The organism is Thiofilum sp. (assembly GCF_016711335.1).
GTDB lineage: Bacteria > Pseudomonadota > Gammaproteobacteria > Thiotrichales > Thiotrichaceae > Thiofilum.
In genome coordinates, this window is record NZ_JADJTF010000001.1 from 2,472,881 (window position 1) to 2,588,223 (window position 115,343).

113 protein-coding genes and 3 pseudogenes (2 of these 116 running past the window's edge) are annotated in these 115,343 nt (G+C 43.5%); 61 read left to right on the forward strand and 55 right to left on the reverse strand.

The features are described from left to right. The 6 genes from IPL34_RS11750 to IPL34_RS11775 all read left to right on the forward strand — a co-directional run. A protein-coding gene (locus tag IPL34_RS11750) for a Tex family protein (protein ID WP_296841635.1) crosses the window boundary here: on the forward strand, positions 1-1,651 show its 3' portion. Its footprint begins 653 nt before the window's first position; the window shows 1,651 of its 2,304 coding nt (coding positions 654-2,304); the start codon falls outside the window, past its left edge; the stop codon is at positions 1,649-1,651. A 14-nt stretch (positions 1,652-1,665) separates the two neighbouring features. Beyond that, positions 1,666-2,262 carry a hypothetical protein gene (locus IPL34_RS11755; RefSeq protein WP_296841636.1) on the forward strand — a complete coding sequence of 199 codons (597 nt, stop codon included), beginning with the start codon at positions 1,666-1,668 and terminating at the stop codon, positions 2,260-2,262. Positions 2,263-2,283: 21 nt separating this feature from the next. Next, complete coding sequence (locus IPL34_RS11760) at positions 2,284-4,131, forward strand: DUF945 family protein (RefSeq protein WP_296841637.1); 1,848 nt, start codon at positions 2,284-2,286, stop codon at positions 4,129-4,131. 215 nt (positions 4,132-4,346) lie between these two features. Further along, entirely contained in the window at positions 4,347-4,784 is a 438-nt protein-coding gene (locus IPL34_RS11765; protein WP_296841638.1) for a thioesterase family protein, read from the forward strand. Between the two features lie 75 nt (positions 4,785-4,859). Then, a complete protein-coding gene (locus IPL34_RS11770; RefSeq protein WP_296841639.1) occupies positions 4,860-6,386 on the forward strand; it encodes a fumarate hydratase in 1,527 nt (508 codons plus the stop codon). Between the two features lie 88 nt (positions 6,387-6,474). Next, on the forward strand, positions 6,475-6,813 hold the full coding sequence (locus tag IPL34_RS11775) for a DUF1820 family protein (protein WP_296841640.1): 339 nt from the start codon (positions 6,475-6,477) through the stop codon (positions 6,811-6,813). Here IPL34_RS11775 and IPL34_RS11780 read toward each other — a convergent pair. The 7 genes from IPL34_RS11780 to IPL34_RS11810 form a co-directional block, all read right to left on the reverse strand. Then, on the reverse strand, positions 6,810-7,178 hold the full coding sequence (locus IPL34_RS11780) for a hypothetical protein (protein ID WP_296841641.1): 369 nt from the start codon (positions 7,176-7,178) through the stop codon (positions 6,810-6,812). The genes IPL34_RS11775 and IPL34_RS11780 overlap by 4 nt on opposite strands. 62 nt (positions 7,179-7,240) lie before the next feature. Beyond that, positions 7,241-7,969 carry a zinc permease gene (locus IPL34_RS11785; RefSeq protein WP_296841642.1) on the reverse strand — a complete coding sequence of 243 codons (729 nt, stop codon included), beginning with the start codon at positions 7,967-7,969 and terminating at the stop codon, positions 7,241-7,243. 12 nt (positions 7,970-7,981) lie between these two features. After that, positions 7,982-9,334 (reverse strand): ATP-binding protein, encoded by a 1,353-nt coding sequence (locus tag IPL34_RS11790; RefSeq protein ID WP_296841643.1) that lies wholly within the window; start codon positions 9,332-9,334, stop codon positions 7,982-7,984. A 22-nt stretch (positions 9,335-9,356) separates the two neighbouring features. Beyond that, a complete protein-coding gene (locus IPL34_RS11795) occupies positions 9,357-10,031 on the reverse strand; it encodes a response regulator transcription factor (RefSeq protein WP_296841644.1) in 675 nt (224 codons plus the stop codon). A gap of 9 nt (positions 10,032-10,040) precedes the next feature. Further along, positions 10,041-10,670: a cytochrome b/b6 domain-containing protein gene (locus tag IPL34_RS11800; protein ID WP_296841645.1), complete on the reverse strand. Its 630-nt coding sequence runs from the start codon at positions 10,668-10,670 to the stop codon at positions 10,041-10,043. 9 nt (positions 10,671-10,679) lie between these two features. Then, positions 10,680-11,225: a diheme cytochrome c gene (locus tag IPL34_RS11805; RefSeq protein ID WP_296841646.1), complete on the reverse strand. Its 546-nt coding sequence runs from the start codon at positions 11,223-11,225 to the stop codon at positions 10,680-10,682. Positions 11,226-11,237: 12 nt separating this feature from the next. Next, positions 11,238-11,648 carry a DUF1924 domain-containing protein gene (locus tag IPL34_RS11810; RefSeq protein WP_296841647.1) on the reverse strand — a complete coding sequence of 137 codons (411 nt, stop codon included), beginning with the start codon at positions 11,646-11,648 and terminating at the stop codon, positions 11,238-11,240. A 201-nt stretch (positions 11,649-11,849) separates the two neighbouring features. Here IPL34_RS11810 and IPL34_RS11815 point away from each other — a divergent pair, with 201 nt between their 5' ends. Then, complete coding sequence (locus tag IPL34_RS11815) at positions 11,850-12,278, forward strand: hypothetical protein (protein ID WP_296841648.1); 429 nt, start codon at positions 11,850-11,852, stop codon at positions 12,276-12,278. A gap of 113 nt (positions 12,279-12,391) precedes the next feature. Here IPL34_RS11815 and IPL34_RS11820 read toward each other — a convergent pair whose 3' ends face one another. The 4 genes from IPL34_RS11820 to cls all read right to left on the reverse strand — a co-directional run bounded on the left by IPL34_RS11820 (position 12,392) and on the right by cls (position 16,548). Further along, the gene (locus IPL34_RS11820) at positions 12,392-13,084 is read right to left on the reverse strand and encodes an ABC transporter permease (protein ID WP_296841649.1); all 693 of its coding nucleotides are present in this window, start codon (positions 13,082-13,084) and stop codon (positions 12,392-12,394) included. After that, a complete protein-coding gene (locus IPL34_RS11825; RefSeq protein ID WP_296841650.1) occupies positions 13,084-13,776 on the reverse strand; it encodes an ABC transporter permease in 693 nt (230 codons plus the stop codon). Before IPL34_RS11825 ends, IPL34_RS11820 begins: the two co-directional genes overlap by 1 nt. 229 nt (positions 13,777-14,005) lie before the next feature. Then, positions 14,006-14,746 carry a hypothetical protein gene (locus tag IPL34_RS11830; RefSeq protein WP_296841651.1) on the reverse strand — a complete coding sequence of 247 codons (741 nt, stop codon included), beginning with the start codon at positions 14,744-14,746 and terminating at the stop codon, positions 14,006-14,008. 368 nt (positions 14,747-15,114) lie between these two features. After that, positions 15,115-16,548: a cardiolipin synthase gene (gene cls, locus IPL34_RS11835; RefSeq protein ID WP_296841652.1), complete on the reverse strand. Its 1,434-nt coding sequence runs from the start codon at positions 16,546-16,548 to the stop codon at positions 15,115-15,117. Positions 16,549-16,747: 199 nt separating this feature from the next. Here cls and IPL34_RS11840 point away from each other — a divergent pair, with 199 nt between their 5' ends. The 7 genes from IPL34_RS11840 to IPL34_RS11870 all read left to right on the forward strand — a co-directional run bounded on the left by IPL34_RS11840 (position 16,748) and on the right by IPL34_RS11870 (position 26,904). Then, complete coding sequence (locus IPL34_RS11840) at positions 16,748-18,067, forward strand: aspartate aminotransferase family protein (RefSeq protein WP_296841653.1); 1,320 nt, start codon at positions 16,748-16,750, stop codon at positions 18,065-18,067. Positions 18,068-18,183: 116 nt separating this feature from the next. Beyond that, the gene (locus IPL34_RS11845; RefSeq protein WP_296841654.1) at positions 18,184-18,564 is read left to right on the forward strand and encodes a YkgJ family cysteine cluster protein; all 381 of its coding nucleotides are present in this window, start codon (positions 18,184-18,186) and stop codon (positions 18,562-18,564) included. Positions 18,565-18,708: 144 nt separating this feature from the next. Then, entirely contained in the window at positions 18,709-20,049 is a 1,341-nt protein-coding gene (locus tag IPL34_RS11850; protein WP_296841655.1) for an AAA family ATPase, read from the forward strand. A gap of 65 nt (positions 20,050-20,114) precedes the next feature. After that, entirely contained in the window at positions 20,115-21,677 is a 1,563-nt protein-coding gene (locus tag IPL34_RS11855; protein WP_296841656.1) for a peptidoglycan-binding domain-containing protein, read from the forward strand. A gap of 124 nt (positions 21,678-21,801) precedes the next feature. Then, the gene (locus IPL34_RS11860) at positions 21,802-22,761 is read left to right on the forward strand and encodes a DUF808 domain-containing protein (RefSeq protein WP_296841657.1); all 960 of its coding nucleotides are present in this window, start codon (positions 21,802-21,804) and stop codon (positions 22,759-22,761) included. Positions 22,762-22,846: 85 nt separating this feature from the next. Beyond that, entirely contained in the window at positions 22,847-24,391 is a 1,545-nt protein-coding gene (lnt, locus tag IPL34_RS11865; protein ID WP_296841658.1) for an apolipoprotein N-acyltransferase, read from the forward strand. A 62-nt stretch (positions 24,392-24,453) separates the two neighbouring features. Then, positions 24,454-26,904 carry a sugar-binding protein gene (locus IPL34_RS11870; protein ID WP_296841659.1) on the forward strand — a complete coding sequence of 817 codons (2,451 nt, stop codon included), beginning with the start codon at positions 24,454-24,456 and terminating at the stop codon, positions 26,902-26,904. A gap of 69 nt (positions 26,905-26,973) precedes the next feature. Here the strand turns inward: IPL34_RS11870 and IPL34_RS11875 are convergent, their stop codons facing one another. From IPL34_RS11875 to IPL34_RS11885, 3 genes are all read right to left on the reverse strand, one after another. Beyond that, on the reverse strand, positions 26,974-27,333 hold the full coding sequence (locus IPL34_RS11875; protein WP_296841660.1) for a hypothetical protein: 360 nt from the start codon (positions 27,331-27,333) through the stop codon (positions 26,974-26,976). 261 nt (positions 27,334-27,594) lie between these two features. After that, positions 27,595-27,918 carry a hypothetical protein gene (locus IPL34_RS11880; protein WP_296841661.1) on the reverse strand — a complete coding sequence of 108 codons (324 nt, stop codon included), beginning with the start codon at positions 27,916-27,918 and terminating at the stop codon, positions 27,595-27,597. A 22-nt stretch (positions 27,919-27,940) separates the two neighbouring features. Further along, positions 27,941-28,264: a hypothetical protein gene (locus IPL34_RS11885; protein ID WP_296841662.1), complete on the reverse strand. Its 324-nt coding sequence runs from the start codon at positions 28,262-28,264 to the stop codon at positions 27,941-27,943. A 342-nt stretch (positions 28,265-28,606) separates the two neighbouring features. On the opposite strand from IPL34_RS11885, the gene ureA reads away from it, so the two are divergent. From ureA to ureC, 3 genes are read left to right on the forward strand one after another with little or no spacing between them, the layout of a single operon-like run. Continuing rightward, entirely contained in the window at positions 28,607-28,909 is a 303-nt protein-coding gene (gene ureA, locus IPL34_RS11890; protein WP_296841663.1) for an urease subunit gamma, read from the forward strand. A gap of 10 nt (positions 28,910-28,919) precedes the next feature. Then, the gene (locus tag IPL34_RS11895) at positions 28,920-29,225 is read left to right on the forward strand and encodes an urease subunit beta (protein WP_296841664.1); all 306 of its coding nucleotides are present in this window, start codon (positions 28,920-28,922) and stop codon (positions 29,223-29,225) included. A gap of 21 nt (positions 29,226-29,246) precedes the next feature. Next, positions 29,247-30,950, forward strand: a complete 1,704-nt coding sequence (ureC, locus tag IPL34_RS11900) for an urease subunit alpha (RefSeq protein ID WP_296841665.1) — start codon at positions 29,247-29,249, stop codon at positions 30,948-30,950. A gap of 49 nt (positions 30,951-30,999) precedes the next feature. Here ureC and IPL34_RS11905 read toward each other — a convergent pair whose 3' ends face one another. Continuing rightward, positions 31,000-31,599 carry a hypothetical protein gene (locus IPL34_RS11905; RefSeq protein ID WP_296841666.1) on the reverse strand — a complete coding sequence of 200 codons (600 nt, stop codon included), beginning with the start codon at positions 31,597-31,599 and terminating at the stop codon, positions 31,000-31,002. 187 nt (positions 31,600-31,786) lie between these two features. On the opposite strand from IPL34_RS11905, the gene apbC reads away from it, so the two are divergent. From apbC to IPL34_RS11950, 9 genes and pseudogenes are all read left to right on the forward strand, one after another. Then, complete coding sequence (apbC, locus tag IPL34_RS11910; protein ID WP_296841667.1) at positions 31,787-32,872, forward strand: iron-sulfur cluster carrier protein ApbC; 1,086 nt, start codon at positions 31,787-31,789, stop codon at positions 32,870-32,872. A gap of 944 nt (positions 32,873-33,816) precedes the next feature. Beyond that, positions 33,817-34,167, forward strand: a pseudogene (locus IPL34_RS11915) (dCTP deaminase); the annotation flags it as partial. 9 nt (positions 34,168-34,176) lie between these two features. After that, a pseudogene (locus IPL34_RS11920) lies at positions 34,177-35,292 on the forward strand (dCTP deaminase); the annotation flags it as partial. 6 nt (positions 35,293-35,298) lie between these two features. Further along, a pseudogene (locus IPL34_RS11925) lies at positions 35,299-35,517 on the forward strand (dCTP deaminase); the annotation flags it as partial. Between the two features lie 615 nt (positions 35,518-36,132). Next, the gene (locus IPL34_RS11930) at positions 36,133-36,699 is read left to right on the forward strand and encodes an META domain-containing protein (RefSeq protein WP_296841668.1); all 567 of its coding nucleotides are present in this window, start codon (positions 36,133-36,135) and stop codon (positions 36,697-36,699) included. A gap of 130 nt (positions 36,700-36,829) precedes the next feature. Then, on the forward strand, positions 36,830-38,083 hold the full coding sequence (gene glyA / locus IPL34_RS11935; protein WP_296841669.1) for a serine hydroxymethyltransferase: 1,254 nt from the start codon (positions 36,830-36,832) through the stop codon (positions 38,081-38,083). Position 38,084: 1 nt separating this feature from the next. Further along, a complete protein-coding gene (nrdR, locus tag IPL34_RS11940; protein ID WP_296841670.1) occupies positions 38,085-38,594 on the forward strand; it encodes a transcriptional regulator NrdR in 510 nt (169 codons plus the stop codon). A gap of 12 nt (positions 38,595-38,606) precedes the next feature. Further along, positions 38,607-39,713, forward strand: a complete 1,107-nt coding sequence (gene ribD / locus IPL34_RS11945; protein WP_296841671.1) for a bifunctional diaminohydroxyphosphoribosylaminopyrimidine deaminase/5-amino-6-(5-phosphoribosylamino)uracil reductase RibD — start codon at positions 38,607-38,609, stop codon at positions 39,711-39,713. 111 nt (positions 39,714-39,824) lie between these two features. Next, positions 39,825-40,025 carry a dodecin family protein gene (locus IPL34_RS11950; protein ID WP_296841672.1) on the forward strand — a complete coding sequence of 67 codons (201 nt, stop codon included), beginning with the start codon at positions 39,825-39,827 and terminating at the stop codon, positions 40,023-40,025. A gap of 56 nt (positions 40,026-40,081) precedes the next feature. Here IPL34_RS11950 and IPL34_RS11955 read toward each other — a convergent pair whose 3' ends face one another. The 9 genes from IPL34_RS11955 to IPL34_RS11995 all read right to left on the reverse strand — a co-directional run bounded on the left by IPL34_RS11955 (position 40,082) and on the right by IPL34_RS11995 (position 47,295). After that, positions 40,082-40,660, reverse strand: a complete 579-nt coding sequence (locus IPL34_RS11955) for a DUF4166 domain-containing protein (protein WP_296841673.1) — start codon at positions 40,658-40,660, stop codon at positions 40,082-40,084. 1 nt (position 40,661) lies between these two features. Next, entirely contained in the window at positions 40,662-41,135 is a 474-nt protein-coding gene (locus IPL34_RS11960) for a DUF2269 domain-containing protein (RefSeq protein ID WP_296841674.1), read from the reverse strand. Beyond that, positions 41,132-41,965, reverse strand: coding sequence for an NAD-dependent epimerase/dehydratase family protein (locus tag IPL34_RS11965; RefSeq protein ID WP_296841675.1), 834 nt, complete (start codon positions 41,963-41,965; stop codon positions 41,132-41,134). The genes IPL34_RS11960 and IPL34_RS11965 overlap by 4 nt, the downstream gene beginning before the upstream one ends. 285 nt (positions 41,966-42,250) lie before the next feature. Then, positions 42,251-42,643: a type II toxin-antitoxin system VapC family toxin gene (locus tag IPL34_RS11970; RefSeq protein WP_296841676.1), complete on the reverse strand. Its 393-nt coding sequence runs from the start codon at positions 42,641-42,643 to the stop codon at positions 42,251-42,253. 7 nt (positions 42,644-42,650) lie between these two features. Continuing rightward, a complete protein-coding gene (locus tag IPL34_RS11975) occupies positions 42,651-42,905 on the reverse strand; it encodes a hypothetical protein (protein ID WP_296841677.1) in 255 nt (84 codons plus the stop codon). A 534-nt stretch (positions 42,906-43,439) separates the two neighbouring features. Beyond that, a complete protein-coding gene (locus tag IPL34_RS11980) occupies positions 43,440-44,342 on the reverse strand; it encodes a hypothetical protein (RefSeq protein WP_296841678.1) in 903 nt (300 codons plus the stop codon). A 9-nt stretch (positions 44,343-44,351) separates the two neighbouring features. Next, positions 44,352-45,221: a hypothetical protein gene (locus tag IPL34_RS11985; RefSeq protein WP_296841679.1), complete on the reverse strand. Its 870-nt coding sequence runs from the start codon at positions 45,219-45,221 to the stop codon at positions 44,352-44,354. A gap of 4 nt (positions 45,222-45,225) precedes the next feature. After that, entirely contained in the window at positions 45,226-45,774 is a 549-nt protein-coding gene (locus tag IPL34_RS11990; protein WP_296841680.1) for an adenylyltransferase/cytidyltransferase family protein, read from the reverse strand. A gap of 516 nt (positions 45,775-46,290) precedes the next feature. After that, positions 46,291-47,295, reverse strand: coding sequence for a helix-turn-helix domain-containing protein (locus tag IPL34_RS11995; RefSeq protein ID WP_296841681.1), 1,005 nt, complete (start codon positions 47,293-47,295; stop codon positions 46,291-46,293). Positions 47,296-47,476: 181 nt separating this feature from the next. Here IPL34_RS11995 and guaB point away from each other — a divergent pair, with 181 nt between their 5' ends. The 3 genes from guaB (at position 47,477) to IPL34_RS12010 (ending at position 51,394) form a co-directional block, all read left to right on the forward strand. Next, entirely contained in the window at positions 47,477-48,934 is a 1,458-nt protein-coding gene (gene guaB / locus IPL34_RS12000; RefSeq protein ID WP_296841682.1) for an IMP dehydrogenase, read from the forward strand. A gap of 2 nt (positions 48,935-48,936) precedes the next feature. Next, the gene (gene guaA, locus IPL34_RS12005) at positions 48,937-50,514 is read left to right on the forward strand and encodes a glutamine-hydrolyzing GMP synthase (protein ID WP_296841683.1); all 1,578 of its coding nucleotides are present in this window, start codon (positions 48,937-48,939) and stop codon (positions 50,512-50,514) included. 91 nt (positions 50,515-50,605) lie between these two features. Then, the gene (locus IPL34_RS12010) at positions 50,606-51,394 is read left to right on the forward strand and encodes an alpha/beta fold hydrolase (RefSeq protein WP_296841684.1); all 789 of its coding nucleotides are present in this window, start codon (positions 50,606-50,608) and stop codon (positions 51,392-51,394) included. A gap of 285 nt (positions 51,395-51,679) precedes the next feature. Here the strand turns inward: IPL34_RS12010 and IPL34_RS12015 are convergent, their stop codons facing one another. The 3 genes from IPL34_RS12015 to IPL34_RS12025 form a co-directional block, all read right to left on the reverse strand. Further along, positions 51,680-52,063, reverse strand: a complete 384-nt coding sequence (locus IPL34_RS12015; protein ID WP_296841685.1) for a type II toxin-antitoxin system death-on-curing family toxin — start codon at positions 52,061-52,063, stop codon at positions 51,680-51,682. After that, entirely contained in the window at positions 52,063-52,311 is a 249-nt protein-coding gene (locus tag IPL34_RS12020) for a prevent-host-death family protein (protein WP_296841686.1), read from the reverse strand. Before IPL34_RS12020 ends, IPL34_RS12015 begins: the two co-directional genes overlap by 1 nt. Before the next feature lie 91 nt (positions 52,312-52,402). Then, on the reverse strand, positions 52,403-53,500 hold the full coding sequence (locus tag IPL34_RS12025) for a transposase (protein ID WP_296841687.1): 1,098 nt from the start codon (positions 53,498-53,500) through the stop codon (positions 52,403-52,405). A 224-nt stretch (positions 53,501-53,724) separates the two neighbouring features. Between IPL34_RS12025 and cysM the strand changes: the two genes are divergently transcribed. Continuing rightward, the gene (cysM, locus tag IPL34_RS12030) at positions 53,725-54,618 is read left to right on the forward strand and encodes a cysteine synthase CysM (RefSeq protein ID WP_296841688.1); all 894 of its coding nucleotides are present in this window, start codon (positions 53,725-53,727) and stop codon (positions 54,616-54,618) included. A 178-nt stretch (positions 54,619-54,796) separates the two neighbouring features. Next, positions 54,797-55,585, forward strand: a complete 789-nt coding sequence (locus IPL34_RS12035; protein WP_296841689.1) for a 3'-5' exonuclease — start codon at positions 54,797-54,799, stop codon at positions 55,583-55,585. A 58-nt stretch (positions 55,586-55,643) separates the two neighbouring features. Here IPL34_RS12035 and IPL34_RS12040 read toward each other — a convergent pair whose 3' ends face one another. From IPL34_RS12040 to IPL34_RS12060, 5 genes are all read right to left on the reverse strand, one after another. Then, positions 55,644-56,183: a cytochrome b gene (locus IPL34_RS12040; RefSeq protein ID WP_296841690.1), complete on the reverse strand. Its 540-nt coding sequence runs from the start codon at positions 56,181-56,183 to the stop codon at positions 55,644-55,646. Between the two features lie 159 nt (positions 56,184-56,342). Next, the gene (locus IPL34_RS12045; protein ID WP_296841691.1) at positions 56,343-56,942 is read right to left on the reverse strand and encodes a cytochrome b; all 600 of its coding nucleotides are present in this window, start codon (positions 56,940-56,942) and stop codon (positions 56,343-56,345) included. A 183-nt stretch (positions 56,943-57,125) separates the two neighbouring features. Next, positions 57,126-57,614 (reverse strand): DUF3465 domain-containing protein, encoded by a 489-nt coding sequence (locus IPL34_RS12050; protein ID WP_296841692.1) that lies wholly within the window; start codon positions 57,612-57,614, stop codon positions 57,126-57,128. After that, a complete protein-coding gene (locus IPL34_RS12055; protein WP_296841693.1) occupies positions 57,614-59,062 on the reverse strand; it encodes a GTP-binding protein in 1,449 nt (482 codons plus the stop codon). The genes IPL34_RS12050 and IPL34_RS12055 overlap by 1 nt, the downstream gene beginning before the upstream one ends. After that, positions 58,965-60,467, reverse strand: a complete 1,503-nt coding sequence (locus IPL34_RS12060; protein WP_296841694.1) for a GTPase — start codon at positions 60,465-60,467, stop codon at positions 58,965-58,967. Before IPL34_RS12060 ends, IPL34_RS12055 begins: the two co-directional genes overlap by 98 nt. Before the next feature lie 169 nt (positions 60,468-60,636). On the opposite strand from IPL34_RS12060, the gene IPL34_RS12065 reads away from it, so the two are divergent. After that, positions 60,637-61,356 (forward strand): proteasome-type protease, encoded by a 720-nt coding sequence (locus IPL34_RS12065; RefSeq protein WP_296841695.1) that lies wholly within the window; start codon positions 60,637-60,639, stop codon positions 61,354-61,356. A 184-nt stretch (positions 61,357-61,540) separates the two neighbouring features. On the opposite strand, the gene galU is transcribed toward IPL34_RS12065, so the two are convergent. From galU to IPL34_RS12080, 3 genes are all read right to left on the reverse strand, one after another. Continuing rightward, positions 61,541-62,485, reverse strand: a complete 945-nt coding sequence (gene galU, locus IPL34_RS12070; RefSeq protein ID WP_296841696.1) for a UTP--glucose-1-phosphate uridylyltransferase GalU — start codon at positions 62,483-62,485, stop codon at positions 61,541-61,543. A gap of 175 nt (positions 62,486-62,660) precedes the next feature. After that, the gene (locus tag IPL34_RS12075; protein WP_296841697.1) at positions 62,661-63,077 is read right to left on the reverse strand and encodes a hypothetical protein; all 417 of its coding nucleotides are present in this window, start codon (positions 63,075-63,077) and stop codon (positions 62,661-62,663) included. 128 nt (positions 63,078-63,205) lie between these two features. Then, the gene (locus IPL34_RS12080; protein WP_296841698.1) at positions 63,206-64,117 is read right to left on the reverse strand and encodes a DUF533 domain-containing protein; all 912 of its coding nucleotides are present in this window, start codon (positions 64,115-64,117) and stop codon (positions 63,206-63,208) included. A gap of 246 nt (positions 64,118-64,363) precedes the next feature. Between IPL34_RS12080 and IPL34_RS12085 the strand changes: the two genes are divergently transcribed. The 4 genes from IPL34_RS12085 to IPL34_RS12100 all read left to right on the forward strand — a co-directional run bounded on the left by IPL34_RS12085 (position 64,364) and on the right by IPL34_RS12100 (position 68,994). Further along, positions 64,364-65,623 (forward strand): outer membrane protein transport protein, encoded by a 1,260-nt coding sequence (locus IPL34_RS12085; protein ID WP_296841699.1) that lies wholly within the window; start codon positions 64,364-64,366, stop codon positions 65,621-65,623. A 61-nt stretch (positions 65,624-65,684) separates the two neighbouring features. Beyond that, complete coding sequence (locus IPL34_RS12090; protein ID WP_296841700.1) at positions 65,685-67,610, forward strand: lipase; 1,926 nt, start codon at positions 65,685-65,687, stop codon at positions 67,608-67,610. A gap of 122 nt (positions 67,611-67,732) precedes the next feature. Further along, a complete protein-coding gene (gene leuE, locus IPL34_RS12095; protein ID WP_296841701.1) occupies positions 67,733-68,395 on the forward strand; it encodes a leucine efflux protein LeuE in 663 nt (220 codons plus the stop codon). A 146-nt stretch (positions 68,396-68,541) separates the two neighbouring features. Further along, complete coding sequence (locus IPL34_RS12100) at positions 68,542-68,994, forward strand: hypothetical protein (RefSeq protein ID WP_296841702.1); 453 nt, start codon at positions 68,542-68,544, stop codon at positions 68,992-68,994. 89 nt (positions 68,995-69,083) lie between these two features. On the opposite strand, the gene IPL34_RS12105 is transcribed toward IPL34_RS12100, so the two are convergent. Continuing rightward, positions 69,084-71,327 carry a PhoX family phosphatase gene (locus tag IPL34_RS12105; protein WP_296841703.1) on the reverse strand — a complete coding sequence of 748 codons (2,244 nt, stop codon included), beginning with the start codon at positions 71,325-71,327 and terminating at the stop codon, positions 69,084-69,086. An 88-nt stretch (positions 71,328-71,415) separates the two neighbouring features. Here IPL34_RS12105 and IPL34_RS12110 point away from each other — a divergent pair, with 88 nt between their 5' ends. Further along, entirely contained in the window at positions 71,416-72,399 is a 984-nt protein-coding gene (locus IPL34_RS12110; protein ID WP_296841704.1) for a DUF523 and DUF1722 domain-containing protein, read from the forward strand. Positions 72,400-72,496: 97 nt separating this feature from the next. On the opposite strand, the gene IPL34_RS12115 is transcribed toward IPL34_RS12110, so the two are convergent. The 3 genes from IPL34_RS12115 to IPL34_RS12125 all read right to left on the reverse strand — a co-directional run bounded on the left by IPL34_RS12115 (position 72,497) and on the right by IPL34_RS12125 (position 75,813). After that, positions 72,497-73,384 (reverse strand): porin, encoded by an 888-nt coding sequence (locus IPL34_RS12115; RefSeq protein ID WP_296841705.1) that lies wholly within the window; start codon positions 73,382-73,384, stop codon positions 72,497-72,499. Positions 73,385-73,519: 135 nt separating this feature from the next. Further along, the gene (locus IPL34_RS12120; RefSeq protein WP_296841706.1) at positions 73,520-75,019 is read right to left on the reverse strand and encodes an aldehyde dehydrogenase; all 1,500 of its coding nucleotides are present in this window, start codon (positions 75,017-75,019) and stop codon (positions 73,520-73,522) included. Between the two features lie 89 nt (positions 75,020-75,108). Next, entirely contained in the window at positions 75,109-75,813 is a 705-nt protein-coding gene (locus IPL34_RS12125; protein ID WP_296841707.1) for a GntR family transcriptional regulator, read from the reverse strand. A gap of 129 nt (positions 75,814-75,942) precedes the next feature. Here IPL34_RS12125 and IPL34_RS12130 point away from each other — a divergent pair, with 129 nt between their 5' ends. The 6 genes from IPL34_RS12130 (at position 75,943) to speB (ending at position 82,376) form a co-directional block, all read left to right on the forward strand. Beyond that, positions 75,943-77,250: an FAD-binding oxidoreductase gene (locus tag IPL34_RS12130; RefSeq protein WP_296841708.1), complete on the forward strand. Its 1,308-nt coding sequence runs from the start codon at positions 75,943-75,945 to the stop codon at positions 77,248-77,250. Between the two features lie 78 nt (positions 77,251-77,328). Beyond that, positions 77,329-78,429 (forward strand): polyamine ABC transporter substrate-binding protein, encoded by a 1,101-nt coding sequence (locus IPL34_RS12135; protein WP_296841709.1) that lies wholly within the window; start codon positions 77,329-77,331, stop codon positions 78,427-78,429. An 83-nt stretch (positions 78,430-78,512) separates the two neighbouring features. Next, positions 78,513-79,652 carry a polyamine ABC transporter ATP-binding protein gene (gene potA, locus IPL34_RS12140; protein WP_296841710.1) on the forward strand — a complete coding sequence of 380 codons (1,140 nt, stop codon included), beginning with the start codon at positions 78,513-78,515 and terminating at the stop codon, positions 79,650-79,652. Then, positions 79,649-80,602, forward strand: a complete 954-nt coding sequence (locus IPL34_RS12145) for an ABC transporter permease subunit (RefSeq protein ID WP_296841711.1) — start codon at positions 79,649-79,651, stop codon at positions 80,600-80,602. The genes potA and IPL34_RS12145 overlap by 4 nt, the downstream gene beginning before the upstream one ends. Continuing rightward, the gene (locus tag IPL34_RS12150) at positions 80,599-81,408 is read left to right on the forward strand and encodes an ABC transporter permease subunit (RefSeq protein ID WP_296841712.1); all 810 of its coding nucleotides are present in this window, start codon (positions 80,599-80,601) and stop codon (positions 81,406-81,408) included. The genes IPL34_RS12145 and IPL34_RS12150 overlap by 4 nt, the downstream gene beginning before the upstream one ends. After that, positions 81,405-82,376, forward strand: a complete 972-nt coding sequence (speB, locus tag IPL34_RS12155) for an agmatinase (protein WP_296841713.1) — start codon at positions 81,405-81,407, stop codon at positions 82,374-82,376. Before IPL34_RS12150 ends, speB begins: the two co-directional genes overlap by 4 nt. A gap of 193 nt (positions 82,377-82,569) precedes the next feature. Here the strand turns inward: speB and IPL34_RS12160 are convergent, their stop codons facing one another. From IPL34_RS12160 to IPL34_RS12170, 3 genes are read right to left on the reverse strand one after another with little or no spacing between them, the layout of a single operon-like run. Then, positions 82,570-82,938, reverse strand: coding sequence for a DUF1850 domain-containing protein (locus IPL34_RS12160; protein ID WP_296841714.1), 369 nt, complete (start codon positions 82,936-82,938; stop codon positions 82,570-82,572). Further along, positions 82,935-85,019 (reverse strand): TRAP transporter permease, encoded by a 2,085-nt coding sequence (locus IPL34_RS12165; RefSeq protein ID WP_296841715.1) that lies wholly within the window; start codon positions 85,017-85,019, stop codon positions 82,935-82,937. Before IPL34_RS12165 ends, IPL34_RS12160 begins: the two co-directional genes overlap by 4 nt. After that, entirely contained in the window at positions 85,020-85,976 is a 957-nt protein-coding gene (locus IPL34_RS12170; RefSeq protein ID WP_296841716.1) for a TAXI family TRAP transporter solute-binding subunit, read from the reverse strand. A 161-nt stretch (positions 85,977-86,137) separates the two neighbouring features. Here IPL34_RS12170 and IPL34_RS12175 point away from each other — a divergent pair, with 161 nt between their 5' ends. From IPL34_RS12175 to IPL34_RS12205, 7 genes are all read left to right on the forward strand, one after another. Beyond that, positions 86,138-86,488: a trypco2 family protein gene (locus IPL34_RS12175; protein WP_296841717.1), complete on the forward strand. Its 351-nt coding sequence runs from the start codon at positions 86,138-86,140 to the stop codon at positions 86,486-86,488. Positions 86,489-86,500: 12 nt separating this feature from the next. Next, the gene (locus IPL34_RS12180) at positions 86,501-87,976 is read left to right on the forward strand and encodes a trypsin-like serine protease (protein ID WP_296841718.1); all 1,476 of its coding nucleotides are present in this window, start codon (positions 86,501-86,503) and stop codon (positions 87,974-87,976) included. 9 nt (positions 87,977-87,985) lie between these two features. Continuing rightward, on the forward strand, positions 87,986-88,948 hold the full coding sequence (locus IPL34_RS12185) for a MoxR family ATPase (RefSeq protein ID WP_296841719.1): 963 nt from the start codon (positions 87,986-87,988) through the stop codon (positions 88,946-88,948). 1 nt (position 88,949) lies between these two features. After that, positions 88,950-91,982: a formylglycine-generating enzyme family protein gene (locus tag IPL34_RS12190; RefSeq protein WP_296841720.1), complete on the forward strand. Its 3,033-nt coding sequence runs from the start codon at positions 88,950-88,952 to the stop codon at positions 91,980-91,982. 27 nt (positions 91,983-92,009) lie between these two features. After that, positions 92,010-93,371, forward strand: a complete 1,362-nt coding sequence (locus tag IPL34_RS12195) for a formylglycine-generating enzyme family protein (RefSeq protein ID WP_296841721.1) — start codon at positions 92,010-92,012, stop codon at positions 93,369-93,371. A 67-nt stretch (positions 93,372-93,438) separates the two neighbouring features. After that, entirely contained in the window at positions 93,439-93,693 is a 255-nt protein-coding gene (locus tag IPL34_RS12200) for a UPF0175 family protein (protein WP_296841722.1), read from the forward strand. Beyond that, a complete protein-coding gene (locus IPL34_RS12205) occupies positions 93,690-94,166 on the forward strand; it encodes a DUF3368 domain-containing protein (RefSeq protein WP_296841723.1) in 477 nt (158 codons plus the stop codon). Before IPL34_RS12200 ends, IPL34_RS12205 begins: the two co-directional genes overlap by 4 nt. Before the next feature lie 95 nt (positions 94,167-94,261). Here IPL34_RS12205 and IPL34_RS12210 read toward each other — a convergent pair whose 3' ends face one another. The 6 genes from IPL34_RS12210 to IPL34_RS12235 all read right to left on the reverse strand — a co-directional run bounded on the left by IPL34_RS12210 (position 94,262) and on the right by IPL34_RS12235 (position 99,750). Beyond that, positions 94,262-94,999, reverse strand: coding sequence for an aspartate/glutamate racemase family protein (locus tag IPL34_RS12210; protein ID WP_296841724.1), 738 nt, complete (start codon positions 94,997-94,999; stop codon positions 94,262-94,264). A gap of 3 nt (positions 95,000-95,002) precedes the next feature. Further along, positions 95,003-95,725: an ABC transporter ATP-binding protein gene (locus IPL34_RS12215; RefSeq protein WP_296841725.1), complete on the reverse strand. Its 723-nt coding sequence runs from the start codon at positions 95,723-95,725 to the stop codon at positions 95,003-95,005. 3 nt (positions 95,726-95,728) lie between these two features. Beyond that, entirely contained in the window at positions 95,729-96,508 is a 780-nt protein-coding gene (locus IPL34_RS12220) for an ABC transporter ATP-binding protein (RefSeq protein ID WP_296841726.1), read from the reverse strand. Beyond that, a complete protein-coding gene (locus tag IPL34_RS12225; protein ID WP_296841727.1) occupies positions 96,505-97,485 on the reverse strand; it encodes a branched-chain amino acid ABC transporter permease in 981 nt (326 codons plus the stop codon). Before IPL34_RS12225 ends, IPL34_RS12220 begins: the two co-directional genes overlap by 4 nt. Positions 97,486-97,489: 4 nt before the next feature. Further along, positions 97,490-98,365, reverse strand: a complete 876-nt coding sequence (locus IPL34_RS12230) for a branched-chain amino acid ABC transporter permease (protein WP_296841728.1) — start codon at positions 98,363-98,365, stop codon at positions 97,490-97,492. Between the two features lie 197 nt (positions 98,366-98,562). After that, the gene (locus IPL34_RS12235; protein WP_296841729.1) at positions 98,563-99,750 is read right to left on the reverse strand and encodes an ABC transporter substrate-binding protein; all 1,188 of its coding nucleotides are present in this window, start codon (positions 99,748-99,750) and stop codon (positions 98,563-98,565) included. 448 nt (positions 99,751-100,198) lie between these two features. On the opposite strand from IPL34_RS12235, the gene IPL34_RS12240 reads away from it, so the two are divergent. Then, positions 100,199-102,457 (forward strand): arginine/lysine/ornithine decarboxylase, encoded by a 2,259-nt coding sequence (locus IPL34_RS12240; RefSeq protein WP_296841730.1) that lies wholly within the window; start codon positions 100,199-100,201, stop codon positions 102,455-102,457. Positions 102,458-102,540: 83 nt separating this feature from the next. Here IPL34_RS12240 and IPL34_RS12245 read toward each other — a convergent pair whose 3' ends face one another. After that, a complete protein-coding gene (locus IPL34_RS12245; RefSeq protein ID WP_296841731.1) occupies positions 102,541-103,305 on the reverse strand; it encodes an SDR family oxidoreductase in 765 nt (254 codons plus the stop codon). Positions 103,306-103,412: 107 nt separating this feature from the next. On the opposite strand from IPL34_RS12245, the gene IPL34_RS12250 reads away from it, so the two are divergent. Beyond that, a complete protein-coding gene (locus IPL34_RS12250; protein WP_296841732.1) occupies positions 103,413-103,721 on the forward strand; it encodes a helix-turn-helix domain-containing protein in 309 nt (102 codons plus the stop codon). A 93-nt stretch (positions 103,722-103,814) separates the two neighbouring features. Further along, entirely contained in the window at positions 103,815-104,126 is a 312-nt protein-coding gene (locus IPL34_RS12255; RefSeq protein WP_296841733.1) for a DUF1840 domain-containing protein, read from the forward strand. Positions 104,127-104,132: 6 nt separating this feature from the next. Here the strand turns inward: IPL34_RS12255 and IPL34_RS12260 are convergent, their stop codons facing one another. Beyond that, positions 104,133-105,554, reverse strand: coding sequence for a PLP-dependent aminotransferase family protein (locus IPL34_RS12260; RefSeq protein ID WP_296841734.1), 1,422 nt, complete (start codon positions 105,552-105,554; stop codon positions 104,133-104,135). Positions 105,555-105,584: 30 nt separating this feature from the next. After that, on the reverse strand, positions 105,585-106,679 hold the full coding sequence (locus IPL34_RS12265) for a DNA cytosine methyltransferase (RefSeq protein ID WP_296841735.1): 1,095 nt from the start codon (positions 106,677-106,679) through the stop codon (positions 105,585-105,587). A 51-nt stretch (positions 106,680-106,730) separates the two neighbouring features. Between IPL34_RS12265 and IPL34_RS12270 the strand changes: the two genes are divergently transcribed. The 5 genes from IPL34_RS12270 (at position 106,731) to yidD (ending at position 109,354) form a co-directional block, all read left to right on the forward strand. Further along, complete coding sequence (locus tag IPL34_RS12270) at positions 106,731-107,000, forward strand: helix-turn-helix transcriptional regulator (RefSeq protein ID WP_296841736.1); 270 nt, start codon at positions 106,731-106,733, stop codon at positions 106,998-107,000. Next, positions 106,987-107,808: a hypothetical protein gene (locus IPL34_RS12275; RefSeq protein ID WP_296841737.1), complete on the forward strand. Its 822-nt coding sequence runs from the start codon at positions 106,987-106,989 to the stop codon at positions 107,806-107,808. Before IPL34_RS12270 ends, IPL34_RS12275 begins: the two co-directional genes overlap by 14 nt. Beyond that, positions 107,784-108,071 carry a hypothetical protein gene (locus IPL34_RS12280; RefSeq protein WP_296841738.1) on the forward strand — a complete coding sequence of 96 codons (288 nt, stop codon included), beginning with the start codon at positions 107,784-107,786 and terminating at the stop codon, positions 108,069-108,071. Before IPL34_RS12275 ends, IPL34_RS12280 begins: the two co-directional genes overlap by 25 nt. Before the next feature lie 106 nt (positions 108,072-108,177). After that, positions 108,178-108,840: a pyridoxamine 5'-phosphate oxidase family protein gene (locus tag IPL34_RS12285; RefSeq protein ID WP_296841739.1), complete on the forward strand. Its 663-nt coding sequence runs from the start codon at positions 108,178-108,180 to the stop codon at positions 108,838-108,840. Between the two features lie 91 nt (positions 108,841-108,931). Beyond that, positions 108,932-109,354 (forward strand): membrane protein insertion efficiency factor YidD, encoded by a 423-nt coding sequence (gene yidD, locus IPL34_RS12290; RefSeq protein WP_296841740.1) that lies wholly within the window; start codon positions 108,932-108,934, stop codon positions 109,352-109,354. Positions 109,355-109,363: 9 nt separating this feature from the next. Here the strand turns inward: yidD and IPL34_RS12295 are convergent, their stop codons facing one another. The 3 genes from IPL34_RS12295 to IPL34_RS12305 are packed head-to-tail and all read right to left on the reverse strand — an operon-like array spanning position 109,364 to position 111,103. Continuing rightward, the gene (locus tag IPL34_RS12295; RefSeq protein WP_296841741.1) at positions 109,364-110,026 is read right to left on the reverse strand and encodes an MOSC domain-containing protein; all 663 of its coding nucleotides are present in this window, start codon (positions 110,024-110,026) and stop codon (positions 109,364-109,366) included. Position 110,027: 1 nt separating this feature from the next. Beyond that, on the reverse strand, positions 110,028-110,504 hold the full coding sequence (locus IPL34_RS12300) for a YaiI/YqxD family protein (protein ID WP_296841742.1): 477 nt from the start codon (positions 110,502-110,504) through the stop codon (positions 110,028-110,030). 11 nt (positions 110,505-110,515) lie between these two features. Then, a complete protein-coding gene (locus IPL34_RS12305; protein ID WP_296841743.1) occupies positions 110,516-111,103 on the reverse strand; it encodes a Uma2 family endonuclease in 588 nt (195 codons plus the stop codon). 137 nt (positions 111,104-111,240) lie between these two features. On the opposite strand from IPL34_RS12305, the gene IPL34_RS12310 reads away from it, so the two are divergent. Further along, positions 111,241-111,492 carry a plasmid stabilization protein gene (locus IPL34_RS12310; RefSeq protein ID WP_296841744.1) on the forward strand — a complete coding sequence of 84 codons (252 nt, stop codon included), beginning with the start codon at positions 111,241-111,243 and terminating at the stop codon, positions 111,490-111,492. Positions 111,493-111,494: 2 nt separating this feature from the next. Continuing rightward, complete coding sequence (locus tag IPL34_RS12315; protein WP_296841745.1) at positions 111,495-111,911, forward strand: type II toxin-antitoxin system VapC family toxin; 417 nt, start codon at positions 111,495-111,497, stop codon at positions 111,909-111,911. Positions 111,912-112,054: 143 nt separating this feature from the next. Here the strand turns inward: IPL34_RS12315 and IPL34_RS12320 are convergent, their stop codons facing one another. Next, positions 112,055-113,641: an AAA family ATPase gene (locus tag IPL34_RS12320; protein WP_296841746.1), complete on the reverse strand. Its 1,587-nt coding sequence runs from the start codon at positions 113,639-113,641 to the stop codon at positions 112,055-112,057. A 152-nt stretch (positions 113,642-113,793) separates the two neighbouring features. Here IPL34_RS12320 and IPL34_RS12325 point away from each other — a divergent pair, with 152 nt between their 5' ends. Further along, positions 113,794-115,343: the 5' portion of a peptide chain release factor 3 gene (locus tag IPL34_RS12325; protein ID WP_296841747.1), read on the forward strand. Its footprint extends 40 nt past the window's final position; the window shows 1,550 of its 1,590 coding nt (coding positions 1-1,550); it begins with the start codon at positions 113,794-113,796; the stop codon falls past the right edge of the window.

Consider the following 115,343-nt stretch of genomic DNA (forward strand, 5'->3'; position numbering starts at 1 on the left):
GCATCGTTATTTAGCCCTCTTGCGTGGACGCAATGAAGGCATACTCGATTTAACCCTCGATATTCCTGTCCCTGAAGGGCAAATCCATCCTTGTGAAATAAAGCTGGCTAAGGCATTTGGGATTCAAGACAAAGGTCGTAGTGCAGATAAATGGTTACTCGATACCGTGCGCATGACTTGGAAAGTCAAACTACATAGTCGTTTAGAGTTAGATCTTAAAAATCAGCAGCAAGAAGAAGCGGATAAAGAGGCGATTCGTGTGTTTGGGGCTAATTTAAAAGATTTATTGCTTGCCGCTCCCGCAGGGGCACGAGTGACGATGGGTCTAGACCCCGGACTACGCACGGGTGTGAAGGTTGCAGTAGTGGATACGACAGGCAAAGTGCTGGAAACCGCGACAATTTATCCTCATGTACCCCACAATAAGTGGAATGAGTCTATTGCCCAGCTAGCGGCTATTTGCCAGCGCCATAAGGTCAATCTAATCAGTATTGGCAATGGCACGGCGTCACGCGAAACGGATCAATTAGCCAGTGAGTTAATTAAAAAGTGCTCTGATCTGAAAATCACCAAAATCGTAGTATCCGAGGCGGGGGCTTCGGTCTATTCGGCTTCTGAATTAGCGGCTAAAGAGTTTCCCGATCTGGATGTAAGCTTACGGGGTGCGGTCTCGATTGCACGACGCTTGCAAGACCCACTCGCCGAATTAGTTAAAATTAACCCTAAGTCGATTGGAGTGGGGCAATATCAGCATGATGTGAATCAAACTGAATTAATGCAAGCCCTGAATGCCGTAGTAGAGGATTGCGTGAATGCGGTTGGTGTGGATGTCAATATGGCTTCAGCCCCACTGCTGGCGCGTATTTCGGGTTTAAATAATACTCTTGCGGACAATATTGTTGCCTTTCGACAAGAGCACGGGCGTTTTCGTAATCGCGAGCAATTAAAAAAAGTACCGCGTTTAGGCGCTAAGACTTTTGAACAAGCGGCGGGCTTTTTGCGTATTCGAGACAGTGATCATCCCCTCGATGCTTCAGCCGTGCATCCTGAAGCCTATTCATTAGTGGAAAAAATGGCTAAGGGTAGTGGTATCGCTACGGCGCAATTAGTCGGTAATGCTGAGTTAGTGGCTAAGCTAAAACCTGCTGATTATGTGACCGAACAATTTGGTTTGCCGACTTTAAAGGATATATTAGCCGAGTTAGAAAAACCCGGACGTGACCCGCGCCCTGCATTTGTCAGTGCGACTTTCCGTGAAGGGGTAGAGCGTATCGAGGATTTACAAGTCGGTATGCTATTAGAAGGCGTGGTCACTAATGTGGCGAATTTTGGTGCATTTGTGGATATTGGAGTGCATCAGGATGGCTTAGTGCATATCTCGCAATTGACGGATAAGTTTGTAAAAGACCCGCGTGAGGTAGTGCGTACTGGTGATGTAGTCAAAGTACGAGTCGAGGAAGTGGATGTTGCACGTAAACGGATTGCTCTGACTATGCGCCTACAAGCGGCGAATCAATCCGCTAAAAGTATGGACTCGAAAAGTACCCCTAACAAAACTTCGCAGCCTAGTACCAGCTCTAAAACTAAAGAGGCTACCAAACCGCTGGGCAATTCAGCAATGGCGGCTGCATTTGCGCGTGCCGAGAAATAAGTGAGGTAATCAATATGTTAGTTCGGTGGATGCAGTGGGCGAAGTACCTATTTGTGATCTTAGTCAGCAGTGTATTAATGAGCTGTGCGCCGCAATATGAGACGCGCTATGAACTCACTCCACCTAAGACAGCAGTGGGATTACAATGCTTAAAGCCGTGTGAAGCCAAGGCGCAACAATGCAATAATAGCTGCGCGACACGCTATGCAAGTTGTAGCGCTAAAGCCGAGCAGCAAGCTAAACTCGACATGCCTAAACGCATGCAGGAATACGAGGTTGCTTTAGCAGTATGGCAGGAGCGTTATACTCGCTATGTTCAAGATAAGACGCTTTACGATATGCGTCGTGATCAAGCACGAGCTATGCGCGACTTATGTATCAGTACCCAAGATAACCCTAGAGCTTGCCCACGTCCATTTAGGTCATGGGGCGCACGTCCTGTCGAGCCTGAGGATAAACCGGTGGCTCCTACTCTAGCGACGGAAACTAAACGTATTCGTGATGCCAGTTGTCAGCTTGATTGCCAATGTGATGCCCAATATCGTAGTTGTTATAGTAGTTGCGGTGGTGGTGTTAAGCCGCAGTCCATCTGTGTTAAAAATTGTAACTAAATCAGACTAAACGGAACCCCTATGAATAAACTTGCTCTTGTTGCGACTGTCCTCGGTGTGTTAGGTGCTGGTTGGGCGGGGAGTACTGGGTATGTGGGTCAACAGACTCAAGCCACCCTTAAAACACAAATTGAACATGCTAACCAGATGATCAGCCAAAGCCCTCAATTAGAGGGGATGAAACTAGAGCTAGTGGATTATAGCCAGTCATTTTTGACTGCACAGGGCAAGGTCAAAGTGAGTTTACCCACACAATTGGGTGAGGACGTACCAGAGGCGTTGAATATTCTGCTAGATGTGCAACACGGCCCGTTATTGTGGGAGTTAGGTAAACCTAGTGTGGCATTAGCACGGATTAACAGTCGTTTAGATGAAAGTAGTTTTAGTGCCGAAACTCAACAGCAGCTTAAAAACTTATTCAATAGCCGTGCGCCGTTGGTGGTAGATACCGAATTAAAGTTTGGTAATAGCGCTGATTATACCCTAGTGATGAATCCGCTCAGCTATGACAACGCCGAGCAGGGTGGCTCCGTTAATTTTGCCGGTTTTAATCTAAAAGGCTCCTCTACTCTAAGCTCGGAACAGGGGCAGTCAATATTGAGTGGTCCTTTAGAGGGTAAAATTGGCAAAGTCGAATTTAAAGGTGCTGATGAAACCGTTATTTTGCTACCAGAGTCAGAGTTAAAAGCTGAGGCAAAAGGGGTATTAGGCGGAGATCTAATAAGTAGCGCTATGGATTTAACTCTCCCTGGTATTTCGATTAAAGCCAAAGAATTACCTGAGCCTATCAGTTTTGGTTTGAATTTAAAAAGTACCAGCGCGGTGCAACATACTGATTCTGAAGGAACCTTTAGTTTAACGATTAGCGATTTAATTACACCTGTTTTGCCGACCAGTAAGGCGAGTTATAGCTTTAGTTTTAATGGTTTGAATACAGCAGGTCTAAAGGAAGCTAGTAAGGCTTTTAGTGCTTTAGAGCCGGTACAAAATGAGCTGCGTTTATTAGATGAAATGAATGCAGCTAATCAGACAGGGGTAAACAGTGAAACTGTTACCACGGCAGAGTCGCCCACTGAGACGGAAGAGCCTGCTAGCACTACGCCGACTCCCGATGCTGAAACACCTTCGGAGTCTGCTGAAACTCCATCCGCTCCTATGGCAGAAGATGATACGACCGAAGGAGTAGCCGAGGGAGAGACAGTAGCGGCTATTCCAGATGATCAAGCCCCAGCGGAGACCGCAGTCGAAGAAGAGGTGCTAGTGGAGGAACCGCCCGAAGTGCAAGCTAAACGGGCTGAGTTAGAACAAAAACAAGCAGAGCTAATGAGTCAAGCTTTTGATGTAGTACTGACTCAAGTACTACAAGCTGATAAAAGCCGAGTACAGCAAAATATCAGTCTGGAAAATAAATTAGGCTTAGCCAAGTTAGAGGCTGATTTAACCTATGTGGGTAATAAGGATAAGCAGCCTATTAATGTAGAGGTATTAAAAAATTTAGAGCCACAACAAATAGTGCAGTTAGTTAAAGGCAAGATTAATTTTAATTTTGACCATGATTTATTTCCTATGGCGGCTTTATTCTTAAATCAGCCCTTTATTACTAAGGAAAACAATCAATATAAAGTGAGTCTGGAATTAACGGGTGATCAATTAGTCTTAAATAATAAACCTATGAGCTTCGATGAGTTTGTGGCATTAATGGGTAATGTCTCTGAGGCTGGTCTAGGTGGTGCTGATGAGGAAGCGCCTAGTGATGCTAACACTACTGAGACGCCTTCGCCCGATGCAGAGCAGGAGCAAGAACTAATGCCAGAAGCTACTCCCACTCCAACAGAAGCAGCGCCTGCCGTAAGCCCCCAAATCAATTAAGTACTTGAGCCAAAGTAATCGTGTATTTCCTCCGCAGGCGCTGTAAATACGTCCGTGTACGCTTCAAGGCGGCATCCCTGCCGCCAAGACTGCTCCAAAAATATACGATTACTTTTAGCTGGCTACTTAATCAGTGTTTCATGCAGTTGCAAGTGTAATCAATTATATCAATAGGGGTGATCTGCGGGTCTGCCTTATCGCTAGGAGGATAAATAGTGGAAGCTGAATCAATGCCCACGTATTGGGTTTATAGTTGTGAGATTCCAGTGCGTTGGGGCGATATGGATGCATATGGGCATGTGAATAATACCGTGTACTTTCGCTTTTTGGAGGAGGCACGGGTACAAATGCTTGCCGATTGGGGAGCGGGGGATATTCATAACTCTACTATCGCACCCGTGATTATTAATGCAGGTTGTACTTTTTTACGTCCTATTGATTACCCCAATACCGTCAAGGTGGATTGTTATATAGGGCAATTAGGGCGCTCTAGCGTGATGACTTATTACAAAGTCTATACCGTGTCTAATCCTGAGATTGTGACCACTGAGGGGTATGCTAAAACAGTGTGGATGGATCACTCAACTGGTAAATCAGCGCCCATTCCTGATCCGATTCGAGCACGGCTTGAGCAGTTTATGCAGGTTTCTTAGATTTAAGTTTTGTCGACAATCCGCTTAGCATGTTAACCTTGCACCCTATCCCAAAAGGGTTAATGGAGCCAAAACATGACTGTCATAAAGCAAGCTGACGTGATTGCGAGTGTAGCCGATGCGCTGCAATTTATTTCTTATTATCACCCCAAAGATTTCGTGGGTGCCATGTATGAAGCATGGCAACGCGAAGAGTCACCTGCCGCTAAAGATGCAATTGCCCAGATTCTAGTCAACTCACGGATGTGCGCGGAAGGTAAGCGCCCCATCTGCCAAGATACGGGTATTGTTACTGTCTTTGTTAAGATCGGCATGGACGTGCAATGGGAGGCTACTATGAGCCTCACAGACATGATCAATGAAGGGGTACGCCAAGCCTATTTGAATCCTGATAATGTACTGCGTGCCTCTATCCTCTCTGACCCCGCAGGTGCGCGTAAAAATACCAAAGATAATACCCCAGCGGTAATTCATTACGAGATCGTGGCGGGTAATACTGTCGACATTCAGGTCGCTGCTAAAGGTGGTGGTTCAGAAAATAAATCTAAAATGGCGATGCTCAATCCCTCTGATAGTATTGTTGATTGGGTACTGAAAACCGTTCCTACTATGGGAGCAGGATGGTGTCCTCCGGGAATGTTAGGCATTGGTATTGGGGGCACGGCTGAAAAAGCGGCACTCATGGCCAAAGAAGTGTTAATGGATCCTATTGATATTCATGAACTCAAAGCGCGTGGTGCGAAAAATCGCGTAGAAGAATTACGCTTAGAGCTGTTTGAAAAGGTTAATGAGTTAGGTATTGGAGCACAAGGCTTGGGTGGTTTGACGACGGTGCTCGATGTCAAAATTATGGATTATCCTACCCATGCGGCTTCTTTACCCGTATGCATTATTCCTAACTGTGCAGCAACACGTCATGCTCATTTCGTATTAGATGGTTCAGGTCCCGCTTTCCAAACCCCACCGAGTTTAGAAGATTGGCCGGATATGACCTATCAAGCCGGAGCCAGCGCTCGACGGGTTAATCTCGATACGGTAACACCAGATGAGATTAAAACGTGGCAACCCGGCGAGGTAGTATTACTCTCTGGCAAAATGCTCACCGGACGCGATGCAGCGCATAAGCGTATGGTCGATATGCTGAATAAAGGCGAACCACTGCCTGTTGATCTGAAAAACCGCTTTATCTATTACGTAGGTCCAGTTGATCCGGTGCGTGATGAAGTAGTAGGCCCCGCAGGTCCCACCACTGCCACACGTATGGATAAATTCACGCGCCAAATTCTGGCTGAAACAGGCTTAATCGGGATGATCGGCAAATCGGAGCGTGGCCCCATTGCCATCGATGCGATTCGTGATTATGGCGCGGTGTATTTAATGGCCGTCGGGGGCGCTGCTTATCTGGTGTCTAAAGCCATTGTGGGCGCTAAGGTATTGGCCTTCCCAGAGTTAGGGATGGAAGCCATTTATGAGTTTGAAGTCAAGGACATGCCCGTCACGGTAGCGGTCGATAGCCAAGGTATTTCGGTTCACAATACGGGGCCTGAGCATTGGAAGCATATTATCGAACAGAAAATTGCCGTTAGTACTTTAAAAAGCTGATCTTTATCCCCATATCTGATAAAAAAATACTATTGTGGAATGCCGTCTGCTGTGTATGATGCAGGCGGTCTTTTTTGAGGTTAGTGCATTGAGTAACACCAGTATTTATCGGATTTCATTCGTCAACCAAGACAAAGTGTATGAAGTGTTTGCCAAACAAGTCTATGAGGCAGATTTATATGGATTTATCGTGGTTGAGGAGTTGGTGTTTGGGACACAAAGTGAGCTATTGATTGATCCGGCTGAGGAACGCTTAAAAACCGAGTTTGAGGCGGTGACGAGAACCTTTATCCCGATGCACGCCATTATTCGCATTGACGAGGTAGAGAAACCAGGGATTAGCAAAATCCATCCGGTCAATGGCGCTGCCACCAATAATGTCAGTCCTTTTACCCGTCCTAGTAGTAATAATAAAAAGCGCGATTAATGCTCGCGCTTTTCTTTCTTTTTTAACTGTTGATCGTCATCATACAAGGCCATTAAGTTTCTTTGTACTTCCGTATAACTAGCCTTATCATTTTCAGTTATTAAATAACGAATTTTAGGAATCATACCGCTGCGATGATAGCGCAATTGATGTTGTGCTAGCAGTTGCATGAGTCGCCACTGTTTATAATCACTACGACGAGGAGGCTCAAATAAATAGCCCATGTCAGTAGCTTTAGTATGACACGTCAGACATCTAATTTGATCACTTTGCTCCACCCGGATATAACGCACAAAGGCTGTTCTGCAATGAAAACACGCCCATTTACTGCGATATAACTGGCTAGGTTTTCTAGTAGGATCCATCTTTAAAGCACTTCCTTAGGGATTGCTAAGTCTCCATTATTACTCTAGAGGTATGAACAGGCTTAGTGTACGCCCAAGAGCTGAATAGCCCAAAACAATAAAAAGCCTGCGAAGAGTACTAACATATAAAAGGGTTTTTCTTCTACTTCATGCGCTTCTATTAATAATTCTTCAGTGACTAAATAAAGTAAAGCCGCAGCACTAGCCGCTAGAGCCGCTGCAATCACTACCGTTGAAGCACCTGCTAATAGCCAATTCCCTAAGTAAGCAAACACTAAAACGGTGGCTCCTAAAGCCGCTGAAATCGCTACAATACGCCAGCCTTTGAGATAGTCTGAGGTCAATGATAGGCCTAAAAAGAGTAATTCAACGGATAAACCTATTGCGAGTATTGGACCTGTTTCACCTCCAGCAGCAAAGCCTGCACCAATAATAAATCCATCTACCGCTATATCAATAAAGGTAGCCGCGATCAGACCACTATCTATCGCTGGCTCATTAGGATGAGATTGAGCGAGAGCATGGGATTTAGCTTCTTGGTGGGTAGCCCATAATTTAAGCAGATACATCAATAATGTACCCGCCGCAAAAGAGCTGAGTAATACTCGCCCCGGAGCATGTTCGCGGCTGAGTTCGGGAAATAATTCGACCGCTAAAGCAGCCAATACAACCCCCGCCGCAAAATGCTGAATGAGGCTGCGCATTTCGCGTGAGGGATGCCAAATCAGCGCTAAAATGCCACCCCCTAGAGCAACTAGGGCAGGGACTAACATAAAATAAAATGGATTCATAATAATAAAACCTTAAAGTGAGCGAGATGAGGTCTTAGGAAAGCATACTGTGACTTGTAGACCTGATGTCGAAGCAGGTTTGCTAAACGCAACAGTCGCCTGATGAATCGCAGCAATCCGCTCCACTATCGATAACCCTAACCCACTACCACTAGCTTGATTGCCCAGTACTCGATAAAAACGCTGGCTGATTTTTGCCATTTCTTCAGTACTTAAACCTAAACCATTATCACTGACCACTAAGGTAGGATGAGGAGTATTCACTAAACTCAGCGTGACCCAAGTTCCAGCAGGTGTATAGCGAATCGCATTATCCACTAAATTGCGTATCAGTACTTGTAGTAATAAAGGTAAGCCCATAATGGTCACCTCCTCACCCTCAGTGAGTTCTAAACTAATACTTGCCTCATGCGCTTTTGGAGCGAGTTCCACTACCACCTCAGTCATTAGAGCGCGTAAGGCACAGGGCTGTAATTGCATATTAGCATTACTGTCTAAGCGAGCTAGGGTAAGTAATTGGGCAATCAAATGAGTCGCACGTTGGCAGCCTTGTAGAGCGTAATGTAAAGCGTGTTGGCGTTCGGTTTCCTGTGTAGCTGATTGAGCCACTTGTACTTGAGCACTAATGCCTGCAATCGGGGTACGTAACTCATGCGCAGCATCCGCCGTAAAGCGGCGCTCATTATCCATCATGGTCTGAATGCGCCCAAATAAACTATTTAAGCGCTCAATCAGGGGGCGTACTTCAGCGGGAGCAGTTAAAGTGAGTGGAGTCAAATTACGTGGTTCACGATGAGCAAGCATCTGAGCTAAATTAATCAACGGTTTTAAGCCCCAACTAGCGCTCCACCAAATTAAGCCCGCCATTAGTGGCAATGCAATCATGAGTGCAAAGACTAGGCTTTTAGTCATGTCATGGACGACTTCATCGCGCAATAAAATCAGTTCTGCGACTTGTACTAGATGCTTGCGCTCTTGATCCCAAGCACTAAACACCCGCCAGCGTTGTTGCTCAATCACTGAGTCGCTAAAGCCTTCGGTTTGAGTACTTAGTAAGGTGTTGGGTGCATTTTGTGAGTGCAGGGTAAGACGCTTGCCTTCATACCATAATTGAAAAGCCACCCGCCGCGAGTATTTATGTAATAAGGGTGCGTGCTCCATATCAATATCATCGTCCTCCTCATCATCGTCATCATATTGCTCTAAACCTTGTGCCATGAGTAAGGCTGCGGTTTGCGCGAGGTGAGCATCTAAAATTTCATTCACCTCATGTTCGCTATAGTGGTAAATGACTAAAGAGGCGATTAACCATAGTCCAGTAATCGCACTCAGCAGAATCAGGAGCAGACGTTGTTTTAAAGACATAAGTTTAGAGCGTTAACTAGCACTAGGAGGTAGTGGTTTTGTCGCGTGGCATTAAATAACCCACCCCGCGAATCGTTTCAATTAATTGGGTATAGAGCTTGCGGCGTAAATGGTGAATATGCACCTCTACTGCATTACTCTCCACTTCTTGTCCCCATGAATAGAGTTTGTTTTCGATTTGTTGACGTGATAACACGCGCCCTGCATTGAGCATTAAAGTGTGTAAGACAGCAAATTCACGCCCCGAAATATCAATGGCTTGATCTTGATAATGCACGGTATGAGCGGCTGGATCTAGCGTGACTCCACCCACACACAAGACTGGATTAGTATGACCATTTAAGCGTCGGACTAGAGCACGTAAGCGGGCGGTGAGTTCACCCATATCAAAGGGTTTAACTACATAGTCATCCGCACCACTATCTAAGCCGATAATACGGTCTTGCACCGTATCACGCGCCGTTAGAATTAAGACAGCGGTATTAGTGGTGCGACTACGTAGCCGTTTGAGCACATCTAGCCCTGATAATTGCGGTAAACCAAGATCGAGTACTACCGCACTATAAGGTTCTAAATTCAGCGCACTATCTGCCTGCTTGCCATCCTTGACCCAATCGACGCTATAGCCTGCTTGGGTTAAACCCACTTGCAAGGCATCACCCAATAGCGCGTCATCTTCCACCACTAATACCCGCATAATTGCATCCTAACTTGTCATTAAATACCCAGCGACAAAACTAATACTGGCGAGGACTAAGATTACGCCTACTACTGGATAGCTGTGCTCAATACGCTCGCTTGCCTCAGCGGTTTTTAAGCCGGTCACCATTGAGCGCGGTAAGTTTTCCTTATGTAATACACTGCTGACTATAACGCCGGCAATGTGTATTAGTACTACCCCTAACATAGCGTTAGCCGCGATTTCATGCAGCTCCTCAAATAGCTCTTCGGCAAACTCTTCACCGCCTATTTCCCAATACAAACTAATACCGCTCACTGCAATGGTGATACCTAGTACCAGCAAAATGAAAATAGCCCAAGCTCCGGCTGGATTATGACCAATATAGTGAGCGGGTCTAGGACTCAATAGCGATTGCAGATAAGTCAGTACTTGTTTGGGGCCATAAGCAAACTCACGAAAGCGTGCATAGCGAGTACCGATAAAGCCCCAGAGCAAGCGAAAAATAATTAAGCCCGCAAATAAATAGCCCAAGGCAAGGTGAATATCCCGATAGCGCTCACTATCACCACTGATATAAGCCCCGCCAAAAGCTAACACCAGTAGCCAATGAAAAGCACGAGTCGGAAAATCCCAAACTAATTGATTTGGTTTCATGCTTCACTCCTAACGCGGAATACGCACAGCATCTTCGTCGAAATTGCCTTTATCGGCTTGAGTATGGCACGCCATACAATTAGAGGCGCTTTTAACCTTGGGATTTTTCCAAGTGGCTTGGGAAATTTCGTCGTGCTCACGCTTAAACCATGTGGTTTCGGTGATGCGTAATACCGGCTCACCTTGTTTAGTTTCTACCCGACGTTGACTCGCATTTTGCTCTAGGAAGGGCAGTATCTCTTTCATGGTATCGGCATCTAAACTGGCATCCGTTCCAAAATGATCGCCTAGCTTATTCATCATAGCCTTCCAAGATTCAGCGGGTAACATGCCGGGAGGATAAGCCATATGACAGGCACTACATTCGGTTTTCCACGTTTCATTGGAGACCTTCATAAGGGAGCTACGTCCTTCATGATATTCACCCATTCTTTCACGACCTTCGTGCTCTTCATCCTCATCATCATCGCCCATGACCACTTGGAGGGTCGTACCTAAGCCAATTAAGCTAGTCAACACTAAGGCTAATAAGAAAGGTTTTTTACGTAATGTCATTTTAGCTATCCCTTATTTATTAAAAGTCAGTAAATAGGTAATCACGTCACCTTTTTCTAAAGCGCTACACTCACGATCAAGCACATCATTACAGTTACGCTTAAACCATTTCTCGACTTTTTTAGGGCTAGTAAAACGTGCAGCATTAGCGCTAGGGGCTAAAGGATCAAGCGCCTTTCCGGTTTTAGCGTGTTTGCCTGTTTGTGTTGGATTAGCGGTATGGCAGCTCGCACAGCTCCAATCATTGCCATGCGTTTGATTAAAAAATAGTTTGCCACGTTCAGCATTAAAGCCGCTGAAGTTTCCTTGTGCTTTTGCACTGGCAGCATAGGTGGCTAAAAAGTCTTGTGGGGTTTCAGCGCTTGCAGCCGAGCTTAGTAATAGCGTACTCAATACCAGAGTAGATAAGGTTTTAGTGAACATAGTGGTAATCCTAAGGAGGGTTTTTAACTATGTTTAGGAGCTTAAAGACCGATTCTTAAACCTGCCTTATGTATCTCCTACTTTGTGTGGGGTTAAGGTGTTGAGTATGGATTGAAGTCTATTTAACGCTCGACCTTAGGTCTGTTAATATCAACCGTCGGCTTTTCACAAGCCCTTAAACCCCTGCATGGAGAATACGCAATGGCAACGATTGAGTTACGTGGTGCGGATCAAGCTGAAGTCGAACAATTATCCGAGCAATTAATTAGCGAGCTAAAAGCTATTGGTGCGGATACTGATTGGAAGGTGGAGTATTCAACCGAACAGGTCGAGTCCAAAGATATAACACGCGGTATTGATTTAGTGCCCTATATTCCTATTGCGGTCGCCGCAGTCAGCGCGGGTGGGGCGCTGTCCTTATTTTTAAGTCAAGACAGTATCTTAGGCAAAATCGCGCAGATTTTTGAAAAGCATATTGAAAGTAAAAAAGCCGAGCTAGTGATTAAAGCCGAAGATGGTAGCTCTATTGAAATACGCGCCAATATGTCAGGGGGCGATATTGAAAAGATCTTGCGTGAAGTCAATCGTCGTGATCGTGCAGTTACTAATAATCCGTCCAGATCTGAATGAGTTAATGGTGGTTTATTCAGATTTTAATTTGAGTACCAAGGCAGCTTTTAAACTCTGCCTTGGAGCAACTAATGTCAATAGATCTAGGCAAACTTAGATATTTAGCCTACTGATTAGGTTGGTCGTATCTGATAAGCATTTAAACGCTTTTCTAATACTTTAAATAAATACACCAGCGCGTAAGTCATTATTAAATATAATACCGCTGCACTTAAATACATTTCATACACCGCAAAAGTTTTCGAGCGAATTAAATCCGCAGCACCCGTTAAATCAATGACAGTAATCGCACTAACTAATGAGGTGGCTTGTAATAAAAATACTACTTCATTGCCATAGGCGGGTAGGGCAATGCGAAAAGCTTTAGGTAATTGCACGCGTTTAAATAGCATCCATTTCGACATACCAAAGGCTTTGCCTGCTTCAATTTCGCCGCGTGGGACGGCTTGTAAAGCCCCTCGGAAAATTTCTGCGGTATAGGCAGCGGTATTTAAAGTCAGGGTCAAGACTGCACAAAACCACGCATTACGAAAATACTGCCATAGACCTATATCGGTGAGTGCGTCCCTAAATTGTCCACTACCAAAATAAATGAGGAAAAGCTGGACTAAGAGCGGAGTACCACGAAAATAAAACACAAAACCCGTCGCTGGCCAGTTCAGCAATACGTTTTTAGAGCGCAAGGCTAGGGCGATAGGAATAGCAAGTAATAGCCCTAAGATAACGCTGAGCACGGTCAGCTCAATCGTGACCAGCATGCCATTGAGTAATTTAGGTAAGCTATCAATAATCAGTTGCCAATTCATTATACAGCCTCCCTGATACCTCTACGTGACCACTGTTCCGCGCGTTTTAGCACGATCATGGACACGAGGGTAATAGCCAAAAACATTAACGAGGCGGTGAAATAAAAGGTGAAAGGCTCACGAGTGGCTTGAGCGGCGACTTTAGCTTTGCGCAGCAATTCATCGAGCTGAATTAAGGAGATTAACGCAGTGGCTTTAATCAAGACCATCCACACATTGCCTAAGCCGGGGAGAGCCATACGCATGGCTAAGGGAAATTGTACACGTCTAAAAGCTAATACTTTGCTCATACCTATGGCGCGTGCTGCTTCCATCTGCCCGCGCGGAACAGATAAAAATGCACCCCGCAATACTTCGGTACAAAAAGCGCCATAAATAAACCCAATGGTGAGAAAGCCTGCGACAAACGGATTGAGATCGATGCGTATTTCATAGCCCAGTGCTGCTGCACCATCTTGAATCAGCTTAGGCACACCATAGTAAACCAATAATAATAAAATCAATTCAGGCACACCACGTACTACAGTCGTGTAAGTATGGGCAAGCCAATTAGCAAATTTAGACTGGGAAAATTTACCCCAAGCCCCTAATAAACCAAATAAAATCGCCATGATCATGGCACAGATGCCCACTAAAACAGTCATCTGCAAGCCTTGTAGCAATAGCCAACCGTAGCCTTGTAAATCAAGCATGGGGCTTCTCCCAAAGTGGTGGATAGATGATATGCACCTCACGCCTAAAAAAGATCAATAGGTGCAATGTGTTATCTAAGCGCTTTTAGGTTAAATTAAATAAGCGGCTGAGGCTATAGCAGAATGGCAGGAGTCGATGATTTATAAGGGCTTTGGTATGACAAATGATTAAGGCACAAGCAACTGCGACAGTTTTTGTGCCTTAATACAGTGTGAAGCTCAGCAGAGTTTAATGGGAATGACCACTATGACTGTTGCTATGACCGCTAGAAGAACCACTCCACTGCACATTAGTAAAGGGAGCGCTAACACTGCCACCGCCCGTGCCCCATTGTACATTAGTGAACGGTGCACTGACGCCACCGCCATAACCACTACCACCCCATTGTACATTAGTGAATGGAGCGCTAACGCTGCCACCATTGCCACCCCATTGCACATTCGCAAAGGGAGCACTTACTCTACCAGAGGAGCTAGAGCTACCCCCTGTTAATCCACCTAATAAACCACCCAAGCCACCACTGCCGCCGCCACCCATCACGCCGCCTAATAAACCGCTAGCAATCGAGGTAATAGGGCTAAGTAAACCACCCAACATACCGCCACCGCTACCACCAGTTAGACCGCCTAATAAGCCACCGCCGGAGCCGCCCCCCATAATGCCACCTAATAAGCCGCTGGCAATCGAGGTAATAGGGCTAAGCAACCCGCCCAACATACCACCACCGCTACCACCGGTTAGACCGCCTAATAAGCCACCACCGGAGCCGCCTCCCATGACGCCGCCTAATAAGCCGCTGGCAATCGAGGTAATAGGGCTGAGCAATCCACCTAGTAAACCCCCGCCTGAGCCACCCCCTAATAAGCCTCCTAACAGACCGCCACCAGAACCTGTACTGACTTTATTAGATGAAGCTGTTGAACCACCGCCTAGGACGCCACCGAGTAAACTAGAAATAATATTGCTCATGATTTTTTTCCTTGAATCTGTTTTAGAAAAGTACTTTTCTGGTTAATCTAACTCTTTAATTTTGTTGTGATCTTGTGCGTGATAGGGGAGGGTTTGGGACTATCAAACAAAAGGATTGTAATAACCGCAATGGTTAGGTTTAGGCACTAAAAAAGCTATCAATGCAAGATAGAATTGCTTTTAAAACCGATAAGTGCATGGAGAGTAAGAGCTAAATAATGTCCCTCAAGACATAACGTTAACTACCTGAGTGAAAGTTATCGGGTATTTCTGGAGCAGTTTTGGCGGCAGGGATGCCGCCTTGAAGCGTACAAGGATGTATTTACAGCGACTGCGGAGATAACTTTTGAATGACTACTTATCTAGCCTTATAGTAAAGGGGCAAGAATATGCGTGATACTTTCCTTAAAGCGTTCAATTAGGGGTAAACGAGCACGCATTTTGAGGGTTACTTCACGCGCTTGATGGCAGAGATCTAAAAAATCTTGGCGTAGTTGAGCCGCTATAGGCGCGTCGTAGATAAATAAATTACCTTCAAAATTTAAGCGAAAACTACGTTGATCCATATTGGTAGAACCTAAGGTCACAAAATGACTATCAATCATCACGGCTTTAGCGTGAATCATCGCGGGATAATATTCAAAAATACGCGCACCCGCCCGCAATAAATCATCCCAAAAAGAGCGCCCTGCATAATAGACCAAGGGATGATCTGATTTTGCGGGTAATAACAGGCGTACATCGACCCCACGTAAGGCTGCCGTTTGAAGGGCAAGCATTAACGGGCGATCAGGGACGAAATAGGGGGTTTCCACCCAAATACGCTCGGTTGCCATACCCATAGCCGCAAACAGCATGGTGTAAATCGCTTGCCAACCTTGATCCGCAGGGCCACTCGCTAAAAATTGCGCTGATACAGCTCCTTCTAATACTGAGACAGGAAAATAAATGCTTTTAACTAGATTTTCTCCAGTAGCGTGATACCAGTCCTCACAAAAAGTCTCTTGTAAATCTTTAGCCACAGGGCCTCTAATTTGTGCATGTAAATCCAGCCAAGGCTCGGCGAGTCCCGCATAGACATTGCCAATATTCATCCCGCCTGTGAAGGCAATATCACCATCAATGACTATAATTTTGCGATGATTGCGGTGATTAATATTGATACGACGACTGAGCAAATTAACCTTTAAAAAACGTCCTACTTGTCCGCCTACTTGTTGCAAAGGTTTAAAAAAGTGGCGGCGGGTGTGGCGTGATCCCACATCATCCACCAATACCCTTACCTCAACCCCACGTTGAGCGGCACGTATTAGGGCATCGCGCATGCGTCTGCCCGTAGCATCAGCTTCCCAAATGTAATACAGCACATGGATATGATGCTTTGCCTCATCAAAAGCGGTTTCTATGGCATGAAAGGTAGTTGCTCCTTCTCGATAAATCTGCACTTGATTACCGTCAGAGGGACCAATTTTATCGAGCTGATGAGCTAGATGCACAATTGATGCGGGAATACCAATCAGTTGTGCTTCTTGTTGTATGTCTAATTTGAGGCGCTTGATGTCGGGGGCAAGTTCGGCTTCTACCTTACGACGTTTACGTTTTCTAAAGTACAGACGTGTTGTACCAAACAGCCAAAAGCCTAATAATCCAATGATAGGAATAAAAATAATAGCTAACGCCCACGCGAGCGTTGCACCCGATTCGCGGCGCTGCATAATCACAATCGGCAGCAATACCGCAATGATCAGTAAATCTAAAATAATAATCGTTGTGCCTAGCCAATGATCCCAAGGCGTACTCACGTATTAAACCTCTTTTTTTGTGCTTGATTTAATTATAACGGTTAGTCTGTAGGGGCGTGTGAATGCTAAGTGATAGGAGGTGAATTAGCTATGTGTTTAAAGTTAGCAGGCTTATGGATCTAAGAGTCATACTAATGCTTTTAAAGGCTGAAGGCGTTAAGCTAGAGAGTCTGATTGATACCAATAATTAGGAGATTGTATGCACCACCTAACATCAGCTGAACTTGATGCTCATTGGATGCCCTTCACTGCGAATCGTCAGTTCAAACAAGATCCCCGCCTCATAGTCAAAGCCGAGGGCACTTGGCTCTATGATCATGTAGGGCGTAAGTTATTTGATGGTTTATCAGGGCTGTGGTGTTGTGGTTTGGGGCATACGCGTCCAGAAATTAGTCAAGCGGTCGCGGCACAAGTGGGTACATTAGATTATTCGCCGGGCTTTCAGGTGGGGCATGCGTTAAGTTTCCAATTAGCTAAGCAGCTCACCGATCAAGCCCCTCAAGGGTTAAATCATGTGTTTTTCACTGGATCAGGTTCGGAGTCAGCCGATACCTCATTAAAAATCGCTAGAGCCTATTGGCGTGTCAAAGGTCAAGCCAATAAAACCCGTCTCATTGGGCGCATTAAAGGCTATCACGGCGTTAATTTTGGTGGTGTAAGTGTTGGGGGGATTGTCGGCAATCGTAAACTGTTTGGTGCAACCCTAGAAACTGACCACCTCAATCATACATGGCGAGCGGAGGCTGCATTTAGTAAGGGTATGCCTACCGAGGGGGCGCATTTTGCCAATGAATTGGAGGAGATGATTGGCTTACATGACGCCTCTAATATCGCGGCGGTGATTGTAGAGCCGATTGCAGGCTCCGCTGGAGTGATAGTACCGCCTCAAGGTTATTTAAAGCGTCTGCGTGAGCTGTGTACTCAACACAATATCCTATTGATTTTCGACGAAGTGATTACTGGATTTTACCGCACCGGTGAGTTTTATGGTTCGACTACTTTTGGCGTTAAACCCGATATGATCAATCTCGCTAAAGGTGTCACCAATGGCGCGATTCCTATGGGAGCCGTGATTGTCACGGATGAGATTTATCAGACCTTTATGCAGCAAAACCTACCGGAGCATGTGGTGGAATTTCCGCATGGTTATACTTATTCCGCGCATCCAGTGGCGTGTGCAGCGGGCTTAGCAGCAATGGAGTGTTATAAAAAAGATAATACCCGCGCTCAAGTTCAAGCCTTAGCGCCTTATTTTGAAGAACTGATTCATAGTTTAAAAGGCTTGCCGCATTTAGAAGATATTCGTAATTTTGGTTTAGCAGGCGCATTGCAATTACAGGCACGAAACGGTGATGCGCTAATTCGCCCGCGTGAGGTGTTTGAATATTGTTGGGATAAAGGCGCTTATGTGCGTTACGGCGGCAATACTATTCAATTAGCACCTGCCTTTATTACCGATAAAACTGATTTAGCTGAGATGTTTAATATTCTGAGCGATGCTTTAAACGCAGTGCAGTAATGTGATGTAGGGGCAAACCTATGTGTTTGCCCGTCTCTAAACAAGGTGTTACCGAGGGCAATTTGAGGGTAAACACGTAGGTTTACCCCTACAGAGTTAGGTTTTAAGGTAGTGGTATGGCGGATATTGAGCGTTTAGAAACGTGGGTAAAGTATCGCAAAGGGTTGTGTGATGACTGTAGGGGCAGTTGTTGCACTATGCCTGTTGAGGTCAAGGTGTTTGATTTAGTGCGTCTAGGTTTGGTCGATGAATTTGAGTTAGAAGAGCCTTTGAAACAGATTGCTAAGCGTTTGGAAAAGCAACGTATTATCCGCCATTTTAATGCTAAGACTGAGCTATTTATTTTAGCGCAACGCTCGAATGGCGATTGCCTATATTTAGACGCTCAGTTGCGCCGTTGTACGGTTTATGAAAATCGTCCTGAGACTTGTCGAAAGCATCCTATAGTAGGACCTAAGTCTGGGTATTGTGCCTACACTCCACAGCTCAAGGTCTAGAACAGTAGACTTCTATTTCTGCTTCAGAAGCAAGGTATGATTTTTTAATACAAGTAAGCCTTACTTTAGTTGTTTTAATAATAAAAATAACCCTTATTTTATGCTAAAATAGATCATGATTATCCCTTACTTTGAGGTATTAGTGTGTTCAAGCGCTTGTTATTAAAGGAGCTGGGTAATTGGCTTCACAACCCCCAACGCAAGCCGCTAATTCTGCGTGGTGCTAGGCAGGTCGGTAAGACCACTCTTGTTTCTCTGTTTGCCGAACAATTTGATCAATTCATTGCATTGAACTTGGAACGACTCGAGGATAGGAGGTTATTCGAGCAGAACTACACGATTCAGGAATTAGTTGAGGCGATTTTCTTTCTGCATGGCAAAGATCGCCAGCAAACTAATACCTTGCTATTCATCGACGAAATCCAAAATTCATCGGCTGCTGTTGCTATGCTGCGCTATTTTCACGAGAACTATCCCGCATTGCCTGTGATTGCGGCGGGTTCATTACTGGAAAGCTTGTTGGATAGGCATATCAGCTTTCCAGTAGGGCGAGTAGAGTATTTGCGCGTCCATCCACTGACCTTTGAAGAATTCCTAATGGCTGTTGAAGAAGAACAAGCCGCCGCCCTGCTTAACCAGATCCCTTTGCCGACCTTTGCGCATGACAAGTTGCTGAAATTGTTTCACCGTTACGCTCTGATTGGTGGTATGCCGGAGATTGTCCAGCAGTATGCAGCCACGCGTGACCTGACCCAACTACGCTCGATTTACGACAATCTGCTCACTGCCTATCTGGACGATGTTGAAAAATATTCGCCGCGTGATTCACAAACCCCCGTGATTCGTCATGTTATCCAAGCAGCTTTTAGAGAAGCGGGCAATCGCATTACGCTAGCAGGTTTTGGGCAATCTAATTACGGCTCAAAAGAAGTGGGCGAAGCCTTGCAAGTGCTAGAAAAAGCTTTGCTTTTGAAACGCTGCTACCCCGTGACAGATACACATTTGCCACTAATTCCCAATCTGAAAAAATCCCCCAAACTACAATTGTTGGATAGTGGACTCGTCAACTATTTTTCTGGGTTGCAAACGGACATTTTTGGTAGTAAAGACCTAAACAGTATTTATGGTGGGCGAATTATCGAGCATTTAGTGGGGCAGGAGTTATTGGCAAGCCACTCTTCACTATTGTTTCAGTTACATTTTTGGGTGCGCGAGAAAAATCAGTCTAACGCCGAAGTGGATTTTGTAGTGGCACATGGCAATAAGGTCATTCCTATTGAAGTGAAATCGGGTGCAACAGGGCGGCTGCGCTCGCTGCATCAGTTTATGGATCAGGCTGATCATGGTTTTGCAGTACGTTTATACGCAGGGAAGTTGGAGGTGGAGGATACGGTTACAGTGGCGGGAAAGGCATTTAAGCTATTGAACTTACCTTATTATCTGGGTGGGAAGATTGATGGGTATTTGGAGTGGCTGTTCCGGTAAGCATTCACACCCTCAGCCATTAAGCGCTATGATCTAGACTCTATAGTTTCTGGGAGCTTTCAAGGATGGTTACACTCACCCGCGCTGAATTTTTACAAGAAATGGCTAATAAGCAAATCAACCTTGCTGAAGCCAAACGTGAGCCGCGTCTTGCCGCTTTTAACTGGACTGGTGTCGATGCTAATAACAATGGCTTTATTAGCGGGGCTGAAATGGAGCCATTGTTTAAAGCGCTGGATCGCCTTGATAATAATGGTGATGGTCAGTCGGTTAATCTAGGTGCTAGCACTCAACCCACAGCCGTAGGGCGTGCTATGGCAGCCTTGCGTGAGTTAGCTAAACCGCTTCCCACCACTCCCACCCCTACTAACACCGCGCCAGCCCCAGCCCCTAGCCCAGCCCCCGTAAGCCTAGGAGTGTTACGCGATACCGCCCTAGCTAAAGGTTTTCCTAATGGCTTACGTGCTGAAATCAAACGTGGAGCCAGTGGTTCAGCCGTGGTCGCTGTACAATATGCGCTAGGACGCTTAGGGTATCTAAAGGATTTATGTGATGGAGCCTTTGGGGGCAATACCGAGCAAGCCTTAAAAGCGTTCCAAAGCCAGCGCGGGTTAGCGGTTACCGGAACAGTCAATGTTCAAACCTTAAAGCTGCTTGATCAATTAGTAGCTAATCTTGATCCACGTACCCCCGCAGCAAAAGCTCCCGATCCCTTACTTTATCTCTCTTCCTTCCGCCAATTAGGATTACCAGTCATTAATATACGCGGCACTGCGGAGATTTATTCGTGGGCTAGTGCGGAAATTCAAGCCGCTTACGGTAAGTTCGTGGGTGATTATTGGGAAGTGATGAAGCGTAATCAGGTCGAAGGGGACTGTAAAAATATTGCCTTATTTTTTATGGATCAGTTTCGTAAGCAACTATTAGAAGATCGCTTGATTCAGCTCCCTCATCCCGTGTTAAAAACCGCAGCGGCTGAAAAACGTTGGATTGTAGCCACTACAGATAAAACCCAAGGCTTATTTACCCGCGCGGATCGCTTGCAACGTACCACGGGATTACGGGTTACTCGTATGGGCTATGAGGCTATTTTAAAAGTCCAAGCGCTTGATCCAGAGCACTCAATGCTGTATGGCGTGAATGTGCATTACCCTGAAGTGAGCGCTAATCAGGTAGCCAAAGCCGCAGTACGTTTATTTGATTGGAATCCGGCCTATGACAATCGGGGCAATAGTGCCAAACCGGAAGTACCTATTAATCAGTTAAAAGCGGGTAATCTGATTTTCATTGACCATACCGGAGACGGTTCATTTGATCATACCGTGACAGTAGTTAAGGTAGAAAAAGATACCTTACAACGCACACGTAAGCTCGTCTTAGCCGTCGGTTCTTATGATGATGTGCGTGACAATAATGCGGCTACCAGTGTGGAAGGGGTGGGATTTAGTATTGTGAATACTTATTCCGAGGAGGTTGTGGTTACGTTAGATACCAATGGTCAAGTGACCTCTTCTGAAGTGACTTATAGTTCTGAACCTAGTTATTTAGTCGATACCCGTTATAGCGCTCGCACCACTTTAATGGAGCAAAAAGCGGGTGGGAAATTAATTGTGGGGCGTTGGGGCTAAAAACTGCTTGAGAGTAAGGCGTGATTTTATCCGCCTTTCTAAGGTGTCTAGTGCACAGCATGCTAGACGCCTCAAGCGACCTAGGGCAAGATGTACGCCATTGATTTCAATCTAAGGATTCATTATGGCGGGTGCAAGTCTGTTAACGCTCTTAGACGACATTGCCACAATTATGGATGATGTCGCGCTCATGACTAAGGTCGCGGCTAAAAAAACCGCAGGCGTATTAGGCGATGATCTAGCGCTCAATGCGCAGCAAGTTGCGGGCGTGCGGGCAGATCGTGAGCTGCCGGTAGTCTGGTCAGTAGCCTTAGGCTCTTTATTAAATAAAGCGATTTTAGTCCCCGCTGCTTTATTGATTAGTTATTTTATCCCGCAAGCGATTACCCCGCTGTTGATGATTGGTGGTCTTTATCTATGCTACGAAGGGGTAGAAAAACTGTTTCATAGCTTAAAAGATGATGAGGCAGAGCACGCTGAGCATTTACATGCTTTAGTCGATACCAAAACCGATATGGTAGCCTTTGAGAAAGATAAGATAAAAGGCGCTATTCGCACCGATTTTATTTTATCCGCTGAGATTATTGTGATTGCACTCGGTACGGTAGCGAGTATGCCGCTCACTACACAAATTCTAGTCCTGACCTTGATTGCTTTAGCCATGACCGTAGGCGTTTATGGTTTAGTCGCGGGAATTGTTAAACTGGATGATTTAGGCTTGTATCTGAATCGTTTAGGCGGTAATTCCCCATTGAAAAAAGGTTTAAGAGCACTAGGTCGGGTGCTTTTAAATGCAGCCCCCTATTTAATGAAAACCCTCAGTATTGTCGGAACCGCAGCCATGTTTATGGTAGGGGGAAGTATTTTAATGCATGGCTTAGGTGAGCTAGTGCCTGTCGTGCATCATACTTTAGAACATATTGCTCAATTGGCAGCGACTGTACCTAGTATGGGTTCCTTCCTTGGGGTGGTGACTCCCACCTTGCTGGATACGGTTGGTGGTATTATTGCAGGGGCTATGGTGTTAGTGATAGTCACGCTGATCAGGAAGCTCTTGGGTAAATCCACTGAGCAACAGGCTTAAACATTCCGATACTAAGCCTACTCTCTAGTGAGAGTAGGCTTTATAATGCCCTACGTTTTTTTTAATCCACTATGGCTTGTATTCAATGCTGTTAAATCGTTCCTTAGTGCCTACTCAAATGGCTTGGTGGCACTATGTCATGGCGCTCGTTGCGGGCTTAAGTTTAGTGTTTGCGTTTGCCCCATTTGCTTGGCGAGTCGTGGCTTGGTTAGCGCCAGCCCTGTTGTTTTGGTTATTGTTAACTCCTAGCACTTTAAAACAGCGCTTATTCATGGCTTGGTTATTTGGTATTGGAGTCTTTGCGGGGGGAGCGCATTGGCTATATGTGAGCCTACACGACTATGGTGGTGCGAATGCTTTTTTAGCGGGGCTAATGGTGGGTATTTTTGTGCTTTTGATGGGACTGTATCTACCTGTGCTAGCAGGATTAACCCATTTAGTCAGGCAGTTTCCCAATACTTTAAAATTATTAGTATTTTTTCCAGCATTTTGGTGGTTAAGTGAATGGTTACGCGGTTGGTTATTACTCGGTGGCTTTCCTTGGTTGCAGTTAGGTCATGCACAAATTGATACGCCACTGGTAGGCTTTGCCCCCCTGATTGGCTCACAAGGAATTAGTTATTTAGTCGCACTAGGGGCTGGAGCTTTAGTCCTATTAGTAATAGGTACGACTAAAACGCGCATTGCGGCGCTGGCTATGTTTATTGGTCTTATGGTGACAGGTTATTTCTTAAAATCAGTACCTTGGACTACGCCGACGGGAGAAAAGCTTTATATCAGTCTTATTCAAGGCAACCTCTCGCAAAACGAAAAGTTTATTCCTGAATTACGCAATGAGCATATTCAAAAACAAATTGATATGACGATGTACCCTGAGGAGCAGTCACCCTTAGAAACCTCGCATATTGTGATTTGGCCAGAAACTGCTTTGCCAGACTATTTCCACAATGCGATGGATGATGTGGTTTATCCTTTGATGGATGCGACCAAAAATACTAATAGTGATTTATTAATTGGGGGCTTTTATACCGATACCCAAAATAAAACCTATAACGCTATCATGCGCATAGGTGCAGACGAGCGCCTTGATGTGTATGGTAAGCAGCAGTTAGTGCCCTTTAGTGAATATACACCGCTACTAGAATACTTCCGTTGGATGGAAAAATTCATTCGGGTCCCCTTTGATAATCTCAGTGCTTGGACAGGGGGCGTGACTATGACTATCGCCGGTCAAGTCATGCGTTTGTCGGTTTGTTATGAGGATGCGTATGGAGCCTTAATGCTTAAGGGTTTGCCAGAAGCAACGATGCTGGTAAATGTGAGTAATGATGGTTGGTTTAAAGGCTCGATTGAGCCAGCCCAGCACGCTGAAATTGCACGTATGCGTGCCGTGGAAGCGGGGCGCTATATGGTCAGAGCAACTAATACCGGTATTAGTCAATTTATTAATCCTCAGGGCTATGTAGAGGCTTATGGGGCAGAAGATACTCAGGTCGTGGTTGCCAGTTATGCCCAACCTATGACCGGACGTACTCCTTATATGTTATGGGCAGATTATGCTGTGCTAGGTTGGATACTGGCATTAATGGCAGTGGTTTACTTATTACGTAAGCGCTGGACTAGCCTATAATCCTAGACACTGCGGGTTTGCGGCTAGACGAACCCCTTATAAGTTGGAACTAGCTGATAATTATGAAAATTAGAACGCTCATTCTCATCCTTATTTTTATTCTATTGTTGGTGCTAATAGGGGCGATTTATTGGTATATCACCCATTATAAACCCACGCCTACGACCCCTACGGAGCCAGTAGAGCCAGAGGTCATTACTCAGCCAGTAGAGCCAGCCCCGAAGATTGAGTTGCCGCGCTATGGTGGTCAAGCACGTATGCCTTTAGGGATGAATGCTAATGAAATTCATCATGAGGATGCGAGCTTTCCCTTTGTGGATTTATTTCGTATGGCCGACCCGTTTAAAAACAATCCTATGGGCTTAAGTACTGAAAAGGTTGAATATGATGCGAATGGTTGGCCGATTAATCTGCACGGCGGACAGGCGGGAACTAAGTTCATTGGTAAAATGATTCCAGAGGCTATTCCAGCAGGGCAATACACCGTGCTCTATGATGGGCAAGGGACTATTACCTACGGACATGATGTTAAAGTCGTGAGTCAAAGCCAAGGGCGTGATGTGATTACCTTTCCTCCGGGGGAGGATAATCAAGTTGATGCTAGTCTGATGCTTAAAAAGCTGAATAAAAAAGACCCGATTCGGAATATCCGTATTTTGCCTCCGGGCGGGATTTGCCATGACGATATTTTTACCTATGTCAAAAGTGCAGATGAGTGTGTAGGGAAGGGCGATTATCTGCCTTATGAACGGTACTACAACTCGATAGTGTTTAATCCCGACTATTTGAATTATCTCAAAGATTTTCAAGTAGTGCGTTTTATGGGTATGTCAGGGATTACCCGTAATCCTGCGAGTCATTGGTCTGAGCGCCCACGCATGGAGGAGTCTTCTTGGGGGGGAACTTATGGTGAGCGCGGAGCACCCTTGGAAATTCAGGTTGATCTAGCGAATCGCCTCAAAGTGGATGCGTGGTTTAATTTACCGCATCAAGCCGATGATGAGTATGTGCGTAATACCGCACAATATATTAAAGAGCATCTCGATCCAGAGCTGAAAGTGTATATCGAGTACACGAATGAGGCATGGAATACCAATTTTTCCCATAGCGAGTACACGCAAAAGAAAGGGATTGAGGCAGGTTATAGCCAAAACTCGGTCGAGGCGGGGCAAGAATATTATGTAGTGCGTTCTCTAGAGGTGTTTAAAATCTTTGAGGAAGTATTGGCTGAGCGTAAGGATAAGCTAGTACGTCTATTGGGTTCTTGGGATACGCGTCCTGATTTGACTAAACGTTTATTAACTTATCGAGAGGCTTATAAGCATATTGATGCGATTGCTATAGCTCCCTATTTTGGCGGTAACGTGCGTGATTTTCGTACTTCAACTACGGTCGATGAAATTTTTAAATATGCAACGGAAGATGGCTCATACCGCTCATTAGCAGAGTTACTTAAACATATCCAAGAGCAGGCTAAACTAACCCGTGAATTTGGAGTGGATCTCATTGCTTATGAGGGGGGGCAAAGCCTAGTCGATTGGGTGACACGAGATGCAGGTGAGCATCCTAATCCGCTATTTTTTGCAGCGAATCGTGACCCGCGTATGGGCGAGCTATATACCCAAATGCTCAATGGCTGGAAGGATGCTGGCGGCGGCTTATTTGTATTATTCTCCTCGCCACGCACTTGCCAATGGTTTGGTTGTTGGGGGCTGAAAGAACATATTCGCCAAGATCCTGATACTGCCCCTAAATACCATGCCGTCATGGAGTTTATGAAAAACAATCCCGACTGGGGTAAAGAAAATATTTCACCCAAGCCTACGACTCCAGAGCAAGTGGCTCAAGTCGCGGCTAGTGTAGCCAAGCAATTAGCCGCTGAAGATAAACCGCGCAAACCCGAAGATCCGGTGATTGTGTTTCGTCCTGCTAAGGAGCCGGAGCGCTATTTCTTTTTAGAAAATCCTCGTACTTTAGATACTTTAATCACTGGCGATACCTGGGTTAAAAAAGATTTATTTGGTAAATGGCAAGCTAAGTGGGATCAGACCTTTATCTATCTGACCGTGCGAGTCTATGACGAAGCGATGGTGAATGACTCTGAAGACCCGACTCAAGATGATTCGATTGAGTTTATGATTGATGCCGATAATAGCCGTTTGGATCAGTACGATGGGGTTAATGACTTTAGATTTATTTTTGCTTGGGGACGTGAGCAAGTAATTTTTAGTGATAACTCACCCGCACGAGTACGCGACCCCAACTTTAAATTACCCGATGACTTTAAATATACACTAGAAAAAACAGCGGACGGCTATGAGCTAAAAGCTTATATTCCGTGGGCTTTATTAGGCGTAGAGCCTGTTATTGCCAAGCGTGTGGGTGTTGAGGTGCAAGTGAATGATGATGATGACGGTGGTGAGCGTGATAAAAAAATTTCATGGATTGCACGCCAAGCTCATGCTGATATTGATCCGCGTTTGTTTGGTGTCGTCATTATTAGTGGGCGTTAAGTGAGAAATTATTGCTTAAAAGGGCACGGGCAGCAGACACGCTTGCCCGTGCCTCTACTAGCGTAAGGTTTAGCGTGCGCTTAGCGTGGTGGGTGCACTGCTTGGAATGTCTAGTGTAATGAAATGGTTTTCATGACTGCTTAGCTGAAATTGTTGCCTAATTAGTTGATTTTCATAACGTACTTGTGCCATGTACTGCCCTGTAGGTAGGGATAATGCTGCCGTATGGCGTTCAGAGTGATAAATAGGTTTTTTAGCTGCCAATTTCTCTAGTTTATAAATGATCAAGTCAACCTTTTTAAATAAAGGTTCGCCCTGCTGTTGTACCATTAAAAAAAGGCGCGTTTGGTTGTTGGAAGCTGCTAAAGCCTGTTGAGTGGCACTAAGCAGTAGAATAAACGCAAGGGATCTGAACAGTGTGCGGGTCATACTAGCCTCTTATTTTAGTTATTTATCAGTATGTCTACGGTTGATTCATTATTTTAATTTTGCATGCCGAGGATGGAGTGGTTTATTTTTATAATAAACTTTATTTATTATTTTATAATAAATATAAATAATCAATATGAGTGAGTATAATTTTAGCTGAACGCAGGGGGTAGAATGTGATGGTTACAGGACTATTAATGCAAAAGCGCTAACCTAAGTGGACTAGCGCTTTGAAATAGCAAGTAAAATGCAGCCGAGATCTTACCAAATAAAGCTAGGCTCATGATAATAGCTACGTCCATCGCGGGGTGGATGTCCCTTGACATAGTGAGAATAGCGTTTTGGAGGTGGGCAGTATTTGGCATAACTGACCGCACGCGGACGTGATACTACAGTGCTAGTAATCACGGTAGTGGTGACGACTCGCGTCGTTTTAATAGGTTTATAAGTAACCTTCGTAGTATGACAAGGAGCACCGCAGTGTCCTGAGGTGACAAATGTGGCATAGGTAGCATGTGCTTGCGTACTTAAAAAACCTAATCCCACAACGCCAGCCGCCATAATTGGTTTAAATAGATTTTTCATTAGGCTCTCTCCTAGAAAGGGGTTAATAAATGGCTGAATAACCGGGGCGAATGTAGCCGCTATCAAATGCCGCTAGAGCTACCCGATTAGATTTTTTAGCCAACATTTTTGCCTGACGGCGTAAGTCACGAGCTTGTAGACTCATACCCACAGCATTGACACCATAGTAGCGTTTGCCGATTGCTACTTTGTGTTCTAATGCACCGGCTTGTTGATTTAAGCACCAAGCTTGTGCACGTAATGAGTTACCTTTGTGCACAACGGGTGCTAAAGGGCCTGCTACAGCAGTTTGTTGTACACCGAGTGTCGCTAAACCACCACTAATCACTAATAATACTTTTTTCATTGTTCTAATCCTTGTGCTTGGGGAAAATGATCCTTCCTCACTATTAAGCGTAGTAAGGTTTTTGTAAAAAAATGATTGTATTTTTTTATTTTAATCAATAAGTTGATTAAATTTTTTAAGGGGGTTTTAGGCTACGTTAGCTAGGGTTTTACTATTAAATAAGCTTATTTGGGTAAAGCTGTTCTGATTTAGCAGAAAAAGTTAAGAATGGGGCTTTGTGGTATTTTTGCTACAAAAAACTTTGATTAATGGTGGTGATTTAAAGATAGCAGGTAGAGTAACGTAAGGTAGTTGGCACTTTATTTGCTCTTTTAAACTACTAGCTAAGTATCGGAGTGAAGTATGGAGCTAACCCCGCGCGAGAAAGATAAATTACTACTGTTTACCGCTGGTTTATTAGCGGAACGGCGCAAAGCTCGTGGTTTAAAATTGAACTACCCCGAAGCCGTCGCCTTAATTAGTTGTGCCATTTTAGAGGGAGCGCGAGACGGTAAAACCGTAGCTGAGTTAATGAATTATGGGCGTACCTTACTCACGCGCTCCGAGGTCATGGAGGGTATTCCCGAAATGATCACTGAAGTACAAGTCGAGGCGACTTTCCCCGATGGTACTAAATTAGTCACAGTACATGATCCGATTATCTAAGGAGTAGCTTATGATTCCGGGTGAAATAATAGCCGCTGCGGGCGAGATCGAATTAAATGCGGGTCGTGCTACGGTGAATATAGTAGTGGCTAATACAGGTGATCGTCCTATTCAGGTGGGTTCACATTATCATTTTTTTGAAACCAACGATGCTTTGCACTTTGAGCGTGATCAAGCGCGCGGGATGCGCCTCAATATTCCCGCCGGAACTGCGGTACGTTTTGAACCCGGGCAAACCCGTGAAGTGCAATTAGTCGCTTATGCCGGAAGCCGTGAGGTATATGGTTTTCAAGGCAAAATCATGGGGTCATTATAAGGATTAGGAGTCGTTAACGTTATGACTAAGATTAGTCGTCAAGCCTATGTCGAAATGTATGGCCCCACGACGGGCGATAGAGTGCGTTTAGGTGATACTGCGCTCATTATTGAGGTGGAACACGATCACACGATTTATGGTGATGAAGTCAAGTTTGGTGGTGGCAAAGTTATTCGCGATGGTATGGGGCAATGCCAGCGCGTCGATGCTGAGGTCGTCGATGTAGTCATTACCAATGCACTCATTTTAGATCATTGGGGTATTGTCAAAGCCGATATTGGTATTAAACACGGACGCATAGTTGGCATTGGTAAGGCGGGTAATCCAGACACTCAAGCAGGCGTCACTATTTTAGTAGGTCTCGGCACTGAAGCCATAGCAGGTGAGGGGCATATTATTACAGCGGGTGGGATTGACTCACATATTCACTTTATTTGCCCACAGCAGATCGAAGAAGCTTTAATGTCAGGCGTGACCACTATGATCGGTGGGGGTACAGGGCCGGCAACCGGAACCAATGCGACGACTTGCACGCCCGGTATTTGGAATCTGCACCGCATGCTAGAAGCAGCCGATAGTATGCCGATGAATCTAGGTTTTTTAGGTAAAGGTAATGCTAGTTTGCCAGATGCCTTACGCGAACAGATAGCAGCAGGTGCGATTGGTTTAAAACTGCATGAAGATTGGGGAACGACTCCAGCAGCGATTGATTGCTGCTTAAGCGTCGCTGATGAAATGGATGTGCAGGTCGCTATTCATACCGATACTTTAAATGAGTCGGGCTTTGTGGAAGATACCTTTGCAGCCATTAAAGGGCGCGTCATTCATACCTATCACACCGAGGGGGCTGGGGGTGGACACGCACCAGATATTATTAAGGCAGCAGGTTTGCCTAATATTCTACCTTCCTCTACTAACCCCACGCGTCCCTATACCATTAATACGGTAGATGAGCATTTGGATATGCTCATGGTTTGCCATCATTTATCCCCCGCGATTGCTGAAGATGTAGCGTTTGCCGAAAGCCGCATTCGCCGCGAAACTATTGCGGCTGAGGATATATTGCATGATCTAGGTGCGTTTTCGATGATTTCATCTGATTCGCAAGCAATGGGACGCGTAGGTGAGGTGATTACTCGTACTTGGCAAACTGCACATAAAATGAAGGTTCAGCGCGGTGCTTTAGCACCTGGCTCGGAGGGTAATGATAATTTCCGTGCTAAGCGTTATATCGCCAAATACACGATTAATCCAGCTATCACACATGGCATTAGTCATGAGGTGGGTTCGATAGAGGTCGGTAAGCTAGCAGATGTGGTGTTATGGAAACCAGCGTTTTTTGGTGCAAAGCCTAGTCTTATTATTAAAGGTGGGATGATTATTGCCGCACCCATGGGGGATCCTAATGCCTCGATTCCAACCCCTCAGCCGGTGCATTATCGCCCCATGTTTGGTGCATACGGTAAGGCTTGTCAGGCGACGACGATGACCTTTATCTCACAAGCTGCTTTTAATGCGGGCGTGCATACTCAATTAGGTTTGCAAAGTTTAATCGGGGTAGTGAAAAACTGCCGCACGATTAGCAAGGCGAGCATGATTCATAACGACTATCAACCCCTCATTGAGGTGGATTCACAAACCTATCAGGTCAAAGCGGATGGACAGCTTTTAGTCTGTGAACCAGCGACTGAGTTACCTTTAGCTCAGCGTTATTATTTATTTTAGTCTTGGTAGTGAGCTGTTAATTCTTTAACAGCTCAGCTAAAGCGAGTCATTAGCGCCCTTTAGTATAGCGAGTAAAGATAGCCTGAATAGCAGCGGGGAATTGTTGGCGCTCATCTTCCTTAAATTGGCGGAAATCTTTTGCCGTACTAATCGTAATGAGATCAGTAACATTGCCTGCTAATACTTTCGGGCGCTTGAGGGGGTTAAGCGCCTGATAGCGAGCACCCTTCAGTGCACCTACAAGCGCCATATATTCATTTTCAGGAAGACGCCCTTTCTTTTGATTAACCACCTGACCTTGTTTATTGTAGTCAGTCAAAACCACGGTCAAGTCACTATTTAAGCGCAGTTCCTTTTGTTTCCATTGTGCCGCTGGAGTACGTGCATTAGAGGCGCGACTAAACACCACGCTTGTAATATCGGTTTGTACGGCTTTGCTCACTGGGCGGCGTAGACTAGCCTTTTGCACTTGTACTTGCGGAATAGGAGAGGATTCAGGGATAGCAGCACTGACGACTTCTGTTCTAGCGGTATTAGTATTGCTAGCGAGGGCTTGGGGGGCGCTAGTAGTCGTATCTACGGCTCTGGGGGCTGCACCACAGCCAGTGAGTACAATTAAGAGCGGCAATACTGTCCATAGTTTAGGCATAGGTTAGTTCCTTTAGAGTAAGGTGAATCAATATGACTTGTTATAAAGGATTTTTAACGATTATGCAGCATTAAATACGGCTGTTTCTAGGTCGGCTTATCCTTGTCCTGTTAGGCATATTTCGGCGATTGGATTCCGTAGTGTAGAATCGCGCCACTTTATTTGCAGTTTCCTGAGGAGTGGAGTTATGGCGCAAGTCACACGCGAGCAAGTGGAAAGCCTGTTAAGTACGATACAGGAACGTTATTTAGAAAAAGATTTGATCAGTGCCAAAGTAGTCAAAAGCATTGAGATTAGTTCACTAGGGATTCAGATTCAGCTACTCCAAGGCTATCCCGCTGGTACTTATAAGGACGAGCTAGCCCAAACCGTCAAGACTACCTTAGCAGGATTAGGTTTACCTGTTGAAGTGAAAGTCGAGACCAAGGTTGATGCCCATGCCGTGCAAAAAGCCTTAAAGCGTCAAACGGGGATTAAAAATATTATTGCCGTTGCATCGGGTAAGGGTGGGGTAGGTAAATCCACTACCGCCGTGAATTTAGCTTTAGCGCTCAAAGCCGATGGGGCGAGTGTGGGTATTCTAGATGCGGATATTTATGGGCCTAGTCAGCCGCGTATGTTAGGCATTAAGGGCCAACCGCATTCCGATGATGGTAAAACCATTCGTCCTATGGAAAATCACGGTATTAAAGCCATGTCCATGGGCTTTTTGATTGATGAAGATACCCCAATGATTTGGCGTGGCCCGATGGTGACACAAGCGCTAGAGCAATTATTAAATGATACCATTTGGGGTGAACTCGACTACTTAGTCATTGATTTGCCACCCGGAACAGGTGATATTCAATTAACGCTCTCACAAAAAATTCCGGTATCGGGTGCGATTATTGTCACGACCCCGCAAGACATAGCCTTGCTGGATGCGCGTAAGGGGTTGAAAATGTTTGAAAAGGTAGAAGTTCCTATCTTAGGTATTGTTGAAAATATGAGTATGCATATTTGCAGTCAATGCGGCACGATTGAGCATATTTTCGGTGAAGGCGGTGGTCAACGCATGGCAGATCAATACAACGTAACCTACTTAGGTGGTTTGCCTTTAGATCGCCAGATTCGTGAGCAAGTGGATAGTGGTAATCCTACCGTTGTAGCTGATCCAGAAGGTGCAGTAACTAAGCTTTATTTAGACATTGCCCGCAAAGCGGCTGCACATTTGGCGACTAAGAGTAAAGATTACACGACTAAATTCCCTACAATTAAAATTCAGAACGTTTAATACATTTAGGCGTATGCTAGATAAAAAGCCATCTAATACAACAGATGGCTTTTTTACTAATAGCGCGACAAAATTTTTTATAGTAGTGCTTAATAGGTTATTTAGACCTAGACATAAATAACTTATATTTTATTTTAGCAGGAATTTGTTTAGTAATTGTTCTAATATAATAGAGTGTCTATACTCAGCGCCTTTCATCTGAAAAAAATCTAGTTTGAGAGTAGATTAAGATGCCGAGTTGGGCGCTTTTACGTAAGATGCTGGTTATAGGACATTATCACTGACACGGAAGTCGACCTATCCATAGGAGTGATAGGGTTAGCAAGGAGTTCGTAGCCTCATCAAGGATGATGTCTGTAGCAGAGCGTTTAATAAGGATATTTGTCGATCCAAGGAACGGATCGCGCACGGCAGATAAGTAATCTGTTCGTTATTAGGATCAATGCTAAGGCGTATAGCTAATTAATCATGGAATGATTCATTAGACTATTCAGGATGATTAAGTCTAATGACGGGCTGTAATATTTCGGTATTACAGCCTTTTTATTTTTATAGCCCATCAAGCTAATAAATCTATTTTAATGGCTTGCATAATCTTCTTGGTTTCACCCCATTTATCGCGTGAATGCATCCAGCCATTTTAGCGTTATTACTGACTATATAAGCGTATCAGTATTTCTATTACTCAATGAAAATCGTTGTACTACTGCACTAAAATATTAATCTAGGCATTACCATCAATGCGTCGAGTTTTTTTAAATGATTGCTGTGGTGTAGGTACGCAGTGCTAAGAGCTAGCTATATGTAAGGGTGTCCACGAGGTTAGCGCACTTAATCTCACCTAGGATTCTTGAACGTAAAGTTCAGTACGATCTAGTGGGTGAGGTACAATTGCCGCTGATTAGTATTCCGTTTAAAAAGCAAGGTAGCATTGGAGTGACCCCATGAGTATAAAAGCAGATCGTTGGATTCGGCAGATGGCTGAGCAATACGGCATGATTGAACCCTTTGAGCCGGGGCAGGTGCGCCACGTAAATGGTGAGAAAATTGTATCCTATGGGACTTCCAGCTATGGCTACGATGTGCGTTGTGCCAATGAGTTTAAGATTTTTACTAATATCAACTCGGCGATTGTTGACCCCAAAAATTTTGACGAAAATAGTTTTGTCGATTTTACAGGGGATGTTTGTATTATCCCCCCCAACTCATTTGCTCTCGCTAGAACGGTCGAGTATTTTCGGATTCCACGTTCAGTTTTGACAGTTTGCTTAGGAAAATCGACGTATGCCCGTTGCTTCCGTGGTGATACTCGTGTGGCACTGGTGGATGGTTCTGCACCCACTTTAGAGGAAATGGCGGTACGTGCTGAGCAAGGTGAGTTATTTTGGGGCTATAGCATTGGCGAAAATGGGCGCTTGATCGTCACTCAGTTAGAAGCACCCCGTTATATTGGGCGTGATAGCTTGGTGGAAGTAACCCTTGATAATGGTAAAAGTATTTTTGCTACTCCAGAGCATTTATTTATGCTACGTGACGGTCAGTGGTGTGAGGCGGGCAATTTACGTGCGGGTGCTTCATTAATGCCTCTGTACCGCCAATTAGCGCGTGGCTATGAAATGGTTTATCAGCCCCTCAATGGGCATTTATATCCTACCCATCGTTTAGCCGACGAGTGGAATTTGCGCCAAGGTATTTACAACGATTTACCTAATACCCATCGTCATCATGTTGATTTTGATCGTCTTAATAATAATCCTTGGAATATCGTGCGTATGGATGCCAAAGAGCATATCACTATGCATAATGCGGAAAGTTATGGTGAGGAGTTTGATCCTGACGAGCATAGTGCTTCGATCAAGGCGGCTTTAGCAGAGCGTATGCAAAACCCTGAGTGGGCAGAGCGTTATGCTAGCTTGCAGCAAGAGCGAGCTATGCGATTCTGGCACGATGACGAGTATCAGACTAAACGTGCCGAGCTATTAGCACAACGTCGAAACCCAACTGATGCTACCCGTGAAGCCCATCGCCAAGCTATGCTACAGCGTTATCAAGACTTAGCTGAGAGGGCGCGTCAAGGCGAGCGTATGCGGTCGGTGTGGGCAAATGCTGCTCCAGAGCGTTATCAAAAGCAGGCTGAAATAGCTCGCAATTTAAGATTACGTGGTGATATTTCTGAAGGTATTGTATTAGAGGCTTTAAATCAAACAGGTTCTATTCGTGGGGCAGCCCGCTTATTAGACTGTGACCGCTCAGTATTCAGGCGCTTCCCACAAGCCATTGATCAATTTAGAGGTCTACAAGGCGAAGCACGTAGAAATCATAAAGTCGTGTCAGTGCGTGACGTAGCAGGAGATCACGATGTGTATTGTTTGACCGTGCCGGAAGCAGGCAATTTTGCATTAGAAGATGGTGTGTTTGTCCATAACTGCGGCATTATTGTGAATGTAACGCCCTTGGAACCTGAGTGGGAAGGTCATGTGACCTTAGAGTTTTCTAATACCACTACCTTACCCGCCAAAATTTACGCGAATGAAGGGGTGGCGCAAATGCTATTTTTTGAGTCCGATCAGATGTGTGAAACCTCCTATAAAGATCGCGGCGGCAAGTATCAGGGGCAAAGAGGTGTAACTCTACCTCGTACCTAAGTTGAGCGCAGAGGTGGAGAGCTACTTCACCTCTGGAACTTTCATGTGCCTAATAGACACTAATTATTAAGCGATATAATTGGCTCGACTAATAAACCTATAGACCTAATAGGCTTACTTTTTGACTGTGGTATTTTTGTACGATTTGGTCATTAAATGAGTGTAAATGAGAGTTGTACATAGCCAAATTAAGGTGCTCTTTTGAGGTTGGATAAAACTAAAATTTATTCCGTCTTATAGGTAGAGCTATTCAATATTAGTATTAATAATCACTAGGTGTGTCTCATTGGTGGGATTTATAGCAGTATGTCGTGCCTAAAGTTTTACCTGACTTCCCGCTTAGCTGGAAAAATACCTTGATTAAGAAAGTAAAATTTAATTTTAATTACAAATTAAAGAATAATATTTTTTAACTATACTTTTATATAACAGCTAGGGTTAAATTTTTATTATAAAATATATTTATGATAAAAATTGCCTTTAGGAGCTGCAAAAAAACTAGCCTGTTCTATAATCAAAGTGTTGCTAAAAACCCACTAAATCAAACTGACTAGCAAGGAAGTGGGGAGTTAAGTTTAGGTTTATTAATTGCGAGTGGATTGAGGAGGGATAATCATGCATCCATCAGCACCAGAACAGCCCAGTCGGCGTTCGTTTTTATGGCTACCTTTAGCTATGGTCGGTAGTTCTCTTTTGGCTAAAGCAGGTTTAGCAGAAACAACGGCGCCAGCGCCTCTTGCTCCTGTAGCCCCCGTGGCTCCTGCATTGCCTAGTGGCGCATGCCCATTAAACAGTGGAGGTCCTTCACTGCTCAATACTAAATGGGTATTACAATCTATTTATGGTAATTCTGTGCCAGCTAAGTTAAAGATCACGATGAAAGTGAACGATAGTAGCTTAGAAGGTTTTACAGGTTGCAATCGTTATAATGCTGCCTTCCGCCGCGTAGGCTATACAGGCTTTAGAATGACAAGCATCGATAAGCATCAAAAAGCTTGTCCGGTTCTGCCAACCCACCCCGGTGGTCCTACTATTAATGTGGGTAACTGGGAAGGGAATTATCTACGTACTATTCGTCGTGCAGGTAGCGTACAGCAAGACGATAATGGGCGCGTATTACGTTTCTTCAATCGTAGTGGTGAAATGTCAGTAGTATTCCGCCGTACTTATGATGCTGCGTAATAGTCGTATTCAATGCCTCTAACTGTTTTAGGTCACTTCGTGTGACCTAAACAGATTCACTATATTGCCCCTAGTTTTAGTGCTATGCTACAACGCTTTTCTACGATTCCCAGTGCAGGAGAAAGGCGGCATGTTTTCCAAACAAATGACTATTAGCGGGTACGACGATGAACTCTGGTCAGCAATGCAAGCTGAAGAGCGTCGCCAAGAAGAACACATTGAGTTAATTGCCTCGGAAAACTACACCAGCCCGCGTGTCATGCAAGCACAAGGCTCTGTACTCACCAATAAATACGCTGAAGGCTATCCGGGTAAACGTTATTACGGCGGCTGTGAGTATGTCGATATTGCCGAAGACTTAGCGCTCAAACGTGTTAAAGAACTCTTTGGTGCCGATTATGCCAATGTTCAACCTCATTCCGGCTCTCAAGCCAATGCTGCGGTGTATATGGCACTGCTTAATCCGGGTGATACTGTATTAGGGATGAGTCTCGCACATGGTGGTCACTTAACTCATGGTGCTAAAGTCAATTTCTCCGGCAAGATCTATCATGCAGTGCAATATGGTATTACTGCGGATGGTTATATTGATTACGCGGAAGTGGAGCAGTTAGCTCTAGAGCATAAGCCTAAAATGATTGTAGCGGGGTTTTCCGCTTATTCGCGTGTGATTGACTGGCAAAAATTCCGTGAGATTGCCGATAAAGTAGGTGCTTACTTATTCGTTGATATGGCGCATGTGGCGGGTTTAGTCGCAGCGGGTCAATATCCAAGCCCTGTGCAAATTGCGGATGTCACCACTTCAACTACCCACAAAACCTTACGTGGTCCTCGTGGTGGTATTATTCTGGCTAAAGCTAATCCTGATATTGAGAAAAAACTCAATTCCTTAGTATTCCCCGGTACTCAAGGTGGTCCTTTAATGCATGTGATTGCCGCAAAAGCAGTCGCTTTTAAAGAAGCCTTAGAGCCAGAGTTTAAGACCTATCAAGAGCAAGTGGTGAAAAATGCGCGGGTAATGGCGAGTACCCTAATTAGTCGCGGCTATAAAATTGTCTCTGGTGGTACAGATAACCATTTGATGCTGATTGATTTGATTGATAAAGGTTTAACAGGTAAGGCGGTAGATGCAGCTTTAGGTTCAGCTAATATCACGGTGAACAAAAATTCAGTCCCTAACGATCCTCAATCTCCGTTTGTCACTAGCGGTATTCGTATTGGTACTCCAGCGATTACGACACGCGGTTTTAAAGAATCCGAGTGTGAGCAATTATCTCATTGGATTGCGGATGTAATGGATAATATGGGTGATGCAGCGGTGATTGAGCGGGTGAAAGGACAAGTATTAGAGATTTGCCAACGTTTCCCAGTTTACGCGGCTTAGTATGCGTTGTCCCTTTTGTGGCGCGGATGACACTCGTGTAGTCGATTCGCGCCTTGCTAATGAAGGTGGGCAAGTCAGACGGCGGCGACGTTGCGGGGTGTGCGATGAACGCTTCACTACCTTTGAAGTCGCCGAGTTGACTATGCCACGCGTGATTAAAAGTAATAATGCTCGTGAACCCTTCAATGATCAAAAATTGCGGGCAGGTATTATGCGTGCACTAGAAAAGCGTCCGGTCACTATTGAAGCGATTGAAGCCGCTCTGCACCGTATTCATAAGCATATTCTCATTAGTGGTGAGCGTGAGGTGAGTTCTGCTTTTATTGGTGAATTAGTCATGGGTGAACTGCGCCAATTAGATGAGGTCGCTTATGTGCGCTTTGCCTCCGTATATCGGCGCTTTAATGATGTGGAAGAGTTCCGCAGCATGATTGATCGCTTAGAAGAGGATGAACGTAATAATCCTAGTCCTACTCCAGCTCCTCTCACTTTCCCGCTTAAATTAAAGTAACTGCTAAAATAAATGCTATTTTCCCCAGACGATTACCGCTTTATGGCGCGAGCGCTGCTCTTAGCGCAACGCGGTCTATATACCACTCATCCTAATCCCCGTGTCGGTTGTGTCATAGTCAAAGATGGACAAATTATTGGCGAGGGTTGGCACGAGCGAGCAGGAGAGCCACATGCTGAAATCTATGCTTTAAAACAGGCAGGCACTTTAGCTCAAGGTGCAACCGTCTATGTCACCTTAGAACCCTGTAATCATTATGGACGTACTCCCCCTTGCTCCTTGGCTTTAGTTGAGGCGCAAGTGGGAAAGGTCATTGCTGCTATGGTTGATCCCAATCCCCAAGTGGTAGGGCAGGGTTTAAAACGTCTGGAGCAAGCAGGGATTGATACGACATTTGGTCTAATGGAAGCAGAAGCTCGTGCTTTAAATCCGGGGTTTTTGAGCCGTATGGAGCGGGGGCGACCTTGGATTCGGGTGAAATTAGCCAGTAGTTTAGACGGACGTACCGCTATGGCTTCGGGTGAAAGTGTCTGGATTACGGGCGAGGCCGCACGACACGATGTGCAATATTGGCGTGCTCAGGCGGGCGCAATTCTGACTGGAATAGGTACAGTGCTATATGACAATCCAGCCTTAAATGTGCGTTTGATTTCTGAGCAATTGGGTATTAAGGGTGCTGTACGTCAACCGTTGCGCGTGATTTTAGATTCTCAATTACGTATCCCGCTGGATGCACAAATCCTGACATTAGCAGGGCAGGTGCTCATTTATACGCTCAATAATAATACTGAAAAAAGCGCTGCTTTAGAGCAGTTGGGTGTGAAAGTGATAGTGATCGATAGCTCTACATTAGACTTGCATCAAGTAGTACAGTCTTTAGTTAAAGAAGGCATTAATGAAGTCCATGTGGAGGCTGGTGCAACATTAAGTGGCGCACTATTAGAGGCGCAATTAGTGGATGAGTTAGTACTCTATTTAGCGCCACATTTTATGGGATCAACGGGGCGTCCATTAGTACAACTACCGCTTCAGCATATGTCTGAGCGAATAGGTTTAACCATCAAAGACATGCGACTGGTGGGGCAAGATTTAAGAGTCATTGCTAGTCCACAGTATTGAATAAAGCAAAATTACTACCGTTCGTCCAAATCTGCCTGAGCCTAGTCATACTCAAACTACACTTTAAGGGGCGTTAATTATTTCTATTATTATCCCCACTAGGAGTACGCTATGAGTGTTGCAAAAGTGATTGAATTATCTTGTACTTCTGAAAAAGGCTTTGATGATGCTATCCAACAAGGTATCGAACGAGCTGAACAAACTCTCAAGGGCATTAAAAGCGCGTGGGTTGCCGATCAGACGGTACAAGTAAAAGACGGTAAAATCAGTGAATATCAAGTTCGTCTAAAAGTAACCTTTGTTTTAGAGTAGTGGTTTCTTACCACTCAAACGCCTAAACCGTGCAATTAGGTTTAGGCGTTATCTGACTAAGACTCCGTTTTGAAGGTTCCAGCGTAGCGAAACACCTCTCCCCACCAAGGATGAGTTAAGCGAAAATCCATAGCAAAGTACTGATCATCCACCGCTCGCTCAAGAATCGTGGTGTGCCCTAAAAGTAAAGACTCAGGCACAGTAAACTGCCACCGCCCTAATTTAATTACCACTCCTTGACCCTGATAGTGTAATGCCTGATCTTTAATTGCTACGGCTAAGCGCAAGCCCATGAAACGATTGATATATTCGGTAATGACATTATTACCCTCATAAACCCAATAACTATTAAAGTGCAAGGTTTTCCCATCACTAAAGGTTAAAGTACGCGCCCAGTATAAGCATTCACCCTCAAGGTGTTTGTGTACTTGGGTCGGTACATGTTGTGCGCGGCGATTCATCATGACCCCAAACCAACGCATCACGGTTAAGTAGGGTTGCATCCAGCGTGGATAGCTAATATCCAAATGTCCAATATCTTGATTATTACGGTTTTGATGATGGGCCTTGAGGGCGTTGGGTAAAGTGTCCCATTGCTGGCCTAAGGCTTGTTGCATCATAGATTGCTGACTCATTTCACCACCCTCCTACGCTTTTAAACACCATTAATAGCACAATGATAACCATCGCTATAAAAGCAGGCACACCCAGCCAAAACCATAACCGTGCATAGCGCCAGTACTGCTTTGGTAGTGGAGTGTGAGTGAGCAGGGCTTGATTAGAAAGATCGCGCATTCTGATTTGTAGCCACACTACAGGCAGCCAACACAAACCTGCTAAAACATATAAGCCTAAGCTCCATGCAATCCACGGTGTGCTTAAAGGGAGTTGCAGTAAATACACCATCCATAAGCCACTAATAGGCTGGAAAATCACCGTTGGAGTAGTAAATAACCAATCTGCTAATACGACATGACGATTCGTCACTGCAATATGCTCGATATTACCGCTACGATCAGCCATCCATTTATAAAACGCGCTGCCTAAGCCTGTGCCAAACAACAGCACCATACTCAGAATATGTAAATATTTTAAAGTTAAATAAGTCATAGCAACTGCTCCCAATCTAGCGGTTCACGCCCTAAAAATTGCGTGAGCGGCTGTACATCGGCGCTATTACCGCGCAGCAGCATATGAATCGAGTCTGGATGTATTAGCGGAGAAAGGTATTGCCCCCAATGTGCACCTGCTAAAGCCAGAGGAATGGGAATAGAAAAAGTACGTAAGGGGCTTTGAATCCCTTGTAAGCGGCGTAGGAATTGCAGCCATTTGATAAAGGTAAATTCCTGTCGACCCACTACATCGAGAGTAGGGGGATGAGGTGTGGCGGTTAGTGCTTGGATAACGGTTGCAACTAAATCATCAATATGTACTGGGCGAATGATTTGATCTCCTTTACCTAGCGTTCCGAGCAGAGGTAGGCGAGCTAAGCGTTTGAATAATTGTGTACTAGCCCCTTGCTCGCCATAGACTAGCGAGGGGCGCAAAACCACAGCATTTAAGGAGGTGGCACGTAAAAAATCATCCGCTTGTTTTTTGCTGAGGTGATAAGCACTTTTAGCCTCGCTATCCGCCCCTAAAGCCGAGATTTGAATAATTTTGCTAATAGCGAGTTGCTCACAGGCTTTGAAGAGGGCAATAGGCGCTTGAGTATGTAGTATCTGAAACGACTGACCGCGTGTTTGCCCAATAATCCCCACGCTATTGATCACAACATCAATGGAGTCTAAGAGTGGCAACCAAGCTTCAACGGTAGTGAGTTGATTAAAATCGTGCCCATAGCGACGTGCAATGGGTTTGATAGTGTGACCCTGAGCTTGTAAAGCTTGGGTAAGCGCTTGACCTATAAACCCTGATGCGCCTGTCAGTAAGATGTGCATAAGCGACTCCTAAGTAGTGAGGAGTTTTGAGCATAGGAGTTTGGGTGGGTGGTGACTTCCTAGTTGATCAATATGGAGAGGATTTTTAGTTCAGAATGATCATTGTGGAGTTTAAATGAAATGCAAAGTACCTACCTTTCTAGAAGTGGGTAACAGAGACAGATAATCGTATGATCAATATTAGGGGCGCAGTTGCTGAACTTGCTCTAGGGTTAAACACACGATATGGGCGTATTCGGTTGGGGTAATTAATCTAATCAGTGGTAGCTAGTGATAAGCAAAACTTTAAAAAACTATGGAAAGAATTTCGTTAGATGCTTTATCTAGGCGATTATCGTTTGTCCAAAACTGATTGCAGCCATTTTCTAAAGCAGTCGCTAAATGTAAAGCATCTGGAGTTTTTAGACCATATTTGACGCGAAGCTTACCAGCCTGTTCATAGGTGGTTTGCTCAATATTGAGCATCTGGCAATGGGCAAAAAACTGCTCATAAGATTTTTGTAAAGTACTATCCTGACGTTTCCAAACCCCTACCATACACTCCATTTGGACTAAGGGAGAAATGCAAACTTGCATCTGTGGCGTTTTGGCTATAGCTGCACTAATCGGCTCTACAAACCCAACTGCCTCTTCTATCAGATAGATCACAATACAAGTATCAAAGTAGACTTTGATCACTACTCTATTACTCCCATGCATCACGCTCTTGTTGGATGTACTGATTGATTTCAGCCGTAGAGCGACGTTGTTCGGGTTTTAGCGTATTTTGTTTTAAAAAAGAAAGTATTGCCGCACCTGTGCCTTTCTCAGGTTGGGTGCTAATCGGCAAAGGGCTTTCTAATAAGGTCAGTAGTGCGCGAGTCGTATGGGTAATACGCAGTTTTTCCATTAAGCGTATGGTGCCATCTGGCTCAATAATGGCTTCAACTGTTTGTAGCATGATTAAACCTCTAATCTTAGTCTAGGTGGTTTAGGGCTATTATAGGTGTATTTGTATAAATCACCTACCATCTAAAATGTTGTAGCGTGTATTCAAACGTACCGAGCAGGATTTGTCGGTTAAAGTCCACTGCCAACCGTTTTACCCCTTAATGAGTCGGTTGGTAGCGTGCCATGCCTGCCTACTCGTTCGGATGCTTGTGATGCTTAATTATCTGACAAAATAGCGGTTTTTGGGGTTTTTCTACAGTCTCAAAGTCTGAATAGGAAGCTCATGAGTTGACAGGTTGAACCAGTAGCAGGGAAACGCCGATAACAAGGGTGGTGTAAACCAAGCCATGTCGAATGATACGGAAGCTTGTTGGAGCAGCTCATGCCTAAGCACCTTCACACGGTGACTGCCCATGGTTTTCAGATTAAGCTCATGAGTTTTCTGTTAGCTCTGAGCTTTAAGTTTCTGCTCTCATGAGGTCGCGCAACTTGAGTGAATTTATTGGTTTAGGGTTGATTGTGGAGACCATATATATTGTTAGGCTTATTTTTTATTTTTGATAAGGAAGTCTTGAGGATTCCATATATTGTCTTCACTTTTTTTCCATAATCTTTCAAAATGGGTCGAAAAAGCGAAGTAAAATGAATTGCTAGTATCTTCTGTGGTATTTCTGAAAAAATGTATTTGCGGCATTAGCTCTCCTTCATGACTTGAGTCATTGAATTGTGTATAACTTACTAAACAGTAAGACGAGTTAATGATTACTATTCTGAAAATAGGCATATCATGGACATTATTGGAATGATAAAACCTAATATCTATGCCATAGTCTTTTTCAAGAACGAGTTTTGCCAAATACTCTAGTGAACTATTTACTTTGTGAGAATAGTCATCTGGTGATTTATGGGCTCTCAATGCTAAAAATCTTAAAGCTTCACTGTTTGGGTGGCATAATAATAGTTGTACTCGTTTTCCATTCTTATTTACCCGTTCTATCATCTTTTCAAATTCTGAATTATTAATTGTCAGTTTTCTTGCGCCAACGCCTAAGAATTGAAAGTTGGTTTTTGAGGCTTTAATTTTTTGTAGATAACTAAAACCTCCTTTGATGTGAAGATCAGAACCTATGATGCCTATTTTTCTTAATTTGTAAATATATCTGTATAGAAATATTATATGAACTATAGATACGCCAAAAAGCGAAGAGAGAGATACTTCAGCAGAAATAGTATTTTTTAAAAAGAGTAGTGCAATTAAAAAAATATAAATAGTAAAGAGCACGATTCCTGTTGTGAATAGTGATTTTTGATTGAAGACTTTCCCAAAAGCTTTGATGTATTTAAAAAATACTTTTGCCATGAATATAATAATTGCATAAATGAAAGCAGCTATCACTGATTGGGTAATAGGGTTATTAAGAGTTTCTTGTATACTGTTAAATTGCATCTTGCAACCTTATAAGTTATTATCAAAGTAATCTAGCAAGCTAGCACTCCAAAAGTCTATATCATTATTGTCTCTGATTTCAGTTGTATTTTTGAATGCAGGATTAATAAAGAATCTTTTCTCAGAAATAGAAAACTCATTATGATACAATTTGACCAAATGTAATAACCCAAGGTGTTGTATACCAATATTTGTGGTATTGTCATAAATATAACCAACAGGTTCTATTATATGGTTTTTTGTTATTGATATTTCTTCTCTCAATTCTCTTGATATTAATGAATTTGAGTCGTTTATATCAAATTGATTGAAAATATCATGTGCTTCTTCATAAGATATATGTCCACCTAAACTTACAGATATTGTATTTCTGAGTCTTTTTTCTGGCAGTGCGTTTGTTCTGCTAAGTGTGAGAATTTGATTATTATAACTAATAAGAAAAACTGATACTAATTGAATTACATCGGTTGTTTCTTCAGCATATTTTCGATACATTGGTTTACTAAGTTTTGATAACCTTTCTCCATCAATTTTCTTTTTGGTTACTCCTGCTGAATCTATAAACTTGTTTAAATCTTTCTTGTCAATTACGGCTATGAACTCATCAAGGGGATCAGTTTTTTTTCTTGAATATATTAATTCTTGGTATTCTTTGTTTTTTACATCAAGCCACTCTCTTAGCCCATAATAGCCCATTGAAACCCTAACGAATATTGATTTTTCTGAGTTTCTTGATATGTCATCAGATAATATTGAGTTAATTGTTTCTTTTTTTAAATTTTCACCATAACTTAAGTTATATATATCAGTTAACTTTGAATAGTGGTGTGCACTATTCAAATCTCTAAAGATTTTGATTAGTTTTTCTTTTCTGCTCATGGCATCATAATTCTTTGAAACGCTCAACTAAGTCTATTTTATTAATGACTTCTAAGGTTGTTTTAGGCACATCTTCTATCCATGATGTATTAGTTAATAAATTTTCTCTTATTTTACTGCCTGAAATCATTCTATTAGCTTCTGGATAATTATACATGACTTCCACATTTAATTTATATCCTTCAAGAATTTCCTTTTTTCTTACTCCCCATTTTTCATATATTGAAATATAAAAATTTGAGTCTAGCGGACAATAATATTTAATTAAATGCTGATCATGTAAAGGAAAAGGAATGATTGTGAACTGAGCATTGGCAATATTATTTGAAATTAGTAATTTCTCGATCATCTGGTAGCGTTCATAATACGTAAAGGGATTATTCTTTGCCTTAGAGCGTTCTATATTGGTTTTATCTTCTTTTGTCATTGATGGGTCTGGATTCGTAATGCCTACATAAAGATGATTGCATTTGGACTTGGCAGTAAGTATGTGTTCTATATGTCCTTTATGTAATGGCTGGAAACGACCAAAAACCACTCCATTATTAATCATGAATAAATTCCTCGATTTATTATCTTTAATAAACTATTTATTGTAATGTGACGGCAGCAAAATTTTATCCTAACAGTTTATTATACGGAATCTCGGTATAACATCTTATTCCAGACTCCGTATAGTCTGGGAAAATGAAGCTATAGTTTTCTGTTGGCGAGAGTCTGTATAGTCTGGGATTAGCATAGAAAAGACCTCTACTCTTTAAAGATACTTAATGTGAGTTTAATGACTATACGACACTTAGACTCAAAATCACAACCGTTTATCAGGGATGGTTATGCAAATTTTCTTTTAAAGCAGGGGGTTGAAGAAGTTGATAAGTATATAAACAAATTCAATCGTAGAGCCTAGCACACAGGCTAGCTATTCCGCCTAATCACAGATGCTATATAGAGTTTAGCTTTAACAGCTCACCCCCAAGTCTCAGAAGTCCAATCAAGATTTAAATATAAAATCGTAGTCACCATCCGATTAGGCAGGACGCATAAGCTATACTCAAAGGTCAGGTCAATCTTATTTATCCACCTTCAAAGCCAGTTTACGAAAGGCACTCGGTGTCATTCCGGTAATCTCCCGAAAAGCAGCATAAAAATTAGATTGCGAATTAAATCCAACACTGAGTCCGATGGACAAAACCGAAGCTTTGGGTTCATTAAGCAACATAGTTTTAGCCGCTTCCACACGCCATTCCCGAATATAACGCGCAAAGCCTTTGCCTAAATGGAGATTAATTAGCTCAGAGAGTTGATGGCTACTAATCCCTAATTCATTAGCTAAAGTAGCAAGATCTAAATCGGGATCAGTAAAACGCTGTTGCTGCATTAGAGTAGTTAAGCGCTCCAATACTTGAGGGCAATTTACTTGCGTGAGCGTGGAGACGGCATAAGTTTCTTGTGCCGCTTCGGTGACTTGCTGGGGTAGCTCCGGTGTTAGGTTTAACACGCCATTAATTAATAAAAATGCTAGTCCAATCGCAGAAGCATACAGGCTAAAAAAGAGCGTTTCAGTAAGCCAAGGCAGTAACAACACTAAACCCGCTACACCCAAAGCTATAATAAATACTGCACCTAATACCACTAGCTCCAGTTTAAAACGATTGCGCTGTGCTCGTAGCGCATACACACGATTAGCCAACCAGATTAAATACCCCGCTCCGATTAAAAATGCTGCTAGTAGTGCCTGTTGAGGTGAGAGCATAAAGGCGAGTAAAACGGGTAAGTAATGCCATAGTTGATACCCCCGATACTGCGTTGCGCCATAGAGAAAGGGGCTAGTGAATAAATAAAAGCTCGGTGCAATCGCAAACAAAGTGCTGGTATAAAAAGGGCTATGAATAATAGGAGCTTGTAATTGCAAGAAAGCAAAATGGCTGAGTTGCAAGATACTGAGTAGTGCTAGCAACAAAACGCCTAATGAAGCTTGCAGCTTGCCCATTGGAGTACGTAGGTGGGTCATGCTAAGCAGCAGAGCACTAAAAACAGAGTAACCAATCAAGAGTAGCGCTAGTGGGGTGAGCATAAAACTGACCTATCAAATAAGGGAGCAACCAGTTTAACCTAGGCAAAGTCTTTTAAGTCATTGCAGTCAGCGCCCTCATAATATCAGCCTGAAACTGGACTACTTTAAACATTGCCCATTTACCACTTATCATACAAACCCTATAATTAGCCGCCTACTTTTAATAGGTCTGGAAAACAGTATGCGTATCCTTCAGGAAGCCCTAACCTTTGACGATGTGCTCCTCGTCCCTGCTCACTCGACCGTCCTGCCTGCCAATACGGATCTGAGTTGCCAACTAACCCGCGACATTCGTCTTAATATCCCCCTAGTTTCAGCGGCTATGGATACCGTGACGGAATACCGCCTAGCCATTGCCCTCGCTCAAGAAGGGGGCTTAGGTGTCATTCATAAAAATATGAGTGCTCTACAACAAGCCCGCCAAGTCCGCGCAGTAAAAAAATACGAAAGTGGCATTATTAAAGACCCCATTACGGTGACGCCTGATATTACGATTCGTGAAGTCATGGAACTCACACGGGCTAAAAAGATTTCAGGTGTTCCAGTGGTGCAAGGTGAAAAGTTAGTAGGGATTGTCACCGGACGCGATCTACGTTTTGAAACACGCCTCGATCAACCTGTGAGCACCATTATGACCCCGCAAGAGCGCTTAGTCACGGTGACTGAGGGAGCAAGTCGTGAGGAGATTCAGTATTTATTGCATCAACACCGTATTGAAAAAGTATTGGTGGTGAATGATAAATTCCAACTACGTGGCTTGATTACCGTTAAAGATATTCAAAAATCGACCGATCATCCTAGTGCTAGTAAAGACTCATCCGGTAGCTTGCGTGTAGGCGCAGCCGTAGGAGTAGGGCATGGCACGGAAGAGCGGGTACTGGCCTTGGTCGAGGCGGGTGTCGATGTGATTGTGGTGGATACGGCGCACGGTCATTCACAAGGGGTGCTGGATCGCGTCACATGGGTGAAAAGGAATTTTCCGCATGTGCAAGTGATTGGCGGCAATATTGCCACAGGTGAAGCCGCCTTAGATTTAGTCAAAGCAGGTGCGGATGGGGTAAAAGTGGGTATTGGTCCCGGCTCTATTTGCACTACGCGCATTGTAGCGGGTGTGGGTGTGCCGCAAATTACGGCGATTATGAATGTATCCAAAGCTTTACAAGGTACAGGCGTACCCATGATCGCTGATGGTGGTATTCGTTACTCCGGTGATGTGGCTAAAGCGATTGCATCAGGGGCAGATTGTGTGATGCTCGGTGGTCTATTTGCTGGCACGGATGAAGCACCCGGAGAAATTGAGCTATTCCAAGGGCGTTCATATAAAGCATATCGGGGGATGGGGTCATTAGGTGCTATGGCTAAAGGCTCTAGTGATCGTTATTTCCAAGAATCTGAAAATGCAGTAGATAAGCTCGTACCCGAAGGGATTGAAGGTCGAGTCCCTTATAAAGGTGCATTGGCTCCGATTATTCATCAGCTCATGGGCGGGGTGCGTGCCAGTATGGGCTATGTCGGTTGTGCCAATTTAGATGAAATGCGTACTAAACCCCAATTTGTGCGTATCACCAGTGCGGGTATGCGTGAATCGCATGTGCACGATGTCACTATTACCAAAGAAGCTCCTAACTATCGAGTGTAACTATGAGCCAAGATATTCATTCTGACCGAATTCTCATCCTAGATTTCGGCTCGCAATACACTCAATTGATTGCACGGCGGGTGCGTGAAATTGGGGTGTATTGTGAAATTTTACCTTGGGATATTGCCGAGCAAGACGTGATTGATTTTGGCGCTAAAGGGATTATTTTGTCCGGTGGTCCTGAATCAGTAACACAACCAAATGCCCCGTTTGCTCCTCATAATGTGTTTACCTTAGGTTTGCCAGTACTGGGTATTTGCTACGGTATGCAGACGATGGCGGTGCAATTGGGCGGCAAAGTCGAAGGCTCTGATCATAGCGAATTTGGCTATGCTTCGGTTCGAGCACGCGGGCATACAAAGCTACTTAATACTATCGCGGATGCTACCACTGCCGAAGGGCATGGCATGCTGGACGTGTGGATGTCGCATGGTGATAAGGTTACTGAAATGCCAGCAGGCTTTAAGCTGATGGCAAGTACCGATAGTGCACCGATTGCAGCAATGGCGGATGAGTCGCGTCAACTGTATGCACTGCAATTTCATCCTGAAGTGACCCATACCAAACAAGGCAAAGCGATACTAGAGCGCTTTGTGCGTGAGATTTGCGGTTGTGCTGGATTGTGGACGACTGCCAATATTATCGAAGACAGCATTGAGCGGGTACGTGCTCAAGTTGGCTCGGATGAGGTCATTTTAGGCTTGTCGGGGGGCGTTGATTCTTCCGTAGTAGCCGCCTTATTACATAAAGCGATTGGTGATCAACTCACTTGCGTATTTGTCGATACGGGCTTATTGCGTCACCAAGAAGGTGATCAAGTGATGGACACCTTCGCCGAGCATATGGGCGTGAAGGTAATTCGCGTGAATGCCGAAGAGCGCTTTTTAACTGAGTTAAAAGGTGTATCTGACCCCGAAGCTAAACGCAAAATCATTGGGCGCGTATTCGTAGAGATTTTCGACGAAGAATCCCAAAAACTTAGCAATGCCAAATGGCTAGCCCAAGGCACGATTTACCCCGATGTGATTGAGTCGGCAGGTAGTAAAACAGGTAAGGCCCATGTGATTAAATCGCATCATAATGTGGGCGGTTTACCAGAGCATATGAAGCTTGGTTTAGTTGAACCATTGCGCGAACTCTTTAAAGATGAAGTACGTGTGATAGGGGTAGCGTTAGGCTTGCCTCCTGCTATGGTGTATCGTCATCCTTTCCCCGGTCCGGGTTTGGGTGTGCGGATTTTGGGCGAGGTGAAAAAAGAGTACGCCGATGTATTACGCTTAGCCGATCATATTTTTATTGAAGAGCTACGTAAACACGATTTATATGATAAAACCTCGCAGGCCTTTGCGGTATTTTTACCCGTTAAATCGGTAGGGGTGACAGGCGATGGTCGGCGTTATGATCATGTGATTGCCTTGCGTGCAGTAGAAACCATTGATTTTATGACCGCACGCTGGGCTTATTTGCCTTATGAGTTTTTGGATGTGTGCTCACGGCGCATTATTAATGAACTCAAAGGGGTATCGCGTGTGGTTTATGATATTTCAGGCAAACCACCCGCAACGATTGAGTGGGAATAATTAGAAGCTAGTAACGTTAGATTTAATTAGCTTCACGTCACTATCCAAAGCGTAGTATGTTCACTGCGCTTTCGGGTCAAAAGGATTTTTCATGTCATTAGAAGTATTAGAGCGCTCTTCACAAGCGTCCGATTCGGCTGTGCCTATTTTATTTGTTCACGGTATTTTAAGTGGCGCTTGGATTTGGGATGTATATTTTATGCCGTGGTTTGCCGAGCGTGGTTTTCGGCCTTATGCCTTAAGTTTACGGGGACATGGTAATTCACCAGCAGGTAAGCCACTCGATCAATTAGCGTTGCATGATTTTGTGGCGGATGTACGTCAAACTGTATTACGTATTAAACAAGCTACCGGACGCGAGCCTATTTTAGTAGGGCACTCTATGGGGGGCATGGTAGTGCAGCGCTATCTATCCGAATATCAAGCGCCTGCTGCGGTATTAATGTGCAGTGTTCCACCCCAAGGGATGATGCCCTTATCGATTTCAAGCACTTGGACTAATCCTTTACTCGCTATGCAAATGGCTAAGGTGTATAGCTTTCCTCAAGCGGCTGACATTAGCCTAGCGCGGGATATTTTATTTTATCATCCAGTCGCGGAGGTTGACTTAGCACGTTGGTTTAGTGCTCCCCAACGCGAGTCTATGCGCTTGTTGTGGGACTTAAATATCGCTTTGCCGATTGTAAGTCGTGTATTAAAAACCCCCATTAGCGTAATTGGCGCAAGGCATGATCGGCTAGTACCGAGTGGTATTGTGCAGTGGACGGCGAGTACTTATCGGTGTTCATTAGATTGGGTCAATGCTGGACATGCGGTGATGCTAGAGCAAAATTGGGAAGAAACCGCGCAAGTACTACACGATAGCATTCAAGCTCAATAATCATCAGCTTTATTCAAAGTATCTTATAGAGAGGTGTTCTAAACTGATGTGGAAAAAATGTAGTGAAGCGCAAAGCGGTGCGAATTGGGAACAATTAAAAAATACACATGGCAAGATGCTATGAATAAACTGGGTAAGGGTGTGAGCTTTAATAACTATGTAACAGTAACAATGCTTGGGCTGTGTACTGTAATCGCGGGAAAATGGTGCTTGGGATAATAAAGACAGTGGGTTTTAGACTTGGCTAGTTCGTAGGCAGTGCAAAGTTAAGTTGGGTTATTGATTTCAATTATTTGTGGTACGGTTACGAAGCCAAACTGCTAAGTCCTGCTCATTCTTTTTTCCTTGTGCTATTTCAATCAGTATATCTGCTGCCTCTATCACATCAAATTGTGGATCAATGCCATTTAATACTAAGCAGACGTTCATAGTGGTAAAGGCAGTACGCTTATTACCGTCATTAAATACATGCCCGACTGCTAATACCGTAGCATAAGTGGCAGCTAGTTCATAAACATCGTTGATTAAACCGTAGGTTAGACGATGTTCGACTCGTGCCAATACGCTAGCTAGAGATTTATCACCCGCTAAACCTGACAGTTCACCATCATAAAGTACTTCTTCATGTAGATATTCAATTTGTTCAACGCTTAATAAAACGTAAGCCATTATTTATCTCGCAAATAATCTAACGCAGGGGTAAGGCGTTGCTTCTGTCTAGCAAAAGCGTGTTTGACCGCTTCTAAACTAGAAAGGCGAGTTTGGCCGGTTTCTACTGCACTGATAGGTACAAAATAACCCACCACTTGATTACGATTCAGAATGGCGATAGGTGTATCTCCTGCTTGACTCAATACTTTGGCGGGTTCACGTAATTCAGTCATGGAAATAGTTTTAGTAGTAAGTAAGGTTTGCATAATGTGTATCCAACTACATAGTTAAATGTGATCTTAGAGTGGATTAGGTTTAAGAGCAAATAACGTTGCACAGGTTGACATCCTCCCCGCCCTAAAGGACGAGGATTCCTGCTGCCAGACGCTCATGTCCGAGCGCGAGAATATTCTTAGCCGCATTGACATCTCTATCATGCGTTACCCCACACTCAGGGCATGACCATTCTCTGATTCGCAAGCCTGCTCTACCTTTCGGACTGTTGGAGCTGATACAGCCGCAACACGAACAGACTTGGGTAGTGTACGATTCATTGACTTCTAGACACACGCATGACCGCGCCTTCGCTTTGTATTTCAGTTGTGTTTTGAGCATATGCCACCCGGCATCCAAGACCGATTTAGCCATCTTGGTTTTGACTAGGGCAGAACTACTTACGTTGCCAATGATGATTAAGCCGTTGTCTTTAACGACTTGGGTCGTGAACTGGTGAATCGCATTCAGGCGACGGTTTTTAATCTGAGCGTGAATCGCCTTAACCCGCTTCTTCTGTTTAGCGCGTTGGGCTATGCCTAGCTTGGATTCGAGTTCACGATAGAACTGCTTAGATTCGAGCTTTAAGCCATTGCTACAGGTAGCGGTATCTTTTAGACCTAGGTCAATACCGATCTGTCCCTTTGCGGTGGCTTCCATGCAGGAGACTTCTACCACGATATTGAAATACCAACGACCTCGTGCATCTTGAGAAAAACTACCTGAACGGAATTCATATTGAGACAGTCCGTAGCTATCCCATACTTTGAAGTAGTGACCTGCAAAATAGACTTGTCCCGTTTTCCATTTCGCAGCTCCCGCTTTAAAGGGTATCCAGCCTAATGAACGTTTAGAACCACTGGAAACTCTCCAACGCAATTTGTCAGTTTTGAATTGGCGACGGGCTTTATAGTGAGCAGCGATGACTTCTTGTGTGGTAGTCGAGTGAATACTAAATCCGCGTTCGGCTTTCATACCTTTTAACTGCTTTTGCAGGTCAAAGGCGGAAAAGGTGTTACGTACCCAGCCCACTTCGGGAACAGGGACGTAGGAATAAAGGGCGGTGATTTCGTTAGTAGCATTCCAGACTTGATTCACCTCAAACGCCATTTGCTCCAGAATAGGCGCGTGCTTATCCTTGATACGTACTTTGAGGGTTTTTAGGTGAGTCATTGGCTTCATGTTATTGATTATACTATTAAAATAGCAGGATGTCATGCTCATGACCTGCCTTTCATCGGCTATCGCCGATAGCCTTATATCCCCTACCTGAAGGAAGGGGCTTTACGGCTGTTCCGGTAATAGTTAGAGCCAATTGAGAAGGGTGTACTGGTTGTGACTGAGCTTTTCGACCTTCCTACCTGCGTGTATAGTGGCTGATCTTACTAAGCATTAGATGAGTCACTATGTCTTATTCCACGATTGAAACCTTAATTGGCAACACCCCTCTAGTCCAACTACAGCGCCTACCCGGACAAACCACTAATACCTTATTAGTCAAATTAGAAGGTAATAACCCCGCTGGATCCGTCAAAGATCGTCCTGCTTATTCTATGATTCAACAAGCTGAATTACGTGGTGAGATCAAGGCAGGTGATACCTTGATTGAGGCGACTAGCGGCAATACGGGGATAGCTTTGGCGATGGTGGCCGCGATGAAAGGCTATAGAATGGTACTGATTATGCCCGAAACCATGAGTGCTGAGCGCCGTGCTTCGATGCGAGCGTATGGGGCAGAATTGATTTTGGTGAGTAAAGCGCAAGGGATGGAAGGAGCGCGTGATTTAGCCTTACAGATGGAGCGCGAAGGGAAGGGTAAGGTACTGAATCAATTTGCTAATCCCGATAATCCACGAGCACATTATGTAGGCACGGGTCCTGAAATTTGGCGTGATACTCAAGGGCAAGTTACCCATTTTGTGAGTAGTATGGGTACAACCGGAACCATTATGGGAACGGGAAAATATCTAAAAGAGCAAAACCCTAGTATTCAAATTGTTGGCGTGCGCCCTGCGACACAACAAGATCAAATTCCGGGGATTCGCCGCTGGACACCCGAATATTTGCCTGAAATTTTTAATGCGGCACAGGTGGATCTGGAGTTAGATGTAACGCAAGTAGAGGCGGAGACTACTATGCGCCGCTTAGCGACTGAGGAAGGGATTTTTTGTGGGGTGTCATCGGGGGGATCAGTGGCGGCAGCGCTTAGACTCTCACAGACCGTGCAGCATGCTACGATAGTGGCAATTATTTGTGATCGGGGTGATCGTTATATTTCAACTGGCGTTTTTCCAGCTTGATATTTAGCAGCCCAACTAACCCAATGATATTAGATGTTTCCTCCAGAGACGCTGTAAATACATCCTTGTACGCTTCAAGGCGGCATCCATGCCGCCAAGACTCTTCCAGAAACATCTAATATCATTGGATAGTGGTGTAATTATAACGATAAGCCCTTAGTAGTAACAAAGGATAACCATGAACACTTTAGTATTTGATATTGAAACCATTCCTGATATTGAGGGGGGGCGGCGTATTTATGAGTTGGGCGATTTAGATCCAGAGGGCATTGCTAAGGCGATGTTTCATTTACGTTTTCAAAAAACCGGATCAGAGTTTTTAGCGCATCATTTGCACCGCATTGTAGCGATTTCGGTGACTTTCAGGGGACGTAATGATGAGTTTAAGGTATGGTCGTTAGGGGATGAACAAGCTAGTGAAAAAGAGTTAATTCAACGTTTTTTTGATGGCATTGAAAAGTACTCACCTACTTTAGTCTCGTGGAATGGCGGTGGGTTTGATTTACCTGTTTTACATTATCGTGCCATGCTGCATAAAATCAGTGCGCCGCGTTATTGGGATTTAGGTGAGGATGATTCGAGCTTTAAATATAATAATTATATTAGCCGCTATCATTTACGCCATACCGATTTAATGGATTTATTAGCCCTTTATACCGGACGAGCTAATGCACCTTTAGATGAGTTAGCGACTATTATGGGTTTCCCCGGTAAAATGGGTATGGATGGTTCTAAGGTTTGGGAGGCTTATCAAGCGGGTAAACTGCCAGATATTCGTCATTATTGTGAAACGGATGTATTAAATACGTGGTTGGTCTATTTGCGGTTTCAATTAATGCGCGGGCAAATGGGATTGGCTAAATATAATGCTGAGTGCGATTTGGTGCGCAAGTATTTAAAAGCTTCAGGTAAGGAGCATTTAATCGCATTTGAAAAAGCTTGGTTATTAGATGCCGATGGTCATTAAAACTTGGTTTGGCACTGTTATAATGAAACAGTGCCATTGAAATTTAAACTTTTACAGTTTAAGCGCGACTAGGTAGCATGCGCATTAAAGTATTATCTTTAAATACATAGTGATGAGCCAGTGCGCCTACAGCATGTAAACCAATTAACCAATATCCTACTGTGCCAATTATCTCGTGAATTTCTTTTAATTCTTTAGCTAATTCTTCATTAGTGCCAATTAATGCGGGTAGTTCTAAACCAAAGAAGGGTACTGGTTTACCTGAAGCACTGAGTACTAACCATCCTAAAATAGGCATACCTAGCATAAAAGCATAAAGCGCTAGGTGAATAACTTTAGAGAGTAATAGCTGCCATGCAGCAGGTGTTGGGCTGATAGTGGGAGTATTACCAAACATACGCGCTAATAAGCGTATCCATACTAAAACAAAAACCGCTAAACCTAACATAAAATGCCACATTTTCAGGGCTTCACGCGGGTCTGTGCCTTTGGGGTAAATAACCCGTAATTCAATACATAAATAGACCGCAGCCATCAGTAATAGCATGACCCAGTGCATACTAATAGAAAGAGTGCTGTAGCGTTGTGTGTTAATCATGAAAAAAATCCTAATTACCAAAGTTTGGTTATGTATAAAGTAGTTATCTGAAGGCAATCTTAAGAGCAGGAGTGCGTTAGGCAGAGCATAGTGGATACCTGCGCTCTGCCTAGTACAGTGAGGGTAGAAGGTCTGATACTGGGGTTAAGTGGCACTAAGTTAGTTTTTCAATAATTGACCCAACTGAGGAGTGGAAGCTCTCTGATAGTTGGGACGAGTCTTACTGCCCCCAGTTTTAGGTAGCATACGAATGAGAGTAGAGTCTCGACAAATATAATGATGAAATAAAGCCCCTACGATGTGTAAAGCAATTAACGTATAACCTACTAATGCAATTTCATCATGATAATTTAATAAAGTCTGGGCTAAATTTGAATTAGGATCAACAAATACGGGTAGCTTTACTCCATAAAAAGTAGGAGTGCGATTCGCAGCACTAATATGTAGCCATCCTATAAGCGGTGCGACTAACATAAATAAATACAAACCAAAATGTACTATTTTAGCTAAAATATGCTGCCAATAGGCGGGCTTAGGATCAATATTAGGGGTGCTAGTACAAGAACGTACTAATAAACGTAACCACACTAAAAAGAAAATGCTAGTACCAAAAATATAATGCCATAGACGCATTAAATCATGAGAGCGGGTTTTTTCGGGGAAAATAAAGCGCAACTCAATAGTAATAAAGGTTAGGACTAATAATAAAAACATTGTCCAATGTAGACTAATACTGAGCCAGTGATAATGTTTTGACACACCCTTAATCATCATAGCACACCATTCTATAATTTTTAGACTTAATGGGATTAATTTAGCTAGATAGGCATCCTTGCCTACTAAGCTAATTTGAAAATGAGAATGATAGGTGATTAAGGAAATTTAACGAGTGTGCTCGGTGTTAGTGGCAGCATTGACACGGTAGATGGCTAAACGGTTAATTTATTGATAGCGCAAACCTTGATAATCAATCCAGCCGCCTTGAATGCGATTTTTGGGATCATGATGTGTCCAATGTAAAACTCCACCTTTATCATTCCAGACATACTCGCCGCGTAAGGTGACTAGAGTATCTTGCTGAACAGGGACACGCTTAGCTAAATCAATATTGTGCGCAATTAATAGGGTAGTATTGGGGGCTATCTCAATTAAAAAACGTTGGTGCATAGCACCTTCACGGTCGTCTTTTAATAATTTAATCACTTTGCCGGATAAAGTGACCCAAAATTTAGCCTCGGTATTTTGTTCGCGTAGCGCTTGTTGAATTTTAGCTACTGCTGCGGTGTGTTCCTTAACATTTACCGCGTTACTTTGAGCGGGCGTAGTCGGTGGCGGGACACTATTTTGATGACCTTGATTAAAAAAGTATTGATAAATAGCGGCACTGAGCACTACTGCCACTAATAACCAACGCCGTATCGAATGAGGCATTATTTATCCTTTTCTTTTTTAGTGCGGATATAAGATAAAATTTCTTCGCGTGCCTCCGACATTACCGAGTCACGGTCAAGACTATCCAGAATTTGTTGTACCACGAATTTAGGACCAGCATCGCCCCAAGATTTGCCATTAGCTAACCAGCGCTCGGCGACTTGCCCAATCACTAGGGTGCTATACCAAGCCAAAGCTCCTTGAGTGGCGGCGGTAAGCAGTGTCGACACCCCAAAAGTAGACACTTTTAAGGCTGAAGAGAGTAGATGCACTGCCCAAGTGGCTCCCATCAATAAAGTCAGATGAGTGGCAATCACGGTAATGAGTTCTTTTGATTCCTTCATCGACATAGGTAAGCCATAGAGCTTGGATAAATGCAATACCATCGCTGCATCAACCGCTGCTGCGGCCACTAAATCAGCGACTGGAATAGGATTAACCGCGACCGCGACCCCTTTAGCAATACAGTAAAGGCGAATGGTTTTTGCCCCTAATTCGCGCTTCACTTGTAAAATGCGTTCCGAGACTTCTTGGCTGAGATCACTAGCGAATAATGAGGCATTTAAGGCGGAAAGCGTCTTGCCATCTGCTTCAATAATATCCCAGAGACGCGTTTTAAGAGCGGCAATATCAACTGGGCGTATACGCACGCTTTCGTGTTCTTCGCCATTTTCATCTACGGTAATCACGGTTTGATTGCGCGGTTGCGACACGGTAAAAACAATATTTTCCGGTGCAATAATGCCTTGGGTGCGAGTGCGTAAAATAGCGCGTAATTGCTTGCGCTCGTTTTCGTTGTAGCGATCCGCTTTGTTGACTACTAAAATAATCGGGCGATGCACTTGAGCCACTTGCTTTAAAGCTTCAAATTCGACCTCAGTCAAGTCGCTATCCACCACAAAAAGCAATAGATCGGCACGCCTTGACACTTCAAAAGCGAGCTTTTCACGCTCTTCACCGTGCACCTCATTAATGCCCGGAGTGTCGATTAAATAAATACCGTGATCCGTATACTCAGACCAAGCACTCATTGACGCTTGCTTAGTCTCGCCATGCAGCACACTGGTACTGAAAATAGTTTTACCAATTAGGGCATTGAGTAAAGAAGATTTACCCACACTCACGCGCCCAAACACCGCAATATGCACATGACCTTGCTCTAGCTTGTCCAGCATGGCTTTGACTTGCTCATAGTCATCCTGCAAAGCATCACGCACACTATCGGGGATATTATCCTCAAACAGTTTGCGCAGGCTGTCAGTAGCCAATTTTAAGTGTTGTTCGCCACTTTTCGAGGGTTCAGGTGTTTCTGCCATCCTTGGCTCGGTTGTGACCTCAATGGTGTCGGATTCAGGAGCGCTGGTCTTCTTGTTTAGCACTGGAATCTGATTTGTAATGGTCGATAACCAATCTGGCAAATGTTTTTGTACGTTCTTCCAGATTTCCACTCAACATCTCCCTAAAAGTAATAGCGGCGGGTGCTGCTTTTAGCTCACCGCGCTGTTCTAAAGTATGTAACACAGCATTACCGAGTGCATCAAAAATCAGTCCATAAGCCACTGCATGGACTAAGCCTCCAGCCACTGTCCCCAGACCCGGAAAGGCTTTCAGACCATTACCAATCACTGCAAGGATTAAGGGCAAAGTCTTTTTAACTTGATTTTGACTGAAGTCTAAAAAGTCATCGAGATCTAATTGGCTTACTGGACTATCATAAAGCTTGCATAGTTCTTGTACCATCCGTGTGCCAATAATCCCCTGAATCACAATATCCGTTCCCGGAGCCATTGCTGCCATTGCCCCTAATACCGCATTGCGAGTACTGGTGTGGACAATCTTTTTACCTTGATCATGGCGATGCTCACGCTTAGTCGCATCGAGTTTTTGTTTGACTAGACTAAATACACTAGCATCGCGTAATTCGCCTAATAATTCATCACGATCATCAATAATAGTTTGAATGGCTTTGGCTAGTGCTTCAATTTTAATTTTGCGCGGACGCATAAAGGTTTCTTCATGACCTTCTGGGGTAATACGCACCACTTCTTCTTGTCCACCTGATTGCACGAATACCACTTTAGGACCTTGATCTTCAAAGCGCGATTCAATTTGGGTGCGAATTTGGTTTTGTTCCTCAGGGGTATACAGGTCGCTTTTATTAACCGCAATAATGGTAGGCTTATTAAATTGGTAGAGAGTAATAATATCATTAAATTGCGTGCGGCTGAGATCAGAGTCGGTCACATATACCACTATTTGCGCCCGTACCGCTTCATCTAAAGCGACTTGATCTAATTCACCATCTGCTTCATTACGCCCCGGTAAATCGGTTAATAAAAGTTGATCACCCGCGCTACTGGTCCAGCGATACTCGGCAATTTCACGGGTAGAACCCCCACGAATATTAATTTCTACATTGGCTTCAGGTAGTAATGCTTTGATAATGGATGATTTACCCGTGCTGACATCACCATAAAACGCAATATGAATTTGCCCCGCCGCTTTACGCTGTTGCAGTTTAGCTAATTCAGCACGGATTGCGCTCATATCAATGCCCGTGTCTTCAACTTGCTCTATTTCTTGCGCTAGGCTTTCCGCAGTAGGTGGAGCTTGATTGACTGCGAGGCGCGAGCGATTAGGAAACATCAGTTTATAAATCACCCACGCACTACTGAAAATAACGCCTAAAATCAAAGCAAGATAAGTATAAAATAACCAGCTAGGTAAGGTTTGCAGGCGTGCCCAGACATCTAAGAGGCTTTGAGTGGCAAAAAATACAAATAATAATAGTAATACAGTGCCTACTAATACCGCACCAGCCAGCAGCATACGGAAACGTTGATTAAACTTCATAGTGGTATTAGTCCTCGTAATTCCTTCTTGGTTGAGTGAGCACCTAGTGTTTTGGGAGGTGAAGCATAGCCTATTTCTAATGGAGCGTGAATGTTTCTACTGCTAACCATTGACCTTAGGGTACGAGTCGCATAATTTATATCTCACCAAAAACTCTCAAGAAGCATCCATGACCTATTGCGTTGCAACCTATCTAACAGACGGCTTGGTCTTTACATCTGACTCACGCACTAATGCGGGTATCGATAATGTAAGCACTTATAGCAAAATGCACGTCTTTGAAACCAACCCCGACCGGTTTCTAGTACTCATGAGCGCGGGTAATTTAGGGACTACTCAAGGAGTCCTACAACAATTGCGCCGCGACATTGTGGAGGACAAACCCTACAATCTAAATACTTTAAATTACCTAGCCGACATTGCCGATTATATTGGTGAAACGCTGGTTAACCGTATTAGACGCCACTCAGAAAATACCGGTTTTATGCCAGATGCTACTTTAATCTTAGGTGGTCAAATTATGGGGCGTCCGCATAATCTTTATATGATTTACCCCCAAGGTAATTATATAACGACCTCGGATGATACGCCTTACCTACAAATTGGGGAAAGTAAATACGGAAAACCCGTACTTGATCGCTTTATCAATGCCGCGACCTCTTTGGAAGATGCAGCGATTTGCTCGCTCATTTCCATGGACTCGACCATGAAAAGTAATGCGAGTGTGGGACCACCCATTGAGCTATTGATTTATCGAACTAATCAATTTAAAACGGCTCAAGCGTTCAAATTAGACGCGGATCACCCCTATCTCATTTCAGTGCGACATGAGTGGGCTAATCAGCTTCATCGAGCCTTCTTAGCTATGCCGCGTCTACCTAGTGCTTAATGCCTATCCACTAAAAGCCAGCAACACTGGCTTTTAGGGTAAGTACTTGAGCCAACGTAATCGCGCATTTCCTCCGCAGACGCTATACATACATCCGTGTACGCTTCAAGGCGGCGTCCTTGCCGCCAAGACTGCTCCAGAAACACACGATTACTGTTAGCTAGACCCTTAAAAGTCACTGTTATTAGTCGAAGGTTTTGACCAAGGCTTTTAAAAAGCTCTTAAATTCGGGGGCGAGTTGAGAGTGGCGAGTGGCATATTCCACATTGGCTTTCATATAACCTAGTTTATCGCCGCAATCGTGACTACGCCCCGTCATATGAAAAGCGTGTACAGGATATTCAGGGTGTTCAATGAGCATAGCAATAGCGTCAGTGAGTTGAATTTCTTCCCCTTTACCCGGAGGCGTGCGGCGTAACATGTCCCAAATGGCAGCAGGCAATACATAGCGTCCAACTACGGCTAGATTAGAGGGGGCTTGATTAATGGCAGGTTTTTCAACTACAGCTTCCATAGGAGCAGAGCTACCCGGTTCTAAGCTGTGCCCATTAATATCGACTACCCCGTAAGAAGACACATTTTCTAAAGGCACAGGCTCAACCATAATTTGGCTCGCACCCGTTTCATCAAATAGCGTTAGCATACGAGCTAGATTTTCGGTTTTAAGATTACAAGCCGCCTCATCCACTAATACATCGGGCAGAACTACCGCAAAAGGTTGATCACCAATCAGGGGGTAAGCACATAATACCGCATGACCTAAACCCTTAGCGACGCCTTGACGCACATGCATAATAGTCACATCTTTGGGACAAATAGAGCGTACTTCATCCAATAATTGACGTTTAACGCGCTTTTCCAGCATGGTTTCTAATTCAAAACTGGTATCAAAATGGTTTTCAATCGAGTTTTTACTCGAATGGGTAACTAATACAATTTCTTTAATACCTGCTGCTACACACTCAGCCACAATGTATTGAATTAGGGGTTTATCCACCACGGGAAGCATTTCTTTAGGAATCGCTTTAGTGGCAGGTAGCATACGCGTGCCCAAACCCGCGACAGGGATCACAGCCTTACGAATTTTATGTGCTTGTTGTTGTTTCATATTAGGGTTAACTCGATACATGGGGCTACCATCAGTGTAAGCAAAAAAAAAGAGGTTATACTGAAAATACCGATAGGTGGGATAGGTAATTAGCTCAAGTATTATCAGCTTATTGGTTTGTATTATAGCGCTTTTATATGAAATCACACCTTTAGCGTGCTAAAGGTGTACTAAATTGAAAAATAATGCGCAGGGTTTAAGGTTGGGCAGGAGCACCTACTATTTTGGTAGATTGAGCCGCTCCATCACAGTAGCTCCAAACAGCTTCCCAACGTGAGGGGAAATTCTTGTCGATAAACCGAATTTGGAAACGCCCCCAATAGGGTGTCATTTCACCATTCAAACCGAGCCGCTCAGAGTCACATTTTTGCTTAGAAGTTTTTTGTGCCCAATAGCCATCGTAGCGTCCACGGTTTTTATAAACCTTAGCCAAGCCTAAGATGTAAATAATACCTACCTCAGCACCGCTTCCATAAGTCCAAATAGCCGTAGAGCCTTGTTCGGATTCGTAAACGACTTTACCGGTATTAGTATTCCAAACCTCGTCTGCGTTTACTGTAGGCATAATTACCGACAAACTAAGTAAAGTGGCTAAGACTGTTGCTTTAAACATAATCGTTTCTACCTCTGGATAGCCAAATAGCTAGCATAACCGAGACTAGAATAGGGGCGAAATAGTTTGGAGAGGTATGCACAATAGCTAAGGGTAGTCGAGACTACCCTTAACGATTAGCTTAAACGTTAAGCATACAGTTTAGGAGCACCCACTTGCTCGTGAATCTGATTGCAAAGTTGGGGATTTAAACGTAAGCCTTGAGCGAGTTGCATTAAGTACTGCGCTTCTTGTTTCGTATCTAAATCAATCGCCATCAAAGATACGGTATAAATTTGCTGCTCCATACCAGCGGGAACGCTTTGAATAAAGGCGTTCACATTTAAAGGTGCTTGAAATTCGCTGCGAATAAACGCCGCTTCTTCTGCATCTAATGTGCCCACCTTGGCTAAAATACGCTCTTGTTCTTGTGCATCGACTTTGCCATCAGCTTTAGCAGCATTGATCATAGTGCGTATTAACAGTGTTGCTTGATCTTGTAGGGCTTGTTGATTAACGGCTTGAGGAGGTAGGAAGCTATCGGTTAATTCAGCCAGCTTAGGATCCGCGCTTTGAGTGCCTAAGTATTTAGACATAGCTCCACCTAGTAAGCTGCCCAGATCAGGAGTTCCAGCAGGTGCAGCGGCTTTATTGCCACCTAACAGCCCGCCTAATAAGTCACCCACGCCACCACCTTGGGCTTGAGGGCGCTGCTGAGCACCACCGAGTAAACTACCTAATAAATCACCCACACCACCGCCTTGAGCTTGAGGACGTTGTTGAGCACCACCGAGCAAACTACCTAGTAAATCACCTACACCACCGCCTTGAGTTTGCGGACGCTGTTGAGCACCGCCGAGCAAACTACCCAATAATCCGCCTATGCCGCCTGCTGATTGATTGCTGCCGCCCAACAGACTGCCTAACATGCCAATCATACCTCTAGCTTGCTGATTTCCACCTAAAGCAGCACCCAGCAAATTACCTAATACGTTGCTACCAGAGCCATTAGACAGTACCCCACTGCTTAATAAGCTACCTAAAATTTTGACTGCATCCATTTTATTATCCTTTCATATTAGTGTGGTAAACCAAGTTTATAAACGCTCCAGCCTCTTAGTGTAGCCTCATCAGCTACTCTGGTAACGGCTCGGTTATCCTAAAGCATAGTTTAGTTAAGATGCTAGTTTTTATTGGTTTTGCGTAGTTTTGACTTGACGTAACGTCAAGGGATTAGCGTAGAAATGCTAATGCAAAGCCTATTAATTTTTGTTAGTGTTGGCTAATTACAACAGGAGGAGATAACAATGAAATACATATGGCATTTTGGTACTGCCTTCGTCCTAAGTACACTCAGCGCCACCGTTCAATCTGCGGGTTTTGCTCTCGCTAATCAGTCAGGTTCTGGCACAGGTAATGCTTATGCGGGTGTTAACGCCACCGCAGAGGATGCGTCGGTAGTCTGGTATAACCCTGCGGCTATGACCGAGTTACCGGCTGGTACTCATACCGCTATCGCAGGTCACATAGTCGCCCCCAAAGCTAAGTTCACTAATAATGGTTCTACTACTCCAGCAGGTGGTGTTCTAACCGGAAAAGATGATGATGGTGGTAATACAGGTGTTATTCCTAATGCTTATTTAGTGAAGGGAAAAGGCAATAAGTGGCGCTTTGGTGTCGGTATCAATGCCCCCTTTGGTTTAGGAACCAAATATGATGATGATTGGGTAGGACGCTATCACTCGCTAGAATCTAATATTCAAACCATTAATTTCAATCCCTCAGTAGCTTATAAGGTCAATGATAAATTTAGTGTGGGCGCAGGTATTAGTGTCCAGAAAATGGAAGTTGAGCTTAAAAGTGCTCTAGATTTATCTGCCTTAGGTCGACCAGATGGTAAAATTAGCATTGAAGGGGATAATGTTGAAACGGGTTATAATCTAGGTGTTTTGTTAAAACCCACTGCCAAAACCCGCATTGGGGCTAGTTACCGTTCCAGTATGAAACATAAACTGGAAGGAGATGCAACATTTTCTAATGTGCCTGCATTGGTAAGTTTAGCTAATGGCGAAGTTACGGCTGAAGCTAAGTTACCCGCTCATTTTTCATTATCGGTAGCGCATCAAATTAATAACCGTTTAGAGTTATTGGCGGATGTTACTCGAACCCGCTGGAGCAGTTTTAATAAATTACAAGTGATTCGCACCAGTAATAATACAGACATAACGAATCTACCACAAAACTGGAAAGATGCTAGTCGTTATTCAATCGGGGCTAATTATCAATATAATGACCGCTTGAAACTAAAAGCAGGTATTGCTTATGATGAAACTCCTGTACCTAATGCTGAGTTTCGTAGTCCACGTACTCCTGATTCTAACCGTACTTGGTTAAGCTTCGGTGCCAATTATAAACCCCGTAAAAACTTTAGTGTTGACGTGGGCTACACCCACATATTTACCAAAAAGACACCTATTGAAAATAAGTCGAGCAGAAATCATGTCCTAAAGGGTGATTATGATTCCAGTGTGGATATTATCAGTACGCAATTAAACTGGACATTCTAATTCCTATAAATATTGAGTCGTAATAGTTAAGCCTAATAATATCCGCTAAGGAGTAATTGAGATGATTAGACAGTCTTTTCATCGGTTAGCGTTAGTTAGTTCAATAGTAATAATAGCCCTTACAGGTTGTGGTGGTGGCTCAGATGATTCTAGTGGTAGTGCTGAACATAGTGCTACAACAAGCATAGTATTTGATCTAAGTACTGGACAAATACCAACTACCAATGACTTATTATTTAGTGGTAGTACAGATGGAACTTTAAATTTCCCTATTAATCCTGATGATCCTAGTGCAGTGCTGAGAACAATGCTGAACACATTAGATGGGTTTAGTTTAACTATGCCGATCACGAGTGCTTTTAATGTAGCACCTAAAGCATCATCCATTGTCCTAGGACAATCAGTACGTGTCTTTGAGGTTACTAAAACTGGCGGGTTAGTGGCGAGTGTCGTGCGTGAACTAACCAGTACCGAGTTAGTGGCGACATTAGATAGTGCGGGCACAACTTTAGCGCTGGTTCCTATTAAGCCCTTAAAAGAAAGTACCAGTTATCTAGTCGTGTTAACCTCCGGTATTAAAGACCAAGAAGATAGATCAGTTGCGACTACAACCTCTTATGCGGCTTTAAAATCAGGTTCTGCTTTTACTGATCCTACTACAGAAACACTACGTCTACTGGTTAACGCTCAAGAAACAGCAGCAGCTAGTAAGGGAGTAGCGAAGGATTCCATTATTTTAAGTTGGTCTTTTACCACTCAATCTGTGACTCCTGTTTTAAATGCAGTCAAAGTACAAGCAACCGCTAAACCTTTACAGGTTCAGGCTATTCCCTTTGCCACGGCTAAAACAAATGTGCATGCAGGCGCATTACAAGTACCTTATTATTTAGATCGTGCGGCTCCTATGACTGCGTATTGGAAAGGTGCAGGTGATAGTTTCTTAACACGCTATAATCCTACTCCTAGTGCCACCAGCACCCAAACTATTCCCGTAATGCTAACTACCCCTAGCGCTGCTTCCGGCAAAACAATGCCCACAGCAGGTTGGCCTGTAGTGATTTATCAGCATGGTATTACCTCGAATCGTGCTTCAGTATTGCGCATTGCCGATACATTAGCCTCACAAGGGTTTGCGACTATTGCGGTTGATCTACCCTTACATGGTATTGATTTGGGTGAGGGGATGGATGCGTTACGTACCAGTTTTGAACGTACTTTTGACCTAGATCTGGTTAATAATACTACTGGAGCAGCGGGAGCTGATGGGGTGATTGATGAGTCAGGTGAGCATTTCATTAATCTCTCAGTGCCATTAGTCTCACGGGATAATATTCGTCAAGGTATCTCCGATTTATTGGTATTGCGCAATAGTCTAGATGGATTACAGAGTGCTCAAGGAGTGAAACTGGATGCCAGTAAAGTCAGCTATGTGGGAATTTCATTAGGCTCGATTGTAGGCACTGGTTATCTAGCCACAGAAGAGCGCTCAACGCCTGCTTTATTGTCTGTGCCTGGTGGTGGTATTGCGCGTTTATTGGATGGATCGCCTACTTTTGGTCCAGAAATTCGAGCAGGCTTAGCTTCCAAAGGCATTGTTGCGGGTACTGCGGCTTATGACAGCTTTATGTTCGCTACGCAATTTATGATTGATTCTGCTGATCCGATTAATTTGGGTGCTAAAGCAGCACAGCAACATCCTGTTTTACTGCATGAGGTACTAGGAGAAGCTGTTATTCCTAATAGCGTCACTGGTCATCCACTAGCGGGCACTGAGCCGCTGATTCGTACTATGGGCTTAATCAGCGTTAGTACTTCAACCAATAATGTTGATGGTGCAGTACGCTTTACTGCTGGCGAGCATGCCTCTTTATTAACAACTAATGCAAGCTTAGAGGCTACTACTGAAATGCAACGCCAAATGGCTGCTTTCATAGCTAGCCAAGGTACGCAAATTGTAGTGACTGATACGACGGTAGTGAAACAATAAGCGCTTTTAAAATTAAGGCAGAGTGTGCAATGCCTCTGCCTTAACGCTTGACAAACCCACTCAACTACTAATACTTGCATCTCTACAGCTCAGGCTATTTTTGATTTCTAGGTCACACACTCATGGAACAATTCGGTGTACTTAACTATGCCACCTATTTTGTAGGTTGCATTGCGATTATTCTGATCCCAGGGCCTAACTCACTTTATGTTCTAGCTACGGCTGCACAGCGCGGAATTAAAGCAGGCTGGCAAGGTGCTTTCGGTATTTTTGTGGGTGATGCCATTTTAATGGCTTTAACTGCCTTAGGAGCGGTTTCAGTTTTAACCGCTTATCCTTTAGTGTTTAAAGCGATTCAATCCGCAGGAGCCTTATATCTAGCCTATATTGGTATTAAGTTGGTGCGTTCAGCTATTCAAAATTGGAATAAACGTAATTTAGCCGAAGTTATTGAGCAACCTTTAGAAGATAGTGATACTCGTGGTTCACCCTTTAGGCGCTCATTATTAATTAGTTTATTAAACCCTAAGGCGATTTTGTTTTTCTTATCGTTTTTCGTGCAATTTGTTGATCCTAGTTACGATAATAAACTGATTTCCTTTTTGATCTTGGCAGTGACTTTGCAATGTTTAAGCCTTATTTATTTAGCCACCTTAATTTATGCAGGGGTTTATTTAGCTGAAACGTTTCGCCGTCGTAAGCGCTTATCGGCGGTTTCTACGGGGAGTGTGGGCGCGATGTTCATGGCGTTTGCTGCAAAATTAGCTACTGCGTCTGTGACATAAGTTACTAACTGTTTCGGACTTAATGCACAAACAAAAAACACAGCTTCTCTATAATGAACCTCGTTGAGACAGAAAAGGGTGCTGATCCAACATCACACCGCAATAACTTGATACGGATATAACCCCCCAAAATAGAGGAAGCAAACATGAAAAAATTAACTGCAATCGCTGCATTATTAGCTGCAACTTTAGGTGCTATGGGTACTGCTCAAGCAGGTGGTCAAAACCAAGTAACGATTCAAGCGGTTCCTGCTAATGCTAAAGTAGTAGTGGTTGATGCGCGTCAAGTACGTAATGCGCATCGTATGCATAATAACCACCGTGAACAAATGGCTCGTGCTGCTCATCATCAACGCAAAGCAGCTAATACCGTAAAAATTATTGTGGTAAAACAGGCCGCCCAGCATAAAAAAGCTAAGAAAGTTGTGGTAGTAAAAAAGCCAAAGCCAGTGGTTAAAAAAGTAGTTTATATTCACAAACCAGTACGTCCAGCCGTAGTAGATCGTGTGATTTATAGAACAGCCACTACTCATGCGGCTCCCGTAAGACATCATCGCCCTGCTAATCATGTGAGCTTGCAAGCGGTTTATGTAAAATAATCACTTAAGAGCGAATGTTTTAAGCGCCTTCTAAGCGAACTTAGAGGGCGTTTTCTCATTAGAGTGTTTAAAAGGCAGAACTCACCTATTTAAACAGCAATTTTACCGCCATCATTACGAGTGATAACTACTGTGGCAGAACGCGGGCGTGCATTACCACCATGAGGCCAGTGGCTAGTGAATTGGGCAGGATCAGTAACCGAAGTACTACCTTCTCCCGGATGTTGAATATTCACGAATAATGCTTTGCCATCGGGTGTTTCAGCGATACCGGTGATTTCACAGTCTTTAGGTCCTACTAAGAAGCGCCGTAATGTGGTGCTACTCACCGTCGCGCCTCTACGAGTGATTACAGTTTGATCCGCATTACCATTACTAGGTACAGCGGTATTAGCAATAGTAACGGATGCTCCATCGCCTACTGTGCCCGGTATGGCGGCTAACATCATGCAGTTAGTCATATCGGTATAAGCGCCGTCATCGGTTTGCACCCATAACAATCCCGCCGTCGCGTAACTAAACCATAAACCGTCAGGGCTAGAGAAATCATTATCTGCTGTGAGGTTGGATACATTGACATTAGTACCTGCACCCGATTCAGCACCAAATAGGTAAATATCCCAACTAAAGGTGGTAGCCGCATGATCACTATTGGTTTCTTTCCAACGGATAATGTGTCCATTCACATTACCTCTATTGGTTGAGCTACCTTTAGTATCAGCATAATAGCGCGGATTAGCAGCATCTAAGGGACGTGAAGAACCACCGCGTTGGCTATTATTGGTGAGGGTCATATAGATTTCGCCATTAACAGGGTTAACCGCCGCCCATTCGGGACGATCCATTTTGGTTGCACCCACTGCATCCGCTGCAATACGCGCATTAACCACGACATCGGCTTCATCTGCGAAGGCATAAGTAGCATAGTTAGCTACTGTGGGATTAGTCATACTGAGTAATTCCCATGAACCTGTACCATCAGTGTTAAATTTAGCTACGTATAATTTACCGCTATCCATATATTTGTCGCCTACGAATAGACCGCCATTGGCATCAGCAGCATCCCATAACGCCGTCGAGACAAATTTATAAATATACTCATTGCGTGAGTCATCACCCATATAAAAGACTAAAGGTTTACCTGCTACCGCTTTGGCTGGCCAACAGCCTTCATGCGCAAAGCGACCTAGAGCAGTACGTTTACGAGGAGTAGAGTCCCTATCAAAGGGATCAATTTCTACAATCCAACCAAAGGTATTGGGCGCATTGCGGAAGTCAGTGAAAGCACTTGTACCACTAGCATTAGCATTCCAACGCTGATACAAGTCGGTAGCATCTGCTGCACCTGGACGTGACCAATTATAACGACCTGAGCTAGAGCCACTAACGCCGTAGCGGTTTAAGGAGGTAGTTTCTTTAGCAGTACGTGTAGTATCGTTACGACGATAGAAGTAACCTGCCCAGTTTTCTTCACAGGTTAAATAAGTGCCCCAAGGGGTATAACCATTACCACAATTATTAATAGTGCCGCGTGTTTGTGAGCCACTGGTGGAAAAGGCTGTAACCATTAAATCGTCATAAGCCGCAGGGCCGGAAAGATCCATTACTGAAGCACCAGTAATACGGCGATTAAAGTCAGAATAACGATTAACCACAAAAGTACCACCGCTTTTCACGACTTCTACAATGCTTACCCCATGTGCATCCACTTCTTTATCGATTTCACCAATAGGGCGGGCGTTAGTATTGTTAGAACCATAATCAGTAGGACCATTGGCGTGCATAAAGCCCAAATCCTCCGCTACTTCATGATTAATACATAATAAGCCACGGTTAGCATTGCTATGATCAGCGCCAGTACCAAAACTATTCATACCAAAGTAGTGCATACCATCATGATGGTCACCAGAGCGATTAGCAAAGTGGGTATCTGTTCCATCATTTTTATAGCGCGGCACTAAAGTGTTAATAGGATCGCCAACAGCCAGTAACACGGTTGCAGTATAGCCAGCAGGTACGACTAAAGCATCAGCCACGCTTTTGGCTACTGCATTAAAGCTGAGTGTTAATGAGGGAGTGGGTGTTGGGGTAGGTGTTGGAGTCGGGGTAGGTGTTGGCGTGGGTGTTGGGCTAGGCGAACTATCATCGTCGTCACAACCTGTTAAACTCGCACCTAATAAGGTACTAGCCATTACAGCAAAACTACCTTTGAGCATCTGACGGCGGTTGAGACGCGCAGCTAATACTTGCTCAAAACTAGGATTATTAGAGTTATTGTGACCAATATCATCAGGATCAATCATCTGATGATCAGAGGTAGGGTGCTTACTCATGTTGATAGCCTCAAGGGTTACGAAAAGAACGCATGCCAGAGCCTAAACTGATAATTTGAAGCTTTTATTGCAGTTTGATGAAAGATTTATGTCCAATGCAGAGGTAGTAATGACAGAGCGCATTCAAATCGGGATTAGTAGTTGCTTATTAGGAGAGCCAGTGCGCTACGATGGTGCGCATAAAAACAATACTTATATTAAGTCTACTTTGGGAGAGTATTTTGATTTTGTCTCGTTTTGTCCAGAGCTGAGTGCTGGATTAGGTGTACCGCGTACTCCGATTCATTTAGTGCGTTATGACCATACAGTGCGTGTGCAAACAGTAAAAGGCGAGGTAAAAGATTACACCGAGTCCTTGAGCCAGGTGATTGAACAGATAAAGCCTAAACTCCCGCAATTATCCGGTTATATTCTTAAAAAAGACTCACCGAGCTGTGGCATGGAACGGGTCAAGGTGTATGAGGCTGAGTATTTATACCAGCGTGCTCCTGAAAAAGTGGGGGTAGGTATTTTCGCGGCTGCCTTGCAACAACAGTGTCCTAATTTGCCCCTAGAAGAAGAGGGACGTTTAGGCGATGCACATTTACGCGAGAATTTTATTCAGCGGGTGTATGTGTATTATCGTTGGCAGCAGTTAGTGGCGCAAGGCATGCAGCCCAATGACCTAATACAATTTCATGCCGATCATAAATATTTAATAATGGCGCATGATCAAGATCGTTTACGTACTTTGGGGCAATTAGTCGCTACCGCTGGGCAAGTAGCTGATTTTGCTAATTTATGTGAAAGTTATATTCGTCAATTGATGAGTGTATTAAAGCAAATAGCGAGTCGTGGGCAACATGCTAATATTTTATCGCATATTATGGGCTATTTACGTGAGCACTTAGATAAAGAAGATAGGGCAGAGTTAGTAGAAACGATTCAAAAGTACCAGCAGGGGTATTTGCCGTTAATTGTGCCGATTACTTTATTAAAACATCATTTTAGGCGTCATCCAGAGCCTTATATTGAGCGGCAATATTACCTCAATCCGCATCCGGGAGAGCTAATGCTGTTGAATCAAGTGTAACTCAATAGAAAGCGCTCACTCTTGCGTGTAATACGAAAAAATTAGGCAACTTTTAAGTTGCCTAATTTAAATCGAGCACTATCTAAATCAATGGATATTAGAAATCATATCTTAAGGCGACACCATAGCTAGTAGTTTTTGCGTTGCTACCTACATCAGGTTTAGTTTCTTTGCGATTAGCTTCTACCCATGTGCTAAAGTTTTTACCTAGATCACGACCATAGCCTAAAGTGTAACCTAAGGGTTTTGCATCAGCGGTATCTTTTTGACCTACTGTAAAATAGTAATTACCGTAACCTAAATGTAGGTCAACACCCTTCTCATCGCTAGCTTTATCCTTACCAATATAAGCTGCATAAGTCACTTTGCCTGTTGAGCCACCGACTACGGCAGAAATAGCTTCTTTTTCACCATGAGGTTTTTGAGCCGCCAAGCCTAAAGTAGTATTACCTACTTTATAAGATACACCTAACTCATTACCTTTAGCTTTATCATCATTACCATCACGCATGGTATGAGCAGCACCAACACTTAGTTTGCCTAAGGATTTGGTGTACATAACGCTAGTTTTTCTATCAATATTGCCTACGCAGCCATTACAAGACCACCAGTTTGCAATATCAACAGGTGCAACACCTAGGTTGTAATAAGTGGTATCCGTTTTACCAACTAATAACTCTCCCATTTTGCCTTTTAAACCTAGATAGGCATGGCGAGTTGTTAGGTCTTTAGTTGCATCTTTATTACCAATATTGATACCTAGCTCGTATTTGCCAAAACCCGTTAAGCCCGGGCGAACTTCAGTTTCACCTTTAATGCCAAGACGTGAGTTCCAGTTAGCAAAATCAGTGCTAGCTCCAGATGACTTAGTGACGCCTACGCGAACACTACCATAATAAGCTTTGGTATCTTCAGCAGCGTTGGCGGTTGTAGTAGCGATCAAACCAGCGGCTATTAAAGTCAATACAGAGAGTTGTAATTTCATAGTAAGGGGTTCCTGAATCATCCTAAGCTTTGTTGTATTTTAGCAATATTTTGCCTGTAATGAAACGAAATTACCATCCTCTAGTGTGGTATTTACACATCCATTATGGATAAAAGGAGCTATTGATTGAATGGCTCATAGGGCTAGCTGTAGCCAAGTGGTTTTCAGCTCAGTGTATTTTTCTAGGGCATGCAAAGACTTATCGCGCCCTATACCGGATTGCTTATAGCCGCCAAAGGGTACGGTAATATCATCGGCATCATAGCAATTGGCATAGACTACCCCAGCTCTTAAGCCTTTGGTCGCCTTAAATAAGGTATTAACATTATCACTCCATACCCCAGCACCTAAGCCATAGATAGTACTATTGGCGACTTTAATCGCTTCATCTACCCCATTAACCGTAATCACTGACAGCACAGGACCAAAAATTTCTTCTTGAGCAATGCGAGCTTGATAGGGTACTTGATGGAAGACGGTAGGCTCGATATAGCAACCGCCTGCGACTGCTTGACGTTGCGTGCCTCCCATAAACAGTTCAGCCTCTTGCTTGCCTAAATCAATGTAGTTCATCACTTGGCGGGTATGTTCGGGATTGACCATAGCCCCTAGGCGGGTATTAGGATCAAGTGGATCACCGGGCTGCATTAAGGTAGAAAACACTTTTAAGCGCTCTAATACTTCATCTTTTACGGCTGCATCGACAATTAAGCGCGAGCCTGCGGTACACATTTCACCCTGATTAAAGAAAATACCAAAGCCAGCGGCTTGAGCTGCTACGTCTAAACGTTGGCAATCAGCCAAAATAATATGTCCGGTTTTACCGCCACATTCTAAGCCTAATTTTTTTAGATTAGATTGCCCTGCGTATTGCATAAATAATTTGCCCACCGCTGTTGAGCCAGTGAAAAACACTCCATCCACGTCCATATGTAACCCTAATGCCTTGCCTGCTTGTTCACCAAAGCCGGGGACTACATTAAAGACTCCATCAGGAATACCCGCTTCAGCGGCTAATGCACCTAAACGAATCGCGGTTAAGGAAGACTGCTCAGCAGGTTTTAAAACAATGGAATTACCCGTAGCCAGAGCAGGTGCGATCTTCCACATCGCCATTAAGAGTGGGAAATTCCACGGTACTACCAGTCCACATACCCCTAAAGGTTCGCGGGTAATGGTAGCAATGACATTATGTGGTGTAGGTGCTACTTCATCGTAGACCTTATCAATCGCTTCGGCATACCAACGTAAACAGCGCACAGACGCAGGAACATCAATCGATGAGCTATCCCGAATCGGTTTACCCATATCTAGCGTCTCTAATAGCGCTAATTCTTCAGTGTGTTGTTCGATTAATTCAGCAAACTTAAACATTATACGTTTGCGTTTCATAGGAGGGAGCTTTGCCCAGCATCCGTCCTCAAACGCCGTTCTTGCTGCTTTTACCGCTAAATCAATATCCGCAGCATCACAAGCCGCAACCTCATTAAGTAGGCGACCATCAATAGGGCTATGATTGGAAAAAGTAGCGCCTGACTGAGCGGGTACATATTGACCATTAATAAACGCTTGACCTTGGAGAGATAACTGTTGGGCACGCTCATGCCATGACAAGGGGGTAGCAACTGCGGTCATCTTTAATACTCCAAAAGTTAGCGTTGATAAGCTCAAATGTGATCACGATATGATTGCCATTGTCAATAAAGCATGAGGGCTTTTCAGATTCATTCAGCATCGAGATAATGATGTAAGTGATTAAATTGCTCTAAAACGGCCATGCCATCACGAATATCGGCCTCAATCGCGCGTTGTAAGGCAAAGCTATTTTTTTTCTCAAGGGCACTAATCATTTCTTGATGATGATCGACTTGATAATACTCACTAATGAACTGAGAGGTGACGCGCCAAAAGGGACCTAGTTGCAGCCATAAGCGTTCAATGAGGGGCAAGCTCACTTGAAACGGATTAATTTCATACAAATAGCGGTGAAAGGCTTGATTGGCTAAATTACCGGAGCTGGGATTAGCACTTTCATAGGCTTGGTCAATGGCTTGATCTAATTGTCTAAGCTTAGCTATCTGGGCTTCTTGAATATAAGGTAAGGCACTGGTAGCCGCATGAGTTTCTAGCACAATGCGCAATTCATACAAGGCACGTAATTTAGTGCGATTCATACGCGGTACTTGAATGCGGCGATTGTCGAGCATCTCCAATGCACCCTCACAGCATAAGCGATGAATCGCCTCACGCACAGGCATAGCACTCACTCCTAAAGTATTGGCGATGCCGCGCAAGGTGATGGAGCGTCCGGGTTCGACATGACCCGCTAGTACGGCATGTCTGAGGGCTTGATACACCCATTGATGAGTCGTTTGATTATTAGCTTTGGGACTAATCGAAGTGGTCAGTGCTGCTGCTAAGTCGCCCATAATTAATATCACTTTATCGTTTTGAGTCTATGCATAAAATAGCCAAGTCTATTAAGGGCAATGCCTTGACCTCTCTAGCTATTGTGATCACAATCGACCTTATTCTAGTTGCCAATCCAAGGGGTAGCCATGCCAAGTCAAGGTCAAACATCACAGCCAGCCCATCATACCACATCCTATTACGCTGCTACTGCCCATCCTACACCCTTACGACCCTCCTTACAGGGAAAGCTAGTAACGGATGTGTGTGTCATTGGGGCGGGGTTTACAGGGTTATCCAGTGCACTGCATTTGGCTCAATATGGTTTTAAAGTGGTAGTCCTAGAAGGTAATCGGGTAGGTTGGGGCGCTTCAGGACGTAATGGTGGGCAGATCGTCAATGGCTATAGTCGTGATCTCAGTGTGATTGAGTCACGTTATGGTAAAGAAGCGGCAGATGCCTTAGGTGCTATGTCATTGGAGGGGGGGGATATTATTCGCTCCTTAGTAAAGCAATATAATATTCAATGTGATCTCAAGCCCTATAATGTGGTAGCTGCCTTTAATCAGCGCCAACTACATGAATTAGAACAGGTTAAAACTAATTGGGAACAACACGGTCATACTGAATTAGAAATGTTGGATAAGACAGCGCTTCAACACCATGTGAATACTGATTGCTATGTGGGAGCTTTGTTGGATAAGCGTGGTGGGCATTTGCATCCCTTAAATCTGTGTCTAGGAGAAGCCGCAGCGATTGAGGCTTTAGGTGGGCAGATTTTTGAGAACTCACGCGTGGTACAGGTATTGCATGATCAAGCTAAACCAGTAGTAAAAACAACACAGGGCGAGGTGCACGCGAATTATGTAGTGGTCTGTGGTAATGCTTATTTAGGTGATGCCGTACCAGAACTGACTAATAAAATTATGCCGGTTAGCACTCAAGTGCTTACCACTGAAATATTGGGTGAGGCTAAGTGTAAGGAATTAATGCCCGCAGGGACTTGCATTGAAGATGCGAATTTCTTTTTAGATTATTACCGTATGACAGCGGATCATCGTTTATTATATGGGGGTGGAACCGTATATGGGGGCGCGGAACCTGTGGATATTATTAAAAAAATCCGTCCTCATTTAGAAAGGGTTTTTCCCACGCTAAAAGATGTTAAGATCGATTTTGCGTGGAGCGGTAATTTTGCTCTGACCTTGACCCGTATTCCCCATTTTGGACGACTAAAAGATACGGTATATTTTGCACACGGTTACAGCGGGCATGGTGTCACCTGTACCCATTTAGCAGGGAAGCTGATTGCAGATACGTTGCAGGGCGATGCGACACGTTTCGATAGCTTTGCACGTTTACCTTACTATCCTTTTCCGGGCGGGCGCTTATTCCGTGTGCCACTAACGGTAATGGGATCGTGGTGGTATCTATTACGTGATCGGTTAGGTGTTTAGGAGCAAAACGGAGTCGACTGCATTTAACCACTTTCACACTTGATAAACTGACATTTCTTAGACTGGAGATTAGTAATAATGCAACTAAAGGCTCTTATACTCGCCACTGCTTTGACTCTTGGTTTAGCTACCACAGTCGCTGCTGAAGATCAAAAAGTAGTGAATGTCTATAACTGGTCAGATTATATTGACACAGACTATTTAAAGAAGTTTGAAGAAAAAACGGGTATTAAAGTTAATTACGACGTTTATGACTCCAATGAAATGTTGGAAGCCAAATTAATGGCGGGTGGTAGTGGTTATGACGTGGTATTTCCTTCATCTAACTTTTTAGCCAGACAATTACAAGCGGGTATTTATGCTGAGTTAGACAAAACCAAACTGACTAATTACAGTAATCTAGATCCCAAAATGCTTGATGACATGAAAGTACATGACCCGGATAATAAATACGGTGTACCGTATACTTGGGGTACATTAGGTATCGCCTATAATAAAAAAATGATTGCCGAGCGTTTAGGTGCTGAGACTAAAGTTGATAGCTGGGATTATTTATTCAAACCCGAAATTGCTGCTAAATTAAAAGATTGTGGTTTGGCTTTGATGGATTCTCCATCTGATGTGGTTTCCGTAGCGATGCACTATGCAGGTATTAAAGACCCTAATAGTGAAGAAAGTGCTGACCTTGAAAAGGCTATCGAAGTCCTTAAAGGGATACGTGATAATGTAAAATACTTTAGCTCTTCCAAGCCAATCTCCGACCTCGCTAATGGCGAAATCTGTATAGCGATGGGTTTTAGTGGCGATATGTTACAAGCTCAAGGTCGTGCTGAAGAAGCAGGAAAAGGTGTTGAAATTGAATATGTGATACCCAAAGAAGGTACACAAATTTGGTTTGATAATATGGCTATTCCAGCGGATGCTAAGAATAAAGATAATGCTTATGCGTTTATCAATTTCATCTTAGAGCCAGAAACTTCAGCCGCTATTTCTAATGCGATTGCCTACCCCAGCCCTAATGTTAAAGCAGTGGATTTATTAAAGGATGAAGTGAAAAATAATCCGAGTATTTATCCACCGGCTGAAGTTCAGGCAAAATTATTCCCCGCTAAAGCGCATAGTGCTAGTTTTGATCGTAAGCTTTCACGGGCTTGGACTGCACTTAAAACAGATCGTTAATTGCTAAGTGTCGTTAGGGTGGGAAAAGCTTGTTACTTTTCCCGTCCTAGTTGTTATTACCCATCACATGAGGGTTTCTATTGATGACCCAAGCTGCCCTATCTACGCCACCCACCTCCGGCGTACCTAACGATGATAAACCCTTTATTCAAATTAAGAATGTCACCAAACGTTTTGGTGATTTTGTTGCGGTTGATAATGTAAGTCTTGATATTTATCGCTCAGAGTTATTTTGCCTCTTGGGCGGTTCGGGTTGTGGTAAAAGTACGCTGTTGCGTATGTTGGCAGGGTTTGAAAATCCTACCCAAGGACAAATTCTCATTGATGGGGTGGATATGGCGGGTATTCCGCCGTGGGAACGCCCAGTGAATATGATGTTCCAGTCCTATGCGTTATTTCCCCATTTGACGGTAGAGAGCAATATTGCCTTTGGTTTAAAACGTGAAGGGGTAAAGCGCGACGAAATTAATCAGCGTGTCGAGGATATGCTGAAGCTGGTACAGCTCAGTCAATTTGCTAAGCGTAAGCCTGATCAATTATCGGGTGGTCAGCGCCAACGTGTCGCTTTAGCACGTGCCTTGATTAAACGTCCTAAGTTACTCTTACTGGATGAACCGCTGGGCGCTTTAGATAAAAAGCTGCGTGAAGAAACCCAATTTGAGTTGGTCAATATTCAAGATAAATTAGGGGTAACTTTCGTCGTCGTGACCCACGATCAAGAGGAGGCCATGACCTTAGCCTCACGGATTGGCGTCATGAATCAAGGCGAGATCATTCAAATTGGTTCTCCTTCAGAAATCTATGAATACCCAGTGAATCGTTTTGTGGCGCAATTCGTAGGATCGGTGAATATCTTTGAAGGTATTGTCACTGAGGATGAGCCTGACTATACCGAAATTACCTCCGAAGAAGCGGGCACAGTCATTCATATCGATCATGGGGTTAGCTGTGCGCCAGAGCAAGTGATGTGGGTAGCAGTTCGCCCTGAAAAAATTGCTATTAGTCATGAGTCACCACAACAGCCGCATAATTGGACGCAAGGGGTGATTAAAGATGTAGCTTATATGGGCAGTAGCTCCATTTACAAAATTCAACTAGCGTCTGGCAAGATGGTAAGGGTTGAGCGCATTAATCGCATTCGCCGCGAGGAGGATGGGTTTACGTGGGATACTCCCGTTTATCTATCTTGGGAGTCAGGTGATTGTGTGGTGCTAAGCTCATGACTACTCTAACTACCCCAGCGCCAGTTTCCACTTTTGAACGGTGGTGGCAAGGCATTAAATATTTTATGCAGCAAGGGCGTAATTTTGTTATCGCCATTCCCATGACATGGTTAGTGTTATTTTTCCTTATTCCCTTTGCGGTAGTATTTAAAATTTCCCTCAGTGAAAAAATTCTAGCCATTCCGCCCGTGAGCAATTTATGGAGTTGGAATAGCGAAGATGCCTTAGTTACTTTAAATCTTTATTTAGGTAATTATAAGTTTCTTTGGGAAGATAGCCTCTATTTAGATGCCTATTTAAGCTCCATTAAAATTGCTGCTATTTCAACGCTTATTACGTTAATAGTAGCCTACCCGATTGCTTATTTAATTGCGCGGAGTAAACAATATCGTTATGTATTACTGGCGCTAGTGATTCTACCTTTCTGGACTTCTTTTTTACTACGGGTTTACGCGTGGATGGGGTTTTTGAATAAGAATGGAGTCATTAATAATATACTCATGTCTTTAGGCATTATTGATGAACCGCTCAATATGATAGGTACTAATTTTGCCGTTTATATTGGCATTGTGTATACCTACTTACCCTTTATGATCTTGCCACTCTATACCATTTTAGAAAAATTGGATGAGTCCCTATTAGAGGCTTCGGCTGATTTGGGGGCTAAGCCCTATGAGACTTTTTTACATGTGGTACTACCTTTATCCATTCCCGGTATCGTCGCGGGCAGCTTATTAGTCTTTATTCCAGTAGTCGGGGAGTTTGTAATTCCAGCCCTATTAGGTGGGTCAGATACCTTAATGATTGGGCGCGTATTATGGGATGAATTCTTTACTAACCGTGATTGGCCGATGGCGTCAGCGGTAGCGATTGTGATGTTGGTATTTTTAGTGATACCTATGATGGTCTTACGCCGAGTGCAAGATGCTAAACAGGAGCGCAACTCATGAAACAACGCTCTAATTTTCTATTGATTGCAGCCTCCTTAGGCTTTGCGTTTCTGTATCTGCCCATTATTTCACTGGTGATATTTAGCTTTAACGAGTCTAAATTAGTAACCGTATGGGGGGGCTTTTCCACTAAATGGTATGCCTCACTTTTAGAAAATGATGCGTTAAAAGATGCCCTAGTGAATAGTTTATTAGTGGCTTCTATTAGTGCTAGTTTGGCGACCGTATTAGGTACGATTGCGGCATTTAGTTTGACACGTTTGGGTAGTTTCAGAGGTAAGACCTTGTTATCCGGTATGGTCACTTCACCCATGGTAATGCCCGATGTCATTATTGGCTTATCGCTCTTATTACTGTTCGTGGCAATGGAGGGCTTAATTGGCTGGCCTTCGGGACGGAGTTTAACGACGATTATTATTGCTCATACCACCTTTTGTATGGCTTATGTGACCGTAGTGGTGCAATCGCGTTTAAGTAATATGGATGAGTCCTTGCAAGAAGCGGCTTTAGATTTAGGTGCTAAACCGTTTTCACTGTTCTTTTTAGTCACTTTACCGTTAATTCTACCTGCCCTGATTTCTGGCTGGTTATTAGCGTTTACTTTATCCTTTGATGATTTAGTCATTGCGAGTTTCGTAGCAGGTCCGGGTAATAGTACTTTACCGATGATTATTTTCTCCAAAGTACGTTTAGGGGTTAGCCCTGATATTAATGCCTTAGCGACGATTATGATTAGTATTGTGGCATTAGGGGTATTAGTAGCGATTTGGAATATTAGTCGTAGTTCTAAAAGGAAGAAAGTATGAGTGATTATTACGGCGATCAGGCTGCGTTTAAATCAGAAACACTCGGTCGTTGGCCTGAAATGACCTACGGCGGGATTTTGAGCTTTTTGCGCCGCCCGTATCGGCGTGATTTGACCGGAGTGGATGTCGCGGTGAGCGGCATTCCCTATGATAGTGCAGTAACCAATCGTCCGGGTGCGCGTTTTGGTCCGCGTGCGATTCGTGCTGCTGCTACTCAGTTAGCTGAACTGAAAGCCTTTCCCTTTGGGTTTGATCCGTTTGAAGTCTTATCGGTGGTGGATTATGGGGATTGCTTTATGGATCCGCATCATCCTGAGTCCGTTATTGAGTCGATTCAAAGTCATATTGCCACTATTTTAAAGGCGGGAGTGATTCCTTTAACCTTGGGCGGTGACCATTTTGTGACCTATCCTATTCTCAAAGCGCAGGCAGAACAGCATGGTGCAATAGCTTTGCTGCACTTTGATGCGCATTGTGATACTTGGGACGACGATGGCACACGTTTTGATCATGGCAGTATGTTTTTGCGGGCTAAACGTGAAGGATTGATTGATGTGGATCACTCGGTTCAGGTTGGGATTCGCACTTATAATGACTCGGATCATGGTTTTGAAATCCTGACCGCGCCGTGGATTCATCGCCACGGGATTGAAGAAACGATTAAGCGCATTAAAGCCCGTATTGGTGACAAAAAGGTCTATCTGACCTTTGATATTGATTGTATTGATCCGGCTTTTGCGCCGGGTACGGGCACTCCGGTGGTAGGGGGCTTATCCACAGCGCAGGCCTTAGGGATTGTGCGCGAGCTGGGCAGTCTCAATCTAGTGGGCATGGATGTGGTGGAAGTGGCTCCAGCTTATGATGTATCCGAAATTACCGCCATTGCTGGTGCAACCTTGGCTCATGATTTCTTATGCCTATTGGCTGAGAAAAAAGGGGCGCAGCGCTTTCCGATAGGGCATATTTAGTCTATTTAAAGGAAATGTAAGCCAAGAATTAAGTATCCAGCTAAAAGTAATCGTGTATTTTTGGAGCAGTCTTGGCGGCAGGGATGCCGCCTTGAAGCGTACAGGGAGGTATTTACAGCGCCTGCGGAGGAAATATACGATTACTTTGACTCAAGTACTTATTCTTGGCTTATGTTGAGAAGTTTGTGTAGCACTAGGGTGTAGAGCACGTCTGAATCCGAATCACTTCTAGCGTTTGATTATTTAATTCCACACATGCTTTGCCCTCAGCACATAATTGCCAATGACTTACGGTGGCATTGGAGTTAGCCAGTACAATTTCAGGCAAGGGGGGTAAATGCGGATGCCATTCCCACCAGCCATTTTTTAATACAGCGTCCTCCGCAGGTTCCATACCTGCACCAGAGCCTTTAATGCGTGCGCTTTCCAGCACTAATCCTTGTGGTTCTACGCGCCACGATTCTTGCCATGCCACTTTTTCTACCGAATGCACCCAGTTTAAACTGAATGCATTCACACTCCATTGCAAAGTGCTCGCCGCTAATAGCACGCAAATACTCAAGACTGAATACTCGGCTGCTGTTTTTTGAGTTTAAACCACAGCCATAACGCTAATAGAGCAGCTAGGGCAAAACCTATTTCATCGGTTAGAGGTAAAGCCATAATTAAACTTAAGGCGGCGGCGGTTGCGATGAGACGCTCTACAATCGTGAGAGGAAAACGCAAATAACCAATAATAGCCATGCCCCATAAACTAATCGCTAGTACCGCCTTAATGACAATATAAAGGATGGCTAAGGGATCAGAGCTTTGTAACATTAATGCCGGGCTATAAACTGCCATAAAAGGTAAGACAAACCCTGCTGCGGCAATCTTTACCGCTTGCAATGAAATTTTTAAACCACTTTCTTTGGCAATGGGTGAGGCTGCAAAACAAGCTAAAGCGACAGGAGGGGTTAAGTCAGCCAAAATACCAAAATAAAACACAAACATATGACTGACAATTAAAGGCACTCCTAATTCTAATAAAGCAGGGCCAGCAATGGAGGAGGTGATAATATAATTGGGGATGGTAGGAATACCCATACCTAAAATAATACAAGTCAGCATAGTGAGTAATAAAGATAAAAATAGGCTTTTATCGCCTACTGACACAATAAATTGCCCAAAAGTATTCGCTGCACCCGTTAAAGTCATCGTACCAATCACAATACCGACAATAGCACAGGCTATACCGACGGGTAGGGCGGTTTTTGCCCCTTCAGCTAAAGAATCAATACAGATTTTTAGTGTTTCACGACCACCTTGAGTGCTTAAGTTCCATAGTATTAATACGCCTAAGACTATGAGTGTGACAAATACAATATTAATACCACTCTTAAGTAGGGCAGCCATCATTAAACCTAAGCCTATCCAGAAGATAATTCGGATAAGATTACTAGATAAGCCTAATGCTATAGAGCCACCCAAGATTAATAATACCGTGAGGGCTAAGCCAACCGTTCCGGCAAATAAGGGAGTATAGCCTGAGAATAGTAAGTAAACTAAAATCGCCAGTGGAATGATTAAATGCCATTGTGCTTTTAAAGCAGCTAGTGCAGAAGGTAATTCGTCTTTAGGTAAGCCGTACAAATGATTTTTGCCAGCCTCTAAATGCACCATCCAAAATGCAGAATAGAAGTAGAGAATTGCGGGAATAAGAGCTGCTTTGACGACCTCGTGATATTCCACGCCTAAGGTTTCCGCCATAATAAAAGCCACAGCACCCATTACAGGGGGCATGATTTGACCACCCATGGACGCTGTAGCCTCTACACCACCTGCAAACGCTGATTTATAGCCAAAACGTTTCATCAGTGGAATGGTAAATTGTCCGGTAGTAACGACATTAGCTACCCCAGAGCCGGAAATCGTGCCCATTAAGCCAGATGAAATGACGGCAACTTTTGCAGCACCTCCTTGTTTATGACCTACTAAGCCTAGTGATATATCGGTAAAGAGTTTAATCATTCCCGCTTTTTCTAAAAAAGCGCCAAATAGAATGAATAAAAAGATATACGAAGAGGACACAAAAATAGGAATACCATAAATACCTTCCGTACCAAACGCCATATGATCAATGACCTGAGCTAAATCATAACCGCGATGGTTTAAAGGCGAGGGTAGGTATTCTCCCCATAAGCAATAGGCTAAAAATAATCCGGCAATAATCGGTAGGGCAATACCCATCGCTAAATAAGTGGCAAGAAAAATTAAAGCCAGTGAAATAATACCTATCGCTATATCACGAGGCAAAGGATCACCCGCACGTAATAGGAGTGCGTTATATTCGACCCAATGGTAAATAGCGATACCTACTGCCAGCAATGCTAAGCCCCAAGCAATCTTATGAGTTAGTGGGGAGGTACTTTTAGCATTAGCAATTAGCGGGAATACCATGAGCAATAAAAAGCCCACATGCACCACACGGACTATTTGGCTAGGTAAATCAATGAGGTGAGCGGCGGTAGCAATCTGAAATAAAGAGAAGGTGACTGCCAGCCAAAAGAGCACTTTCCCCTGGATATTAGCGGGAAAGCCTCCTTCTAAAGGTTGATGCAAAACCGCATCAACGCTACTACCGTGGTGGTTTACGGTTTGCATTTAGAGCAAACCTTTTTCCTTATAAAACTTTTCAGCGCCCGGATGTAAAGGAATGGGTAGGTTTTTAATAGCCTCTTCGATTTTAATATCAGAGGCGGCTTTATGAGCGGCTTTTAATTCTTCCAAGTTTTCAAACATCAACTTAGTCATCTGATATGCAGTATCGTCAGATACTTCAGAATGTGTGACTAGAATATTAGTGACTGCCGCTGTTTCTACCTCTTTATCTTGACCTTGATAAGTACCGGCAGGAATAGTCGTGGCAATATAAGGATTACCTATTTTCTCGACAATCTCTTTAGGAATAGCGACTACATTGATCGCTACCGAGGTGGCTAAATCTTTTAAAGAAGCAACCCCTAAGCCTGCCGATTGTAAAGTAGAGTCTAATTGACGATTTTTCATTAGCTCTACTGATTCGGCAAAAGGTAAGTATTCGGTTTTGGATAAATCACTATAACTCATGCCTGCGGCTGTAAAAATGGCACGGGCATTGAGTTCAGTACCGGATTTAGCGGCGCCTACCGAGAGGCTTTTGCCTTTTAAATCAGTCAGAACATTAACACCGGAGTCTTTAGCAGCGACCACTTGAATATAATTGGGATAAATGGCGGCGACGGCACGGAGTTTGTCGAGCTTACCTTTAAATCCGGCTTCTGTATCGCCTTCCCAACCCATTTTCACTGAGTCAGCTAAGGCAAATGCGAGTTCCCCTTTGCCTTGTTGCAGTAGATTAAGGTTTTCTACCGAGGCTTTAGTGGCTTGCACTTGAGTGCGAGCGCCTTCTATGTTAGTGCCATAGATTTTAGAAAGAGCGACACCTAGGGGGTAATAAACGCCGGATGTGCCTCCGGTGAGGATATTAATAAATTGTTCGGCATGAGCCTGTGTTGCAGCGAGTGAGAGCGCTAATGCTAGAGCGCTGATGCGTACCGTTTTAGCTAAGGCTAATTTCATCGTGGTGTTCTCCTTCCTATTGGTATTCACAGACTAACAGAGAAAAACCTTCCCTGCCAATAGGCTTAAGCAATAGCTAAAATACTCTTGGTTTTACACTTGCTTGATGCTGTTTTAAGCAATATAAAGGAGGTTTCCAATTGGAATGAGAGCAAACCCCTATGGCACAAAAATTAGAGTTAGCTGCGGTGATTAAGGCATTGCGTGAAGAGTTAGTGTTGGCGCAACGCGCAGGCGAAGGACAGGATATTCGTTTTGAAACCAAATCCATCGAAGTTGAGCTACAAACCCAAGTAGATTGGGAGATTGGTGGTGAGGGTGGCGGTAAAATTAAGTTTTGGGTTGTTGATATTGATGCTAAAAGCGGGGTTAAAAGAAAGTCCTCTAACACCCATAAAATTAAATTGATATTAGATCCTATTGATGAGGCTAACCCTGATCCAGCAACAGGGAGAGGTGGAAAAGTTAAAGTTACCGCTCGCAAACCTAAACCTAAACCTGATACTAATTAATGGCTAAGTCTTATGGAACCACGTTTAGTTGCAAGAATTTATGCTGATGAGCCTATTGGAACTGGTTATCCAATAGATAATGGTTTGATTTTAACTGCGTGGCATGTTGTAGAAGAATTACAAGCTAAAGATCTCCAGCTACAATGGTTTGAAAATCCATTATCTGAAGAGCCTTGTTGTTTCTGCGAAGTTAAAGAGATTCTTAGTCATCAAAAATGGCAGGAGTATGATATAGCAGTTTTAAAGTGTGAATTTCCCGAAAAAATACAAGTGCTTTACAGTCCAACCATGTTAGCGTACCAGTTACCTAGTGCGCGTACTGGCTGGGAGTCTGTTGGTTTTCCTCGTGTTGAAGGATTTTTAAAAAAGGGTTCTACAGGTTCTTTAAATGTAAATTTGGAAGGTGTAGTAGTTTCTTTAAATTTAGACAGTACGACTAATGAGGTAAGTCTAGAAAAAGAAAAAATGCAAGATGGATGGGCTGGTATGTCTGGTGCACCAGTTTTTAGTTTGCTAAATAAAAGGTTGATTGGATTGGTTACTGTGCATAATCAGTGGATGGATGCACAATTAGAAGCTGTTTCAATTCCTTGGTTGTTAGCAAATGATGCGGACTTCTGTAGTTGTCTGGGTTTTAGTAAGCCAAGTGTTGATTTTTCTGAGGCGATTAAGCATCTAAAAAACTATCCAGTTATGGCAAGCTATTTGCTTAGTGAGTTAGTAACCGAGGCTAGTGGTTATAAAGAAGATTCGGAGTTTATAATCGAGCAGTTGACTAAGAAACCTATATCCACTTTAATTCAATTGATTTATAAACTACAAAAAAACCATGATGATAATACTAAGAAAGTTTTTTCTAGATTACTAAGATTATTATTGCCCTGCATTTTTGATCGTAGCTATATTCCATTTATAAGCAATAATAAAAATCCCGAAGCAGGAGTTGTGGTTTTACCTTATGCTACTGATTTATCGGCTGAAATGCTAATGGCAGCCTTTGATAAAAGAGAAGCTTGTTTCCGAGTATTTTCTAATGATAATAAGTTAACTGCTCGTGCAGGGCGGTATCGTTTACCCGTTGCTCCTGAAGCGGGTGTGGTGAGTACTGAAAAGAATATTGCTGATATTGATTTGGATTTAAAAAATCGATTTGGAAAAAACTGTAATTTAGGTGCTATGCATATAGCAATAGACAAAGAGTTATTTAAGATAACTGATGAACCCTCATACTCTGAATTTGATACGGAAGAAGTACAGTTACTAATTCAAAGTGAGTTAAGGCGTAGAGATGGTAAAGCGCCTTCGTATTATTGGATTTTTATTTTTGGCAAAAACGAAGATGAAAACCAAAGAATGAGGCAGTTTGCAGTAGAGCTTAAGCTTAAGTACCCAGAGATTGTTCAGTTATCATTAAAAAGAGATGTCTTACTAATCAAAAATGAGCGAGATTTGTTTTTTCAACTTGCCGAGACTCAAGAGTTTTATTAAAGGACTACTATGCAACTGCTAGACAATAACCTACCTCATATTGAAATCACTAACGATATAGGTGATACCATTTTTCATGTGTTAGAGGAGGATATGATTAATGCAGTCAATGCAGCACTGGCTATTAATCGCCCGCTATTGATTTGGGGTGAACCCGGCATTGGTAAGAGTCAATTAGCTAAAGCAGTCGCAAAACAACTTAAACGTCCTTTTTTACATTTTGTAGCGGATGCTAAAACCGAAGCACGAGATTTATTATGGCAATTTGATGCGGTAGCTCGTTTAGCTGAAGCACAGATTTTAAAAGATGCTAGCAACCGCGAAGCATTAGCAGTTAAAAACTTTATTATGCCCAGCGTGTTATGGTGGGCGCTTAATTGGGAGTCTGCCAAAGAACGCGCGATAGCTTGTAAACGTCAGGAACCTATAAGCAAAGAGTGTGATATTAACAATGGCGCGGTAGTGCTGATTGACGAAATTGATAAGGCCGATAGTGATGTACCAAATGGTTTATTAGAAGCACTAGGTGCTCATCGCTTTCAACCTCAGGGCTTAGATGAAGTGGTAGAGTGTACAGGTGCAAAGCCTTTGGTGATGATTACCACTAATGAAGAGCGAGCTTTGCCCGATGCATTTGTGCGGCGTTGTTTGTCTTTGCATTTACATTTTCCTGAAAGTGAGACAGATCAAATAGCCTTTTTAGTTAAGCGGGCGCAAAGTAATGCTAAGTTTTATCCTCGATTAAATGACAGTATTTTTCAGAAAGCTGCTGAAGATCTAGTAACGGACAGACAATTTGCTAAGAGCAATCATTTATCTCCTCTGCCGGGGCAAGCAGAGTATTTTGACGTATTGCGTGGTTTACAGCGTTTAAGTGAGAAAACAAAAACAACAGGTAAAGCACTAGAAGAGTATTTAGAGCAATTACGTAAATATACCTACCGAAAACATACTGGTTTTCATAGAAAGTAACATGAAACAGTCACGCAGTTGTTTAAATCGAGCGGATTTATTAGCAGTACTCGAACTAGAGCAGCCAGCTATTGCAGGTTTTTTGGCTAAACAATTACGTTTAGAGGCGAATCAAGATGATATTATTAAACGTGAGTCAATAAGCACTGGGTCTGGTCTTTCTGGCACGGTTGATTTAGAAACTAATTGGCAACCCTCTCCAACACAGTCACAACTCAACGCCTTATTTTGGGTGGTAGAGCGTAGTGAAATGCGTGAAACCACTCATAACCCAGCCGAGCCAGCTACCTCACCACTCGCTGTTCCTCAATGGCGGGATCGACCTTCTCAAAAACCTAAATTTTATCCTTTAGCTTCGCCGCGTTATTTATTACCGCGTTTATTTCAGCATTTAAAACATCAGCGTCATAGTCGTGAAATCGATATACAGCGTATTGTTAAAAAGGTAAGTAAGGGCGAGTACTTATATCACTTACCACATCGTCAGCGCCGTAGTTTAGGGAGGCATTTGCATATTATTGAAGATCACCATTTGCATTTAGTGCCGTATTGGTTAGATCAATCCTTATATACACAAGTCCTTCAAGCCCACTTACCGGATTATGCCTATAGCCATGAAGTAGTGCAGGAGGGGCAGTCTTTTATTGAAGCGACTATTCCCGAAAATAGTGTAGTGCTGGTGTTTAGTGATTTAGGGGCATTAGCCGATCAACCTTATGAGTCTATTAGTTTTTGGTGGCAGGTGGGGAAGGTATATGAGCGTTTAGGTTGTAAGCTAATTGCCATTACACCCTGCCACGCGGAAGCTTGTGATAAGCGCTTACGAAAGTTATTTGAAATCGTATCGTGGCAACCCACACGACATATGGCTAAAACGGATAAGTCTACTTTACGCGCTCAAGCGGATAAATTATTAACACTTTTAGCCCCGGTCATTCGCTTAGAGCCTGCTTTATTGCGTAGTGTGCGTTTAGCGCTCGCCCAACATGGTTTTAAATTTCCTATCGAGGTTGAGGCGGCGGTTTGGCAGCACGTAGAGGTGATTGAGCCTTCTAGTGTGGCGGCAACTTTGAATAGTGATGGTCGTAAGCAGCGTTTGGAGCAGTTTAAGCACTATCCTGATGCAGTGAAACAAACCGTTTTAGACCTCATTCGTGAGTGGCGAGCGCCCTTAGCGGAGCAGGTTTGGTATGAAGAAATAATGAGTTTAGACGAGGGTAGTCGAGCTTTAGTGCCGGAAACAGATTGGCAAGATGCAGAGGGCTATATTCGTTATTTAGACCAACAGTCTGAGCTAGAGTACGGCTTAGAGAGTAATACTCGTGCTTGGTTTAAGCGTATGTCTAAGCGTTTACCGGAACCAGCATGGAATAATCCAAACGTAGGGGAGTGTTTGCAGCGTATTACTGGGCGTTTGTATGCGGATAAGGATTTGCCCTATGCCATTGATCCACAAGTATTAAAGCCTAGTAGTTTGCCTGAGCGTGTGTTGCGGATTTATCAACAGGGACAGCAGTTGACGTTGGGGCAGGTGGCGCATCCGTTCCTGAAGATTGGGGGGCGCTTGGCGGATATTAAGTATCGGCGTGGGTTGTTATATGTGGAGGCGGGGGCGTTTAAGCAGACTTTTCGTTTTGCTGAGGATGAGCCAGCATTTCAGGTGTTGTGTGAGTTGCCGAGTGAGGGTGAGTTGGTTTTGCGCACGGATGCGGAGACGTTGTATTTGGGGCAGATGGAGAAACCAGAGTGGGCGAGTGAGATTGGGAGGGATGAGTTTGGGGTGTATGGGGATTTAGAAGTGACTAAAAGCATTTATATATCTTATGGTACGAGTGATAAACGCCTTCTTGATTTGCTGGTTAAGGGTTTAAACTCACAGAGGGTTTTTACTATTTCAGATGGAAATTTAAAACAAGGCGATTCAATATCAAGTTTTATTGAGTTGTTAAATAGTCTTGATGTCTTTATCTTGATTGTGACTAATAATACATTGAGTTCAGATTATGTAAGATCAGAGATAGATAGAGCTATTAAGAGCAAAATTCCTATTCTGCCTATTTTATTTGATTCGGCTGCTAAGTCTTTTGAACCGGTTGCAGGTGTTATACATGGTGATTTAGTTGAGTGGGATGGAAGTGTTGAGGATATAAGATTCAAAAAGTTAGTGAAAATTATCAAAGAAAAACAATCAAAAGTTACCCAACGTTTTCGCTTTATTCCAGCAGGTAGTTTTATGATGGGTTCACCTGAGGATGAAGAAGGAAGATATGATGACGAGATATTAAACCAAGTTAATTTAGATAAAAGCTTTTGGTTAGCTGATACTGCTGTAACGCAGAAGTTATGGCAGCTGGTTATGGGTAATAATACTAGCTATTTTAATGATGATGAGCGAAACCCTGTCGAGCAGACAAGTTGGAATGATGCACAAGACTTTATTAAAAAACTAAAAGTTTTATTACCTAACTTGTATATATCTTTACCAACTGAAGCTCAATGGGAGTATAGTTGTCGTGCAGGAACTACGACCGCTTTTTATTTTGGATCCGAGATTAGTCCTAATCAGGTTAATTATAATGATATTCAGTTTCCCCCTAATGCTCATCAAAGATTGTACCGAAAAAAAACTATTCCTGTTAAATCACTGCCACCTAACTCTTGGGGACTTTATGAAATGCATGGCAATATCTGGGAGTGGTGTGAAGACGTTTATTTAGAAAAGCTGGACAGGTTTAGTAATTTCTCTAATATTGAAAGAGATGGTATTCAAACATCAGATAATCAAGAGGCTTATATAGTACGTGGTGGAAGCTGGTATTCAGATGATAGGCGTACTCGCTCAGCTTGTCGTTTTTTTCAAAAAAAAGACTCACAAGAAAATTTTGTTGGTTTCCGCTTATGTATAAATCAAATTGAACCAGCTCACCTTATCAAAAATATTTCATCTAATAGTTATTTATCAAAGAAATGGTCTTCTAAGCAAATTTATGAAGCAATGCTTAAGGCTTATTCAGATATAGAGCAAGGAAGCTAAGTTGGTTAAAAAAAAGGCTGGTTTAATATGGAAAGGCAGTATTTTTGGGTTAATCAAGGTTATAATTTTGAAAAGGAGGTGGTAACTAATGGTTATATTCGCACGGGTGAAAGCCAACGAAAAACCAGTTTAAACCTCAAAACTGTTTGCCCTAATGATCTCATATTTTCTTATGCCTTGGGAGCTATTCAAGCAGTTGGAGTGGCTAAGTCAGTTTGTTATGATACTTTTATTCCTAAGTCAGATAATGGTAAAAATGCGAGACCAGGTTGGCGTGTTAATGTGGAGTTTAAAAGAGTATCTGCATTTGATCCGAAACCGTTTTTTGATGAAATTAAGCCCCTTTTACCTAAAGATGAAAACTCGCCCTTTGATAAAAATGGTTCTGGTAAGCAAAACTTTTACCTAGGAAAAATCAGTAAAGAGTTATCAGATTACTTATTAAAAAACCTAAAGCTATACGAGTATTCAGAGGGTTTACCACAAAATAAGCCACCCAAAAACCAACAAGCCTATGGGTATACCATTTTCTACCCTGCATTCCCTTATGTGTGGGCTAGTGCTTGGGGACAAGATCAATACGGACTCTGGCAAGCACTTACTCTAAAAAAACCACCACATCTCATCAAAGGACAAGACAAATTACGCTACGGCGATTCTGCCGAGGTCAGATACGTGTTTCGTTGGATGCCAGCAGGCACATTTTGGATGGGTACGTCGGCTAGCGAAAAGAATCGTTACGAGACTGAAAGCTATCATCAAGTAATCTTAACTAAAGGTTTTTGGTTGAGTGAAACACCAGTAACACAAGAGTTATACCAGCTTGTTATGGGTAGCAACCCTAGTTTCTTTTCAAATATAAAAAATGCTGCTCAAACTCCTGTAACAAAAGTATCTTGGTTAGAAGCAAAGAATTTCATAGAACGATTTAATCAACTTCATCCTGATCTCAAAGCGCGTCTACCTTCGGATGCAGAGTGGGAATATGCATGTCGGGCAGGTACTACAACTCCTTTATACTATGGAGATACACCTGATTTAGCTAAAACCAACTATCGTGGCAATAATGCTTGGCAAACATGGGGTGAGGGAGCCTTAAAAACACCCAATCCCGTGAAAAATTATCCCTGTAACCCTTGGGGACTATATGACATGCTGGGTAATGTTTGGGAGTGGTGCGAGGATATATGGCGTGAGAATCTGGGAATAGAAGCTGTCACTGACCCACTCATTACGACTGAAAAAATTCAAGATAAGGGGCAATCACATGTTTTACGTGGAGGCTCTTATCATGAAATTGGTCGCGGGGTACGCTCTGCGGTACGTTGGCGCGAACCAGCAAAAACCCGCCGACAGTACATCGGTTTTAGACTAGCCTTACTAAACTGAAACACCTCTGATTTGCGACCCATCGTAGTATACTCTTGCTATACACCTTACAAGCTGGACTAAGCCTATGAAACGTACTATCGAAATCGACTGTCCGCCCGAAATATTGATTGGGCTGAGCTTAAATGCAGAAAGTTTTGCTAGCTATCTAAAACGTCAAGCCGCTATTAGCCTATTCAAAGAGGGGCGCATGAGTTCTGGTACGGCTGCTAGTTGGTTATGTATACCGCGTGCTCATTTTCTACAATTAGCATGGGATGCTGGAGCAGTATTATTAGAAAACTCAGAAGACGATTTTAACCGAGAAACAGCACTATTATGAGTATCGTTTTTTGCAATACTACGCCATTTATTGCTCTTTCCAGTATTAATCGCCTGAGCCTTATGCAGCAGTGTTTTAATGAGGTTTATGTAGTTGAGGAAGTAATAGCAGAGTGTGGTGTAGGTGGTCGAATTACTGTACCTGATTTGTACTCTCTAGAATGGGTAAAGCCTGTTAAATCATTACCACTACTTTATTCAACTATTCTATTAGAGCTTGACTTAGGGGAAAGGCATACCATTGATATGGCTAAACGCTATGCTGCGGATTGGTTGATTATTGATGAAAAAGCAGGGCGCAATTTAGCTGAGTATTTAGGTCTCAAAGTGGTAGGGACTTTAGGAATTTTATTGAAATCCAAACAACAAGGATGGCTTGATTCTTTTACCTCAGCAGCGAATCAAATGGTACAACAAGGTATTCGTTATCATCCTGAGCTGATTCGTAGACTCGCACGGCAAGTAGGAGAGTAGTTAAAACCAGTGGCAAAACCCCTAAAGCTGATCTATTTGAAGGTTGCCATTATACCGAGAGTGATCCCTTAGGGGCTTATCGTTTATAGCATCACTTAAAGCTTGTCATGCGGTGCAAACCCCTCCATCGCTCCCAAGTAAGGCTTAGCCAAAGGCTTGGCATACCCGCCAATCTTAGAGGTTTTCAGTCCTACACTGACCAACCCCTCAATTAATTTCACTGCACTCACTACCCCGTCAACCACAGGCACACCGTGCTGCATAGACAATTGCGTGGCTAAATCAGTCATACCTGCACAGCCCAACACAATCACTTCAGCACCATCTGCTTTAATACACTGCTCAATCACTGACGAGATTTTACCACAAGCCTCCGAGCCTTCTTTTTCCAGCTCCAACACCGGAACCTCAGCGGCTCGCACCTTGGCACATTTATGCGCCAGACCGTATTTGAGCAAATTATGTTTTAATGCTGGAATGGAGCGCGATAGGGTAGTCACTACCGCAAATTCAGCCCCCAACAATGCAGCAAAATGAAACGCTGCCTCACCAATCCCAACCACCGGAGCAGCGGTGATACACCGTGCTGCATCCAGTCCGGTATCATCAAAGCAGGCAATAATAAAACCATCGGCATCCGGCTCAGCCTGCATCTCGGCAATCAAGCCCGGAATCGAAAATACTTCATCATAATAACCCTCAATCGAAACGGGACCCATAGAGGGCGTGCGTTCCACAATCACCGTACCCGCCGCCGCGACCGAACGCGCTGTCTGCGCTGCTTTTGTGGTCATGCTTGAAGTGGTATTCGGATTAATCAGCACAATTTTCATCACTTAGCCCCCTAAATACAATTGCTTAACACGCTCATCATTTAGCATCGCCTCGGAGTCACCACTTAAGGCTATTTCACCTATCGAGAGTGCATAGGCACGTTGGGAAATACGCAATGCCATACGTGAGTTTTGCTCAACCAATAGCACACTGACTTGTTCTTCTTGATTGATAGCAATAATCGAGCGGGCGATTTCCTGTACTAATTTAGGCGCAATACCGAGTGAAGGTTCATCCAGCAATAATAAGCGCGGCTTAGCCATTAAAGCGCGTCCAATCACCATCATTTGCTGCTCACCACCTGAGAGTGTGCCCGCTTGTTGGTGGTAGCGTTCTTTTAAGCGCGGAAATCGTGTCAAAATACGCTCTAATGAATCGGCAATTTCAGCCTTATTGGTGCGGGTAAATGCGCCCATGAGCAGATTATCTTTAATCGACATATAGGGGAACACGCGCCGCCCTTCGGGAACCATACTGATGCCTAATTCGACAATCTCATCAGGGCGCTTACCATCGAGGCGCTGACCGTCATAATAGATTTCACCCGAACGTAATTTACGCAATCCGGTAATCGCTCGCAAAATCGACGATTTACCTGCTCCATTGGCTCCAATCAGCGCGACGGTTTCACCTTGTTTGACCTCCAGTGATACCCCTTTAAGTGCATACACATGGTCATAATACAATTCGACTTGCTTGAGGCTAAGTAAGGTAGGGTTATTCATCGCTTATAATCCAATAGTAGCGTCTTCATGACCTAAATAAGCCTCAATCACGCGCTCATTCGCTTGGATTTCAGCAGGTGTCCCTTCGGCAATCTTTTCTCCAAAATTGAGTACTACAATCCAATCTGAGATTTTCATCACCGCTGGCATATCGTGCTCCACTAATAATAAGGTCACGCCCTGATCACGCACCCGTGCCACCCGCTCTACCGTTTTCATGGTTTCATCGTGATTCATTCCCGCAAATGGCTCATCGAGCAGCAGTACTTTAGGATTGGTCGCAAGTCCAATCCCTATCCCTAAGGCACGTAAATGACCTTGGGGTAGGGTGCTAGCCAATTCATGACGCACTTCATACAGTCCCAATAGTTCCAAAATATGATCAGTTGACTCCGCAAAAGCGGCTTCATCTTGCCGAGCCAGTCGTGTCCCCAAAAAGAACCCCATTAAACTGGCTCGTGAACGTAAATGGTGGGCGGTAATAATATTGTCCCGCACCGTCATACCGCGAAAAATGGTCGTTTCCTGAAAAGTACGTACCACGCCTAAACGCGCTACCGTGTGAGGCGCTAAGCCTGAAATACGTTTACCTTGAAAGCTCACCGCTCCGGCACTGGGCTTTAAAAACGAGGCAATCAGCTTAAATAAGGTCGATTTACCCGCTCCATTAGGACCAATAACGGAGAGTATTTCATTGTTTTGGACTCTAAAACTCACATTATTGACCGCAGTCAAGCCACCAAAGCGCCGCGTTAAGCCCTCAATTTGCATTAGCTCACTCATACTGCACCCCGCGCTTTAGCTTTCCACAGCCGAATCGATAGCAAACCATTTGGCAAAAACAACATGAGTAAAATAATAATAATCGAGTAAATCAGGAGCTGGTATTTTCCAGTTTGAAATAATAAATCCCAACCAAAATACAGGGTAAAGGTTCCTAATATAGGACCAAACACATAATTTAAGCCACCTAGGAAGCAATTCAGCATAAAATTCACTGAGTCTTGCACAGTAAAGCTAGAGGGATAAATAGACTGCGAAAGGGAGGCAAAAATAGCCCCGCCAATGCCACCTAAAAAGGACGAAATAGCATAGGCAATAATACGCAATGAAGTAATATTGACTCCAATAGACGAGGCTAGCTCTTCATTTTGTTGTAATGATAAACATAACTGCCCAAAACGCGAGGTGACTAAGCGATACATTAAAGCAAAGGCTATTAACATTAAAGTGACTGAGAGAAAATAAAACCCTTGATTAGAGTTACTCAAAGAACTAAAGCTCGGAATTAAAGTCATGCCGAATAACGATAATTCATCTGGCAAAGGAATATTGGTTAAACCTTTTGCACCCTGAGTAATCGGCAAAGCCATAGCGGTTAAACGAGCTACTTCGGTGGAAACTAAAGTTACCATTGCAAAATAGACACCACGTAAGCGCAGAATAGGTAAACCAATTAAAATGCTAATGAAAACACAAAATAAACCTGCTAGGGGTAAGCTCAACCAAAAAGACAGTTGATATTGGGTCATTAAAATGCCTGCCACATAACCACCGATTAAGGCATAAGCACCTTGACCAATATTAATACGTCCCATATAAAAGGTGAGCCATACTCCGGCACTAGCAATAGAAAGTAAGGCTACTGACGTAAAAGTAAAATACAGGTCTTTACGTCCAGTCATCGTAATTACAGCAGGGATAGCCATAAATAGGACGAAAGCAAAAATAATTGCACCTAAAATAGCAAGTTTTCTCATCCTATTAACCCCACGGTTTACCCATTAACCCTTGCGGGCGAATGGCTAGAAAGAGCATTAAAGTGGCAAAGATAATTAAATAGGTCAGATCACCATAGCCATAATCACGCAATACGCTTAAGCCTACTGCCTCCATCATGCCAAGAATGAAACCACCCGCAATCGCACCATAGACCACACCAGCGCCACCAATCATCACCATCATAAAAGCCTTGATCGATACCGCTCCACCAATACCCGAACTGACACCTGTGATAACAACTAATAAACCACCCACTAACCCTGCCAGCATCGCTCCTAAAGCAAAACCATACATAGAATAACGCTGCACGCGCACTCCCATTAATTCTGCTGCGGTACGGTCTTGGGCTAGTGCACGCATGGCACGACCGGGTTTGGTGTATTGCATAAATAAAATAAAAGCAATAATGAAAGTAATCGCTAATATCCCGACCACAATACGATCATTAGGCATAATAATGCGAAAATCCCAATTGAATACCCCATCTAAAATTTTAGGAACACCGCGTTGCTTTTCACCAAAGAGTAATAAAATGATGGCATCTAATAAAAATGCAGTAGCAGCAGCTAATAGCATAGTGCTTTCTTCGCGTTTGGAGCGTTGAATGACCGGTCGAAATAAAAATATTTCAAACAAAGCACCAATAATAGCCAGAGTCAGAGCTGAAGCTAATAGACCTAACCAAAATGGTAAGCCTAGTTGACCATAAATAGTATAAGTGACAAAACCACCGAGTACATACATTTGCCCGTGAGCAAAATTGAGTACATTCATCAGGGCAAAAATAAGGGTAAGACCGAGTGCAATAAGAGCATATTGCGCCCCTAAATACAGCCCATTAGCAATAATTTGCTCCATAATAAAACTCCTTTGTGAGCTGGTATTAAGCGCCTAATAAAAAGTAATCGTGCACTCCTTTCGCAGTCGCTGTGAATACCTCCCTGTACACTTCAAGGCGGCATCCATGCCGCCAAGACTGCTCCAAGAAATGTACGATCACTTTTCATAGGATACTTATATCAATACCAACCTTGAAAAAGGTATGAAGCTCAGTATTAATCTACTTCGGCAACAAATAGGGTTTCAAATTTGCCGTCTTTGTATTCATTAACGACTAAAGGTACGAATAACTGACGTTTTTGACCGAAAGAAGTAGTCCCTACATACTTAAGTTTATTATCACCTTTCATATAAGGGTTAGGTACGGAAAAGGTATCAATGGTCTTTTTAAACTCAGCTACGTCGCTAATAGAAGCAGGATTAGCCTGTAAGGTTTGGACGATATATTCTAAAGCATAAACTTTAGTATTCGACTCGTCATTATACTCGCCAAATTTTTTGGTATAGCGCTCAATAAATTTTTCCATGTTTTCGGAGCGAATCTCAGGCGTGGATGCGCCACCGACTGAAATAAAGCCATTGGCTAATTCGCCCGCGCCTTCTTTCAGTACTTGAGCATCTTGTGCGGTTTCAGTGGAAATTAATCCGGTATAGCCCATTTCACGCGCGGCACGTATGATGAGTGGAGCAACCCCCGGAGCAACGCCAGAAAGCACTAATAGATCGGGTTTTGCTTTTAAAATGGGGGTGACTACGGGCATGAAGTCACGAGTATCGACTTGATAAGTGTCTTGTGCAGCCACCACTTCTAGCCCTAATGCTTTAGCGGCTTCTACCCCACTATCACGCTGCGATAAAGGATCAGATTCATTGGCGGCTAAAAAAGCCACGGTTTTGACCCCTTTGTTTTCTTTGAGGTATTTATAAATAGCAGGACCGGATTGATAGCTGGCGACCATGCCTAAAATGGCATTAGAAGCCGGTGCGGTATAGAGTTCTTTAGGGAAAGCGTAGGGGAAATAAATAATATTATTTTTTTCTGCCACCGGACGCACAGCCGCAGCACCGTCATCGACATTAGGACCTACTACATAATGAATACCCTCTTGCGCCATTTTTTCCATCCCTGCAATCGCGCGTTTGGGGTCTTTTTGATCGTCAAAAGTGACTAATTCGATCTCATAGGTTTTATCCCCGATTTTTACCCCGCCTTGTTCATTTAATAGTTCTGCGACAGTTTCCATCGAGCGCACATTAGAAGTACCCCAAGCTGCGGCAGGACCACTCGTTACCCCAACAAAGCCGATTTTTAATTTAGCATCCGCCGCCCAAGCAGAAGCACTACCGAGTGCTAGAGCCATACTGAGCACTAATGCGGTCTTGTTGAATAATTGAAAAGACATAAATGAATCTCCTTACTTGAGCAAAGCGCTAGTGTTGGACTGTTAACTATTCAAAATCATCCGTTTAGGCTTAAGGTTTGCTGATAAATCCTTAAGTCTTGGCAAGTCACATAGGTTGATAATGCAATGCTTATGCCACGCTGAACTAAGCACCTAATTATTTTTAATAAAATATTGATTTTTAAGGGTTAAATAGTATGTGTGGCTAATGATATGCTGCTTTTTGTGTAATAAAAAGACAATAGTTATTATCTGAGTTATAAGTGCTTTGAATACCGAAGGATTTATTCTTATCAGAATAGTGCATTGCACTACCCTAGTGCTAGAAAAAGAGTGAAAACACATAATAGGGGGAATTAGAAATAGTCCTATTGATGATACCGTTCCTTCATAATTCCTATAGTATAATCAGTCTTTGTTCATCCACTGCCAAAGGGCTATTACATCCATGCGCTTTCGTTTTCCGGTTGTCATTATTGACGAAGATTTTCGCTCTGAGAACACCTCAGGTTTAGGCATTCGCGCTCTGGCTAAAGCGATTGAAGATACTGGCATGGAGGTGCTAGGGGTCACAAGCTATGGCGACTTATCCACTTTTGCGCAACAGCAAAGTCGGGCGAGTGCTTTTATCTTAGCCATTGATGATGAAGAGTTTGCAGCAGCGGCTGATGAGCACGGGAAATCTGAGCCAGCCGTGATCCGTGCGCTACGTTCCTTTGTGGAGGAGATTCGTTGGCGTAATGCAGAAATCCCTATTTTCCTGCATGGTGAAACCCGTACTGCAAGCCATATTCCTAATGATATTTTGCGTGAACTCAATGGCTTTATTCATATGTTTGAAGACACACCAGAGTTCGTCGCACGCTATATTGTGCGCGAGGCTAAGGCTTATTTAGATAGCTTGCCACCGCCGTTTTTCCGTGCTTTAACCCACTATGCTGCCGATGGTTCGTACTCATGGCACTGCCCCGGCCATTCCGGTGGGGTAGCGTTCTTAAAGTCTCCGGTGGGGCAAATGTTTCATCAATTCTTTGGTGAGAATATGCTCAGAGCCGATGTGTGCAATGCCGTCGATGAGTTAGGGCAACTCCTCGATCATACCGGACCTGTGGCGGCTTCAGAGCGTAATGCTGCGCGTATTTTCAATGTCGATCATTTATTCTTTGTCACCAATGGTACTTCGACCTCGAATAAAATGGTGTGGCATTCCTGTGTGGCAGATAATGATATTGTGATTGTGGATCGTAACTGCCATAAATCGATTTTACATTCGATTACCATGACGGGAGCGATTCCAGTATTCCTAACTCCTACCCGCAATCATTACGGTATTATTGGACCGATTCCTTTAGCTTCCTTTGAGCCAGAAGCAATTAAAGCTAAAATTGCCGCGCATCCCTTGGCAAGTAAACTCACTAGCAATCCCCGCATTTTGACCATTACGCAAAGTACTTATGATGGTGTGCTCTATAACACCGGCATGATTAAAGAGCGTTTGGACGGTTGGGTAGATAATCTATTATTTGATGAAGCGTGGTTACCCCATGCGACTTTCCATGATTTTTATAAAGGCATGCATGCCATGTCTCGCAATGGCGAGCGCACCTCAAAATCGATGGTATTTGCCACCCAATCCACCCATAAATTGCTCGCAGGTTTATCTCAGGCTTCACAAATCCTAGTACAAGATGCTAGGGATACTAAATTAGACCTTAATGTGTTTAATGAAGCCTATCTCATGCACAGCTCCACCAGCCCGCAATATGCGATTATTGCTAGTTGCGACGTGGCCGCCGCCATGATGGAAGCCCCCGGCGGAACCGCTTTAGTAGAAGAGTCTATTTCTGAGTCGCTCAATTTCCGCCGTGCGATGAAAAAAGTGGACCGTGAATATGGAGATTCGTGGTGGTTCAGTATTTGGGGACCTGATTCGATTGAGGATGAAGGTATTGGTAGCCGCGAAACATGGGTATTAAAAGCCAATGATCGTTGGCATGGTTTCGGTAATTTAGCTGATAATTTCAATATGCTTGATCCGATCAAGGCTACGATTATCACCCCCGGCTTAGATGTGGACGGTGCATTTAGTGATGAAATTGGTATCCCTGCTGCCATTGTGACTAAGTATCTATCTGAGCATGGGGTTATTGTTGAAAAATGCGGTCTATACAGCTTCTTTATTATGTTCACCATAGGGATTACTAAAGGACGCTGGAATACCCTATTAACTGCTCTGCAACAATTCAAAGATGACTTTGATAAAAACCAACCCTTATGGCGCGTCTTGCCAGAGTTTATTGCACGTAATCCACGCTACGAAAAGATCGGTTTGCGTGATTTGTGTATGCAGATTCATCGTATTTATGCGGATTATGATGTGGCACGCCTCACGACTGAAATGTACTTATCTGATATGGAATGTGCCATGAAGCCCTCTGATGCGTTTGCGATGATGACCCATCGTAAGATTGAGCGTGTGCCTGTCAATCAATTAGAAGGGCGGATTACGGCAAGTCTAGTCACTCCTTATCCTCCGGGGATTCCATTACTGATTCCGGGCGAACGTTTTAATAAAACCATTGTGGATTATTTAAAGTTCTCCCAAGTCTTTAATGAAAAATTCCCCGGCTTTGAAACCGATGTACATGGTTTGTCTTCCGAGGTTGTGGACGGTGTGAAACGCTATTATGTGGATTGTGTGAAGTAGTACACTACACTACTATTCATCAGCTAATCTCGTACTCTTCAAAGTGAGTTATCACTTTGAAGAGCTAAATGGTGCTAAGTTTATTAAATTTGTGTCATACCACCGTCAACTGTTAATTCAATACCATTAATATAACTAGCTTCATTAGAGGCTAAAAATAGTGCAGCGGCGGCAATTTCTTGAGGTGTCGCTATATAACCAGTCGGTACAGCCGTGCTGGCATAATCTTGCAATTGTGCTAATTGTTCCGCGTTTAACTTCAAACCATTCTCCATAATAGGGGTACGGGTCAAACCGGGGCTTAAGGTGTTGACGCGTATTTTTCTAGCTTTAAGTTCATTAGCCCAAGTGCGTGCAAAAGAGCGTACTGCGGCTTTCGATGCGCTGTAGATACTTAGATTTTCCATACCCTTATTACCCACAATAGAACCCGTGAGTACGATAGCGCTGGATGCTTGCATTAAGGGTAGGAGTGTTTGTACGGTAAAAAATACCCCTTTAACATTGATGTCAAAGGTTTTATCAAACTCACGCTCAGTGGTATTACCGAATGAGTTATATTCAGCGATGCCTGCATTGGCAAATAGTTGAGTGAGAGTGTCACCGCGTTGTTCAATGGCGTGTTTCAGAGCCTCTAAGTCTGTTAGTTTTGCTACATCTGATACCACTGGAATAGCACTTGCGCCCAAGGTTTGTGCAGCGAGGTTTAAGGTGTCTAAAGAGCGTCCAGTAATATAAACTCGTTTAGCCCCCTCATTAATGAGTTGTTGGGCAATAGCAAAGCCAATACCCGTAGAGCCGCCTGTAACAACGGCAACTTGATTTAGATAGCGCTGTGGTGTAGACATTATGATCGTCCTTTTTTAGATAAATCCTATAGCAGAGCATTAAATTCGTTTGTTCGTAAATAATAGAACAATTGAAATCTAACATATTGAAGCGAATAATTGCAACTATGAGAAAACTACAACATCCCGCTAGCGATAGCTTAATATTGACTCATGTACTGTATGCGTTGAGTGATCCGCTGCGCTTGAGTATTGTGCAAAAGTTAGCGCAGACAGAAGGTTTGACCTGTGGTTCGTTTGAGCTACCCATCGCCAAATCAACTGCTTCACATCATTTTAGAGTGTTGCGTGAGGCAGGTGTGATTCATATGCGCCCTGAAGGAACGCAGTATATTAATTCATTGCGGCGCACTGAATTAGATCAGCGCTTTCCCGGATTGCTAGATGCAATTTTAAATGCACCTATTCAGCTCTAGTAGATAGGGTATGACCCAGACACTAGAACCCCAGTATAGTGTTAATAAAATGCTATGCTTATAGCACTTACAGACCACTAAAGGAGTGTTGCTATGTTAGTGAAATTTACTAATACCTCTGGCATGAGTGTGACCATGTATGAGAAAGATGCTAAGCCTTTAATCCTTAATATGGGAACTAGCGGTACTATCCCTAGCGCTATTCGCCCCGAAGACTTACCCCAAGCCTTAGAAACCTTACAAAAAGCGCTCAAGCAAGCTCAACCCACTCCCGAAGCGAATGAGGATGAGGAAGAAAAAGGAGTAAGTCCTAATGCCCGCGCCTATCCCTTGATTGAGTTAATCAAGCAATCGATTAAGGATAATAAAGCAGTGATGTGGGAATATTCTGATGGTGTGTTATAGCCGTCTTTAGCTTTTTAATACGCTGAGCAAGTGATTCAAAGCACTAGGCACTTGCTCTATAGCTAGACCCGCATGCCCCAATAATACGTAACACACATTTTGTCCCTGTTCTTTCACTTCATATACTTCACAACCTAGTTCTGCTGCGCTAAAGCGTTGAATCAAATCGTGGCTATTGACCGATGCGTGCAAGCGCACATAAGTATTCATACCACTCACCGAAGGCATCACAGTCAGTAAATCACTAGCATAGGTTTGTAAGTATTCAGTGCAGGCGGTACGGCGTTGATTATAGATAGTGCGCGTATTAGCTAAGTGGTTGCCTAAGTAACCATACTGCATAAAAAGTGCGAGTTGTTGCTGTAGTAAATAGGATGGTTGGATACCTAAGGTGTTTAATATACTGGCTATTGGTCTAGCCAGATGTTGAGGTACAACCATCCAACCTAAGCGTAAATCGGGCAGTAATAATTTACTCATCGTGCCGACATGAATGACTTGCTGAGCTTGAGGATAGGTAAGCAAGGAGGGTGCGGGGTGTTGGTTATAACTATATTCTGCCGCATAGTCGTCTTCAATCAACCAAGTCTGATACTGATGACTGTAATCTAGCCATGCTTCGCGCCGCGTTACACTCATCACATATCCGGTAGGAAATTGTGCATTGGGGGTGAGAACAGCAAGTCGTGCTTTAAAATCAGGTATTTGTGCGCCTGCCGTATCTACGGCTACAGTTTTGATTTTAAGCCCCGCTTGATGTAGTGCTGCTTTGCCACCCTCCCAACACGGATGCTCAATCAGCGCTGTATCGCCTGCATTGGTTAGCACTTGTGCTAGGGTGCTTAATGCGCCTTGCGTGCCCGTGGTCATCAGTAAGCAATTTAAATCCTGAATCTGAATACCTCGGTAACGCGCTAAAAAATCACGTAGTGCTTGTTTTAAAGCCATGATTCCGCATTGACGTTGATATTGACCTTGGGTCAGTGACCACGCTTCTTTTTGTAGGCTAAGCCATTGTTGTTTGGGAAATAGTTTTAGGTCAGGGATACTGGCTTGTAGGAGTAAAGGTTCTTGAGCTTGTGGTCGATAGTGACGAGCTTGTGTGATGCGTTGACCGCGCTCGGACAAATTGAGGTGTGCGGTTGTGGTGGGCAAACTCCGTTTAGGCTGGCTCGGTTGATAACACACTTGAGTTCCACCTTTACCCACACCCAGCACCAAACCATCTAAACGCAGCATCTCATAACATTCCACTACCACTCCGCGTGATAGTTGTAATTGCTCAGCTAATAAGCGACTAGCAGGCAAGCGCTCAGCATAGACCAATTGCCCCTGCACAATTTGCTGATAGATGTGCCCGTATAACTGTCGCGCTAAGGGCATTGCAAGGTCGCGTTGTAGGTGGATTTGATTTAGATTGAGAGGCATAAGAATTGGCTAGTCTACCGTTTAGCAAATTTAGGCAAGTTGCAATTCCATATTTTGCCCACGGGTATAATCATCATTTTGTGAAACCGTGGGATACACTAAAGCGTGGCAAACAATATCGGCGACAACATAAGCTAATTGACAAGGCACTGCATTACCAATTTGAGCAAAGACTTTACTTTGAGGGCCACAAAATTGGTAATTTATAGGAAACCCCTGCAACAGTGCTGCCTCATCAATGGTTAAACGCCTTAATGATTTAGGGGCAGCATCGGTAGAGTAAGGTTTGCCACCTTTCATTAAATGACAATGGTATTCTTCTACCCAAGGTTTAGCGTCATGAAACAAATGCGCTTCATCAATGATCGGTGTACGGTTTCCACCCATGCTAGCAGGAAGAGTGCTAGCCCAACCATCAGGGTTTAGTGGGCGTCCTTGACCGTTAAATAACATACCTGCATAGGGGGATTGTCTTAAGACAGGTTTGGTTGCCAGAGTAATTTTTGCTTTACAAACTTTACTATTAGAGAGTGTGCCTGCCTTTCCTAAGGGAGCAATAATCTCTCTAAGTGTAGGAGGGGATGCATGATGTTTGCGAAAAGATAGGGACGTAATTGGATTAATGGCTTCACGCAATCCAATAAAAAATACTCGTTCGCGTGATTGCGGGATGCCAAAGTCTTTTGCATTTAAAGTGATTAGCGTTACTGTATAACCGGATTTTGTAAAGCGTGCTAGTAACTGTTTTCTGAGCAAAGCGAACTTTTCTAAGTGACCTAATGCTTTTACATTTTCCATCACAAAGGCGCGTGGGCGGATTTGCTCGATTACATCGGCAAAGCTGAAAATTAATTGGCTTCTGGGGTCAGTAACATCCATTTTTCCAGCTACTGAAAACCCTTGGCAGGGAGGACCACCGAAGATAACATCAATATCAGTCAAACAGGCTAGTTTATTCATCTGTTGGTGAATATCACCTTCGTAAAGAATAGTGTCTGTATGGTTAGCCCTAAAGCTTTGACAGGCATGAGTATCAATTTCGTTAGCAGCAATCACCGTAAAACCCGCTTGCTTGAACCCAACGTCCATGCCTCCGGCGCCAGAAAACAACGAAACAGCTCTCATTGAAATATTCCATTTACGAATAATTTATAGATTATATCATGATTAACTATTATGAAAAAAGACAAAGCTATTGATGACCAACGGTATCGCGCAGTAGTAGCAGCTATTGCTAGTGAACGAAAGCGTTTAGCTATTTCTCAAGTAGAATTAGCTGAAAGATTAGGTATGCACCAATCAGATATTTCAAAAATTGAGCAATTTGAGCGCCGTTTAGATGTGTTAGAGTTTATGCGCCTATTAGAAGCCTTTAGAGTTAATGAAAATAAAAATTTTTCTCTAAGAATGATGATATTGCTAGGGATTAATAATGAAAGTTGCTGAACGGAATGAAGACGCCAAATATTATGTTAATGCTAAGTTGCATAGAGCGGCAGCATTGCAAGATGCTGACTTTCCTGATTTTTCCAGTGGAACCTCCATTCATACCTTGTTGACCGAGCTAATAGAGGTTCATGCTAAAGGTTTTCGCGGTGTGGTATTGACCGCCTTGGTGGGTATTCACCTTAATCCTAACTATGATCCGCTTAACAATTTCTATGGTTGTAATCCACGCTCCATTTTTGAGGAAGGTATTTGGTATGCTCTGACGGAAAAAGGCATTCCGTGTGGTAAATCAGACCCCTTAAATGTAGCCAAAAATAGCAATCAATTGGATGAGAATTGGGCAAAAGGTAAGCGTCCTGAGTCTGCTGCTCTTGCTGTCGTAAATTTTTTACGCAGAGTTATGAGCAGCACAGGTGAGCAAAGGAGAGTTTTGATTGACTACTTCTTTTTTAGATTATTCAAATATGCTCAACAGCTAAACCAATATCAGGTGACTGTAGTTCATCATTCAACCGCTAGCGCAAGACAGTTAGCAGAAAAGTTAGCAACATTTTGTGTGATATATCCAGAATCAGGCAGTGTTCCGCAGTTTATTGTGGCTAGATTACTAGCACACTTATATTCTCAATCTTCTGTTACTGTGGAGGGTGGAGAGGAAAGTGTTTTTGGTACTAATACTACCTCTAAAAAACCTGCTGATATTTGGACAAGCCAAAACGGTAACATACTGAACCTTTATGAGGTTACTGTTAAAGCCATTAGTTTGAAAAGGTTGGATGATTGTATTGGCACGTTGAAGGGCTAAATGCCTTCGATAAACCGCTCACTTTTATTTGTCGTATACCAGAGGATATAACGTTAATCAGTGCTGAAAGAGATGCTTATCGATATAAGGGTAGAGTATTTGATTTTGTTGATATAAGACGGTTTATTGTAGTGGTTTGTGCATTACTAACACCGCAACAAATGCAGCTATTGCTCCAAGAGCTTCAGGCTTTTGTAGCTGATGTTAATGTTTCACCTAAAACTAAACAGGGTTGGAACAGTATATTTGAGCAAGCTAAATAAGCTTGTTTAAGGATATATGGTCTATTACAACTAAATTTATGGTTCTGTTCATTAGACCACAAACTCATTTAAGTTAGCAGTCTGTTTGTTATTAAGGATTGCTTTTATGCCTCGTACTCATGAATCCGCTCCTAGTGCGCGTACTACCGTTAAACAAACGGCCAAACGTGCTCATTATGATACTGAAACCTTATATAGCATTATTGATGCGGCTTTGGTCGGGGTGGTGGCGGTGTCGATTGATAATGAACCCTTTGCTATGCCGATGATGGTAGCGCGTTTAGGGGATGCTATTTATTTACATGGTTCGCGTACCTCGCGTTTGATTAAACATATCAGTGCAGGTCATTCGGTGTGTGTCACGTTTAATCATATTGATGGCATTGTGGTAGCGCGTTCGGGGATGCATTGCTCGGCTAATTATCGTTCTGCGGTGGTGCATGGGGTGGGTCGAGTCATTGAGGGTGAGGAAAAAACTCAGTATTTGATGGATATAGTCTATGCCATCATTCCTAGCTCCCAAGGCGACTATCGCGCCATTCAAGATAATGAATTAAAAGCCACGAGCCTGATTGAAATTCCCTTAGACGAGGCTGCGTGTAAGGTGCGAACCGGAGGCCCGATTGATGATAAAGACGATTTGAGTTTGCCGTATTGGGCAGGCGTGATTCCCTTGCATCATGTGTATGGTGAGCCAATACCCGCTAGTGATTTGGCTCAGGGGATTGCTATACCCGAATATGCGTTAAAGTTTCCTTTGCGTTCCTGATACTTGAAGGCTAATAAATTTGCACTGAGGGATTACACCTATTAAACGCTAGTGCTAGATTCAATGTATTGTGTTTTAGAGTATTTAAACTATGAATCTAGCCACGCCCTCGGCTTTAGCCGCTATTAGTTTTTATCAGCGTTTTGTCTCGCCTTATAAAGGGTTTCGTTGTGCTCATGCTGCATTACATCATGGCGACTCATGCTCACAAGCAGTAAAAAAGTTAATTGCCGAGCATGGGCTTTGGGGGAGTAGAACCTTAGTAAAAACCCGATTTGCCGAGTGCCGTACTGCTTTTGAATTCTTAAAACAAACTGCTGTTTTGAGTACCAGCGAAGACGAGGAAAGCGAGCGCCGCAAACAGCAACGTAAGGAGTATCTACAAAACTGCGGTTGTGATCTGCCTCAGCTAGGTTGTGACTTGGCTCAACTACTACCGTGTAGAGGAAAAGCGGCTCAGCTAGATTGCCTACCCGATGTCTGTATGCCCGATGCTGTATGTAGTTGCTGGTAAAGCTGTTTTTTAGTTCTTAAGTTGGCTCAAATACTCTAGGCGTTTCATGATCTTATCGCGCCATTTGGGGTTTAAACCGCTACAGTCAGCGAGTTGCTGTAAGTGTTGTGAATCAGGGCGATGCTCAGCATAGATCTGTAAAAATTGTCGTAAAGTTAGCGTATTAGGGCGCTCCAGCAGTGTAATAGCGTCGCCCACCTGCACAGTTCCGCTTTGCAATACTCGATAATACCAACCTTGTAAGCTGTGTTGATCAATAACCTTAGCCAAGCTGTCATTGCCAAATTTGTCATTGATCTTCCAACAGGGTGAGCGCGGTTGTGACACTTGCACCACGACTGCACCTATCTGAATAATATCGCCGATATGCACCGAGTCCTCGTTCATACCCTCTGCACTGATATTTTCGCCTAGGCTACCTACCATCAATTGGGGAGCTAATTCAGGAAAGGCTTGTTGCAAAATGAGGTAGCTAGTGGGTGCGTATTGATGAAGCGCTTTTTCTAACCCACCGTGTACTTTGCGGTCGGCTTTAACGTCACCCTGAATTCCATACTCATCAATCACGGCTGATTGAATCGCCGTTTTATAAATACCCGTAGGTGCGTAGCGGTCACCAATGAGCTGAGTGTCAAAAGCGGCGAATAAGTGGTCTAGTTGCCAAGTCGTCATATTAGTCTACTGCGGGTGAATTACGGCGGGATTGTAAATAACGGGTAATGAGGGTATCTAAGCGTTTGGCAAATTCTTTACGATCTTGCTGATTGAAAGGAGCAGGACCTCCGGTATCAATCCCGTTGCTGCGTAGCGTATCCATAAAGTCGCGCATACTGAGTTTAGCTTTGATGGTATCGGGGGAATACAACTCACCGCGCGGATTCAGGGCTTGTGCGCCTTTGTCGAGTACCTCAGCGGCAAGAGGAATATCAGCAGTAATGACTAAATCACCCGCTTGAATACGTTTAACAATTTCATTATCGGCTACATCAAACCCCGCCGCGACTTGTAAAGTGTTGATATTGGGGAGCTTGGGCACACGTAAGGGTTGATTCGCCACCAAGGTCAAAGCTAATCCAGTACGTTCAGCACTGCGAAACAAGATTTCTTTAATGACTACCGGACAAGCATCGGCATCGACCCAAATGTGCATAATCTGATTCCTTAATGAGCTGCTGGATGAGTAGGGGGCGTGATTAAAAACTCATAAATATCATTGACTGCTAGGGTTAGCCCAATCGAGTCTAAGGTAAAGGATTGTCCCGCCAAGAAGTATTCTGCCCGCCATTCGTTACGCTTGCGATAGATTTCCACTAAGGGACTATCTTGGGCGCAGAGCAGGTATTCTTGTAGGGTAGGAATCAGTTTGTAGGCTACCAGTTTTTCATAGCGATCTATGCGTGCAGTGCTTTCAGAGAGTACTTCAATAATCAAGCAAGGTGAGGTATTAAAATAGCGGTTGTTTTCTTCCTCGCACGTTACATGCACATCAGGGTAGTAAAAGTGCTGCTCATTGATAGATTGAATTCCTATTTTCATATCACCTTGAAATACCTCGCAACGACTACCGCGCAGATGAATATCAATCGTAGTCGTTAAATAGCGCGTAATACGGTTATGGTTACGACTCTCGCCCGCCATTGCATAGATTTGTCCGTTGACGTATTCGTATTTTGTGCCGTCGATGCGCTCGTTTTCACCTAGCAAATAGACTTCGGGCGTGGTGTAGTGAATGTTGGCTATGGCACTCATGGATATAGTCCGTCAGGTGAGTCATGGGTTAAGCATAGCGGGTGTGAGTGGGAAAGGGTAGTTGCTATTTTTACATTTGCATGCAATGAATTCAGTGCCTACAATGAAGCGTACTCAATGGTTCTCAGGGGGCTAGTATGGCAATGCTCACGATTCGCAATATCGATGATTCGATCAAAACCCAATTACGGATTCGGGCGGCTCAGCATGGTTGTTCTATGGAGGAGGAAGCACGGCGTATTTTGCAGCAAATTTTAGTCCCTAAGAAGATACAAAAAGGTTTAGGTACACGTATTCATCAGCGTGTTGTGGCTTTGACGGGAGGAGAAGCCTTAATCTTACCTAAGCGCTCAGCCCCACGCGCAGCTCCTGATTTTGCTGAGGATTAAGCATGTTTTTATTGGATACTAATGTGTTATCTGAGCTTATGAAACCACATCCTGAGCCTAGTGTATTGGCTTGGGTTGATGAGCAACTAGAAACGGATTTGTATTTTTGTGCTATCAGTAAGGGAGAAATTGAGTGGGGGATTGCTCTGCTGCCTGAGGGTAAGCGTAAGCACGCTTTAGCGGAGGCAGCGCTTGAAATGTTTGTGTTATTTGCAGAGCGTTGTTTAGATTATTCGTGTGAGGTGTCGCCTTTTTATCGAGATATTGCCATAGCGTCTAAGCAATTAGGTCGACCGATGAGTGTGGAAGATATGATGATTGCCGCTATTGCTCAGGCAAATGACGCGGTATTGGTGACACGTAATATAGCGGATTTTGATTTTTTGCCGAACTTAAAGTTAGTTAATCCGTGGGTGTAATTTACTAAAGTACCCAAATAAATAGTACTTTAGGGAGCCTCTAAAAACCACATTATTGTCAAATTCAGTGACTATAAATCAATAATTTAACATCATTATCCACAAGTTTTTAGAGGTTCTCTTTAGTTTAACAGTTAAGTGTTTTAATTATTACAGCGCTCAATATGAGTGAATATTTTCTCGCAAAGCTCTTTTAGTTCATCAGTTAACTTCCATTGATTAGCATAGTCTCTAGTAGTCTCATCTTTTTTAGTCATGTATTCGCAGGCTGCATTACAAAATTCTACTTTTCGACGAATCGCACCGCTTTTTTCTGAGAATACATTATTAGTACTACCTATTAGGTTGTCCAAGTATCTACCAATACCCGCTTGTGAGTTAAAGTACTCAGCGTATTTTATATTATCTAAGCCATCAGGTTGTAAGTCTTTTGCTTTTCTTGAGTTATGAAAGAAATGCTTAGCAGTTTCTTTTAAAATTGCCTCAGGTAGCATATTTTCAAATTCTTTGCCTTCAGTGATAAAAAAATTATTACCTAATTGCTCAATTAGAGTTTGGTAACGATTACCTTTGCTCCTAATATCACCATCTGCTATTAAAAAAGGAGTAGCACATAGTTTTAGGGCTTTGAGCGAGTCGTTAGCTTCATCATCATTAAAATCCCAATGTCCTAAAGTACCGCCTTGATATTCTACAAAAGCATAGTGAATATGCTCACTATAATTTTGCCATTTTTGTTTTTCTGGGTGTTCGGCTAAGTACTTTTGCATATAGGCTTTTAGGTATAAGCGATCTGTTATACCTTCAACCCAAATAGTGGAGTTGGCTAGATAAACTGAGGTATTGAGTACGCCTAATTCTTGCAGTAAATCTTTGTCTTGTTTGCAGTCGTGAATGGTGAAAGTGGTTTGACCGTTTTCTACTTTTTTCTTGAGGCGGTGGACTGTGACTTGATCACTATAGTTATAAAAATCAATGAGGTGATTAGAATGGGTGGTGATGAAGTATTGGTGTGGTGTGTGGTCGATTAGGAAATGAATAAGCTTGCGGAGCATTCCGGGGTGTAGGTTGATTTCGGGTTCTTCGATGAAGAACATGGACGGCTCGGTTTCAAGGTAAGCCGCAGATGTGATTATGATGATTTGTTGTAGACCGTCACCTAAATCGTAAATAGGGCGAGCTGGCTCATAATCTAATTGAACAGCTATAATATTACTTTTATGAGTTGCAATTAGTTCTAGGCTTTGATTATCAAAAAAATTTTCCGAGAGCAATTTTTCATATGATATTAGTATTTTTCTTTTTTTATCTTGGATGCTACGTTTAAACGAGTCAATTTTTTCATACAAACTGAAGCCAGTATAGTAGCTTTCCTCACGTTTAGATGAGAAATAGTCCTGATATGTAGTTTTACTATATATATCATCTGTTAAGTTAAAGTTTCTTAAGCTTCTTAAAATCGGAATATAATATCTATTAGGTATGTCAGGGTTTGTATAGAGCCGTTGAGAAAATAATGATTCGTCTTGCTCTGGGCTTATTTCAAACTTACCTTTATAGTATCGATAATTTTCAACAGAAAACAAATGCCTAATGAGTCTACTTTTACCACTATTGTTAGACCCAACAAAAAAATTTACCTTTTTAGTATCCAGATAAGGTATTTTTTGTGATTCGCTTGTTTCAACCCTATATCTAACAAGTTGATCTGACCAAATCCTAGAAAACATAACTCGCCCAATGTATTAATCACTCATCCATTATACTAATCCCCTTGGTCTAGGTTTGACCATAACGCATTAAAACCTAGCACTTTTCTGTACCCAACCCCCGCCTTCCGCTATAATCCGCACCCTTAGTAATCAGCTTAACTCCATTCACCATGACTGACCGTTTGCAAGAAACCGCCCGCCGCCGCACCTTCGCCATCATCTCGCATCCCGACGCGGGTAAAACCACTATGACCGAAAAAGTCCTACTATTCGGCGGTGCAATCCAACTCGCCGGAACTGTCAAAGGGCGCAAAGCCGCCCGCCACGCCACCTCCGACTGGATGACGATGGAAAAAGAGCGCGGCATTTCGGTCACGTCGTCAGTTATGCAATTCCCCTACAACGGGCGCATCGTCAATCTACTTGACACCCCCGGACATGAGGATTTCTCCGAAGATACCTATCGAGTACTCACCGCTGTCGATTCAGCACTCATGGTCATTGACGTGGCAAAAGGGGTCGAGGAGCGCACTATTAAATTAATGGAGGTATGCCGTTTACGCGACACGCCGATTATGACCTTCATTAATAAACTTGACCGCGAAGGTAAAGAGCCGATTGAGCTATTAGATGAGGTCGAAACCGTTTTAAATATTCAATGTGCTCCAATTACTTGGCCGATTGGAATGGGTAAACGCTTAAAAGGGATTTACCACCTTTATCAAGATAAAGTCATTTTGTATAAACCGAGTACTGAACGCAAACTCGATTATGATGAAATTCAAGGCTTAGATAATCCCGAATTAGACGAAAAACTAGGGACACAAGCGGATGAATTACGCGAAGAAATTGAATTGGTAAAGGGTGCAAGCCATGAATTTAATTTAGAGGCGTATTTAAAAGGCACATTGACTCCGGTGTATTTCGGTACAGCCTTAAATAGCTTTGGTATTCGTGAGCTACTCGATGACTTCGTAGAATATGCACCTGCACCGCAAGCGCGTCCTACCACGACGCGTGCAGTTGAAGCGAATGAAGAACCTTTCACAGGTTTCGTGTTTAAAATCCAAGCCAATATGGACCCTCAACACCGCGACCGTATGGCATTTATGCGCGTGTGTTCGGGTAAATTTGAAAAGGGCATGAAAGCACGTCATGTGCGCATTGGTAAAGATGTGAAAATTCCCGATGCGTTAACCTTTATGGCGTCTGATCGGGAGCACGTCGAGGATGCGTATCCGGGGGATATTATTGGCTTACACAATCACGGCAGTATTCGCATTGGTGATACCTTTACGATGGGTGAAAATCTGCAATTCACCGGAATTCCTAACTTTGCTCCTGAATTATTCCGCCGTGCGCAATTACGTGATCCGCTGAAAATGAAGCAATTGCAAAAAGGCTTAGCTGAATTATGTGAGGAGGGGGCGACGCAATTATTTAAGCCCTTAACTAATAATGACTTGATTTTAGGTGCGGTGGGTATTTTACAATTTGATGTAGTCGCACAACGTTTAAAAGATGAATATAAAGTTGATGCACTATTTGAAGCGGTAAATGTGACGACGGCGCGTTGGGTAACTTCGACTAATGAGAAAAAATTTGAGGAGTTTAAGATTAAAGCCGCGTCCAATTTAGCCATTGATCATGCAGGTGAATTAGTTTATATCGCGCCTACCAGAGTAAATTTACAAATGGCTCAGGAGAAATGGCCAGATGT

What these genes read in the sequence shown, in the direction of transcription:
- IPL34_RS11875 (WP_296841660.1), bottom strand. Translation starts at nt 27,333, where the DNA reads ATGACCCGCACACTGTTCAGATCCCTTGCGTTTATTCTACTGCTTAGT.
- IPL34_RS11980 (WP_296841678.1), bottom strand. Translation starts at nt 44,342, where the DNA reads ATGCAATTTAACAGTATACAAGAAACTCTTAATAACCCTATTACCCAA.
- ribD (WP_296841671.1), top strand. Translation starts at nt 38,607, where the DNA reads ATGCTATTTTCCCCAGACGATTACCGCTTTATGGCGCGAGCGCTGCTC.
- galU (WP_296841696.1), bottom strand. Translation starts at nt 62,485, where the DNA reads ATGTATCGAGTTAACCCTAATATGAAACAACAACAAGCACATAAAATT.
- IPL34_RS12250 (WP_296841732.1), top strand. Translation starts at nt 103,413, where the DNA reads ATGAGAAAACTACAACATCCCGCTAGCGATAGCTTAATATTGACTCAT.
- IPL34_RS12080 (WP_296841698.1), bottom strand. Translation starts at nt 64,117, where the DNA reads ATGGATGCAGTCAAAATTTTAGGTAGCTTATTAAGCAGTGGGGTACTG.
- IPL34_RS12170 (WP_296841716.1), bottom strand. Translation starts at nt 85,976, where the DNA reads ATGAAATTAGCCTTAGCTAAAACGGTACGCATCAGCGCTCTAGCATTA.
- glyA (WP_296841669.1), top strand. Translation starts at nt 36,830, where the DNA reads ATGTTTTCCAAACAAATGACTATTAGCGGGTACGACGATGAACTCTGG.
- IPL34_RS12245 (WP_296841731.1), bottom strand. Translation starts at nt 103,305, where the DNA reads ATGTCTACACCACAGCGCTATCTAAATCAAGTTGCCGTTGTTACAGGC.
- IPL34_RS11885 (WP_296841662.1), bottom strand. Translation starts at nt 28,264, where the DNA reads ATGAAAAAAGTATTATTAGTGATTAGTGGTGGTTTAGCGACACTCGGT.
- IPL34_RS12230 (WP_296841728.1), bottom strand. Translation starts at nt 98,365, where the DNA reads ATGGAGCAAATTATTGCTAATGGGCTGTATTTAGGGGCGCAATATGCT.
- ureC (WP_296841665.1), top strand. Translation starts at nt 29,247, where the DNA reads ATGACTAAGATTAGTCGTCAAGCCTATGTCGAAATGTATGGCCCCACG.
- IPL34_RS11860 (WP_296841657.1), top strand. Translation starts at nt 21,802, where the DNA reads ATGGCGGGTGCAAGTCTGTTAACGCTCTTAGACGACATTGCCACAATT.
- IPL34_RS11755 (WP_296841636.1), top strand. Translation starts at nt 1,666, where the DNA reads ATGTTAGTTCGGTGGATGCAGTGGGCGAAGTACCTATTTGTGATCTTA.
- IPL34_RS12085 (WP_296841699.1), top strand. Translation starts at nt 64,364, where the DNA reads ATGAAATACATATGGCATTTTGGTACTGCCTTCGTCCTAAGTACACTC.
- IPL34_RS12040 (WP_296841690.1), bottom strand. Translation starts at nt 56,183, where the DNA reads ATGATTAACACACAACGCTACAGCACTCTTTCTATTAGTATGCACTGG.
- IPL34_RS11810 (WP_296841647.1), bottom strand. Translation starts at nt 11,648, where the DNA reads ATGTTCACTAAAACCTTATCTACTCTGGTATTGAGTACGCTATTACTA.
- IPL34_RS11795 (WP_296841644.1), bottom strand. Translation starts at nt 10,031, where the DNA reads ATGCGGGTATTAGTGGTGGAAGATGACGCGCTATTGGGTGATGCCTTG.
- IPL34_RS11805 (WP_296841646.1), bottom strand. Translation starts at nt 11,225, where the DNA reads ATGACATTACGTAAAAAACCTTTCTTATTAGCCTTAGTGTTGACTAGC.
- IPL34_RS12255 (WP_296841733.1), top strand. Translation starts at nt 103,815, where the DNA reads ATGTTAGTGAAATTTACTAATACCTCTGGCATGAGTGTGACCATGTAT.
- IPL34_RS11895 (WP_296841664.1), top strand. Translation starts at nt 28,920, where the DNA reads ATGATTCCGGGTGAAATAATAGCCGCTGCGGGCGAGATCGAATTAAAT.
- IPL34_RS11815 (WP_296841648.1), top strand. Translation starts at nt 11,850, where the DNA reads ATGGCAACGATTGAGTTACGTGGTGCGGATCAAGCTGAAGTCGAACAA.
- IPL34_RS12305 (WP_296841743.1), bottom strand. Translation starts at nt 111,103, where the DNA reads ATGAGTGCCATAGCCAACATTCACTACACCACGCCCGAAGTCTATTTG.
- IPL34_RS12175 (WP_296841717.1), top strand. Translation starts at nt 86,138, where the DNA reads ATGGCACAAAAATTAGAGTTAGCTGCGGTGATTAAGGCATTGCGTGAA.
- IPL34_RS11950 (WP_296841672.1), top strand. Translation starts at nt 39,825, where the DNA reads ATGAGTGTTGCAAAAGTGATTGAATTATCTTGTACTTCTGAAAAAGGC.
- IPL34_RS11780 (WP_296841641.1), bottom strand. Translation starts at nt 7,178, where the DNA reads ATGGATCCTACTAGAAAACCTAGCCAGTTATATCGCAGTAAATGGGCG.
- IPL34_RS12310 (WP_296841744.1), top strand. Translation starts at nt 111,241, where the DNA reads ATGGCAATGCTCACGATTCGCAATATCGATGATTCGATCAAAACCCAA.
- IPL34_RS12285 (WP_296841739.1), top strand. Translation starts at nt 108,178, where the DNA reads ATGCCTCGTACTCATGAATCCGCTCCTAGTGCGCGTACTACCGTTAAA.
- nrdR (WP_296841670.1), top strand. Translation starts at nt 38,085, where the DNA reads ATGCGTTGTCCCTTTTGTGGCGCGGATGACACTCGTGTAGTCGATTCG.
- IPL34_RS11760 (WP_296841637.1), top strand. Translation starts at nt 2,284, where the DNA reads ATGAATAAACTTGCTCTTGTTGCGACTGTCCTCGGTGTGTTAGGTGCT.
- IPL34_RS12315 (WP_296841745.1), top strand. Translation starts at nt 111,495, where the DNA reads ATGTTTTTATTGGATACTAATGTGTTATCTGAGCTTATGAAACCACAT.
- IPL34_RS12120 (WP_296841706.1), bottom strand. Translation starts at nt 75,019, where the DNA reads ATGACCGCAGTTGCTACCCCCTTGTCATGGCATGAGCGTGCCCAACAG.
- IPL34_RS11955 (WP_296841673.1), bottom strand. Translation starts at nt 40,660, where the DNA reads ATGAGTCAGCAATCTATGATGCAACAAGCCTTAGGCCAGCAATGGGAC.
- cysM (WP_296841688.1), top strand. Translation starts at nt 53,725, where the DNA reads ATGTCTTATTCCACGATTGAAACCTTAATTGGCAACACCCCTCTAGTC.
- IPL34_RS12210 (WP_296841724.1), bottom strand. Translation starts at nt 94,999, where the DNA reads ATGAAAATTGTGCTGATTAATCCGAATACCACTTCAAGCATGACCACA.
- IPL34_RS11975 (WP_296841677.1), bottom strand. Translation starts at nt 42,905, where the DNA reads ATGCTACAAACAGTTGAAGCCATTATTGAGCCAGATGGCACCATACGC.
- IPL34_RS11845 (WP_296841654.1), top strand. Translation starts at nt 18,184, where the DNA reads ATGGCGGATATTGAGCGTTTAGAAACGTGGGTAAAGTATCGCAAAGGG.
- IPL34_RS12260 (WP_296841734.1), bottom strand. Translation starts at nt 105,554, where the DNA reads ATGCCTCTCAATCTAAATCAAATCCACCTACAACGCGACCTTGCAATG.
- IPL34_RS12240 (WP_296841730.1), top strand. Translation starts at nt 100,199, where the DNA reads ATGCGCTTTCGTTTTCCGGTTGTCATTATTGACGAAGATTTTCGCTCT.
- IPL34_RS12105 (WP_296841703.1), bottom strand. Translation starts at nt 71,327, where the DNA reads ATGAGTAAGCACCCTACCTCTGATCATCAGATGATTGATCCTGATGAT.
- IPL34_RS11855 (WP_296841656.1), top strand. Translation starts at nt 20,115, where the DNA reads ATGGTTACACTCACCCGCGCTGAATTTTTACAAGAAATGGCTAATAAG.
- IPL34_RS12150 (WP_296841712.1), top strand. Translation starts at nt 80,599, where the DNA reads ATGAAACAACGCTCTAATTTTCTATTGATTGCAGCCTCCTTAGGCTTT.
- IPL34_RS12295 (WP_296841741.1), bottom strand. Translation starts at nt 110,026, where the DNA reads ATGACGACTTGGCAACTAGACCACTTATTCGCCGCTTTTGACACTCAG.
- IPL34_RS12035 (WP_296841689.1), top strand. Translation starts at nt 54,797, where the DNA reads ATGAACACTTTAGTATTTGATATTGAAACCATTCCTGATATTGAGGGG.
- IPL34_RS12090 (WP_296841700.1), top strand. Translation starts at nt 65,685, where the DNA reads ATGATTAGACAGTCTTTTCATCGGTTAGCGTTAGTTAGTTCAATAGTA.
- IPL34_RS12265 (WP_296841735.1), bottom strand. Translation starts at nt 106,679, where the DNA reads ATGAGAGCTGTTTCGTTGTTTTCTGGCGCCGGAGGCATGGACGTTGGG.
- IPL34_RS11960 (WP_296841674.1), bottom strand. Translation starts at nt 41,135, where the DNA reads ATGACTTATTTAACTTTAAAATATTTACATATTCTGAGTATGGTGCTG.
- IPL34_RS12115 (WP_296841705.1), bottom strand. Translation starts at nt 73,384, where the DNA reads ATGAAATTACAACTCTCTGTATTGACTTTAATAGCCGCTGGTTTGATC.
- IPL34_RS11840 (WP_296841653.1), top strand. Translation starts at nt 16,748, where the DNA reads ATGCACCACCTAACATCAGCTGAACTTGATGCTCATTGGATGCCCTTC.
- IPL34_RS11930 (WP_296841668.1), top strand. Translation starts at nt 36,133, where the DNA reads ATGCATCCATCAGCACCAGAACAGCCCAGTCGGCGTTCGTTTTTATGG.
- IPL34_RS12060 (WP_296841694.1), bottom strand. Translation starts at nt 60,467, where the DNA reads ATGAAGTTTAATCAACGTTTCCGTATGCTGCTGGCTGGTGCGGTATTA.
- IPL34_RS11880 (WP_296841661.1), bottom strand. Translation starts at nt 27,918, where the DNA reads ATGAAAAATCTATTTAAACCAATTATGGCGGCTGGCGTTGTGGGATTA.
- IPL34_RS12065 (WP_296841695.1), top strand. Translation starts at nt 60,637, where the DNA reads ATGACCTATTGCGTTGCAACCTATCTAACAGACGGCTTGGTCTTTACA.
- IPL34_RS12195 (WP_296841721.1), top strand. Translation starts at nt 92,010, where the DNA reads ATGGAAAGGCAGTATTTTTGGGTTAATCAAGGTTATAATTTTGAAAAG.
- IPL34_RS12205 (WP_296841723.1), top strand. Translation starts at nt 93,690, where the DNA reads ATGAGTATCGTTTTTTGCAATACTACGCCATTTATTGCTCTTTCCAGT.
- IPL34_RS12110 (WP_296841704.1), top strand. Translation starts at nt 71,416, where the DNA reads ATGTCCAATGCAGAGGTAGTAATGACAGAGCGCATTCAAATCGGGATT.
- IPL34_RS12320 (WP_296841746.1), bottom strand. Translation starts at nt 113,641, where the DNA reads ATGTTTTCTAGGATTTGGTCAGATCAACTTGTTAGATATAGGGTTGAA.
- IPL34_RS12130 (WP_296841708.1), top strand. Translation starts at nt 75,943, where the DNA reads ATGCCAAGTCAAGGTCAAACATCACAGCCAGCCCATCATACCACATCC.
- speB (WP_296841713.1), top strand. Translation starts at nt 81,405, where the DNA reads ATGAGTGATTATTACGGCGATCAGGCTGCGTTTAAATCAGAAACACTC.
- IPL34_RS12165 (WP_296841715.1), bottom strand. Translation starts at nt 85,019, where the DNA reads ATGCAAACCGTAAACCACCACGGTAGTAGCGTTGATGCGGTTTTGCAT.
- IPL34_RS11965 (WP_296841675.1), bottom strand. Translation starts at nt 41,965, where the DNA reads ATGCACATCTTACTGACAGGCGCATCAGGGTTTATAGGTCAAGCGCTT.
- IPL34_RS12145 (WP_296841711.1), top strand. Translation starts at nt 79,649, where the DNA reads ATGACTACTCTAACTACCCCAGCGCCAGTTTCCACTTTTGAACGGTGG.
- IPL34_RS12200 (WP_296841722.1), top strand. Translation starts at nt 93,439, where the DNA reads ATGAAACGTACTATCGAAATCGACTGTCCGCCCGAAATATTGATTGGG.
- IPL34_RS11785 (WP_296841642.1), bottom strand. Translation starts at nt 7,969, where the DNA reads ATGAATCCATTTTATTTTATGTTAGTCCCTGCCCTAGTTGCTCTAGGG.
- IPL34_RS12015 (WP_296841685.1), bottom strand. Translation starts at nt 52,063, where the DNA reads ATGGCTTACGTTTTATTAAGCGTTGAACAAATTGAATATCTACATGAA.
- IPL34_RS11985 (WP_296841679.1), bottom strand. Translation starts at nt 45,221, where the DNA reads ATGAGCAGAAAAGAAAAACTAATCAAAATCTTTAGAGATTTGAATAGT.
- IPL34_RS12300 (WP_296841742.1), bottom strand. Translation starts at nt 110,504, where the DNA reads ATGCACATTTGGGTCGATGCCGATGCTTGTCCGGTAGTCATTAAAGAA.
- IPL34_RS12075 (WP_296841697.1), bottom strand. Translation starts at nt 63,077, where the DNA reads ATGTTTAAAGCAACAGTCTTAGCCACTTTACTTAGTTTGTCGGTAATT.
- IPL34_RS11770 (WP_296841639.1), top strand. Translation starts at nt 4,860, where the DNA reads ATGACTGTCATAAAGCAAGCTGACGTGATTGCGAGTGTAGCCGATGCG.
- IPL34_RS11995 (WP_296841681.1), bottom strand. Translation starts at nt 47,295, where the DNA reads ATGCTCACCCCACTAGCGCTACTCTTGATTGGTTACTCTGTTTTTAGT.
- IPL34_RS11830 (WP_296841651.1), bottom strand. Translation starts at nt 14,746, where the DNA reads ATGAGCAATATTATTTCTAGTTTACTCGGTGGCGTCCTAGGCGGTGGT.
- IPL34_RS12135 (WP_296841709.1), top strand. Translation starts at nt 77,329, where the DNA reads ATGCAACTAAAGGCTCTTATACTCGCCACTGCTTTGACTCTTGGTTTA.
- guaB (WP_296841682.1), top strand. Translation starts at nt 47,477, where the DNA reads ATGCGTATCCTTCAGGAAGCCCTAACCTTTGACGATGTGCTCCTCGTC.
- IPL34_RS11870 (WP_296841659.1), top strand. Translation starts at nt 24,454, where the DNA reads ATGAAAATTAGAACGCTCATTCTCATCCTTATTTTTATTCTATTGTTG.
- potA (WP_296841710.1), top strand. Translation starts at nt 78,513, where the DNA reads ATGACCCAAGCTGCCCTATCTACGCCACCCACCTCCGGCGTACCTAAC.
- IPL34_RS12220 (WP_296841726.1), bottom strand. Translation starts at nt 96,508, where the DNA reads ATGAGTGAGCTAATGCAAATTGAGGGCTTAACGCGGCGCTTTGGTGGC.
- IPL34_RS12125 (WP_296841707.1), bottom strand. Translation starts at nt 75,813, where the DNA reads ATGGGCGACTTAGCAGCAGCACTGACCACTTCGATTAGTCCCAAAGCT.
- IPL34_RS12235 (WP_296841729.1), bottom strand. Translation starts at nt 99,750, where the DNA reads ATGTCTTTTCAATTATTCAACAAGACCGCATTAGTGCTCAGTATGGCT.
- IPL34_RS12215 (WP_296841725.1), bottom strand. Translation starts at nt 95,725, where the DNA reads ATGAATAACCCTACCTTACTTAGCCTCAAGCAAGTCGAATTGTATTAT.
- IPL34_RS12275 (WP_296841737.1), top strand. Translation starts at nt 106,987, where the DNA reads ATGAAAGTTGCTGAACGGAATGAAGACGCCAAATATTATGTTAATGCT.
- IPL34_RS12225 (WP_296841727.1), bottom strand. Translation starts at nt 97,485, where the DNA reads ATGAGAAAACTTGCTATTTTAGGTGCAATTATTTTTGCTTTCGTCCTA.
- IPL34_RS12020 (WP_296841686.1), bottom strand. Translation starts at nt 52,311, where the DNA reads ATGCAAACCTTACTTACTACTAAAACTATTTCCATGACTGAATTACGT.
- IPL34_RS11820 (WP_296841649.1), bottom strand. Translation starts at nt 13,084, where the DNA reads ATGAATTGGCAACTGATTATTGATAGCTTACCTAAATTACTCAATGGC.
- IPL34_RS11790 (WP_296841643.1), bottom strand. Translation starts at nt 9,334, where the DNA reads ATGTCTTTAAAACAACGTCTGCTCCTGATTCTGCTGAGTGCGATTACT.
- IPL34_RS12010 (WP_296841684.1), top strand. Translation starts at nt 50,606, where the DNA reads ATGTCATTAGAAGTATTAGAGCGCTCTTCACAAGCGTCCGATTCGGCT.
- IPL34_RS11800 (WP_296841645.1), bottom strand. Translation starts at nt 10,670, where the DNA reads ATGAAACCAAATCAATTAGTTTGGGATTTTCCGACTCGTGCTTTTCAT.
- leuE (WP_296841701.1), top strand. Translation starts at nt 67,733, where the DNA reads ATGGAACAATTCGGTGTACTTAACTATGCCACCTATTTTGTAGGTTGC.
- IPL34_RS12100 (WP_296841702.1), top strand. Translation starts at nt 68,542, where the DNA reads ATGAAAAAATTAACTGCAATCGCTGCATTATTAGCTGCAACTTTAGGT.
- yidD (WP_296841740.1), top strand. Translation starts at nt 108,932, where the DNA reads ATGAATCTAGCCACGCCCTCGGCTTTAGCCGCTATTAGTTTTTATCAG.
- IPL34_RS12270 (WP_296841736.1), top strand. Translation starts at nt 106,731, where the DNA reads ATGAAAAAAGACAAAGCTATTGATGACCAACGGTATCGCGCAGTAGTA.
- IPL34_RS11905 (WP_296841666.1), bottom strand. Translation starts at nt 31,599, where the DNA reads ATGCCTAAACTATGGACAGTATTGCCGCTCTTAATTGTACTCACTGGC.
- IPL34_RS11990 (WP_296841680.1), bottom strand. Translation starts at nt 45,774, where the DNA reads ATGATTAATAATGGAGTGGTTTTTGGTCGTTTCCAGCCATTACATAAA.
- IPL34_RS12025 (WP_296841687.1), bottom strand. Translation starts at nt 53,500, where the DNA reads ATGAAGCCAATGACTCACCTAAAAACCCTCAAAGTACGTATCAAGGAT.
- IPL34_RS12180 (WP_296841718.1), top strand. Translation starts at nt 86,501, where the DNA reads ATGGAACCACGTTTAGTTGCAAGAATTTATGCTGATGAGCCTATTGGA.
- IPL34_RS12190 (WP_296841720.1), top strand. Translation starts at nt 88,950, where the DNA reads ATGAAACAGTCACGCAGTTGTTTAAATCGAGCGGATTTATTAGCAGTA.
- IPL34_RS11825 (WP_296841650.1), bottom strand. Translation starts at nt 13,776, where the DNA reads ATGCTTGATTTACAAGGCTACGGTTGGCTATTGCTACAAGGCTTGCAG.
- IPL34_RS12050 (WP_296841692.1), bottom strand. Translation starts at nt 57,614, where the DNA reads ATGCCTCATTCGATACGGCGTTGGTTATTAGTGGCAGTAGTGCTCAGT.
- lnt (WP_296841658.1), top strand. Translation starts at nt 22,847, where the DNA reads ATGCTGTTAAATCGTTCCTTAGTGCCTACTCAAATGGCTTGGTGGCAC.
- IPL34_RS12185 (WP_296841719.1), top strand. Translation starts at nt 87,986, where the DNA reads ATGCAACTGCTAGACAATAACCTACCTCATATTGAAATCACTAACGAT.
- apbC (WP_296841667.1), top strand. Translation starts at nt 31,787, where the DNA reads ATGGCGCAAGTCACACGCGAGCAAGTGGAAAGCCTGTTAAGTACGATA.
- guaA (WP_296841683.1), top strand. Translation starts at nt 48,937, where the DNA reads ATGAGCCAAGATATTCATTCTGACCGAATTCTCATCCTAGATTTCGGC.
- ureA (WP_296841663.1), top strand. Translation starts at nt 28,607, where the DNA reads ATGGAGCTAACCCCGCGCGAGAAAGATAAATTACTACTGTTTACCGCT.